A 112631-nucleotide genomic window follows, 5' to 3' on the forward strand; every position below is an offset into this window, starting at 1 on the left:
GGTGCGCCGTCGATGGCATCGAAATCGATGGGGGCATCAAGGTGCATCAGCGCGCTGATAGGCGATTCGCAGCCTTTGAGGCGACAGTGGGGAATGGCGATACCGTTGCCGAAACCGGTGGAACCGAGTTTCTCACGGGCTACCAAGCTCTCGAAAACATCCTGCATGGCCAGATCCGGCACTTCTTTATGGATGAGGTTGGCAATCTGTTCGAGGGCTTTCTTTTTACTGCCGCCCGGCACGTTCACCAGGGAACGGCCGGGGGTCAGGATGCTTTCAAGTCGGATCATGGGTTGGGGGTGTTAACGACCGGTTGCGCCCTGAAGGAGGCTCTGGGTCTTTTCCTTATGCTTTTTGAGTTGGCGATCCAGCTTGTCGGTCAGTGAGTCGATCGCAGCGTACATGTCGGTATCTTCTGCGTTGGCGACCACTTCGCTGCCGGGTATATGCAAGGTGGCTTCGATTTTCTGCTTGAGCTTTTCGACACACATCGTGACCTGCACGTTGGTGATCTTGTCGAAATGGCGCTCCAATCGTTCGAGTTTCTCGTTGATGTAGGTGCGCAGAGGTTCGGTCACTTCCAGTTGGTGTCCACTGATGTTGACTTGCATACAGCTTCTCCTTCGTTGCCAGTGCATAAAGCGGCAGGCCGAAGAGCCTGCCACTGGAACGCTGTAACGTGGCTTACATCAACCGCTTGCGTTCGCTCGAAGGCGCGATCCCGAGGGATTCGCGGTACTTGGCGACGGTGCGGCGAGCCACCTGAATGCCTTGTGCCTCCAGTAAACCAGCGATCTTGCTGTCACTCAACGGCTTTTTCTGATTTTCCGCCGCAACCAGTTTTTTGATGATCGCGCGGATCGCCGTGGACGAGCATTCGCCGCCTTCGGAGGTGCTGACGTGGCTGGAGAAAAAGTATTTCAGTTCATAAATACCGCGCGGGGTATGCATGAATTTCTGGGTGGTGACCCGGGAAATCGTCGATTCGTGCATGCCGACCGCCTCGGCGATGTCATGCAGGACCAACGGCTTCATGGCTTCATCGCCATATTCCAGGAAGCCGCGCTGATGCTCGACAATCTGGGTGGCCACTTTCATCAGCGTTTCGTTGCGGCTTTGCAGGCTTTTGATGAACCAGCGCGCCTCTTGGAGCTGATTGCGCATGAAGGTGTTGTCGGCACTGGTGTCGGCGCGACGGACGAAACCGGCGTACTGCGCATTGACCCGCAGACGGGGCACCGACTCTTGGTTCAGCTCAACCAGCCAGCGCTCGTTGTCCTTGCGCACAATAACGTCGGGCACCACGTATTCGGCTTCGGTCGATTCGATCTGCGAGCCCGGGCGCGGATTGAGGCTTTGCACCAGTTCGATGACCTGGCGCAACTCGTCTTCCTTGAGCTTCATGCGCCGCATCAACTGGCTGTAGTCGCGACTGCCGAGCAGATCGATGTAATCGCTGACCAGACGTTTGGCTTCGTTGAGCCACGGGGTCTTGGCCGGGAGCTGACGCAGTTGCAGCAGCAGGCATTCGCCGAGGTTGCGCGCGCCGATGCCGGCGGGTTCAAACTGCTGGATGCGATGCAGAACGGCTTCGATCTCGTCCAGCTCGATGTCGAGCTCCGGATCAAAGGCGTCGAGAATTTCTTCTAGGGTTTCGTCGAGGTAGCCCTGATTGTTGATGCAATCGATCAGGGTCACGGCGATCAGGCGGTCGGTGTCGGACATCGGCGCCAGATTCAATTGCCATAGCAGATGACTTTGCAGGCTTTCCCCGGCGGAGGTGCGGGTGGTGAAGTCCCACTCGTCGTCATCGCTGCTGGGCAGGCTGCTGGCGCTGGTCTGGTAGACATCTTCCCAGGCGGTATCAACGGGCAGTTCGTTAGGAATGCGCTCGTTCCATTCGCCATCTTCCAGGTTGTCCACCGTCGGGGCGGCTTCCTGATAGGACGGTTCCTGAATGTCGGTGTTGGGTTTTTGTTCGGCGTTGTCGGCCAAAGGATCGGTATTGTCGAAGTCGTCGCCTTCTTCCTGGCGTTCGAGCATCGGATTGGATTCCAGGGCCTCCTGGATTTCCTGTTGCAGGTCCAGGGTCGACAATTGGAGCAGGCGGATGGCCTGTTGCAGCTGCGGTGTCATCGTCAGCTGCTGGCCCATTCTCAAGACTAGCGATGGTTTCATGGCAGGGGCTTAACACCTTATTCGCCGGCGCGCATGCGCCATCCACTACAGGGCGCCGGAGCGCCAAACTTAAGCAAATTATATGCCTGAAACTGTCGTGTTTGCCTAGAGCGCTGTAACAATAAAAGCGTATAAAAAATCAGCTTCAACGTTACAGCACCCGATCGGCTGGCCGAATGTGATCGCGCTTTAGAGGCGGAACTCGTGGCCCAGGTACACTTCCTTCACCAGATCGTTGGCAAGGATGGTCGCCGAATCGCCTTCAGCGATCAGTTGACCGTCGTTGACGATGTAGGCGGTCTCGCAGATATCCAGGGTCTCACGCACGTTGTGGTCGGTGATCAGTACACCGATGCCCTTGGCCTTGAGGTGGTGGATGATCTGCTTGATGTCGCCGACCGAGATCGGGTCGACACCGGCGAACGGTTCGTCGAGCAGGATGAATTTCGGTGCGGTCGCCAGGGCGCGGGCGATTTCCACCCGGCGGCGTTCACCACCGGACAGGCTCATGCCGAGGTTGTCGCGGATGTGGCTGATGTGGAACTCCTGCAACAGGCTTTCCAGTTCCTTGCGACGACCGGCCTTATCGAGTTCCGCGCGGGTTTCGAGGATGGCCATGATGTTATCGGCCACCGACAGTTTGCGGAAAATCGATGCTTCCTGCGGCAGATAGCCGATACCGGCCTTGGCACGGCCGTGCATCGGCTGATGGCTGACGTCCAGATCATCGATCAGTACTCGGCCCTGATCGGCCTGCACCAGGCCGACGATCATGTAGAAGCAGGTGGTCTTGCCCGCGCCGTTCGGGCCGAGCAGGCCAACGATCTGGCCGCTGTCGATCGACAGGCTGACGTCGCGCACAACCTGGCGGCTTTTATAGGCCTTGGCCAGGTGTTGAGCTTTCAGAGTTGCCATTACTGGGTTTTCTCGTCGGTTTTCTTCTTCGGCTGGATCACCATGTCGATACGCGGACGTGCTTCGGTGACTTTGCTACCGGTAGCGCGACCGGCACTGGCCAGCTTCTTCACCGTGTCATAGACGATTTTCTCGCCCTGAGTGGTGTTGTTGTCCTTGTCGACAACCTTGGCCTTGTCGATCAGCACGACGCGGTTTTGCGCGGCATGGTACTGAATCGTCACGCCCCAACCCTGAACAGGCTTGGTGTCACCCTGGGTTTGCAGTTGCTCGAAGTAGGCAAGGTTGCCGACCGAAGTCACCACGTCGATGTCACCGGTCGGGGTGCGGGTGATGGTCACGGTATTGCCGGTCACCTTCATCGAACCCTGAGTGATGATCACGTCACCTTTATAGGTGGCGATGCCGTTCTTGTCGTCCAGCTGGGCGTCGTCGGCCTGAATGCGGATAGGTTGCTGCTGATCGTTCGGCAGAGCCCAGGCGCTCACGCTTCCCAGTGCTGCGCCCAGACTGAGCAAAATAGGGAGGGTTTTAACGAGCCTCATACTGTCCTCTTACGTTCGATAGCAGGTGTATCCTGCTTTCCTTCAAATACGCTTTCATTCCTACACCAGTCGATACACCGCCAGCGCCGTCGATTCTAACGGGTTGCTCGGTCTGCGCATATTGTTGCTGCGGGAACACCGTCATGCGAGTGGAGGTGACCAGCAGATCGCGGTTCTTTTCGTCGGTGCGCTTGATGCGCACGGAATCGATCAGTTCGACCTGCGTGCCGTCCGGATTCACTTCGCCACGCTCACTGGTCACGTGCCACGGAAATTCGGTGCCGCGGTACATGTTCAGGTCGGGTTTGGTCACGAGTGTGATGTCCGTTGCCTTGACGTGCTCGGCCTTGTCGGAGGTCATCTCGTACTGCACTTTGCCGTCGGGCAAGTATTGCAGAGTGTGTGTGTTGGTGGCGTACCAGTCGATAGCGGTGTCTTCGACTTTGGCCACAGGCTTGTCGAGGAAGCGTTCCGGACTGATGTTCCAGTAGCCGACCGCCGCAAACATGGCGGCGATGCAGCCGAACAGCAGGAAGTTGCGAAATTTTTTGCTAAACATGGTTTGGCTCACAGGTACGCGGCGTTGGCCGCATCGAGGCGGCCCTGGGCGCGCAGGATCAATTCGCAGAATTCGCGGGCGGCACCTTCGCCGCCACGGGCCCGAGTGACGCCATGGGCGTGTTCGCGCACGAAATCGGCAGCATTGGCAACGGCCATGCCCAGACCTACGCGGCGGATCACCGGCAGGTCAGGCAAATCGTCACCGAGGTAGGCGACCTGTTCATAGCTTAGGCCCAGTTGCGCCAGTAGACCGTCCAGAACCACCAATTTGTCTTCGCGGCCCTGAAACAGGTGCGGGATGCCGAGGTTCTTCGCCCGGCGTTCAACCACCGGCGTCTTGCGGCCACTGATGATGGCGGTCTCGACACCGGCATTCATCAGCATCTTGATGCCTTGGCCGTCGAGGGTGTTGAAGGTCTTGAATTCGCTGCCGTCTTCGAGGAAGTACAGGCGCCCGTCGGTGAGGACGCCGTCGACGTCGAACACCGCCAGTTTGATCGCTTTGCCGCGCTGCAGCAGATCGGTTGTCATTACATCACTCCTGCACGCAGCAGATCGGAGAGGTTGAAGGCGCCGATCGGGCGATCTTCTTCGTCCACGACCACCAGTGCGTTGATTCGGTGGTCTTCCATGATTTTCAGGGCTTCAGCGGCGAGCATCTCTGGCCGTGCGGTCTTGCCGTGTGCGGTCATGACCTGGTCGATGGTGGCGCTGCGGATGTCGATGCTGCGGTCCAGCGTGCGACGCAAGTCACCGTCGGTGAAGATCCCGGCCAGTTTGCCATCGGCTTCGACAATCGCGGTCATGCCCAGACCCTTGCGGGTCATTTCCATGAGCGCGTCCTTGAGCAGGGTGCCGCGCTGCACTTGCGGCAGCTCTTGCCCGGCGTGCATGACGTTTTCCACTTTCAGCAGCAGGCGTCGACCCAGAGCGCCGCCCGGGTGCGAAAAAGCAAAATCTTCGGCGGTGAAACCACGCGCTTCGAGCAGCGCCACGGCCAGGGCATCGCCCATGACCAGCGCGGCGGTGGTCGAGGAAGTCGGTGCCAGGTTCAGTGGGCAGGCTTCGTGTTCGACGTGAACGTTGAGATTGACTTCGGCGGCCTTGGCCAGCGGCGACTGAGGATTGCCGGTAAGGCTGATCAACTGGATGCCAAGGCGCTTGATCAATGGCAGCAGGGTGACGATTTCGTTGGTCGAGCCAGAGTTGGAGAGCGCGAGGATCACGTCGTCGCGGGTGATCATGCCCATGTCGCCATGGCTGGCTTCGGCCGGATGGACGAAAAATGCCGGGGTGCCGGTGCTGGCCAAGGTCGCGGCAATCTTGTTGCCGACGTGCCCGGATTTGCCCATGCCGACCACGACCACACGGCCCTTGCTGGCCAGAATCATCTCGCAAGCGCGTACGAAATCGGCGTCGATATGGGGCAACAAGCCTTGTACGGCTTCCACTTCGAGGCGGATGGTGCGTTGTGCCGATTGAATCAGGTCGCTGGATTGGCTCATGTCAGAAATCGTATAGCCCGATGAAAAGGCGGCGATTATAGCGGTTATGTTGAAAAGCCTCACGCAAGTTCGTCGTGCTTTGTCATTCCTTGTCACCAAAACCCTGAAAAAGTGCCATCAGGCCTGTCATATCGTTGAACGCGGAGGGGCAGGGGCCTTGGGCGCTTGGCGTTTGCAGTGATATAGTTCGCCGCCAGTTCGGCCTGCCCGGGAGGTATGTGCTTTCTACGGAAAGCCAGGCGTCCGAGTGAGAGGCTGCATCGCAAGGAGTTTAGATGAGTGCCGATAACGCCTACGCGGTCGAGCTGAAGGGAGTCTCCTTCAAGCGCGGTGCGCGCAGCATTTTCAATAACGTCGATATTCGCATCCCGCGTGGCAAGGTTACCGGCATCATGGGGCCTTCCGGGTGTGGCAAGACCACCCTGCTGCGTTTGATGGGCGCGCAATTGCGTCCTGCCAGTGGGGAAGTCTGGGTCAACGGTCAGAACCTGCCGACGCTGTCGCGCAGTGATCTGTTCGATGCGCGCAAGCACATGGGCGTGCTGTTTCAGAGCGGCGCGCTGTTCACCGATCTCGATGTCTTCGAGAACGTGGCTTTTCCCCTGCGTGTTCATACCCAACTGCCGGATGAAATGATCCGCGACATCGTCCTGCTCAAGTTGCAGGCGGTCGGTCTGCGCGGTGCGATCGAGCTGATGCCTGACGAGCTGTCCGGCGGCATGAAGCGGCGGGTCGCCCTGGCTCGGGCGATTGCGCTCGATCCGCAGATTCTCATGTATGACGAGCCTTTCGTCGGTCAGGATCCGATCGCCATGGGCGTGCTGGTACGCCTGATCCGTCTGCTCAACGATGCGCTGGGCATCACCAGCATCGTGGTCTCCCACGATCTGGCCGAAACCGCGAGCATCGCTGACTACATCTATGTAGTGGGTGATGGTCAGGTGCTGGGGCAGGGCACGCCGGACGAGTTGATGAATTCGGATGAGCCGCGTATTCGCCAGTTCATGACTGGCAACCCCGATGGCCCGGTGCCGTATCATTTTCCAGCGACGGATTACCGCGCAGATCTTCTGGGGAAGCGCTGATGCGCAGAATTTCACTAATAGAACGCGTACGCCGTTTCGGCGAGGCGGCGATCGACGCCGTCGCGGTGTTTGGCCGCGCGACCCTGTTCCTGTTCCACGCCCTGCTCGGTCGTGGTGGCATCAGTGGCGGTTTCGGCCTGCTGGTCAAGCAACTGCATTCGGTTGGCGTGATGTCGCTGGTGATCATCGTCGTGTCGGGGATTTTTATCGGCATGGTGTTGGCGTTGCAGGGCTTCAGTATTCTGTCGAGCTACGGTTCGGAGCAGGCTGTAGGGCAGATGGTGGCCCTGACGTTGCTGCGTGAACTGGGGCCGGTGGTGACGGCGCTGTTGTTTGCCGGGCGTGCCGGTTCGGCGCTGACCGCGGAAATCGGCAACATGAAGTCCACCGAACAGCTTTCCAGCCTGGAAATGATCGGTGTCGATCCGCTCAAGTACATTATTGCCCCGCGTCTGTGGGCCGGTTTCATTTCCCTGCCGGTGCTGGCGATGATTTTCAGCGTGGTGGGGATCTGGGGTGGTTCGTGGGTGGCTGTCGACTGGCTTGGCGTGTATGAAGGCTCGTACTGGGCGAACATGCAGAACAGCGTGAACTTCACCAGTGATGTGCTCAACGGCGTCATCAAAAGTATCGTTTTCGCCTTCGTCGTGACCTGGATCGCCGTATTCCAAGGCTATGACTGTGAGCCCACTTCCGAGGGCATCAGTCGCGCCACCACCAAGACCGTGGTATTCGCCTCGCTGGCGGTACTGGGCCTGGACTTTATTCTGACCGCTTTGATGTTTGGAGATTTCTGATGCAAAACCGCACCCTGGAAATCGGTGTCGGCCTGTTCCTGCTGGCAGGGATCCTGGCTTTGTTGCTATTGGCTCTGCGGGTCAGTGGCCTGTCTCCGACTTCGACCACCGACACCTATAAATTGTATGCCTACTTCGACAATATCGCCGGTTTGACGGTCAGAGCCAAAGTGACCATGGCCGGTGTGACCATCGGCAAGGTCACGGCAATCGATCTGGATCGCGACAGCTTTACCGGTCGGGTAACCCTGCAAGTGGACAAAAAGGTCGACAACCTGCCGACCGACTCCACAGCGTCTATCCTGACCGCTGGTCTGTTGGGCGAGAAGTACATCGGTATCAGTGTGGGCGGCGAAGACACCCGTCTGAAGGATGGTGGAACCATCCACGACACGCAGTCGTCTCTGGTACTGGAAGACCTGATCGGTAAATTCCTGCTCAATACCGTTAGCAAAGACGCCAAATGAGGAGCTTTTGAATGATCTCTACCTTGCGACGTGGCCTGTTGGTGTTGCTTGCGGCACTGCCACTGCTGGCGAATGCTGCACCTGGGCAGTCGGCACACGACCTGATTCAGGACACCACGAACCGGATGCTGGCCGATCTGTCGGCCAATAAAGAGAAGTACAAGCAGGATCCGCAGGATTTCTATGCCGCGCTGAACAGCATTGTTGGTCCGGTGGTGGATGCCGAGGGCATTTCCAAAAGCATCATGACCGTGAAGTATTCGCGCAAGGCCACGCCTGAGCAGATGCAGCGCTTTCAAGAGAACTTCAAGCGTGGACTGTTCCAGTTCTACGGCAACGCTTTGCTCGAGTACAACAACCAGGGCATCACCGTTGATCCGGCCAAGGATGAGTCAGGCGATCGCACCAGCGTCGGCATGACTGTCAAGGGCAGCAACGGCGCGATCTATCCTGTGCAGTACACGCTGGAGAAGATCAACGGCGAGTGGAAACTGCGCAACGTGATCATCAACGGCATCAACATCGGCAAGCTGTTCCGTGACCAGTTCGCCGACGCGATGCAGCGCAATGGCAACGACCTGGACAAGACCATCAATAATTGGGCTGGCGAAGTGGCCAAGGCCAAGGAAACCACCGAGAAAGCTGCCGAGAAGCCAGCGCAATGAATGAGGCGGCAGTTCGTATGAGTGACGTCGACGAGCTATTGCTCAGCGGAGTGCTGGACTATCGCACAGGTCCCGACCTGCGCAAGGAAGGCCAGAAGCTGATCAAATCCAGCCAGGCGGCATCGCTGGTGATCGATTGCTCGGCAGTGAAGAAGTCCAGCAGCGTCGGTTTGTCCTTGCTGCTGTGCTTCATGCGCGATGCTCAGGCGGCCGGTAAGGCCGTCAGCATCCGCGCGATGCCGGAAGACATGCGCGAAATCGCTCAGGTCAGTGAACTGACCGAGTTACTGGCGCACCCCTGAACCCGCATCGATAAACAAGCCCCCCGTCAGAGTCCTGCCAATGCGGGGTTCGCAGGCGCGGGGCTTTTTTGTATGATGTCCGACCCGTGCGCACAGGGCGCCGATTGAGGTTGAGCATGCAGGCCGTAGAAGTGAAGAGCTTCCTTGAAGGAAAGCTGCCCGGAACGTTGGTAGAAGTTGAGGGCGAAGGCTGCAATTTCCAGCTGAACGTGATTAGCGATGAACTGGCGGCGTTGAGCCCGGTGAAGCGTCAGCAGCAGGTCTATGCCCATTTGAACCCATGGATCACCGATGGCAGCATCCATGCGGTCACTATGAAATTTTTCAGCAGCGCGGCCTGGGCCGAGCGCACCTGAGCCCTAGGGCGTCGAGATTCTTATGGATAAATTGATTATTACCGGTGGCGTTCGTCTTGATGGCGAAATCCGTATCTCCGGGGCGAAGAACTCCGCCCTGCCGATTCTGGCTGCCACCCTGCTGTGCGATGGCCCGGTGACCGTTGGCAACCTGCCGCACCTGCATGACATCACCACCATGATCGAGCTGTTCGGTCGCATGGGCATCGAGCCGGTGATCGACGAGAAACTCAGCGTCGAAATCGACCCGCGCACCATCAAGACCCTGATCGCGCCGTACGAGCTGGTGAAAACCATGCGTGCCTCGATCCTGGTACTGGGCCCGATGGTTGCCCGATTCGGTGAAGCCGAAGTCGCCCTGCCTGGCGGTTGCGCGATCGGTTCGCGTCCGGTCGACCTGCACATCCGTGGCCTCGAAGCCATGGGCGCGGTGATCGACGTCGAAGGCGGCTACATCAAGGCCAAGGCGCCTGAAGGCGGCCTGCGCGGTGCGCACTTCTTCTTCGATACCGTCAGCGTGACCGGTACCGAAAACATCATGATGGCAGCCGCCCTGGCCAAGGGTCGCAGCGTGCTGCAGAACGCTGCGCGTGAACCTGAAGTGGTTGACCTGGCGAACTTCCTCAATGCCATGGGTGCCAAGGTATCCGGCGCCGGCACCGACACCATCACCATTGATGGCGTCGAGCGCCTGGGTTCGTGCTTCTACAAGGTCATGCCTGACCGTATCGAGACCGGCACTTACCTGGTGGCCGCTGCGGTCACCGGTGGCCGTGTGAAGGTCAAGGACACTGATCCGACCATTCTTGAAGCGGTCCTGGAAAAGCTCCGTGAGTCCGGTGCGGAAATCACCTGCGGTGAAGACTGGATCGAGCTGAACATGCACGGCAAGCGCCCGAAAGCGGTCAACGTGCGCACAGCGCCGTACCCGGCATTCCCGACCGACATGCAGGCGCAGTTCATCTCGCTCAACGCCATTGCCGAAGGCACCGGTGCAGTGATCGAGACGATCTTCGAAAACCGTTTCATGCACGTGTACGAACTGCACCGCATGGGCGCCAGGATCCAGGTCGAAGGCAACACTGCGATCGTCACCGGTACTGAAGTCCTGAAGGGCGCGCCAGTAATGGCCACCGACCTGCGTGCTTCCGCCAGTCTGGTGATCTCGGCACTGGTTGCCGAGGGCGATACCCTGATCGACCGCATCTACCACATAGACCGTGGTTACGAGTGCATCGAAGAAAAACTGCAGATGCTGGGCGCCAAGATCCGTCGCGTTCCGGGCTGATTGCTGCATGCGGGCACAGGGACGTGTCCACTGAATTTGTTTCGAGTCGAGCCGGTATCCGGCTCGATGTGTGTCCGGCGCCGATTGCGACCGGGCATGAGTACCTTGATAAGGACTGACGTTTCCCATGTTGACCATCGCACTGTCCAAGGGCCGCATCCTTGACGACACTCTGCCGCTTCTCGCCGAAGCGGGCATCGTGCCGACCGAGAATCCGGACAAGAGCCGCAAGCTGATCATCCCCACCACTCAGGATGACGTACGTCTGTTGATCGTGCGTGCCACCGACGTGCCGACCTACGTCGAGCATGGCGCGGCCGACCTTGGCGTCGCCGGTAAAGACGTGTTGATGGAATACACCGGCCAGGGCCTGTACGAGCCGCTGGATCTGCAGATTGCCCAGTGCAAGCTGATGACCGCCGGCAAGATCGGTGCGCCGGAACCCAAGGGCCGTCTGCGCGTGGCGACCAAGTTCGTCAATGTCGCCAAGCGTTACTACGCCGAACAGGGTCGTCAGGTCGACATCATCAAGCTCTACGGCTCGATGGAGCTGGCACCGCTGATCGGTCTGGCCGACAAGATCATCGACGTGGTCGACACCGGCAACACCCTGCGCGCCAATGGCCTGGAACCTCAGGAACTGATCGCCACGATCAGCTCGCGTCTGGTGGTCAACAAGGCTTCGATGAAGATGCAACACGCCCGAATCCAGGCGTTGATCGATACCCTGCGCAACGCAGTGGAATCGCGACACCGCGGCTGATGTACCTGCGCGACCCCTGGTCGCGCCGTCTATCCGCCTCATAGCCAGAATTCTCAGGTGCCCAAGCGGATCGAATGATAGTTTCGGGCGCCTGAGTTTTTCGCCATTCCTATGAGGCTCTCGCTATGACCGCACCGACTGCAATTCGCCGACTCAACGCTGCTGACCCGGATTTCGCGCATCATCTGGATCATCTGCTGAGCTGGGAAAGTGTGTCTGACGACTCGGTCAATCAGCGCGTGCTGGACATCATCAAGGCGGTGCGCGAGCGCGGTGACGCGGCGCTGGTCGAGTTCACCCAGAAGTTCGACGGCCTCGAAGTCGCCTCGATGGCTGACCTGATCCTGCCGCGCGAGCGCCTGGAACTGGCCCTGACTCGCATCACCGTGGCGCAGCGCGAAGCGCTGGAAAAAGCCGCGGCGCGGGTGCGCAGCTACCACGAAAAACAGAAACAGGACTCCTGGAGCTACACCGAAGCCGACGGCACCGTGCTCGGCCAGAAGGTCACTCCACTGGATCGCGCCGGCCTGTATGTGCCGGGCGGCAAGGCGTCGTACCCGTCGTCGGTGCTGATGAACGCGATTCCGGCCAAGGTCGCCGGCGTGGCCGAAGTGGTCATGGTGGTGCCGACCCCGCGCGGTGAGCTCAATGAGCTGGTGCTGGCGGCGGCGTGCATTGCCGGCGTTGACCGGGTGTTCACCATCGGCGGCGCGCAGGCGGTTGCCGCGCTGGCTTACGGCACCGAAAGCGTGCCGCAGGTGGACAAGGTCGTCGGCCCGGGCAACATCTATGTCGCCACCGCCAAACGCCACGTCTTCGGTCAGGTCGGCATCGACATGATCGCCGGCCCGTCGGAAATCCTTGTGGTGTGTGACGGCCAGACCGATCCGGACTGGATCGCCATGGACCTGTTCTCCCAGGCCGAGCACGACGAAGACGCGCAGGCGATTCTGGTCAGCCCCGACGCCGAGTTCCTCGACAAGGTCGCCGCCAGCATCGACAAACTGCTGCCGACCATGGACCGCGCAACCATCATCGAAACCTCGATCAATGGCCGTGGTGCGTTGATTCACGTGAAGGACATGGCGCAAGCCATCGAAGTCGCCAACCGCATCGCCCCGGAACACCTTGAGTTGTCGGTCGCCGATCCACAAGCCTGGCTGCCGCAGATCCGTCACGCCGGCGCGATCTTCATGGGCCGCCACACCTCCGAAGCGCTGGGCGATTACTGCGCCGGTCCGAACCACGTGCTGCCGACCTCCGGCACTGCGCGGTTCTCCTCGCCGCTGGGTGTGTACGACTTCCAGAAACGTTCGTCGATCATCTTCTGCTCCGAGGCCGGTGCTTCCGAGCTGGGCAAGACCGCTTCGGTGCTGGCTCGTGGCGAATCCCTCAGCGCGCACGCACGCAGCGCCGAATACCGCATCAAAGATGCAGACTTTCTGCAAGGGCAGGGGGAATGAACATGAGTAAATTCTGGAGCCCGTTCGTCAGGGATCTGGTGCCGTATGTGCCGGGCGAACAGCCAAAGCTGACCAAACTGGTCAAGCTCAACACCAACGAAAACCCCTACGGCCCGTCGCCAAAAGCCCTGGCGGCGATGCAGGTCGAGCTCAACGACAACCTGCGCCTGTACCCGGATCCCAACAGTGATCTGCTGAAAAATGCCGTCGCCAACTACTACGGCGTGCAGAGCAATCAAGTGTTCCTCGGCAACGGTTCGGACGAAGTGCTGGCGCACATCTTCCACGGTCTGCTGCAGCACGAGCAGCCGCTGCTGTTCCCGGACATCAGCTACAGCTTCTATCCGGTGTATTGCGGTCTGTACGGCATCCAGTTCGATGCCGTGCCGCTGGACGCGCGGTTCCAGATCAACCCGGCGGACTACGCCAAACCGAACGGCGGGATCATTTTCCCCAATCCGAACGCACCGACCGGTTGCCTGTTGGCGCTGGAGGCGGTTGAGCAGATTCTCCAGGCCAGCCCGGATTCGGTGGTCGTGGTGGACGAGGCTTATATCGACTTCGGCGGCGAAACCGCGATCAGTCTGGTGGATCGTTATCCGAATCTGCTGGTGACCCAGACCCTGTCCAAGTCGCGTTCGCTGGCCGGCCTGCGCGTCGGTCTGGCGGTGGGGCACCCGGATCTGATCGAGGCACTGGAGCGAATCAAGAACAGCTTCAACTCCTATCCGCTGGATCGCCTGGCGATTGTCGGCGCGGCGGCGGCGTTCGAGGATCGCGAGTACTTCGACAAGACCTGCCGTCTGGTAATCGAGAGCCGTGAATGGGTGATCGCGCAATTGCAGGCCAAAGGCTTTGAGGTGCTGCCGTCGGCGGCGAACTTTATCTTCGCCCGGCACCCGCAACACGATGCTGCGGGGCTGGCGGCCAAGCTGCGCGAGCAGGGCGTGATCGTGCGCCACTTCAAGCAGGAGCGGATTGCCCAGTTCCTGAGGATTTCGATTGGTACGCCGGAGCAGAATCAGGCGTTGATCGACGGCCTGGGCGACCTCTAAACCGCCTTCGCGAGCAAGCCCGCTCCCACATTTAACCGCGTCTCTTCAGATGGAGCACGGTCATATGTGGGAGCGGGCTTGCTCGCGAATGGAGCGCCATCAATATCAATGTCCTACTCGTGATGCGGCTCACCGAGGAACGTCAGCGAGGTAAACAACCCGCGACTATCCACATCAGCACTGCCCTTCACCGGCACCTCCACCTGCGCGGCAATCACATTCAACCCTTCATTACGCACCAACACCTGCGCGCGGCCGTCCTTGTCAGTCTCGGTGCTTAAGGTATTCGGCGCACTGCGATAGTCACCGATCAAGTTCACCCCCGCTGCCGGTTTGCCATCGAGCAACACCCGCACCGGCAATGATTGCCCCGGCCCGACCGTCAGCGGATCGACTTCCGGCAGAATCAGCAATTTGATCTGATCAAGCTTGGGCAACTTGGCCCCCGGCTGATAAATCGCCAGGCTGTACTTGAAGGTCTGCGTCGCCTCGACAGCGCCCGGCACTTTGCTGCGCCCCTCATTGATCCATTTTTTGTCAGCGGTTTGCGACCACATACCGTTGTTCAGTGCAACGGCCAGTACTGCCGGCGGCTTGAGAGGCTTGAGACGTGCGTGATCGGCCAGGCGTTCGACGCTGACCGGGATCATCTTGCCACCGGCATCGTAAGCCCAGGCGCCGCTGATTTTCTGCGCCTTGAAGGCATTGTCTTCGGCGCCGTGGCCGTAGATCACTTCGATGTTGCCGCGCCGTTGTTCGGTCCACAGGCCGTGGGCCGAGGCCTGAGTGGCGAACAGGGCGGCGATGATCAGCAGGGTTTTGCCGTATTGCATGGTGACGTCCTTTTACAGGTTGAGTGTCAGGCTGACGGTGAAATTGCGCGGCTCGCCGGGGTTGACCCAGTAATTGCTGTAGGAGCGCTCGTAGTATTTTTCGTCGAAGAGATTGTTCAGGTTCAGGCCAACCGTGACGTTGTCGCTGGCCTTGTAATGGGCCAGCAGATCGACGGTGTGATAGGCCGGCATTTCAAAATCACCGCCGGCTTCACCAGAGCGATCGCCGACGTAGGTGAACGCCGCGCCGACGTCCGAGCCGCGCAAATGGCCGTCCTGAAACTCGTAGACGCCGAGCAGGCTGCCACTGCGCTTGGCCACGCCAAGGATGCGGCTGCCGGTCGGGATTGCCGCGTCGCCCTTGGTCACTTCAGCGTCGATGTAAGCGAAGGCACCAATCACCCGCACGGCATCGGTCACTTGCCCGGTCACTTGCCAGTCGAAACCGCGACTGCGCGCCTTGCCCATCGCGCGGCTGGTGTCGGTGCCCGGGTCGAGGGCGAGGACGTTCTCCTTGTCGATGTGGAAGAAAGCGAGGGTGCTGCTCAGGCGCTCGTCGAACAGTTCGTTCTTCATGCCGATTTCGTAACCGACACCTTCTTCGGGATCGAAGGATTTGCCGGAGGCGTCGAGGCCATTATTCGGTTTGAACGAGGTCGAGGCGTTGGCGAACAGGCCGGTGTTCGGCGTCAACTGATAGAGCAGGCCGGCGCGTTGGGTGAGGGCGTCGTGAGTCTGCTGGCTTTTGGCATTGCGGGTGTGATCGTCGATGCGTTGATCAAAGTGCTCGAAGCGTGCGCCGATCATCCCGCGCAGTTTGTCGGTGAAGATGATTTGATCCTGCAGGTTCAGTGCGTGGCTTTCGACGTGTTCGAAGAAGTCAGTACCCGAGCGTGGGCCGTTGGGTTTCGGTTGGCCGTAGATCGGCTTGTAGATGTCGATGGCGTAGGGACCGCCAGCGATGGTAGTGACGCGTTCGTTCTTGCGGAAGTTCTCGTATTCGGTGCCGATCAGCAGTTCGTGCTGCCATGGGCCGAGGTCGAACAGACCGCGCAGCTCCAGTTGGGTGATGCTGTCGTGCCAGTTAGTGTCCCGTTCGCGGTAGCGTCGGTTGACGGTGTGACCATCGGCGTTCAGCGCACGACTTTCAGACGCGTCGCCCCACAGTTTGCCTTCCTTGTAGTGGCTGGCCAGACGCAGTTTCCAGCTGTCGTTGAGGTGATGTTCGAGGGAGGCCTGGAGCAGGTTGTTGTGGTTGTCGATGTTGCCGTCGTTCGGTTCACCGAGGAAGGTCGAGCGCGAAACGCCGCTCCATTTGTTGTCCGGCGCGACGACTCCTCGGTCGAACGTGGAGTTGTGCCGGACGATTTCGCTTTCCACCAACAACGAAGTGTCCGGGCTCAGTTGCCAACTGATCGAAGGTGCGACGAATACCCGCTGGCTGTCGACGTGATCACGGAAGCTGTGGTTGTCCTCGACCGCCAGGTTGATCCGCGAGAGCACATCACCCTGCTCGTCGAGCGGCGTGTTGACGTCCAGTGCCGTGCGATAACGATCCCAGCTGCCAGCGCTGGTCTGCAGAGTGGTGAACGCTTCGGGCTGCGGTTTTTTGGTGACGATGTTCACCGTGCCGCCCGGATCGCCTCGGCCATACAGGCTCGCGGCCGGGCCTTTGAGGACTTCGATGCGCTCCACGTTGGCGGCGTCCGGCGTGCTCGGATAGCCGCGATTGGCGCTGAAACCGTCCTTGTAGAACTCCGAGGTGGTGAAGCCGCGCACGCTGTATTCGTACAGCGTCAGGCCGCCAAAATTGTTCTGCTTCGACACGCCGCCGGCGAAATCCAGTGCGCGTTCGACATTGTGGCTGCCCAGATCCTTGAGCACGCTGGCCGGCACCACGCTGATCGCTTGGGGAATGTCGCGGATGGCGGTGTCGGTTTTGGTTGCGCTGGCGGAGCGCGTCGCGCGGTAGCCGCTGACCGGCCCGCTGGGGGATTCGTAATCGGAAGTGACGCTGATGGCGTCGAGTTCGAGGGGTTGCGGATCTTCGGCGAAAACCGGATCGGCCAGCAGGCCCAGAGTCAGGCCAAGCAGTGAAGCCTTTTTTCGAGACGACATGTTATGTTGTTCCAATCGTTAAATTGAAACAATATAACATGCCTATTGAGAGTGTCTTTCATTCGCGCACTTCGGCGCGAATAAAGTTTTACTCTTGTTCTTTCACCGGAGCCGGCGGCGGACGCAGGCCGATTTCTGCGGTCAGCTTGATCTCTTTGCCGTTGCGCATGACCTGAATCGTGACCTTGTCGGTCGGTTTGATCCGCGCCACCTGGTTCATGGACTTGCGGCCATCGCCGGCCGGTTCGCCGTCGATGCTCAGAATCACGTCACCCAGTTGCAGGCCGGCCTTCTGTGCCGGGCCATCGCGGAAGATCCCCGCCACGACAATCCCCGGACGCCCGGACAGGCCAAACGATTCGGCCAGTTCCTGGGTCAGCGGCTGCACTTCAATACCCAGCCAGCCACGAATCACCTGACCGTGCTCGATGATCGACTTCATCACTTCCATCGCCAGTTTCACCGGGATCGCAAAACCGATGCCCTGTGAGCCGCCGGACTTGGAGAAGATCGCCGTGTTGATACCGGTGAGGTTGCCGTTGGCATCGACCAGCGCGCCGCCGGAGTTGCCCGGGTTGATCGCCGCGTCGGTCTGGATGAAGTCTTCGTAGTTGTTCAGGCCCAACTGGTTACGCCCGGTGGCACTGATGATGCCCATGGTCACGGTCTGGCCGACGCCGAACGGGTTGCCGATGGCCAGCGCGACATCGCCGATGCGGATGCTGTCGGAGCGGCCGACGGTGATCGCCGGGAGGTTTTTCAGGTCGATCTTCAGTACCGCGAGGTCGGTTTCCGGGTCGCTGCCAATGACGCGGGCGAGGGTTTCGCGACCGTCCTTGAGCGCCACCACGATCTGATCAGCACCGGTGGTCACGTGATTGTTGGTCAGAATGTAGCCTTCCGGGCTCATGATCACGCCGGAACCGAGGCTCGATTCCATACGCTTTTGCTTCGGCGAGTTGTCGCCGAAGAAACGCCGGAACTGCGGATCTTCAAACAGCGGGTGCGCCGGTTTGTTGATGACCTTGGTGGTGTACAGGTTCACCACCGACGGTGCGGCGATGCTCACCGCATCGGCATAGGACACCGGGCCCTGCTGCACGCTGGTGGTTTGTGGGGCCTGTTGCAGGTTGACGTCGAGGCTCGGCAGCCCGACCCACTGCGGGTAACGCTGAATAATCAACAGAGCGATAAGCACACCGGCCAACAGCGGCCAGCCGAAAAAACGCAGCGCCTTGAGCATTAAGCACGTCCTGGAAAAGTTGCAGGCGGGGTCAGACCGCCCATAATGTCGCGCATTATACGAGGCCGCGCGCGCCTCTGAACGGGATTTTCAGGAGTCTTTCATGGCCGTCGCCCTCAGCACCCTCGTCGAAGAAGCCGACCGTTACCTCGGCAGTGCAAAAATCGCCGATTATTGCCCCAACGGCCTGCAGGTCGAAGGCCGTCCGCAAGTGATGCGCATCGTCAGTGGCGTCACTGCCAGTCAGGCGCTGCTCGACGCGGCGGTGGAGGCCGAGGCCGATCTGATACTGGTGCATCACGGCTATTTCTGGAAAGGCGAGAACCCGTGCATCACCGGCATGAAGCAGCGGCGCTTGAAGACTTTGCTCAAGCACGACATCAGTCTGCTCGCCTATCACTTGCCGCTGGATCTGCATCCGGAGGTTGGCAATAACGTGCAACTGGCGCGGCAACTGGACATTACCGTTGAAGGGCCACTGGATCCGGACAACCTCAAAATTGTCGGACTGGTTGGCTCGTTGAATGAGCCGATGACTGCGCGTGACTTCGCCCGCAAGGTTAAAGACGTCATGGGCCGCGAGCCGCTGCTGGTCGAGGGCAGTGCGATGATTCGTCGGGTCGGCTGGTGCACCGGTGGCGGGCAGGGCTATATCGATCAGGGTGTGGCGGCGGGTGTTGATCTGTTCCTTAGCGGTGAAGCCTCCGAGCAGACCTTCCACAGCGCGCGGGAAAACGACATCAGCTTCATTGCCGCCGGCCATCATGCCACCGAGCGCTACGGTGTGCAGGCACTGGGCGACTATCTGGCGAAGCGCTTCGCTCTCGAACACATCTTCATCGATTGCCCGAACCCGATCTAAGGCTAAACCTCATTTCAGTGTGGGAGCGGGCTTGCTCGCGAATGCGGTGGTTCAATCAGCAGCGATGTTGAATGACACACCGCATTCGCGAGCAAGCCCGCTCCCACAGGAACAGCATTGCCCGGCCGAACTGGCAGGCATATTCATATGCCCTTTCGATCTAGTAGGCGTCCTGATTAGAAGAGGTCGCTGTGCTAGGATTCCCCGCTCGAACACGGCCCGCTGGCCGTTCATAAGAAAGCTTTCGTGAGTAGCCATGGTCGACAAACTGACGCATCTGAAACAGCTGGAGGCGGAAAGCATCCACATCATCCGCGAGGTGGCCGCCGAGTTCGACAACCCGGTGATGCTGTACTCCATCGGTAAAGACTCCGCCGTGATGCTGCACCTGGCACGCAAGGCGTTCTTCCCGGGCAAACTGCCGTTTCCGGTGATGCACGTCGACACTCGCTGGAAATTCCAGGAGATGTACAAGTTCCGCGACAAGATGGTCGAAGAACTGGGCCTGGACCTGATCACCCACATCAACCCCGATGGCGTGGCGCAGAACATCAACCCGTTCACCCACGGCAGCGCCAAGCACACCGACATCATGAAGACCGAGGGCCTCAAGCAGGCGCTCGACAAGCATGGTTTCGACGCCGCGTTCGGCGGCGCCCGTCGCGATGAAGAGAAGTCCCGTGCCAAAGAGCGCGTGTACTCGTTCCGCGACAGCAAGCACCGCTGGGACCCGAAAAACCAGCGTCCCGAGCTGTGGAACGTCTACAACGGCAAGGTCAACAAGGGCGAATCCATTCGTGTGTTCCCGTTGTCGAACTGGACCGAACTGGATATCTGGCAGTACATCTACCTCGAAGGCATCCCGATCGTGCCGCTGTACTTCGCCGCCGAACGCGAAGTGATCGAGAAGAACGGCACGCTGATCATGATCGACGACGAGCGTATCCTCGAACACCTGTCCGATGAGGACAAGGCACGCATCGTCAAAAAGAAAGTGCGTTTCCGTACCCTTGGTTGCTACCCGTTGACGGGCGCGGTGGAGTCCGAGGCCGAAAGCCTCACGGACATCATTCAGGAAATGCTCCTGACGCGAACTTCCGAGCGCCAGGGCCGGGTCATCGACCACGATGGCGCAGGCTCGATGGAAGACAAGAAACGTCAGGGTTATTTCTAAGGGGTTGTCATGTCGCACGCATCTGATTTGATCAGCGAGGACATCCTCGCCTACCTGGGCCAGCACGAACGTAAAGAGCTGCTGCGCTTTTTGACCTGCGGTAACGTCGATGACGGCAAGAGCACCCTGATCGGGCGCCTGCTGCACGACTCCAAGATGATCTACGAAGATCATCTGGAAGCCATTACCCGCGATTCGAAAAAAGTCGGCACCACCGGTGACGACATCGACCTGGCGTTGCTGGTCGACGGCCTGCAGGCCGAGCGTGAGCAGGGCATCACCATCGATGTCGCCTACCGCTATTTCTCCACCGCCAAACGCAAATTCATCATCGCCGACACCCCTGGCCATGAGCAGTACACCCGCAACATGGCCACCGGTGCGTCCACCTGTGACCTGGCGATCATCCTGGTTGACGCGCGTTACGGTGTGCAGACCCAGACTCGTCGCCACAGCTTCATCGCCTCGTTGCTCGGCATCAAGCACATCGTCGTCGCCATCAACAAGATGGACTTGAAAGACTTCGATGAAGGCGTGTTCGAGTCGATCAAGGCTGATTACCTGAAGTTCGCCGAAGGCTTGAAGATGAAGCCGACCAGCATGCACTTCGTGCCGATGTCTGCCCTCAAGGGCGACAACGTGGTGAACAAGTCCGAGCGCTCGCCTTGGTACAAAGGTCAGTCACTGATGGAAATTCTCGAGACCGTGGAAGTCGCGGGCGATCGCAACTTCACCGATCTGCGTTTCCCGGTGCAGTACGTCAACCGTCCGAACCTGAACTTCCGCGGTTTTGCCGGCACACTGGCCAGCGGCATCGTGCACAAGGGCGACGAAGTCGTGGTACTGCCGTCGGGCAAGAGCAGCCGCGTCAAATCCATCGTCACCTTCGAAGGTGAGCTGGAGCAGGCCGGTCCTGGTCAAGCGGTGACGCTGACCATGGAAGACGAGATCGACATCTCCCGTGGCGACCTGTTGGTGCATGCCGACAACGTGCCGCCGGTCACCGACAGCTTCGAAGCGATGCTGGTGTGGATGGCTGAAGAGCCGATGCTGCCGGGCAAGAAATACGACATCAAACGCGCCACCAGTTACGTGCCGGGCTCCATCGCCAGCATCGTCAACAAGGTTGACGTGAACACCCTCGAAGAAGGCCCGGCGAGCGCGTTGCAGCTCAACGAAATCGGCAAGGTGAAGATCGCGCTCGACGCGCCGATCGCCCTCGACGGTTACGACAGCAACCGCACCACCGGCGCGTTCATCGTCATTGATCGCCTGACCAACGGCACCGTCGGCGCCGGCATGATCGTCGCTCAGCCGGTGGCTCACGGGACTGCTTCGCACCACGGCAAACTGGCTCACGTTGCCACTCAAGAACGTGCCCAGCGCTTTGGCCAGCAACCGGCCACCGTGTTGTTCAGCGGTCTGTCGGGCGCGGGCAAGAGTACGCTGGCCTACGCGGTCGAGCGCAAGCTGTTCGACATGGGCCGTGCGGTGTTTGTGCTCGATGGTCAGAATCTGCGTCACGACCTGAACAAAGGTCTGCCGCAGGATCGTGCCGGTCGTACCGAGAACTGGCGGCGTGCTGCGCATGTCGCGCGTCAGTTCAACGAGGCTGGTCTGTTGACCCTGGCGGCGTTTGTTGCGCCGAGTGCTGAAGGTCGTGAGCAGGCCAAGGATCTGATCGGCAAGGAGCGTCTGCTGACGGTTTATGTGCAGGCCTCGCCGGCGGTGTGTGCCGAGCGTGATCCGCAGGGCTTGTATGCTGCGGGTGGCGATAATATTCCGGGTGAGTCGTTCCCGTACGATGTGCCGCTGAATGCTGATCTGGTGATCGACACGCAATCGTTGTCGCTGGAAGAGAGCGTCAAGCAGGTGTTGGATCTGCTGCGTAAGCGTGGCGCGATTTAAGCTTTAGTCGGAAATGAAAGGCCCGCGGATGAGTGATCATCGGCGGGCTTTTTTATTGTGGGGCATTTGGTTTTCGGCGGTGGCGGCCTTTGGGTCGACCATGCTCTTGTTGATTGAGTACATATCCGTTGCTGCGGTAACGGCTGATTATGGTTCCGCCCTTACGGCGGGTCACTTTTTCCAGACGCCGAAAAAGTAACCAAAAAGGCTTGCTCCTACGTTCGGCCCACTCGCTGGGGCTCGGGGTTCCTTCGCTGCGGGATTGATCCGGGCGCAGCGCCTCCGGTTTGCTTCGCTGCACCTCCTCTCGCTGTGTTTGGCTTCGCCAAACGGTCGCTGCGCTCCCACCCCCGGATCAATCCCTCCACTCAGCCTTCCGATGTCGCCCGTGGATCAAGATCAAGAGCTTTCGGCGAGCTGACACTCGGCCATTTGAGTGGTGAAAAGCGTGCGCCTGGCTTTAGTTTTTCCTGTGGGAGCGGGCTTTCCAGCGATGGCGGCCTGACAGCCGACCAATCTCTACCTGAATACACCGGGTCCCAACTGTGGGAGCGGGCTTGCTCGCGAAGGCGGCCTGACAGCCGACCAATCTCTACCTGAATACACCGGGTCCCAACTGTGGGAGCGGGCTTGCTCGCGAAGGCGGCCTACGAGCCGACCAAGCTCTAACTGAGTGCACTCCATCCAACTGTGGGAGTGAGCCTGCTCGCGAAGGCGGAATGTCATTCACCAATGATTTGGCTGATCAATCGCTTTCGCGAGCAGGCTCGCTTCTGCAGGCGGTCAGCGGTGCTCTGGATATTCGCGGTGCATCTGTTCCAGCAGCGCATCTTTGTCCTGCCACAGCTGGTTGATCCAGCCCTGGAATTGCAGGCGATATTCGCCGTCCTGGTCGTAGTTCTTGCCGATGAAGGCCGGCGGGATTTTCAGTTCTTCAAAGTGCACCACCACGTCGCGCACGTTGCCGCACAGCAGATCCCAGAAACCCGGACGCCCGCCCGGGTAGTGAATGGTCACGTTGACGATCGACTCCAGTTGCTCACCCATCGCGTCCAGCACGAAGGCGATGCCACCCGCCTTGGGTTTGAGCAGGTATTTGAACGGCGATTGCTGCTGCGCATGTTTGCCTTCGGTGAAGCGTGTGCCTTCGACGAAGTTGAAAATCCCCACCGGGTTGTTGCGGAATTTCGCGCAGGTCTTGCGCGTGGTTTCCAGGTCTTTGCCTTTCTTCTCTGGATGCTTTTCCAGATAGGCCTTGGAGTGGCGCTTCATGAACGGGAAGCCCAGCGCCCACCAGGCCAGACCGATCACCGGGACCCAGATCAGCTCTTGCTTGAGGAAGAACTTCAGCGGCTGGATCCGGCGGTTGAGGACGTATTGCAGCACCAGAATGTCGACCCAGCTCTGGTGGTTGCTGGTGATCAGGTACGAGTGCTGGTAGTCCAGACCTTGCAGGCCGCTGATGTGCCAGCGGGTGCGGCGCACCAGGTTCATCCAGCCTTTGTTGTTGCTGATCCAGGCTTCGTGGGTATGGCTCATCAGCCACAGTGAGGCGCGGCGGGCGAGGTCGAAGGGCAGCACTTTGATCAGCGCGACGCAGAACAGGAACGAGCACAGCAGAATCGTATTGAGCGCCAACAGCAGCGCGGCGATCACGCCGCGAATCGGGGCGGGCAGGAAGTCCAGCATTTACACATCCATAGGTCGGTTGGCGGCTTGAATCGCGGTCAGGGCGATGGTGTAGACGATGTCGTCGACCTGCGCGCCGCGCGGCAGATCGTTCACCGGTTTGCGCAGGCCTTGCAGCATCGGGCCGAGGCTGACGCAGTCGGCGCTGCGCTGTACGGCTTTGTGGGTGGTGTTGCCGGTGTTCAGGTCAGGGAATACGAACACCGTGGCGCGACCGGCGACCTGGCTGTTCGGCGCCAGTTGCCGGGCGACGTCTGCGTTGGCGGCGGCGTCGTATTGCAGCGGGCCGTCGATCAGCAGCGAGTGCTGTTGCTCGTGGGCGAGCAGGGTGGCTTCGCGGACTTTCTCGACTTCTTCGCCTGTGGCCGATTCACCGCTGGAGTAACTGATCATCGCCACGCGCGGGGTGATGCCGAATGCTGCTGCGGAATCAGCGCTTTGCAGGGCGATCTCCGCCAGTTCGGCGGCGCTCGGGTGCGGGTTCATCACGCAGTCGCCATAGACCAGCACTTCTTCGGGGAACAGCATGAAGAACACCGATGACACCAGCGTGCAGCCCGGTGCGGTCTTGATCAGTTGCAGGGCCGGGCGGATGGTGTTGGCGGTGGTGTTGATCACACCGGAGACCAGGCCGTCGACCTCATCCAGCGCGAGCATCATGGTGCCGATCACCACGGTGTCTTCCAGTTGCTGTTCAGCCATCGGCGCATTGAGGCTTTTGCTTTTGCGCAGGGCGACCATCGGCTCGATGTAGCGCTCGCGGATCAGGTCCGGATCGAGGATCTCCAGTCCCGGCGGCAACTCGATACCCTGCGCGCGGGCCACCGCTTCGACGTCTTCGGGTTTGGCTAGCAGCACGCAGCGGGCGATGCCGCGCTCCTGGCAGATCGCCGCCGCTTGCACGGTGAGCGGCTCGCTGCCTTCGGGCAGGACGATGCGTTTGTTCGCCGACTGCGCCCTTTGAATCAGTTGGTAGCGAAATACCGCTGGCGACAGACGCATTTCCCGCGGGGTGCCGCAGCGCTGGTGCAGCCACTTGGCGTCGAGATGGCTGGCGACGAAGTCGGTGATGATCTCCGCGCGCTCGCGGTCATCGATGGGGATTTCCTTGTTCAGGCCATTGAGCAGGTTGGCGGTGTCGTAGGAGCCAGTGCTCACCGACAGCACCGGCAGGCCGGCCTGCAACGCGCCTCGGCACAAATCCATGATGCGAGGATCGGGCAGGGTGTCGCTGGTCAGCAACAGCCCGGCCAGCGGTACGCCATTCAACGCCGCGAGGCTGACCGCGAGGATGATGTCGTCGCGGTCGCCCGGGGTCACTACCAGCACGCCGGGCTTGAGCAGCTCGACGGTGTTGCGCATGGTGCGTGCGCAAATAATGATCTTGGTCATGCGCCGGGTTTCGTAGTCGCCGGCGTTGAGCACTTGCGCGCCCATCAGGTCGGCGACGTCGCGGGTACGCGGTGCGTTGAGTTCGGGCTGGAACGGAATGCAGCCGAGCAGGCGGAAATCACCGCTGCGCAGTAATGGCGAATGCTCTTTGAGGCGCGTGGCGAAGGCGTCCATGCTCTCTTCGGTCTTGACCTTGTTGAGGATCACACCGAGGACTTTCGGATCCTTAGGGCCACCGAACAATTGCGCCTGCAATTCGACGCGGCCGGAGAGCTCGGCGAGCACTTCGTTTTCCGGCGCGGAGACCAGAATCACCTCGGCATCCAGGCTCTTGGCCAGGTGCAAATTGACCCGCGCGGCGTAGCTGGCGCTGCGGGTCGGCACCATGCCTTCGACTACCAGAACGTCTTTGCCGATGGCAGCTTGCTGATACAAGGCGATGATTTCTTCGAGCAACTCATCGAGCTGACCGTCGCCGAGCATCCGCTCGACGTGGGCCAGACCCAGCGGTTGCGGCGGTTTCAGGCCGTGGGTACGCGCCACCAGTTCGGTGGAGCGCTCAGGGCCGGTGTCGCCCGGGTGCGGCTGGGCAATCGGTTTGAAGAAGCCGACTTTCAGCCCGGCCCGCTCCAGGGTACGCACCAGCCCGAGGCTGATGGAGGTCAGACCCACGCCAAAATCGGTGGGCGCGATAAAAAAAGTTTGCATGCGGATTCTCTAAGGGTGCATGGCAATGGTGGCGATCTATACGTGACCGCCTACCGCAATTCAGTCGCCAAGGTTATCGCTAACCGAGCCTTGTGCGCACCAACCGCAGGCAAAGGGTTGGCCTATTTTTTCAATACGTTGCGCCGGGTCAAGGACCCAGGCGCGCGATTGCCATGGCGGCTGATGACGCAGGTGCTGGGTGTGGCAACAGGAAAGCTCGACGACCCAGTGACCGTCGTCGTCCTGATGGAAGCCGGCGATTGTCGAAACCCGTTTGTCCGGGTTGTGTTCGCTTTCGCGCGATTGCTTCGCTAAACTTGGCCTTTCTATATTCTTTTGCAAAAGGTCTCGCCCCATGCTGATCGCCGCCAATAAGGCTGTCTCCATCGACTATACCCTGACCAACGACGCTGGTGAGGTCATCGACAGCTCCGCCGGCGGCGCACCGCTGGTCTACCTGCAAGGCGCAGGCAACATCATCCCTGGCCTGGAAAAAGCTCTGGAAGGCAAAGCTGTTGGTGATGAGCTGGAAGTTTCCGTTGAGCCAGAAGACGCTTACGGCGAATACGCTGCCGAGCTGGTCAGCACCCTGAGCCGCAGCATGTTCGAAGGCGTTGACGAGCTGGAAGTCGGCATGCAGTTCCACGCTTCGGCGCCGGACGGCCAGATGCAGATCGTGACCATCCGTGACCTGGACGGCGACGACGTCACCGTCGACGGCAACCACCCACTGGCCGGTCAGCGCCTGAACTTCAAAGTGAAGGTCGTTGATATCCGTGACGCCAGCCAGGAAGAAGTCGCTCATGGCCACGTCCATGGCGAAGGTGGCCATCACCACTGATTTTCTGCGCTAAGCTTCGAGTACTGGAGAGGCGCCTGCGGGCGCCTTTTTAGTCCGCGGCTGTCCTTGGCGCTCTCGCCAAGTGGCTGTTTCGAGTAGAACACGGGAATCTGGAGTCCGTCATGAGTGCTTTTCACGACCTTAAGTTGACAGCCCTGGATGGTCAGGAGCTACCGCTGGCGCCTTTCAAGGGCCAAGTCGTGCTGGTGGTCAACGTCGCCTCCAAATGCGGCTTGACCCCACAGTACGCGGCACTGGAAAACCTCTATCAGCAATTCAAAGACAAAGGCTTCAGTGTGCTGGGCCTGCCGTGCAACCAGTTTGCCGGTCAGGAGCCAGGTACCGAACAGGAAATCCAGGAATTCTGCAGCCTGAACTATGGCGTGACGTTCCCGTTGTCGAGCAAGCTTGAAGTCAACGGCCATGATCGTCATCAGCTCTACCGCTTGCTGGCGGGCGAGGGCGCGGAGTTTCCCGGGGATATCACCTGGAACTTCGAGAAGTTTCTGCTCGGCAAGGACGGCCGGGTGCTGGCGCGATTCTCGCCGCGCACGGCGCCGGATGATCCAACGATCGTTCACGCGATTGAAAAAGCGCTGGGCTGAAACAGCAAAATCAAGAGATCGCCGCCTGCGGCAGCTCCTGCAGAGGACTGCTGACGCTGCGATCTTTTCGTTTCTAACCCTTGATCACCCAAATCAATAGTGCTGTTCAAGGCTTGTAACTCTCCATATTATCGCCGTCATAAAGCCATTCCCTGTGGAGCCTTCCAATGCCGGTGCAAGCCCTGTTCAAACCGTTCCACCTTGGTGCCCTCGAACTGCCGACCCGTGTGGTCATGGCGCCGATGACCCGCTCTTTTTCCCCAGGTGGCGTACCCAATTCCAAAGTGATCGAGTACTACCGTCGCCGCGCGGCGGCCGGTGTCGGTCTGATCATCACCGAAGGCACCACCGTCGGTCACATTGCCTCCAATGGCTACCCGAACGTGCCGCAGTTCTTCGGTGAAGCGCCACTGGCCGGCTGGAAAAAAGTCGTCGACGCGGTGCATGCCGAGGGCGGGAAGATTGTTCCGCAACTGTGGCATGTCGGTAGCGTACGTCGTATCGGCACCGAGCCGGACGCCAGCGTGCCGGGTTATGGCCCGACGGAAAAACTCAAGGACGGCCAGGTCGTGGTGCACGGCATGACCAAACAGGACATTCAGGAAGTGATCGCCGCGTTCGCCCAGGCCGCCAAAGATGCCAAAAGCATTGGCATGGACGGCGTGGAAATCCACGGCGCCCACGGTTACCTGGTCGACCAGTTCTTCTGGGAGGGCAGCAACCAGCGCACCGACGAATACGGCGGCAGCCTGGCCAACCGCTCGCGTTTCGCCATCGAGTTGATTCAAGCGGTACGCGCGGCAGTCGGTGAAGGCTTCCCGATCATCTTCCGTTTCTCGCAGTGGAAGCAGCAGGATTACACCGCGCGTCTGGTGCAGACACCGGAGGCACTGGGCGAATTCCTCAAGCCGCTGTCCGACGCCGGCGTAGACATTTTCCACTGCTCGACACGGCGTTTCTGGGAGCCTGAGTTCGACGGTTCCGAGCTGAACCTCGCCGGCTGGACGCGCAAGCTGACCGGCAAACCGACCATCACCGTAGGCAGCGTCGGCCTGGACGGCGAGTTCCTGCAATTCATGGTCAACACCGACAAGGTCGCGCAACCGGCGAGCCTGGAGAAACTGCTGGAGCGTCTGAACAACGACGAGTTCGATCTGGTCGCAGTGGGCCGCGCGCTGCTGGTGGATCCGGACTGGGCGCTGAAAGTCCGCGAAGGGCGTGAGCAGGACATTCTGCCGTTCAGCCGTGAGGCGTTGATGACGCTGGTTTAAGTAGCACCTTTGATGGCCCCTTCGCGAGCAAGCCCGCTCCCACATTTTGAATTCATTCCAAAATGTGGGAGCGGGCTTGCTCGCGAAGAGGGCATCAGAGTCGACGCCTATCTAAGGCAATGTCTGCGCATTCGGCAACACCTGCTCCCGCAGACACGCCCCACGCAAGTGCTTTTCAAACTGCTCGATGATCGCCGCCCACCCCTGGCGACTGGCATGCTGGCGCGCATTCAGGCGCACGCAACGCAAGGTTTCATCCTCTTCCAGCAACCATGCCGCCGCGTCGCAGAACGCTTCTTCATCACCGGGCATCGCCAGCACGCCGTTGTAGCCATGACGGATGTGCTGCGCTGCTGCTGCCTGATCGTACGCCACCACCCCCAGCCCTGAGGCCAATGCTTCAAGCACCACATTGCCAAACGTTTCGGTCAGGCTCGGGAACAGGAAAATATCGCCGGATGCATAGTGCGCCGCCAGCGCTTCGCCGCGTTGTGAACCACAGAAGATCGCTTCAGGCAGATCCTTTTCCAACGCAAGCCGTTGCGGCCCGTCGCCGACCACGATCAGCTTCAGCTTGCGCTGTGGATAAGTGCTGCGGAGTCTGTCGAAGCATCGATTGAGCAAGCCCAGGTTTTTCTCCGGGGCCAGACGTCCCACGTGAATCACCGCGAGGTCCTGCTCGGCCAGACCCCATTGTTCGCGCAAGCCGTTCAGGCGCTTGGCCGGGTGAAAGAGCTGACTGTCCACACCTCGCGACAGCAAGGCGAGGCGTTCGAATTGCCGGCGCTCCAGTTCCAGGCGCTGACTGACGCTCGGCACCAGGGTCATCGCCGAGCGATTGTGAAACCAGCGCAGATAATGGGTCAGCAAGCGCGTCAGCAAACTCAGCCCGTACTGGTTGGTGTACTGCTGGAAATTGGTGTGAAAACCGCTGACCACCGAGATCCCCAGCCGTCGCGCCGCACGCAACGCCGACAAGCCGAGCGGGCCTTCGGTGGCAATGTACAAAACGTCCGGGCGATGACGCTTCCAGCGCCGCAGCAGCTTGTGCATCGACGACTGCCCCCATTGCAGACCGGGATAACCCGGCAACGGCCAGCCCCGGCACAACAGCAAGGCATCGTCCTCGACCCGCTGTGGATCTCCCGCCTGGCGCGGTCGCACCAGTTCCACCTGATGCCCCCGCGCGCGCAAGCCATCGCACAAGCGGCCAAGGGTATTGGCCACCCCGTTGATTTCCGGTGGGAAGGTTTCGCTGATCAGAGTGATATGCAGAGCTGTCGTCATGACCTCAGTGTCGGCTGAGGCCATGTCGTGCCTGTGACGTTCGGATGATGGATTTGTGACCGCTGCCCGGACGGCAGTTGAAGCGCTCGCGCAGGCGTCAGCCAGGCATTACCACCAAGGTACGGGCGGTGGAGTTTGCATGACGCGTGACAGAAGCGGCAGGTTTCTGAGACGCTCGACAGCATGCGGTGAACCCCAGGTACGCTGGCCTAGCGGCAACAGCCAGGGGCGCAGTTGAGTCCACATTTCCTCGGGGGAGCTGAAGGTCGGCCGCTCGATCCACAACTGAATGCCGCCCCCGACCATTGCCGGATGCCCTACGGCAATCTCGGTGTAGTTGTTTCCTGCTTCGTCCATGAACCGGTTGGGGCGCCACACATCGTGGATCCCGCGTGGTGAGTGCAGGGGGTGATAGAGGTTGTCCCAGCTCCGGTTGACGATAAAGTAAAAGTCACCGTGGGCGTTGATGACGCTGTACCCGGAATCGACCAGATCCTTCACGTTCAAATGCTCACGAACGCTGCCCCATATGCTCCAGCACTCGATTTGCACCTGTTTGTCCAACGTAATGTGTTGAACCGTTTGCACGGCGCCATCGTTCCAGACGCGAGCGATTTTGCCTTTTTCCTTGATCAGGTTTGCGACATCGTTGACGAAATACCGCACGGCGTCCTCCGAGGTTGCGCTCGGATTGCCTGAGGCCGCACGGGCGTAGGCCGCCAGTTGCGGGGTATTTGCCGGTGTGATCGGGCTCAGAAAATACTCATCGGCACCGAGGTGGATGTAACGACTGTCAGGGAACAGGTTCATCAAATCGCTGAAGAGTGTCTTCATGAACGCCCTCGCGGCGGCAAGGCTGAAGTCGAGGGCTTTGGTGACGACCGTTCCGTTGCTCAGTTTCAACTGGAATTCTGGTCGGTTGCGCAGGATCCAGTCCATGTGGCCGGGCATGTCCAGTTCGGGAATGACCTGAACGTAATAACTGGCAGCCGTGTCGAGCACGCGCTTGAGATCCGCGGCACTCCAGGAATCGCTGCTCGACAGGTCAGGATAAGAAGGAAATATGACGCGGACACCCTCATTGTCAGTGAGGTGCAAATGCAAGGTGTTGAGCTGGTTCCAGGCCATTTCCTGAATCAGGCAGATCATCCAGTCCGGGGTGAATTGCCGACGGCCCATATCAATCATCACTGAGCGTTCCGCAAAAGCCGGGGCATCGATGACGATGCATCGCGTCAGCTCGGTTGAGATTCTGACGGCTTTATGCAGCGTTGTGAGTGCTCGCGCCATGGCCGTCAGGTTGGACGCTGCAACGCGAATGAACGCTGTGACATCGATTCGGTATTTCTCTGGTTCTCCGTGCACGGGGATCACCACGCCGCTGGTGTCGGGAACCTCAAGCCTCAGCTCCACGTCACCGCTGCCTGCTTGTTCCGATGAGCCCGACATCAGCACGATTGCTGGCGGTGTGGTCAGCTCGGCGGCTCCGACAAAACCCTGCGCCAGGCGGGTAGCCAGCGGACGCAGGCTCTCGTGAGAGATGTAGATACGTGTGGTCGCGAGAATGTTGTAGGGGACGCCGGTGTGGCCGGTGGCGAACAGTACGCAAGGGCTCATTTCAAGCCAGGGATACTCCCTGCTGACGAGTTCTCGGGGTTTGGCAGCTGAAATCCTGGTCATAAGTGCAATCTCCAAATGGATGAAGGCTTCACTTGACCGGACAACAGGAACACTCTCGATGACGGATCAGCCGAGGGTGTAGTTGACGCTGGAAATTGGCAACTGCCAACTGTCATAAGTAACAGGTTGCAGCGCAGAGGCCACGGTGATACGAAACGTCTGCGCCAGAATCGCTCAAGAGATTGGCGGGATCGTCAGCGACTTTTCGCCCTGTTCGCGTACCCAGAACAACGTCGCTCCCGCTACCGCCGCCGGCATCATCAGAATGTTCACCACCGGAATCAGCAGCGCCAGATAGACGATCCCGCCAAAACTCATGCTCTGCCAGCGCTTCTGCCGCAGCCAGGCGAGCATTTCGTTCCAGCCCAGTTTGTGGTTGTCCGCCGGGTAGTCGATGTACTGAAAAAGCGTGATACATCGTCTGTATGCCAAGTATTTCACAGCCCTTTCCCAAAGGATTGAATGGAAAATGTATCAGCAATATGGTTGTCTCGCAAAGCAGCGTTATGTCATCACACTTTTCTTGTAGACTGCGTGCCATCATCGAAAATGGAAAAAACTCAGATGTTCTGCCCAGACATTTTGGCTCGGACGCTTTCAGTGGCCTCCTCTGGAGGTAGCAACAAAGGATATGCGCACGGTAATAGTTGGCAGTACCACTCTCGCTCGGACAGGCACTCCAAAATCGTCAGTTGGGGGCTGACGTTTGACCTTATGAATGCATGTCCGCTGCTACGTGAACATGTAGCGGATGGAAAGGTCAGCGTAGGAATAAATCATGAGATGCGAGATTTTAGAAACAACAAGAAGAAAAATCTTGATTTGGTTCTTTGCAGGTCTATGCCTGGGGGGGGAGTTGGCGGGTCCAAGTCGGGTAAAAAAGGCGCAGTGAATTTCGCTCAACTTGCTGCTAGTTACAATATCCAACTGCAGTCTCATGAGCAAAATGCCCTTTCAAAATTACCGAATCTACCGATCGCAAATGTGAGTTCGGTACTCCTTGCCATCGAAGCGAAAGCCGCGATGACGGAGTTTGGGAAGGCATTACCACGGCTAAAGGACGAACTTACGGCCAGCTTTCAGACTATTCACGGAGACACTGAGTCTGCAATTGCCGCCGGCATTGTTATGATAAATATGGCAACCGAGTTTATTTCTACGGACAGAAATGAGTTCGATTTGACCAAGTATCCACCAAACATTTCCACTCATAAGGAAGGGCAGGCGGAGAAGGTCATCACGGGGATGCGTGAGATCCAGAGGCGATCACGTCCGAGTGACACTGGCTTCGACGGTATGGGTATATTGCTTCTAAATTGCCGTAATGATGGGATCACTCCAGTGACCGTCGACACCGTAGAGCCGAGAGTTTTGCCACTCAATGATGATTTTAATTACGGACGATTCATTGAGCGACTTGCCCATCTCTATGCGACCAGATTCAGCGGAATATGATTTGGCTGTTATTGACCGAGGTCAGATTCAGGCAGTTTCCATCACTGCTAAGTGGGCCCGTACGGCATCGATAAAGCCTTCGGGAAACCTCAGTTTGGCTTTCTGAGTTCTACTGTAAAAACCACTAATGGCCCTTAGGGACAAGGGTGTTCCTTTGTGGTTCAGGAACTCGGATAAGCTTGGTGGGTGAATGCCCACAGGATCCGTAGAAATGGTAACTGCGTGACGCTCCGTAGTGCTTCCTCGGGCGGCTCTAGGTAGTTTGCCTTTGGTCGGGAAAGGCATGTCTCTCGATGTTTCATAGGTGCCTGGGGCTTGAAGTCGATTTCCAACCCATTGAGCTACTGGAACGCTGACAGCGTTTCCGACAAGGCTCCATCGTTTAGATGTGCGATCAACATCCTCGGCGGGAAGGGTCCAGTTTTCGGTAAATCCCTGGAGTCGTTCAGCATCTAGTAGGTCGGGCTTAATGACCTCCCCGCTGGGCATAAGGATGGCAGGAGGGGAAGGAATCCCAATCGTCGATCCGTTTTTTAAAGTCGGAATTGCATTAGGGGCCCAGCCCAATCCAGTCCGTCCCTCAGTCCAGTAAAATCCATGCGCGTCTTCTCCGATATTGGTGCTGGGTCTGGTAATGGGAGCGTCGTCTGACAAAAGCACCCCGGCTGGCTCTGTTTCTACCGAGGCCACCAAGTACACCCGCTCTCGTCGTTGTGGGAGACCAAAGGAATAGGTATCCACTACCCGATACGCCCAATGATAGCCAAACGCCTCAAGTGTATCGAGGATCGTTCGCATTGCCATTCCGCCGTTCAATTGGAGCATAAATGGAACATTTTCTAGCAAGAGCGTGGGCTGTCTATGGCCACTCACTTTGAACGCCTTCACCAAGCGAAATACTTCGCTGATCAAACCTGAGCTAACACCCTCCAATCCCTGAGTTTTTCCTGCTTGGCTGAGATCTTGGCAAGGAAAACCTGCACAGATGAGGTCCGTCTCGGCGGGGAGAGCCTGAATGCGGGTTACATCGGACTCTAACGGTACATCAGAGAAATGATGGCGTAGGACTGCCTGAGCGGTGGGAAGAATCTCGCACTGTAGAATGGTGCGGTGCTCGCTGCTCTCCAAGCCGAGCTCGATCCCACCAATACCAGAAAAAAGGCTTACTACGTTCATGAGTGCTCCGTTTGAATTGCGTGCCATTCTGCCTGAGTGATTGAAAAAACTCGAGCCCCAATGAAGACGTCCGACATATGGGGCACAAATGCAGTCAATCAGGTCGGTTCGCCAACGCTCACCAGCCCTGCTACAAAGCAGGCTCTACATTTGGTCAGCGGACTTATATACGGGGACCTTACCTGGCCTGATAGGCCTTCTCGCCCACTCCCACAGGTTCAGATTAAAGTCACAGCCATATGTTCGAATTCGACCGCCCGTGGGCGGTCTTTGGCAGGTCAGTGATTAGTCGTGATCGCGGCTAGACTCGACTTCGCAGGCGTGCAGTGGGTCGAAAGCGAATTGAAGTCGTTGGATTAGAATGTACTGTATATGTATACAGCATTGGTGTCGAGTGTGATCAACAGTGACCTCGTCGATCCGCTGATACCTCCTTTTCCAGAGCCCGCACCTGTCCTGGTTCCAAAGTAAGCCCGCAACCTTGTCTCACTTCACTTGGTTTTTTCGCCCCTTTTACGTTTTCCCGGATCTGCTGTACTTGACTCTCCCTGGTCCAAATTCTCCATATCGAGCGAAAAAGGCCAAACAAGAAACCTGCCGGCTTCATCCCTGTAGAAAAGGTGGGCAACTACGGTGAGTTTGCCATTCTTGGTGGTCGTGAAACGGATGCACAAGGGAATATTCCCCTTAAGAAAATCAGTGGTAATACGTTACCCACTGCACTGGGCACCCTTCTATTGGGTGGAGCTGCTGCAACCGCTGGAGCGTCCTGTGGTGGAATGTGCACTGCTGGGGCGGCTGTCGCGGGGGGAAGTGCTGCAACGGGTGCTGGTGCGGCTGGCGGGGCTCTCACTACCGGCGTTGCTGCTGGTGCTTTGGCTGGCTTCGTTGCAATGCTGTGGCCGTCACGTGTTGTGAAGGCCTGGCGTGCTGCTCAGGGCTTACCGAGATTCACGGGCGACTGACTTTCAGCTCTTGGGAGAAGGTGTGACGTCAGCAAGCGTGGTTCTGGATTACACTTCACCTAACAGTCGATTTTACCTACCACCAGCCAAGGTGTAAGACATCATAGCGTGCAAGCCATGGAAGACCTCTGACGCCTCCTTCAAAATGATCAACAATGCTTTGGCGTTAATATCATTATGAGTAAATGACTCAACAACTTCGTAATCGTCGTTAACCATTAGTAGGGCTTTCACCGGCGGGCCGCCGCTATGCATCCGTTCGAATAGCTTGGCTGCGTCCTCTCTCTGCATTGTGGACTTTTTGCCATCGAGGTCTGCGTCTTTCGTTACTGGATATCGAAAGTACGTGCTTGATGAGTCGGTTGCCTCGATCGCTGCTATCCACCCATCGAGTTCGGGTGGAAGGGTCCAATCGGTGCGAGGGACTTGAGCAAGAGTATCTGCTTCTTGATTCAGAAGGGCGCATAACTGAGTGTATAACGGACCTAATCCATGGACGTTGTACAGGGGCTTGCGTCGCTGGCCCACCATGACGGTAGGCTCACTTGAACTAGGTTGGTCGCCGTAGGGAATGGAAAATTTCCTATGGAGCGTGATTATTGCTGATTTGAGATATAGCTCGATGGCGTGGCGATATAGGAAGCTCACCGGCAAGTGGGAATTGAAAGCCGACGGATTGGTCGAGTCGTTGAGAGAGTCAGCAGCATTCTTGAACGAGTCGGCTACAGCACCAAACCCTGAATCGTAGTGCTGCTCAAGTGGCAATAGCATATACAGCATGGCTCACCTCCCTGTGGATACTGTGATGGATCATGGCATAATAGCACTTTGCCCCGTGAACCATCGGCTAGGGGCCGATCTGACAGCGACAAGGATAAGTCTATGCTTAGCAAACAATACCTTTTGGATATCCGGCTGCTTGAACCAGGGGATATTCTCCTAAGCAGTGTTGGAGAGCTCCCTAGTGCGGCTGTTCGAAAAGTGACCAAAAGCGATTACTCCCACGCCATGCTCTACGTCGGCGCCGGGAGTTACATCCATTCGGATTTGACGGGTGTTCATTCGGACAATCTTCAACGCTTATTATGGGACTCGCCCAGTCGTGCAACTGTATTACGAGTAAATCGCCCTGATCGGAGCAGCGTTGTAAATGAAGCCATCATGTATGCTCGCCGAAAGGTCGGAACACAGTATTCGAAGCGAGAGGCGGCTGGTGTTATCGTAGAGAAACTGAGAGGTGACCTGACAAACCGCCAGTTCTGCTCGCGTCTTGTTGCCCTAGCATATGCTGAGGCATCTGTACCTTTGGTAGCTGACGCTAACTACTGTACGCCTCAAGATATTTTTGAATCTGCGGTGCTAATCGAAGTTTCTGGTTGCGTGCGGGAGGCTTCCGAAAGTGAATTGGAGTTTGCCCAAAGCTTCAATCCACTTGAGCAACAGCGACTTAATACCAATCAGTTCCTCGGGGACGTACGGCAAATCTCTGGGCTAGATGTGCAGGTGCACGAGCAAGTTGCGCAGTGTGTGGTCGATCATCCAGAGTACGATGAGGCTATCTGCGAAGCTTTGCAGCGCTCCGGCTACCTAGATTTCTGGAGGTACGACGTCTCAATTAATCCTTGGCGTTACAGTGCTGAAAGCTTTGTAAGTCGGGAGCTCCCTTCTGCTGTGCTGGCCCAATCCGCCCGAGATGAAATCAGTATGGCAAATAAGGCAATTGAACGATTTGCATTTGTGTGTTCCCAGTACCGCGAACTGAATGAGCGCTTCCCGCGCCGTTACTTTCAGCTTGAGGGGGATCTGTACGCACTACTGGTAGAGCTTCACACAAAGAGAAGAGATTCTGCTCAACAGTTTTTCAGTAGCTTATAGTGCGGCAATTTAAACCGTAACTGTCTAGTATCACTGCGGGGCCAATTCCTAGCGATCGTAGTTTCAGACAGATACAGATACAGATACAGAGACAGCATCCTCCATCGCTCTTTTTCACAACAGGCTCTGCGTTCACCGGCAAGCGTCACTAGGATGCTTATGGGGATACAAAATATCAGCCTTGGCGTATTTGATTGATCGCCATCAGTGATGGCGGATGCATTTACATCGAGCATTTGTAGCGCTGTAGCGGCGTTTTCATGGATTTCGCTTGATCCGTTAGCCCTCACCCATAGCGCTACTTCTTCAATTGCAGCAGCCAGAGCGTGCTGGTTGTGGAGCAGCAGTGTCAGTGCATCGGCTGTGGCGATATTGGCTTCTGAATTCCCTGACATGGCTATCTTCCTTGAATATTGGTGTGGGAATGCTAGTTCATCTTGCCGCTGGCAGTTGCCAGGGGGTAGGCCAGCCCTGTTTGTGTTCAATCTGACAGACCTTCGGGGCGGATGCAATTAGCCTGCGGTGCTGGCTATGACCGGCAGAAGGTACCCATAATTAGCTCTGGCGGCTGCCACAAGGCGTATTGCTTTGCCGCTTCAGTCCGTCGTTGCTTTCGCATTTTCGGCAGACTTCCTGCCCTTCATCTACGTTGTGTCATTCCAACCTTTCTGCTCGCCTCATGAGCCTTCACGCCTCAAAAACGAGGTGGTGAATTTCATCTGGATTGTCGTGGCCAATATCGCTTGGATTCATTGGTGGCATTGGGCTACCCTGCCTCAGAGCTGACGATGCTCTGTGGTGGTTTAGAGCTGATTTTCAGTCGGACTTGTCTGTAATCAACTAAAATTCGGTTGAATATAAAAACATAAGAAAGGGGGTCATGGTGAAGCTAAATAAACGGATTTATTATTTCAGGTCAATGGCTGCTGGGAAAGAGCTGCTGGATTTCAGCGATGATCTAGCTGAAGTTTCCGACTTGAAAACTATCGGCGAAAGCGAAATATCCATCATGGACGACATAGTTCGTATTCAGCGCTTCAAGGATCTGCCGGATGGTCGGCTCTATCATTTTACCATGTATTCGCCTGGCTCAAAAACTGCCACTCTGACGCCCAAGGCTGCGACAAAGAAAGACGAAGAAGTTGGTGCTAAGCCTCCTGCGGGAAGAGAGTTCAAGTCGGGCGAATGTTATCTGTATGTTTGCGGGCACAATGTGTTGTTTTGCGCACATGGTCTTACTCCGTCTAGGGCGGTTCAGTATATTTTCATGCTGTTGAAAAGTAATGGGTATGACACTGAAAGTTTCAAGTTTTCGCCTATTGGCAATATTGACAAGCTAAAGTTGCTTAATGAGCAGGGCGTAAAATCCATTCGCTTGAATGTAAGTGCTTATAAGCTCAGTTTGCCAAAGAAAAAAGGAAGTTGGCTTGCGAAGGCTCTTGCTCCAGTCGGCAATGAGCTGTCTGCACTTGTATCCAAGGATGTGAATCGATCTGAAGAGAAGGCTCTCGAAGATCTGATGGTGTCGATAGAAATTGGTCTTGAAGGGAACTCCCGAGCTACTGATGAATCTAAAGAAACCGTAGTAGATTTGGCATCAGAAATACTTGAAGACGATGACGGCTACGATTTAGACAGCTTCACCATTATGACTCGGGAAAACACTCCTATTACTGGTGGAGATGTAAAGCTGCATACAACTGTTCGTCCGGAAAAAGACGGTAGCTCCCTGAATTATGTTAATATTTGGGATGCCATGGGGGTTTATTATACACAGCTGAAAAGGCAAAAGCTTCTGGAGCAATAAATGAAAATCGACTATCGCAGAATAGCCTTTTTTTTAGGTGCCGCGATTGTGAGTGCATGGTGCGGGTGGAAGGGGCAGCCTTTAATTCATCTTAGCAGTGATGCAAGGTCGATGATTACAGATGTTTTTGCGATTCTTGCAGGTTTCTTGATGACAGTTCTTACCTTGGTCATGGAGCCGAAAGCTGATGCCAGAGTTTGGCGTGAGACAGCTGCAAAACGATCTAACTTTGTTAATCGAATAGTTCGTTACAAGTGGCTCTTTATGCTCTACCTGGTAGTTCTTGGGTTTGTCTTCTTAGGAAACCTTATAGGTGACAGTAAGGATTCCAGTCTAGATGCTTCGCTGGTCTGGGTAGAGCGTATTTACCTTTCTCTGGCGACCTTGGCATTCATTGTTTCGTTGACACTTCCCAACAGATTAATGCAGCTTCAGGTCGATCGGTATGATGAAGTGATTCGCGATCAGAAAAAGCCTGACTGATCGTTAGTTGCTGTACGCGGATGATGAGATTTTCCGCACAGGCTAGGTCGAGGTTAAGAGCCGTTCCCGTGCCATCTCGGGGACGGCCGCCATGAATTCAAAATATCAAAGGGATGAACGAGGCCGCCCATACTCAGTCTTTAGTCGCGCTTGCAGGAAATCACGAGCCTTTGCCCTGCTGCGTCATCGGATAGCGATATTTGTTGATTACTCTTCAAGCCCTTGCCCGGCTTTCTGTAGTGTGTCTTTCGCGTCCGTCCAGAGTTTATAGTCAGCCTCCGTAGGCCAAGGCCCATTGGGGCGGCGGGATTGCTCGATTTTGTGATTAAGTTGTTCCTCTTCCTTCTCAAACGCTTCATGGGCTTCGTCGAAAGCTTTCAGCTGTGCTGCCCTGACCTTCTGCACTGTCGTCGTGCTGCATTCCAGCAGACCGGCTACCTTGCGGACACTCTTGCCGTCAGCCAGTAGTTCACTGATACGGTCACGTAGTTTGGTATCCACTGGACGCCCCTTGTACGCACCATCAGCCTTGGCCCGTTGGATGCCCTCAGCCTGACGACGGCGGCGGTCCTCGTAGTCCTTCCGTGCGACTACCGCTAGGATATCGAGCAGCATTCCGTTTACAGCTGCGATCATGCCCTTAGTGAAATCGTCCATTCCCTCCGTGGGCTCCAAAACCGCGTGGCTGGTGCTCAGGTCGATGGAAACTACTGTCACCTTCTTGGTTGCGATCTTAGCCTTCAACAGCGCCCATTCGTCCTGGGCGAGCCTGGACAATCGATCTACCCCCTCAATCAGCAGCACGTCACCTTCGTGGCTGTCGTCCAGTAGGCGGAATAACTGCGGTCGTTCGAGTTTGGCACCACTGACGTTCTCGACGTAGAAGGCTGCGATCCTATGCCCACGCTCGCTAGCAAAGTCGATCAACGCCTGTTTTGCACGGGTTGCATCTTGTTCAGTTGTGGAGGCTCGCAGGTACGCACGGACAAACATGAACACACCTCATCGTGTTAGTTAGAGTGTGTTACATAATGGTGTGTCACGTAGGGTTTGTAAAGGCTATTTGTGACACGGAAAAAGAGTCGATTCTTCCCGCTTTTTGTACAAGCTCTTTGTAGTGCGTCAGGCATACCCGAAGTGACACATCGGCTGTGGGTTAAGGATGGGCTTCTGACTCGCAATGGAGTCCGGGGTGTACCTTGGCTCGGAGCACAAACCCGAAGCCTCGATATATGGTTTGTACTACGGTTCAAAGTACGAACGAGCTTGCTAGGCAACTGGTGCAGAGTTGGTCTTCATTGCCACCGAGAACATGGCAGCAGGCAGTAACCATACAAAGACTGAGGAATAGAAGCGAAAGCGCGATCTGCTTGATACCGATGCTTGTATTCCACGAAAACAGGGGCTTTAGCGAGTCTAGGGTGGTGTAGGGGAACCGAACGACACAAGGGGTGGGATAGATGTTGATTAGTTTTTGATATGCCGTATGCAGGTTGGCCTTAGTGAGGTCGCCATCCTTCACTTGCTGAGAACAAGGGCCTCGACATCGGCGATGAGTGCAGATGGCTGGCATTTCAACGCAGCGGCAAGCCTGAAGATGATGTTGATGGTCGGTTGATTGACGCCTCGTTCGATGAGACTTACGTAATTCCGCTGAACATCGGCCTCCAGCGCCAACTGCTCTTGGGTCAGCCCTGCAAGCTTTCGTCGCTCGCGAAGAACCCTGCCGAATACCAACCCTGCGTCCAAGCCATTACCCCCTGAGTGAGGGTGAACTGTCGTTCCCAGGGCTTACTATGTCTTCACAATATACTGTGAATATTTGGTTCTACATGGCACCATTCTCCATTGCGTTGTTGGCATTCGTGGTCAGCCTCAGGGTCAAGCCACAGCCATCACATGAGCTAGTTAAATTGACTACAGACCCCAAGGAGCTGCGTGATGAACGAACAGAAAGGTACAACCCGATATGCCGCCGATGGCGAAGGTGAAGCCTTATATGCCAACCCACTATTCTTGGGGAAATTGAGTGGGATGAACCGTACAAATCCCCACGCAACGTCAGTCATGCTTATCCTGATGTCGAAAATGGGTGGCAATGGGTCGGTGAGGGTTACTCAGGCGACCATAGCCAAGGAGTGCAACAGCACGCTACAGCAGGTCGAGAAGGCCATCATCGACCTAGCGGATGCCGGTTGGATTTACTCGGTGGATGCCAGTGCCGAACCCGGTGGTCCGCTGGTGTGCATTGTGAGCCCTGACTTGGCCAGAGTGGAAAAGCCTGACGAGCAGTTGTGACCAACTCCCGGCTCCACCCAAGCCCATGTCTGCACGCTAATGATCACATCTGGACACTAACGTGCGTGGGATGGGCTACCCCTAGCCCGCCTAGATGGGCTACTTAAAAGTATCCAGTCCCCGTTGGCACCTTACCTTTGGGTAACCCTGCACGCTTGCGATCAGTTCACTTAGGTTTTTATGCCGCTCGGCATGGTCAAGATCAAGATCAAGATCAAGATCAAGATCAAGATCAAGATCAAGATCAAGATCAAGATCAAGATCAAGATCAAGATCAAGATCAAGATCAAGATCAAGATCAAGGGCTTGGTGGTGGCTGTGACCCATCCATCCACTGAACAGCGTTGATAACTTGCCTCGTGGCACAGGTTAATGTGCTGTGACGGAACGTCACCAATTAGCTAGGATTGTTATCTTGCCTTGCGGCACGTATATATAGTAGTGGGGCAGGGTAAAAGCCCCACAAAGCTTTTGACTTTAACTGTGCAGATATAAATTGACTGAAAGTCGCGGACTCTCTGACCTCTAGCTTTGTACTCTCCAAGATTACTACCTGTGCCTCAGGGCACGATTAACAACTGTTCAAGCTCCAAGAGAGGATAGGGGGAGCCCCCTTCCCGCTTTTGCTCTGAACTGTGCAGATATAACTGGTGCCCATAGGCACGGGCTGATTCAGTGTGACTCCGTCATTGTTATTCTTGTAGTACTGCTCGATAGTGGCTAACGCCAAAAGTTGCTAAGTAAGGTTGAGAGCAAAGACAAAGCGGGGGAGGGCTGTCCGCCCCTCTCTCCCTTTATCCTATCGAGTTGTCATCCGTGCCTCGGGCACAAATTATTCTGCTGTGGCGTAGACTCCACTATATTATATAGGTGTGCTTCATTTCTAGGTGGGCGGACTCGGGGTGCTTGTCCATTATATCTTGCGTTATGCGTGTTCATTCATGCAGCTAGATGATTCCCTTACTATAAGAAAGCAGCGTCAACCCGTCATACCCGTCATGACATCGCCACAGCCCTTGCTGTGTGAGGCGTACAGCTATGACGGGTTATTTTACAACCCGACATGATCCCGTCATACCCGTCATTGCCTCCTTGTGCTTGAGTAGGCTCTTCGCAACTCGGTGGGCGGGGATGACTCCGATAGATCGCCTACCAAACCCTTGGGAGTGATCCACATCCTCCCATAGGTAGTTCGTTTCGCCTTGCACCCGAGTTCGGACAACTTCACAGCTACGGCACGGTTGCCCAAGACTTCCCCAGTCGCTGTGTGGTATTGGGCTTCGATGTCCAAGGCTTTCACAACCAGATGTTCTTCAATGTAATTAGCAACGAACTCGGCTAGCCTATCCTTGGGGCAGTAACCGATCATTTCCCGTTTGCTGGCGGTCATCGGTGGATCACCCCACGGATGGAACTCAGACAGATCCACCGTCTCTAGTAAGTCCCGCACAATCTGCATCCCGCCTTGCTCCAATAGCCAAGGTTTGAGAATAGTGTTGATGAACAACATGGTTTCTGTCTTCGACTCCTTGTGCGTGATGAAAGCAGGCACCCAGAAGCGGCGATCCTCCTGCTCCAGCGGCAATGGGAAATGGTCATTGCTCGTTATGATGAAGTTAATAAAGTTATCCACTGTGGTGTCGGGGATATGTTTGCGTCGCAGCGTAATCGTCTTGTTCCCCTGTATTGATTTCAGGGTGTTAACTGTCGACTCGGGGTTCTTGTAGACCTCGTCAATCACAATGAGTGTCTTGCCAACTAAGGCATCATTAAATTGACCGACGACGTCTCCTAGAGCCACTGTCCCTACGCTTGATTTTCCCAAGAGGCCCGGTAGAAGCGTTTCAGCTAGGAAACCCTTGCCCACACCATGTTCTGAACGCAGTAAGACTGTTGCGTTGATACGCTTGTCAGGTTGCCGGACGGTATGGGCCAGCCAATCCCGGAAGTAGTACCGCTCTTCGGGAATCGGAAAGAGGCGTTGTAGGAACTCAATGAAGGGCCTTGCATCGCTTGTAGATACTACCTTGCCACTCGCCCGGATATCCGGGCCGGTCCACATGTTCAAGAGCCTGTTGCCCCCGTACGCCATGATTCGACGGTATTCACCAGGACGGAAGGTTTCAGAGAAAACAATAGGCAACTTGTTGAGCAGGCTATCCCCTGTAATATCTTCAGTTCCACCAGCATCTCGGTAAGCCTGGACTATCATCATGGAGTTGCCTTGTGGGGCGACCCCCATGTTTAACAGATCGCGGAATCTTGGGCGGCTATCTGTAGACGGCACAATAACAAATCGATCCTGCACGGCACGAATTGCGGTAATGTTTTGGTTAATTAGTGGGCTTGCAGTAGTGGACATGTGTGTTTCTTTTAAATGTTCAAATGATTGTCTCTCCGCGAGTTGGAAAGTTCCCGTAAATCAGAATGACTGAACTCGATCGGCGGTACGTCGACTGGACTCTCTGCCTTTTTCCAAACAACACGAAACCCGTCTCTGGTCATCGACTTATTGGCTAGAGCAACAATATGATGTTCCGTGTTAAGGTGTTGCCGAGCTCAGCATTTGTCGCTGAAGGCTATCTTGTTAGCTTGTTGCAATGAGTAGACTGAACGAGCAGTGCAATATCACCAACCAACCTCTAAAAGTACTGACCGCTTTATAAACCCAAACGCCCTTTTTGCTCGATGAACTCATGAATCCAGATAATTCCTTTACCAGTGAACAGCGGGACGGGCTTGATATATCGCTCCCCTGTTCGACGATCTGTTCCAGTGATCCACTTTACTTTAAGTCGACCCGCATCCAAATGCTTTTGATATGGCAGGTTTCGCTTGTTTCCGGCGCCCATCAAGATTTTATGTTTATATAGGTAATTGATGAGCTTGATCTTTCCCGTATCTAAGGACTTGGCAATCACTCCTGTGTTGAATAGCTCGCTGGTATTAGCGATATCGTCGTAAAATTCTACCTTTTCTGAGAGGCTTGAACGTTCCTCCTCCAATGTTTTCACCAAATTAGTCAATGCCAACCTTTTAATTTCCAGCTCCACAGCTAGTTTCAAAGCTTCAGCAAGTGATGTAGGGGGTTTACGGGCTGGCCCCTCAATTTGAGATTCCAGCTCATTCCAGCGACCATCGACCTTGGCTCGTACTGAAATTCCATAGCCGCCAAGTAGGGTGAGTACTTCCTCTTTCGGCAAGTTGAAAGATAATTCATCATTCTCAACTTTGACAGTCGCCATGTAGTCGGAGGCGTCAAGCCCTTGATCATCTAGCATCTCGCAGATATCCATCATTACTTTATCGTGTGGGATTCCTGCTAACAATGAAAGCTCACGACTGCTCATGGTTAAGACCTTGGTCTGCTGTTCTTGCTCTGGGATTACCTGTTCCTTTAAAGAGGGTTTGCGGCTATTGATTACAATAGATTTGTTCATGAATTGTGTCGTTGCTTGTTTGTAGATGTTTGATTTGTACATGTTGTCTCTATTTTGTGCTTGATTTTTGAGCATGGATACCCCTTGGCTTTAACTATGAGCGTATATGGTGAGGTATGAAAGTGTACTGTTTACTGAATTCAATAAGGCCGTGAAAGCCTTCGTATAACGTTTTATTCTAGATCTATGGCATGGCTTGACCTGCTAGTAGTTAATGTTTTTTTCGGTGCGTATGTATTAGTTTGGCGGCAGCTGGTTGCTGTTGATGGCTTTTAAGGTATTGGTTTTTTCATGTGGCGTCATTTGAGTAGGTGAGAAATGGTGTGCTGGGGTTTACAGTGTCTGTATGTTGCTTTTGCTTTTGTGTAAAGCTGTAGCTTTACGTTTGGTATGGAAGCGGCTGTATGTGAAGTGCGTTGTTGCCTATTTGACTTCGTATTGCATTGCAGGGGCGTGCTATGGATAAGCTGCTCATTAAGCCTGTTTGATCGCTACCAGCTAATGTGGCGCCATCTTAAGGATTTATTTTGGCTGGTCAATAATATGACACACAAATAGCTAAAAATAAATTTAACCAATATGTACCTCGATTTTGCTAAAAGTCAATTTAAGCGATGTGTCTCACTTTGTTTGAGAAGTCAATTTGGTGAAGTTACACACTTTTGTCGGAAAGTTAATTGAAGTTGCATGTCTCGCTGTTTTTCAATTGTTCAGAATGGCTGAACATACAGGCACATCATTGAAATACATCTATGTGAGGCGGCTAGTTCTGTATAAGCCGCCTCGTCTTGCGGCTACCCGGTAGTCTTTGGCGTTGTACCTAAGTAGGTCGAAGTCAGTTCAGTTGAGTGATCTTGATGTAGCGTAGACCCTCGCCTTCAGCGGGCTGCGGCTGCCATAGATACTGTACATAACCGCCCCATCTTCGTGTCCGGCTATCCGCTTGGTCGGCGAGTCCTGCACTCCGGCGCCCCGCAAATCGTCGATGTGCATATGGCGGAAACGGTGGAACGCTTTCTTGGGGAGGACAGCTATACCCAGCTTTAACTTGTACCGATCAAGACACTTTGATTGGGGGGATGGTCTGCGTAACCCAGTCGATGTGCGGTAGATAAGCCGTCAATTTCCGCTTTCATTTATGCCCCCCTCCTGTTCCTCTGGAAGCAGACCAGCCGCTTTCGCAAGGCTAGGGAGCTTCTGTATCTCCGAGGCCATTCGTGACAGCGGGTTGGTGCCATAGCTGTCACCAATGTGCTCTGAAGCATGCCCGGTGATCCAGTCACTGACCTCTTTGGGTATGCCGTGTTCTCTAGCCAGTGTTTTGAAACTGTGTCGAAAGGCGTGCAGGGGATGGCGACCCGGTTGATACACGCCGCAGAGCTGAGTAATCGGACGCCATGATTTGGAGACGATTCCTGCAAAGCCATCGGAGACTTTGATTAGTTGTGGGAAAACCCTCGTTCCAGGCACGCGTCCTTGTACGAGCGATAACAAGCCCATGGCTATCAAGTCAGGATGGACAGGAATTTCCCTTCGACTGCTATCTGTTTTTACGGATTTGTCGGGGTGGTCGTCGATGATGCGAATGAACCATGAGTTTCCTTCGTGCTGGTGTATGTCTTCAACGTACAGCTGAGCCAGTTCTTCACGTCGGCCACCCGTATACGCGGCTATTAAGGGTATCCAGAACACTGCGTTGCCCGGACGACCTTCGGCAGTTCTAAGCCGCTGAAACTCGGCATGACTGAACAGTGTGACCAGTTCGTTCCAGCTGTATCCCCGGTTATCGTCCAAGCGGCGTTTCGGTTTACCTGATCCTAGACGCTTGTGAATTCGTGATGTACTGACGGGATTTGTTTCAATCAAGCCAGAGTCCACCGCAAACGTCAGCACTGATGACAGCCTTGCCAATAGTAGTCGCGTAGATGAGGTTGCTAGCGGCCTAACCTCCGGATCCGAAGGCTGGATCAGGTTGGTAGCGAACTTATGGATATCTGAAGGCAGGATCGCCGCAATGGGCATGTCGCTCATGTCAGTGATGTACCGATTGACAGCACGGCTGTAGTCGACAGCATGACGGCGAGAAACGTACTCCGACCTGCCCGACATGGAGATTGATTGGACGTAGCGAGCAAGCGCTTCTGAAAGCTTTATAGAGGCTTCTATACGTGCTGGCAGATAAGAGGCAGGCAGGGGCTTCGCTAGCATCTCCGGCTGATGGTGTTCGATACAGAGCCCTTGGCGGGCATCATTGAATAGTCGTTCGGAATTCGCATACGCAACGGCAAACGCAGCCTTCGCTTCATGGTGGTTTCGAGTGTTCAGCGAACGCCGAATCTCGGTCTTGCCGATGATGTTCCTTAGATCATCCGGCACCCTGCGTCGGAGGTAGTAGATGCCCGAGTCGGGGTGCCGGAATGGTTGTGCAATGAGTGCCATGTGTACCAGCCTTGTGTATCAGTTGGCTGGGAAAGGGCAGTTCAAACGTGATCAGCAAATGGGGTCTTTCTGTCAGTCATCACCGCCTCAGCGTTGCGTCACCAGATTCTCGGCCCCGCGCTCGCGTACCCAGAACAGGGTCGCCCCGGCCACTGCCGCCGGCATCATCAGGATGTTGACCACCGGGATCAGCAGCACCAGATAGACGATGCCGCCGAAACTCATGCTCTGCCAGCGCTTCTGCCGCAGCCAGGCGAGCATTTCGTTCCAGCCCAGCTTGTGGTTGTCCGCCGGGTAGTCGATGTACTGGATCGCCATCATCCACACGCCGAACAGCAGCCACAGCGGGGCGGCGACGATGTTCACCACCGGGATGAACGAGAGGATGAACAGGCCGATCGCCCGCGGCAGGAAGTAGCCCAGTTTGCGCATTTCCCGGGCGAGGGTGCGCGGGACCATTGCGATCAGTTCGCCCCAGCTGAAGGCTGGAAAGTCGTCGGTGCCGCGAACCACCACTTCGACTTTTTCCGCGAGGAAGCCGTTGAACGGCGCAGCGATCACGTTGGCGAGCATCGTGAAGGTGAAGAACACCATCAGCGCCACCAGCACCACGAACAGCGGCCAGAGGATGTAGCTGAGAAAACTCAACCAGTCGGGCAGCGACGGCATCAGGCTGTCGACCCACAGGCTGAACTGATGGCCGGCCAGGTAGATCAATCCGACGAACAGTACCAGGTTGATCGCCAGCGGCAGTAACACGAACAGACGCAGGCCGGGGCTGAGAACCAGTTTGAGGCCTTCGCGCAGGTATTGCGGGCCGGACAGAACAGGGGCGGGCATAAGGTGCTCCGAGCAAGGGAAAACGCGCCGACCTTACCGGCTTTGCATCACGTGCGAAAGCGCGGTAGAGCGATCGACATTCACTGTAACAAAGACGTCGATCTGGTCGGAGTCTGCGTATAGAGACCACCTATGAGCTGGATTGTTAATCCGTATTTCCTTAATCTTGCCCCCCTCGATACGCTGCACCCAACTTTTTACAGGACTGTCGAGCTCATGCCTTCCCCAAGGTTATCCACAGTCCTTTTTTATTCCCGCCGGCAGTCCGGCGTTCCGCGCCAGTGTTTCGGCCCGGTCAACAGGAGCAGGTCATGTCTGAAGTCCGTCATTCGCGAGTGATTATTCTCGGTTCCGGCCCTGCCGGTTACAGTGCTGCGGTCTATGCCGCCCGTGCCAACCTCAAGCCACTGCTGATCACCGGCATGCAGGCTGGCGGTCAATTGACCACCACCACCGAAGTCGACAACTGGCCGGGCGACGTGCACGGTCTGACCGGTCCGGCGCTGATGGAGCGGATGCGCGAGCACGCCGAGCGTTTTGAAACCGAGATCGTTTTCGATCACATCAATGCCGTGGACTTCGCCGCCAAGCCGTACACCCTGACCGGTGACAGTGCGACCTATACCTGTGACGCCCTGATCATCGCCACCGGTGCCAGCGCTCGCTACCTGGGCCTGCCGTCGGAAGAAGCGTTCATGGGCAAAGGCGTTTCCGCCTGCGCGACCTGCGACGGTTTCTTCTACCGCAACAAGCCAGTGGCTGTGGTCGGTGGCGGCAACACCGCTGTTGAAGAGGCGCTGTACCTGGCCAACATCGCCAGCACCGTGACCCTGATCCACCGTCGCGAAACCTTCCGCGCCGAGAAGATCCTGATCGACAAGCTCAACGCCCGCGTGGCCGAAGGCAAGATCATCCTCAAGTTGAACGCCAACCTCGACGAAGTGCTGGGCGACAACATGGGCGTGACCGGTGCGCGTCTGAAGAACAACGACGGCAGCTTCGACGAGATCAAAGTCGACGGCGTGTTCATCGCCATCGGCCACACCCCGAACACTTCGCTGTTCGAAGGCCAGTTGACCCTGAAGGACGGTTACCTGGTTGTGCAGGGCGGCCGTGACGGCAACGCCACTGCCACCAGCGTCGAAGGTATCTTCGCTGCAGGCGACGTAGCTGATCACGTTTACCGTCAGGCCATTACCTCGGCCGGCGCCGGCTGCATGGCGGCACTGGACACCGAGCGTTATCTGGACGGTCTGCAGAACGTTTCGTTCTAAATCGCAGACACAAAAAAACCGGCCCTCTGGCCGGTTTTTTTATGCCTGCATTTTCCGCTGCATCGCCTCACCCCTGTGGGAACGGGCTTGCTCGCGAAAGCAGTGTGTCAGACAAAGAAAAGTCGCCTGACCTGACGCCTTCGCGAGCAAGCCCGCTCCCACAGGGGATGGCGTTGTCTATGAGAATCAGCGGCGGGTCAGCGGCTGTGCTTCGAACTTCACACCCGCCAGACCGTGCTTGATCAGCGCGCGGATATTGCCGTGGTCGCTGCCTTCAGGCGTCGCCACCACCGAGCGATAATGCTCGCCGAATGCCAGCAGCGCTTCTTCATCGCTCAAGCCTTCCAGCAGTGCCAGACCCAGGGTCTTGCACGAACCTTCGTTCTGCCCGGCAGCGTTCTCCACGCCACCGTTGTTGAACGCTTGCGGCTGGTAGTCATAACCGGCGGCGATGAAGGCCAGGGTGTCGGCAAAAACGTGGTCGCCGCTCTTGAGGCTGGCGCGCAGGGTGTTCAGATCACTCATTGGGTTTTCCTTTGGCGAACGCCGCCTGTTGTTCGGCGCTGGCTTCTTGCTGGTATTGGGCTTTCCATTCGGCATAAGGCATGCCGTAAACCACTTCACGGGCATCGTCGAGGCTGACCTCGATCTGCTGTTCATCGGCGGCAGCCTTGTACCACTTGGACAGGCAGTTGCGGCAGAACCCGGCAAGGTTCATCAGGTCGATGTTCTGCACGTCCTTGCGGCTGTCCAGGTGGGCGACCAGTCGGCGGAAGGCGGCGGCTTCGAGTTCGAGGCGTTGTTGCTCGGTCATGGGAGTCTCTGCGAGACAGCTTCAAGCGACGAGCTTCAAGCTGCAAGATGGGTGGCGTTGATACGAAGTTTACAGCTTGCCGCTTGAAGCTTGAAGCTAGCGGCTCGCTGCAAGCGTGATTGACACCGACTCGGCAAATCGCAGTGCATGCGGCTTGTCGACTTCGACTTCGGCGTACAGCACGGCGGTATTGCTCATCACCAGATCCAGCAGTTCCTGGGTCAGGCGTTCGAGCAGCGCAAAACGGTTGCCCTCGACATGGGCGATGATCGCCTTGGTGATGGTGCGGTAGTTCAGCGCGTGATCGATGTCGTTGTCGCGCACCGCTTCCTGCGCGGCGTACTGGATGGTCAGGTTGATCAGCACATCCTGCTTGTTGAGGATCTCGTCCTCGTTGATCCCGATAAAGGTGCGCAGGCGCAGATCCTTGACCCGGATGCGCGCCATTCCCGGTTGAAGTTGTGACATTTACTTGCTCCGTCCAATCAATTGCAGGAACTCCTGACGGGTGTTGCTCGAGTCGCGAAAGGCGCCGAGCATGACCGAGGTGTTCATGGTCGAATTCTGTTTCTCGACACCGCGCATCATCATGCACATGTGCCGGGCCTCGATGACCACCGCGACGCCGGCGGCATCGGTGACCTGTTGCACCGCATCGGCAATCTGCCGGGTGAGGTTCTCCTGAATCTGCAGGCGCCGGGCGAACATGTCCACCAGTCGCGCGATCTTCGACAGCCCCAGCACCTTGCCTGTCGGAATATAAGCCACATGGGCCTTGCCGATGAAGGGCAGCAGGTGATGTTCGCACAACGAGTACAGCTCGATGTCGGCGACGATGATCATCTCGTCGCTGTCGGAGGCAAACAGCGCGCCATTGACGATCTGATCGACACTCTGCTCGTAGCCGTGACACAGGTATTGCATGGCCTTGGCCGCGCGCACCGGGGTGTCGAGCAAGCCTTCGCGGTCGGGGTCTTCGCCGAGGCCGATGAGGATCTCGCGGTAATTCTCGGGCAGGGAACGGCTCATGGGTGATCCTCGCGCAGCAGCTTATTTGACGTGCCGTCCGCCGTTGACGGTCAGGGTCGTGCCGGTGACATAGGGGTTGTCGAGCAGATAGCGCAGGCTCTGGTAGATCACTTCGCTGCCGGGCTCGATGCCCAGCGCGGATTTGGCCAGCGCCTTGGCACGGTACGCCGCGTCGTCGTCGGGATTGAACAATAGCAGGGCCGGCGCGATGCCGTTGACCTTGATTGCCGGCGCATAGCGCGCGGCGAAGGACAGGGTCAGGCTGTCGAGCCCGGCCTTGCTGGCACAATAACCGATGTGTTTGCTGCTGCCCTTGCGCGTGACGTCGTCGCTGATGTGGATGATGTCGGCCGGGGTCGAGCGCTTGAGCAGGTCGGCGCAGTGCAGGTTGATCAGGTATGGCGCGAGCATGTGCACGTTGAGCATGCGCGAGAAGGCCTCGGCTTCATTGCCCGGAGTTTCCGCCAGCCATTCGGAGGCGTTGTGGACGATGGCGCGCAGGCGGTCGGTATGGGTTTTCAGTTCATCGATGAAGGCAAGGATGGCGGCTTCGCTGGAGAAGTCCGCGAAAATCCCGATCGCGCCCAGATCCCGCAGGGTTTGCACGCCGGGACGTTCGCTGCGGTAAGTGAAGATGACCCGATGGCCGTCTTCAAGCAAACGCTGCGCGCAGTGCAGACCGACACGCTGGCCGGCACCGGTGATGAGGATCGGGGCGGAGGATATGGACATGAACGGCTCGCGTCGCGGTTGGAGCAAAAACTATAACAGCGACGCGGGTTGCCCACCTATCGCAAGACCGGTGTTGTGCTTTTGTGGGAGCCGGGCTTGCTCGCGAAAGCGCTGTGACAGGCGCGGATGCATCAACTGACACGACGCTTTCGCGAGCAAGCCCGCTCACACATGGGCTCTCAACGGTTTTGAGACACCGGTTCAACAGGCAGTCGAGGTGCTGGAACATTGTTCAGCCAACCCGCCAGCAACCGCGTCGACAACGGAATAAAGAAATACACCATCAACGGCGTCAGGCACGCCGTGCTGATCAATACCCGCGGCAGCAGGCTCATCTCGCCGAGCAGCGGCCCGAGGACAAAGTTGAACAGCAGCGACACCGGGAAGAACGCCAGCCAGATCGCCACGGCCTGTTTCCAGCGTGGAGGCCGTTGACCGGCAGCGCCGAACCAGCCTTCGATGCCGCTGACCCGATGCTCCTTGGGATGCTCGAACAGATCGCTGCCCCGCGCCAGCCACGCCGTACGCGAGACCGAGTGCTCCCAGGCGTGCAGGGTCTGCTCGTCGACGAAGCGGAAAATGATCTGGAATTCGTTGTCACCGGGTGGCGGAGCGAGCACGCCGGAACCCAGGTAACCGGGAAAGTCAGTGGCCAGTTGTTCGCCTTCGCGCAGCCAGGCAATCAGGTCCTGATAGCGGCCATCGGCGACGCGACGCGCCACCATTAGCGTGACGGGGGAAGTAGACATTGTGTATCTCCATATTTCGAGTGCGGCGCTCCGGGTAGGAGGTTTCGCATTGCGCAAGCCGGGGTAGGGGCCTGCGCTTTTCAACAAGCAAGGATTATTCCCGATTTTGATGACAGTTTCAGAGACTTTCGTCTCTGTTTATTGGGTTGAACCGACAGAGGGCATCGGATGTAGAATGGGATCCAAATCCAACGAGCGGACAAACCTGCACCATGGCTGTTATCAAGGACGCTAACCCTGCCTCGCAGGCCTCTGTCGCGCTTGAGCGCGAAGAGTTGTTCCCTATTCGGGAGGTGTCGCGGCTGACCGGCGTCAACCCGGTAACGTTGCGTGCATGGGAGCGCCGCTACGGTTTGATTCAGCCGACGCGCACCGAAAGCGGGCACCGGTTGTATTCGATGACCGAAATCGAGCGTGTACGCAGCATCGTCGACTGGATCGATCGCGGCGTAGCCGTGAGCAAGGTCGGCAAGATTCTCGCCAAGACCGAGCCGCTGAAAGTGCTGGCTCATATCATTCCTGATGATCTGGTGCAGGCTGATTACGCGCAGTGGCAGCAACAGGTGCAGGCCGCGATCAGCGCGTTCGATGACCGTGCTCTGGATCAGGTCTACAACCAGATTTTCTCTTCATACGCGTTGCCGGTGGTGTTCCAGGACATCCTCATGCCGTTGTGGCTGCAGATGCTGCAACGCCAGGATGCTTTCGGGCAGACCAGCGAGTGGCTGTTTTTCGACGGGTTCCTGCGGGCGCGGGTGCTGCAGCGCATCGTCGCGCTGCGCGGCACCCAGCCGCGCAAAGTGATTGTCAGCGCGCTCGCCGGCCAGTGTCGTGAACTCGAGCTACTGGTTGCCGCGTTGTTTCTCAGCGGCAATGATGCGGGCGTGCGGGTGCTGACCACCGGTCAGCCATTCGATGAACTGGCGCTGGTGTGCGAGCGGATCAAGCCGCAGGCGCTGGTGCTGTTTTCCAATCACGCCCCCACCGCCGATTTGCCGCGCCGTCTGAATCGTCTGGCCTTGAGTCTTGACTGTCAGGTGATGCTCGCCGGCGACGCTGCCGATCTGGCACAGGACAGTCTGGCTGGATCGTCGATCGGTTGTCTGGGCAATGAAGGGGCGACGATGCGTCAGCGCATGACGCAATTTCTCGCGGGTACGCTGGATACCTGAATATCAGGTGTGCAGAGCGGGGTGGGTCAGACGGTGTTGTTGCAGGATGAACTGGCGCAGGCGTTCGGTTTCTTCGGCATCGGTCTGGCTCAGCTCGTAGGCGTAAAAACCGTGCTCGGTTTCGCGCTCGAAATTGCCGCGCAGGGAGATCCGCTCATAACCTGAAGGGCTGAACCACAGGGCGAAATGCTTGGGCGGTTTGGTCTTGTTGCGCATTTCCAGCAGCACGCCTTTGTGCGACACCTCGTGCACCCACATCATGCCTGGCTGCCCTTTGGCGTTTTCCAGCGCGACCGGCTCTTCGAGGGTCAGGCGCCATGGGCGAATCATCGGCCCGTCTTCGTAAATGCTCGGCACGCCCAGACGCAGGTGCAACGCGTGGAATTCGTCTTCCACCAGATGCAGCGGGAATGTCATTTGCTGATTTTCGAAGTTGGCCTGGATGGTCACTTGCTCGTGAGCCGCCAGGCGCGTGAGCAGGTCACGGATCTGCGAGCCACCATTGACCAGCAGGCTCGACGTCGCATCCCGCACATTGAGCTGCGGGTTGTGCTGCATGGTCTGGATGAAATCCAGCTCATCCTGGGTCAGGAGGGCGTCGCGTTGCATGGTCTGGCTCGAAAGATATAGTTACAAAGTCATTGGTGATTGTAGTTAATGACACTTAGTTCGCAGATTTGTTTGCGCCGTTCGTCGCTTTCAACGCTTTCAGCTCTGCTTGCAGTGCTGCAACCTCGGCCTCCAGCTGAATTACGCGTTGCTGCGCCTTGACCTGAACCGTGACGTCTTTCTGCACGCCAACGAAATAGGTTTGGCCGTCATCGGCGTTTTTTACCGTCGATAGCGACAGTTCATTCCAGAAAGGCGTGCCGTCCTTGCGATAGTTGCGCAATGTTTCGCGACACGCGCCACCGTTGCGCAGCACTTCGCGAATCCTTTCCAGGCTTGCCTGATCACGGTCACCGGATTGCAGAAAGCGGCAGTCCTGATAAAGAATTTCTTCGCTGCTGTAACCGGTCAGACGTTCGAAGGCCGGGTTCACATAGATCAGGATGTTGTCCTGCTCGCCTTCCTTCTCAGCGACGACGATTCCGTCGTTCGACGCGTTGATCACCATTTGCAGCAGACTGGCATTGATCATCTGTGAATCCTTTCAGCATTGTCGATGGCTCGCATTCTAGAAGATCAGCCGGCGCTGTCTATAGGCCATCAGTGCCCATTGAGAGCTGGTCGCAACTTCTCTGTCTGGACTGCTACTATCGCCGCTCTTTTTTTCAGCTTCAGGATCAGATTGATGAAAGTCGCCATCCTCTCCGGCTCGGTTTACGGCACGGCCGAAGAAGTCGCCCGTCACGCGCAGAACCTGCTGAAAGACGCCGGTTTTGAAACCTTCCACAACTCGCGCGCCAGCCTGGCGGACATTCAGGCGTTCGGTCCTGAAGCGTTCCTCGCGGTGACCTCGACCACCGGCATGGGCGAACTGCCGGATAACCTGCAGCCGTTGTATTCGATGATTCGCGATCAGTTGCCAGCCGCGTGGCGCGGTTTGCCGGGTGCGGTGATCGGCTTGGGTGATGCCAGTTACGGCGATACGTTCTGCGGCGGTGGCGAGCTGATGCGTGAGTTGTTCGCCGAGCTGGGCGTGCGTGAAGTGCAGGAGATGCTGCGTCTGGACGCCAGCGAAAGTGTGACCCCGGAAACCGACGCCGAGCCATGGCTGGCGCAACTGATCGCCACCCTCAAGGGCTGATCGCGCGTTCGCGCAGCAAGGCCAGCCAGGCCTGGGCGGCTTTCGACAGATAGGCACCCCGGCGCCAGATGAACGCGATGTCCCAGCGCAGATACTCTGGCGCGCGCAAGGTCAGGCGCACCACGCCCGGACGCTCCAGTGCCCGGGCCACCACGCTGGGCAGCAACACCACGCCTTGCCCGGCGGCTACCAGCGCCACAAGAAAATCCGCTTGCCCACTGCGCCCGCCTTCTTTCGGGGTAAAGCCCAATTGCTGGCAGGCCTGCAGTAAACGGTCATTGAGCACGAAGCTGCGCTGATACAACAGGAACGGCGTGTCGGCCAGCTCCTCCAGGCCAATCTCCCCACGTGCTGCCAATGAGTGATCCACCGGCAGCAACGCATCGAGTTTTTCATCGCAGAACGGCTGAAAATCGAACTGTGGATCTTTCGACAACAGGCTGCCACCCAACTCCAGTTCGCCGCTGAGCACCGCCTGCTCGACATTACGGCTGCCACCCTCAAGCAATTGAATACTGATGTTCGGATAGCGCCGGCGATATTCGGCGAACAACCCGGCGAACAGCGCATCACTGCCGAGCAGCGGCAGACCGAGGCGCAATTCGCCGCGTGCCAGTTGGCTCAGATCATCCAGTTCGCTGAGCAACTCGTTGCGCAAACGCAGCATGCCCTCGGCGCGTTGCAGCACCACGCTGCCCGCGTCAGTCAGGCGCAGTTGCGAGCCCAGTCGTTCGAGCAACGGCGTGCCGAGGCTCTGCTCCAGTTGCGCGACTTGTTTGCTCACCGCCGACTGACTGATGTGCAGGGTTTTCGCTGCCTGGGTGAATCCGCCCTGATGCATGACTTCGACAAAACTGCGCAGCTGTTTGAATTCCATGATTCGATTCCGTTTTGGAATAGTGTCGAGTCTAACAATTCGCTTCTGGGATGGCAGGCCGCTTCGTAAAATAAGCCCCTGTAAGGAGCCCATCATGAACACCGCATTCCTCAAGTATCTTTCCCGTCTCGGTGTCGAACTGGCCGTGTTGCTCGGTCTCTACCTGCTTGGCTGCCAGATTGCCGCGTGGCTGGCCTGGCCGATTCCCGGCGGCGTGATCGGCATGGCCCTGTTGCTGCTGGCATTCGCGTTTGGCTGGGTCAAACCGGCGGCGCTGCAACTGGGGGCCGGATTGTTGATGGCCGAGATGCTGCTGTTCTTTATTCCGGCGCTGATGAGTCTGCTCGACTACGGCGCGCTGTTGCGTGATGACGGCTGGCGGATTTTGCTGGTGATCGGCGCCAGCACCCTGATGGTGATGCTGGTGACAGCCTTCACCGTGGAGCTGGCCGTGCGCCTGAGGCGGTCCCATGAAGCTTGAGCTGATGCCGATGTTCTGGCTCGCCTTCACCCTGTTGGCGTACCTGTTCAGTCGCTGGATTTACCGGCGCACCGGGCGTTACTTGCTGTCGCCGCTGATTCTGGTGCCGGCGCTGCTGCTGGCGCTCGCGGTGCCGCTGCACACCGCCTATGCCGAATACGCCAGCAACACGCACTGGCTGATGCTGGTGCTCGGGCCGGTGACGGTGGCCTTCGCCGTGCCGATCTGGCAGCAGCGGCGTCTGTTGGTGCGGCACTGGTCGGCGCTGCTGCTGGGCATGCTCGCCGGCAGCGCGGCGTCGATCGCTACGTCGTTCGGCCTGGCCAGGGCGCTGGCGCTGGATAGCTCGGTGACGATGTCGCTGGTGCCGCGTTCGATCACCACGCCGTTCGCCATGCCACTGGCGCAGGATCTCGGTGGCGTGCCGGAACTGACTGCCGTGTTCGTGATGTTCACTGGTGTGTTCGGCGCGATGCTCGGCGGCGTATTGCTCAAGTGGTTACCGTTGCGCAGTGCCCTGGCGCGCGGTGCTTTGTTCGGGGTTGGCGCGCACGGTGCAGGCGTCAGTCGGGCGCATGAAGTCGGCGGTGAGGAAGGCTCGGTGGCGGGGTTGGTGATGGTGCTGACCGGGCTGCTCAATCTGTTCGCCGCACCTTTGTTGGCGTCGTGGCTTTGACATGGATCCAAGGAGTTTGCCTGGCTGACCCGCTCAGTCATCAAGCTGGCTGGCAATGCAACTACGCGATCCTCTGCGCCTGACTAGACTGCTCGTACGTGCAGAACAATAAGAACGCAGAGGTGCATACAGTGAGCGTAGCCCCCGTCCAATTGTCCCTTGATGTCAAAGACCAGGTCAGTGCTGCGGAGTGGCAGACCCGGGTCGATCTCGCCGCCTGTTATCGACTGGTGGCGTTGCATGGCTGGGACGACCTGATCTTCACCCATATTTCCGCCAAGGTGCCGGGCACCGAAGACTTCCTGATCAACCCGTTCGGGTTGATGTTCCATGAGATCACGGCATCCAGCCTGGTGAAAGTCGATCAGGCCGGCAACAAGCTCATGGACAGCCCCTACGACATCAATCCCGCCGGTTACACCATCCATAGCGCCGTGCACGAAGTGCGGCACGATGTGGTTTGCGTGCTGCATACCCACACCGCATCCGGCGTAGCGGTGTCGGCGCAAAAGCAGGGCGTGTTGCCGATCAGCCAGCAGTCGCTGTTTGTGTTGTCGAGCCTGGCCTATCACGGCTACGAAGGCGTGGCGCTGAATCACGAAGAGAAGGCGCGCTTGCAGGCCGACCTGGGCGACAATAATTTCCTGATGCTGCACAACCACGGGTTGCTGACCTGCGGCGGCACCATCGCTGACACCTTTCTGATGATGTTCACCTTCCAGCGCGCCTGCGACATTCAGGTCATGGCGCAAACCGGCGGTGCTGAACTGATTGCCATCGAACCGCAGATCCTGGCGGGCGCCAAGGCGATGATCGCCGGCGTCACCAAAAGTGCTCAAGGCATGGGCGGCGCGCTGGCCTGGCCGGCGTTGCTGCGCAAACTCGATAAACAAGACCCCGGATATAAACTCTGATGCCTCTTGCCGAGATTCCTCTGTGTGTCTGGCGTAAACGCAGCCGGACGTTTGTCTTTCGTGGGCAGTCGATCCGCTACTGGACGGCGGGGCAGGGTGAGCCGCTGCTGTTGATCCACGGTTTCCCGACAGCCAGTTGGGACTGGCACTACCTGTGGCAGCCACTGGCCCAGCGTTATCGGGTGATCGCTTGTGACATGCTCGGTTTCGGTGACTCGGCCAAACCGCTGAATCACCGCTACAGCCTGCTGGAGCAGGCCGACCTGCAACAGGCGCTGCTGGCCCATCTTCAGATCGAGCAAGCGGTGCATGTGCTGGCCCACGATTACGGCGACAGCGTTGCCCAGGAACTGCTCGCCCGGCATTACGAACAGCGCATCGAGGTCGCCAGTTGTGTCTTTCTCAATGGCGGACTGTTCCCCGAAACCCATCGCCCGGTGCTGATGCAAAAGCTGCTGCTCAGCCCGCTGGGCTGGATGATCGGCCGGGCGTTCACCCGTGATGCACTGGTGAAAAGTTTCCGGCAGATCTTTGGCCCGCAGACCGGTCCCAGCGAAAGTGAACTGGACGATTTCTGGAGCCTGATCGAGACCCATCGCGGCCCGCGTATCCTGCACAAACTGATCGGCTACATCCCCGAGCGCCGTGTGCAGCGCAACCGTTGGCTAGCGGCCATGCAGCGCAGTGAAGTGCCGTTGCGGGTGATCGATGGTGAAGTCGACCCGGTCTCCGGTGCGCACATGGTTCAGCGTTATCGCGAGCTGATTGCCGATGCCGACACCGTGATGTTGCCGGGCATCGGCCACTATCCGCAGATCGAAGCGCCGGTGCAGGTGCTCAAGCATTACCTGGCGTTTCGTGAACGTCTGGAGTTGCCGCCGCGCAAGGTGGCGTGTTCCTGAGAGATCAAAAGATCGCAGCCTGCGGCAGCTCCTGCACAAATTAATGTAGGAGCTGCCGCAGGCTGCGATCTTTTGATCTTTTGATCTTTTGATCTTTTGACGTCCTCATCATCCCCCACCCTTATCGCGCACCATTCAGCCTCAGCCGTATTCGTTGTGACCCAAAGCCGCGTGCCTGACACTCGGGATTACTGTCCCTCAGGCCTGCTGGAGTTCCTGCGATGAATGAGTCCGTACGTTTCGAAGATAAAGTCGTGATCGTCACCGGCGCCGGTGGTGGTCTGGGGCGGGCGCATGCTCTGCTGTTCGCCCGGCACGGCGCCAGAGTGCTGGTCAACGACCTCGGCGGCTCGACCCAGGGCGAAGGTGCCAACGCCTCCGCCGCCGATCGTGTGGTGGCGGAAATTCGTGAAGCGGGCGGCATCGCCGAGGCTAACCATGACTCGGTCACCGACGGCGACAAACTGGTACAGAACGCCCTCGACGCCTTTGGCCGTGTCGACGTGGTGGTGAACAACGCCGGGATTCTGCGCGACAAGACCTTTCACAAGATGGACGACGCCGACTGGGATCTGGTCTATCGCGTTCACGTCGAGGGCGCCTACAAAGTGACCCGCGCCGCGTGGCCGCACTTGCGTGAGCAAAACTACGGCCGGGTGATCTTCACGGCATCGACCTCGGGCATCTACGGCAACTTCGGTCAGTCCAACTACGGCATGGCCAAACTCGGTCTTTACGGCTTGACCCGTACCCTGGCCATCGAAGGTCGCAAGAACAATATTCTGGTCAATGCCATCGCGCCTACCGGCGGCACGCGCATGACCGAAGGCCTGATCCCGCCGCAGGTGTTCGAACAGCTGAAACCGGAACTGGTCAGCCCACTGGTGGTGTACCTGGCCAGTGAACAGTGCCAGGAAACGTCCGGCCTGTTTGAAGTCGGCGGCGGCTGGATGGGCAAGGTGCGCTGGGAACGCAGCCTCGGCGCCGGCTTCGATCCGCGCAGCGGTTTCTCCCCGGAAGATGTCGCGGCGCACTGGCAGCAGATCTGCGATTTCGAAGGCGCGGCGCATCCCAAGGACAACATTGAAGCGCTAAAGGAAATGATGGCGAATTTGCAGAAGTATTCGGTGTGATGTCTGGCATGCCCGGCAAGCGATCGTGACTCCGGTATAAATCCCGCCCATAAAAAAGGCCGCTGCAAACGCAGCGGCCAAGGTAAGACGTTGGATCAAGGAGCTACAAATCAACGTCAGTGAACACCGGGGCGATCAATCGATGCATCGACTCATCTGAAATCGGTCAGCGATGGCGCGAGTTGCTCAGCAGCCAAGGCTTGGCGCTTTGCGGCGGGTGCCGTGAAAGCCCGCTCAGAATAAGCACTTGAGCCCAATGGAAAAATAGCGATTCCGGACATGCACTGTTACGGGGCGTGCAACAGTCTTGATTGCGCCACGTGAACCCTGCACGGACTGCGAAAAGTGTTCGCGTCCGAAATGTATCGCTTCGCTGTCTATTCTGGATGGCTGAGTTAGTTACTTTTTATGAAGTTTTTGTGCGGATTATTTGTCTGTGAATTTGTCATTGTTTCACAGGTGTTTTTTTGTTTTGGTTAATACCTTGTAATCTATATTTGTTGAAATGAACTGGCGCTTCTTGTTTGTTAAAAATAAAACTATCTTTCGCTATCGCAGTGATGCGGGGTTCCGTTCACTGAAATTGAAAGATAGGACTTGAATATGGATAAGTTATACAAAAGCTTGATGCGAGGTTCTGAAGGTGCGGAAGTAACCTGGAGGGCTGAGTGGGTAAAGGCTGCCGCCGCGCAGGATGATTTGTTCGCTATTGTTGAGGCGATCCCGACAGTTCGGCAGATTGCTCGGCAGGCATTGCAGCAAGAATTGCAGCAGCGGCAGAAGAATATCGATATCGATAATGTTTATATAAATATCACCGATCAATCAAATGAGATTGAACGTCGTCCTTCGGGGAAGCTGTCTGAGGTATTGCTTCATTGTCTTGACAATGATGTGGTGCCGAACTATCTGGGCGGCGGCGGGGACGGTGTCTTTCAATTGCCCGACACCTTTAGCGAACAGATGAGAGTCAGGGATTTCAGTATTGTCGAGGCTGAAGAGGTAATTACTTATACGCTGCGAAACATGGAGAGCAGCCTGCGTTCGGAGATAGGCAAATATTGGGCGGCACCCGTAAAGGTCGCAACAACTGAAAACACCGGACTGACAAATAAACAGGCCTTGCAGCAGGCTTATAACGTTTTGCTGACAGCGGAGCTTTCTTTAAAAACCATGGCGGGATTTCTGGATCACGGCATGGCAACGCGCTTTTGCTACTTGTTGAATCTGGAAAACGGCGCCGGCGCTTATAACGTTGTGGTGAGTCCTGAATCCGACTATCGCACTTCGCTTGTTCCGGGGTTTGTCCTCGATAATGCGATGCGGGCGGATCCGGAAATGAAACTGATCGATGAAGCCACCGGCTATGTCATTCACACGCCTGGCAACGGCTTCGAATACTTCGCCAGGAATATCGACTTGCACGCAACGTTGCTGACACGTGTATCAGCATCCGCTAGCAAAATTGCTTTCCCCAAAGCCACGCAAAGTGTGTCTGCCTATTGTGTCGACGCTTACTTGAAGGGACAACTCGATACGCTTGCAAGTCTGATGCGCGATCGCAAGGGCCAGACTCAAGCGTTCAGCCGGGTATTGCAGGAAAATCAGGTAATGTCGGTGATGCGTGCTGACATCGGTCGTCGATTCGATCAAGTGCAGGCAGAACTCAAGCGGACCGAATGGCCACTCTGGCTGAACAACGGTGGTAACGCTCTTCAGCAGCGTTACGTCGAGCTTGAGCACTCGATGGAGAAATATCACTCTGACTACCAAGTGGTTTTCGACAGGTATTTCTCTTTTAAAGATTATGTCTTGCGTTGTTTTTCCGAGTGGGCGATGAGCGCGTTGGGTGAGCAGCTGGATGCCGAGACGATACAGGTGCGCAGCGTCCACAAGATGCAGCTGGGCGGCCGCACCCTCGAGCAGATCGATAGCCGGACCCTGACGGAATTCATCATCTTCGGTCTGCATGACGAGGGATATAAAGCCGAAATCAGCATCACCGGGCTGCCGTCTGGCAGCAGACTGTCTGCTGCAGCGCTTGAGGGATGGTTGAGCAACATCAACTTGCGCTCGCAGTTCGTATCCAGTCTTCCAACTGATCCATCGGCGGAGTTTGCACAGGCGTATCGGGACCACTTACGCAGCAATATGGAGTTCGCGCTTTTCGTTGCGCGCCATTCGGGCGTTTTCAGTGAAACCGAAGCGAAGGTCATTGAAAGGGTGTTGGCAGGTGACTCGTCGGTGTCTATCCGCGGATTGAAACTGAGCCTGCAGACTCCGGGGCCCGCCTTGAAAGGTGCGATGGTTTTTCAGGCACCGGAGACTCGGAACTATCTTGTTTATCTGATAACACCTGCAGGCAAACCTGTTTTCATGACGTTTGCGGATGTATTCGCTCTGAACAAATGGTTTGAATCGGCCATGACCGCTGATCGTCAATACGCGGCGTCATTGATTCATCCGGACTATTTGCACGATGCCGGATCGTTGCGCGGTGTCAGCCGTCACTCCACCCATTATCTGTACAAGCTGGATACTCAATACTCGGACCTTTTCCCCAATGGCACAGCGCCGTTGCTCAATGACGTCAATCTCGCTTTTCAATCTGAGCTGGCGTTACACAAGACCATTGCGCCTGCGCCTTACCGCTACCTCGGAATTGAGCCGCGCAAACGTTACGCTCGATTGAATACCGAACTGAAAGCGCTCTCCACTGTAGAGGCAAGGGATAATGCGTTCCCTTCTTTCGAACGCTTTACCCATGATGCGGTAAAGCAGAACCTTGAAAGTCTGATGCGTTCGCGAGGACAGAGTGTCGAGATCAATCCGGATCAGATTATTGTCCAGACTGACGATTTTCAGAAAAGCGTAACGGATCTGCTCATCGAAGGGCTGTCGTTTGAAGCAGCGAATCCGGCGTATCCGAGCAAGTATGACCCGAGATATTTTTTGACGGACGGCCATCCGTCGATCGATCAACTGGATATTCGCGATCTGTCCTCGTTATCGAAAACATTCCGTCCTGGCGACAGGTATACGGAAATGCTCAATACCGACTATCTGGACGGGAAGCATCCTGACTACGCATTCAAGCGCGCCGTTCACGCAAAAAAAGTTCGCTGTCAGATGCATTACGATCTGCTCTCCAACTACATTGATGGCAGGTTTGGCTCTAAAATCTTTGTAGCGCTACAACGGGTTGTCGGCAGTTTGAAAGAGGATGGCTATCACTACCCGATCAATGATTCGTCCGCAGAAGGTGATGAAGGTCTTTACGAATTCAATATCGGGAAAATAGGCTTGACCAAGGCGGGGGATCGTACGGTTGCGGGTGTCTATATCCTTCGGATGAACATTCTCGGCCAGTTCCACGACTGGTTATATACGCCCGATGCGCCGGATGGCGTTGCTTATCGACCCATCAACGAGTTCATTCCATCCATTCGTTTCCGCTATGGACCGATGCGCGATTACTACTTTGACCGGGTTGCGATCGTCGATCAAAAAGTAATCAATGACTATTTTGACGATCTTGTGGCAACCGCGGATACCCGACCTCCGGTCAAGACGCAAGAACGCGCCAAGTTGAACAACCTCTTCACGTTCCATGACCGGAGAGTGCGTCGCGCATTGAGCGATATCGACGAGCGAACCACCAGTTTGAAGGAGGTTATCGCGGGACTGTTTTACGATGGCCTGATCAAGGTGGCGAATGTCATCAGTCTCGCCGTGCCGCCTATTGGCTCCGTGGTCGTCGCGGTGCAGATGATGAAAAGTGTTTACGACGGAGCCCAGGCACAACGGCGAGGTGACTATTCGGCGGCTCTGGGATTCGGCGCGGACGCGTTGATCGGACTATTTACGCTCGGCCAGGCGGCCACAGCCGGTGCGAGCGCAGAGGTGATCAAGCAGGTGACCAACGTTCAACGATCGTTTCTCGGTCTGGTCGATGACGCGCGGTCGGCGGCGCAATTCGTTGCTGAGGCGGCGGGTCATAAAGCGGCAGATCAACAGTTGATCGATTTCTTCACTGAGTTGATGAAGGATCGGGTAACCGGTATCAGCCAGACCATCGTGCGCTGATCCCCAGGCTGGCGCCTGGAGATCGCCTGACTCAATCGGCTTGCTCATACCCCATTCGCCAGCTCACGGCCCGCGACGCCGCCAGTAACCGCTGCGCCGCCGGGCCGTCTTCATCAGCGTGGAACAGCGAAGTCGGGCCGACGATGGTCAGCACCGCGGCGATCTGCCCGACTGCGTTGAACACCGGGGCTGACAACGCGTCCACCCCAGGCATCAACAACCCGTGCACATGATGCAGACCGCGCTCGCGGATCTGCTCGCACAAACCGTTGTAGGCATTTTGATCGGCCAGTGGGTGACCGGCGACGGCGATTTCCTGCTCGCGCAACTCATCGGTTTCCCGATGCGGCAGATAGGCGCTGAACACCAGCCCGGTGGACGAGCTGAGCAACGGCAACACCGAGCCCAATTGGGTCACCACCGTCACCGCGCGCACCGCCGGTTCGATGTGCACCACGGTTGCGCCCTGATTGCCCCACACCGCCAGAAAACAGGTTTCGTTCAGTTCATCGCGCAACTCGGACAGGGGCAGGGCGGCGACTTTCAGCACGTCCATACTGTTCAGGGCCGCCAGGCCCACACGCAGCGCTTCACGGCCGAGGCCGTAATGGTTGGTGGCGGCGTTCTGCTCGGCAAAACCACTGGCGATCAGAGCCTGAAGATAACGGTGTACCTTGCTCGCCGGCATCTGCACATGCTCGGCCAGACGCGACAGTGAGGTGGAGGGCGATAACTCGGCCAACGCCTTGAGGATGTCGGTGCCGACCTCGGCGGAGCGGACTTTCTGTTTGCCGTTGCTGTCGCTGGTTTTTTCCATGGTGCGGCCGGGATCCGAAAACGAATGGGCGTCTTTATAGCTTGACGCTGGATAGCGAGCAAATTACGTTATGCGTAATCGAATTACGATAATAACAACCCCGGCGTGCGCAAACCTCTGAGCCAGAGCGATGGGCCACTGCCGACTCCCTGTTCAGGAGGCTCCATGAACCTCGATTCAAACGCGTCGGAGCTGGCGTACCAGTCCGGTTTCGGCAACGAGTTCAGCAGTGAAGCGTTGCCCGGCGCCTTGCCCATCGGCCAGAACTCCCCGCAAAAAGCCCCCTACGGCCTCTATACCGAATTGCTCTCCGGCACTGCCTTCACCATGACCCGCAGTGAAGCGCGGCGCACCTGGATGTACCGGATTCAGCCGTCAGCCAATCACCCGGCGTTCGTCAAACTGGAGCGGCAACTGGCCGGTGGACCGCTGGGTGAGGTGACGCCCAATCGCCTGCGCTGGAATCCTCTGGATATCCCGGCCGAGCCGACCGACTTCATCGATGGCCTGATCGGCATGGTCGCCAACTCGGCAGCGGAAAAACCGTCCGGGATCAGCATCTATAACTATTGCGCGAATCGCTCGATGGAGCGGGTGTTCTACAACGCCGACGGCGAACTGCTGCTGGTGCCGCAACTGGGACGGCTGCGTATTGCCACCGAACTCGGTGTGCTCGAAGTCGCGCCGCTGGAAATAGCCGTACTGCCGCGTGGCCTGAAATTCCGCGTCGAACTGCTTGATCCGCAGGCGCGCGGTTACGTTGCCGAGAACCACGGCGCGCCACTGCGCCTGCCGGACCTGGGGCCGATCGGCAGCAACGGTCTGGCCAATCCACGGGACTTCCTGGCGCCGGTCGCCGCTTACGAAAACCTGCAGCAGCCGACGACGCTGGTGCAGAAATTCCTCGGCCAGTTGTGGGGCGCCGAGCTCGATCATTCGCCGCTGAACGTGGTGGCCTGGCACGGCAACAACGTGCCGTACAAATACGACTTGCGCCGTTTCAACACCATCGGCACCGTAAGCTTCGATCACCCGGATCCGTCGATCTTCACCGTACTGACCTCGCCGACCAGCGTGTACGGGCTGGCCAACCTCGACTTCGTGATCTTCCCGCCGCGCTGGATGGTCGCCGAGAACACCTTCCGTCCGCCATGGTTCCACCGCAACCTGATGAACGAATTCATGGGCCTGATCCACGGCGAATACGACGCCAAGGCTGAAGGCTTCGTGCCTGGCGGCGCGTCGCTGCACAGCTGCATGAGCGCCCACGGCCCGGATGGCGAAACCTGCACCAAAGCGATCAACGCGGAACTCAAACCGGCGAAGATCGACAACACCATGGCCTTCATGTTCGAGACCAGTCAGGTGCTGCGCCCAAGCCGCTTCGCCCTCGACTGCCCGCAACTGCAATCCACTTACGACGCCTGCTGGGCCACGCTGCCCGCTACGTTCGACCCGACCCGGAGATAACCCATGACTCAGACTTCCATCACCCGCAGCTGGGTTGCCTCGGCCAACGGCCACGCGGATTTCCCGCTACAGAACCTGCCGCTCGGTGTGTTCAGCACCGGCGGCTCGGCGCCGCGCGCGGGCGTGGCGATCGGTGAACATATCTTCGATCTGCAGGTGGCGCTTGAAGCCGGCCTGTTCGACGACGTGGCACGCAGCGCGGTCGAAGCCATGCACGGCGGCCTGCTGAACGCGTTCTTCGACCTCGGTCGCGAAGCCCGCGTAACCTTGCGCAGCCGCTTGCTGGAATTGTTCAGCGAAGGCAGCAGCCATCGCGGCGCCATCGAAGCCCAGGGCGCGAAACTGTTGCCACTGGCTACCGATTGCCAGCTGCACCTGCCGGCGCGCATCAGCGATTACACCGACTTCTACGTGGGCATCGAGCACGCGCAGAACGTCGGCAAACTGTTCCGCCCGGACAACCCGCTGCTGCCGAACTACAAGCACGTGCCGATCGGTTATCACGGTCGCGCCTCCACCGTGCGCGCTTCCGGCACCGACGTGCGCCGCCCGAAAGGCCAGACCCTGCCGGCCGGTGCGAGCGAGCCGACCTTCGGCCCTTGCGCCCGACTGGACTACGAGCTGGAACTGGGCATCTGGATCGGTCAGGGCAACGAAATGGGCGAGCCGATCTCCATCGGTGACGCCGCCGAGCACATTGCCGGTTTTTGCCTGCTGAACGACTGGTCTGCCCGCGATATCCAGGCATGGGAATACCAGCCGCTGGGGCCGTTTTTGTCCAAGAGCTTCATCACCAGTGTGTCGCCGTGGGTGGTGACCGCCGAAGCGCTGGAGCCATTCCGCACGGCGCAACCTGCGCGCCCGGAAGGTGATCCGCAGCCGCTGCCATACCTGTTCGACAAGCGCGATCAGGATGGCGGCGCCTTCGACATCGAACTGGAAGTGCTGCTGCTTACCGAGGCCATGCGCGAGCAGAATCTGCCGGCCCATCGCCTGACCCTGAGCAACACCCGTTACATGTACTGGACCGTCGCGCAAATGGTCGCGCATCACAGCGTCAACGGTTGCCAGTTGCAGGCCGGCGACCTGTTCGGTTCGGGCACCTTGTCCGGCCCGCAAAGCGGTCAGTTCGGCAGCCTGCTGGAAATCACCGAGGGCGGTAAAAAGCCGATCGAACTGGCCTCCGGTGAAGTGCGCAAATTCCTCGAAGACGGCGACGAAATCATCCTGCGCGCGCGTTGTGCCCGTGACGGTTTTGCCTCGATCGGCTTCGGCGAATGCCGTGGCAAAGTGCTGGCGGCGCGCTGACAGGAGCGGATCATGGATCTCTACACCTATTACCGCTCGACCTCGTCATACCGGGTGCGCATCGCCTTGGCGTTGAAGGGGCTCGACTACACCGCGTTGCCGGTCAACCTGATTGCGCCGTCCGGGGGCGAGCACCGGCAGGCGGCGTACCTGGCGATCAATCCACAGGGCCGGGTGCCGGCCCTGCGCACTGATGACGGCGAGCTGCTGATTCAGTCGCCGGCGATCATCGAGTACCTGGAAGAGCGTTATCCACAGCTGCCATTGCTGCCCGAAGACCTCGCCGCCCGTGCTCATGTGCGCGGCGTCGCGGCGGTGATCGGCTGCGACGTGCATCCGTTGCACAACGTCAGCGTGCTCAATCGCCTGCGTCAGCTGGGCCACGAAGAGCCGCAGGTGGTGGAGTGGATCGCGCACTGGATCAGTCAGGGGCTGGCGACCGTCGAGCAATTGATCGGTGACAGCGGTTTCTGTTTCGGTGAATGGCCGTGTGTGGCTGACGTGTATCTGATTCCGCAGTTGTATGCGGCCGAGCGCTTCGGTGTTTCGCTGGAGGCTTACCCGCGGATTTGTCGGGTGGCGGCGTTGGCGGCTGAGCATCCGGCGTTCATCAAGGCGCATCCGGCCAATCAGCCCGATACCCCTTAAAGCGCCACACTGCCCAATGTAGGAGTGAGCCTGCTCGCGATAGCGGAGTGTCAGATACGGGGATGTTGACTGACACACCGCTATCGCGAGCAGGCTCACTCCTACAGGGGATCAGCGCCGTACACAAAAATCATAAAAACAAAACAGGTATCTTGCGATGCACAACCAGATTGCCAGCTTTCGCGCGGCACTCGACGCCCGTCCTGTGTCCCGCTATCAGTGGTTGCTCTTGATCCTGCTCGCCTTGTTGCTGGTCACCGATGGCTATGACGCCCAGGTGCTCGGTTACGTGGTGCCGGCCCTGGCTCAGGACTGGGGGCTGGAGAAAGCCGCGTTCGGGCCCGTTTTCAGCGCCAACCTGTTGGGCCTCACGCTCGGCTCGCTCGCGGTGACGCCGCTGGCCGACCGCTTCGGTGTGCGGCGCATCCTGCTCGCCTGCGTGCTGATCTACGCCAGTCTGACGGTGCTGATGGTGTTCGCCGACTCGCTGAATACTCTGTTGATCGCGCGCTTCATCTGCGGTATCGGCATGGGCGGTGCGATGCCTAGTGCCATGGCCTTGATGTCGGAATATTCACCGCCTCGTCTGCGCACCTTGATGGTCACGCTGGCCGCTTGTGGGTTTTCATTTGGTGGTGCAGCGGGTGGTTTTGTTGCTGCGGGCTTCATCGATCGCTTTGGCTGGCAAGCGGTGTTCCTCGCCGGTGGTATCACGCCATTGCTGCTGTTCCCGTTCCTGTGGTGGATGTTGCCGGAATCGTTGCCGCGTCTGCTGCGCGATGCGCCGCCCTATGCGCGCCTGCGCAAAGTCACCGCGCGAATGCTGCCCGACTGGCAACCGCCGGCCGCGTCCGTCGAACAGAACGAGTGCGAGCAGGGCAGCAAATTGACCGTGGTCGAGCTGTTCCGCAACGGTTATGCGCGACCGACCCTGCTGATCTGGGCGACGTTTTTTGTCAGCCTGATTCTGCTGTATTTCATGATCAGCTGGCTGCCGACGCTGTTGCTGGAAAGCGGCCTGAAACTCAACGAAGCGAATCTGGTGACCTCGATGTTCCTGTTCGCCGGCACCTTGGGCGCGGTTTGCATGGCCTGGTTCGCCGACCGTTTGAAACGCAAGGTGCGGCTGCTCTGCGCGGTGCTGGCCGGGGCGGCGCTGTGCACGATTCTGCTGGGTTTGAACCACGACAATCCACGCTATCTGGTGGCCTGCGTGTTTGCCGCCGGTTTCTGCATCATCGGTGGGCAACTGACGCTGAACGCCTTCGCCAGTAATTTCTACCCGGCGCATGTGCGGGCCACGGGCACTGGCTGGGCGCTGGGGGTAGGGCGCTTCGGCTCGATCCTCGGGCCGCTGTTCGGCAGCATGCTGCTGGCGATGCACATTCCGGTGACGCAGATTTTCTTCTTCTGTGCGATTCCGGCGGTCATTGCGGCGCTGCTGATCATTCAGGTGCGCTCGCCCTCAGACACCCCACAATCCCCTGTGGGAGCGGGCTTGCTCGCGAAGAACGATAACGCGGTCTGACAGGAAAATCGGTGGCGCCTGCTTCGCGGGCAAGCCACGCTCCCACAAGGGAACGTTGTGATGCAGAAGGATGGGGCCACGCTGAACCCTGTGGGAGCGGGCTTGCTCGCGAAGGCGATCCAGGTTTCGATGCATTCATCGCTGACACGATGCTTCGCGAGCAGGCTCACTCCTACAAAACGCGTTTAGTGCACAACGGAATTCGGTGGCAGGTGCCCAAGCCGCTCAGTCAGACGCAGGCGCTGGATCGGATCGTCACTAAGCAGCAGCGCATGCTCCAGATCGAAGCGCTCGGCGTTCGGGCAATCGAGCCGTTGATACAGGCTGGCGCGGGCCAGATAGTCGGCCGCGCTGGCACCGCCCAGTTCCAGCACGCGTTCGGCATCGATCAGCGCGGCGATGTAATCCTCATGCGCCAGATGCAACTGACGCAGGTTGCGTGACAAGCGCTGGAGCATCTGCTGCGGGGTGGCGGTGGCCATATGATCGGCATTGAGTTTGAGGTGCGCGCCGTACTGACGCTGCAACAACTCGCGACAATCATTGGGATACAGCCGCCGACCACCGCAGGGATCCAGCAGATGATCAGCACCGGGCACCCGCAGCAGGAAATGCCCCGGGAAGTTCACCCCGACCAGCGGAATCTCCAGACCACGGGCCAATTCCAGGGCAATCAAGGACAGGGTCAGCGGCTGGCCGCGACGGGTCTGCAACACTTTGTGCAACAACGCGACCTGCGGGCGCAACGGCAGAAAGTCATCCTGAGAGAAGCCCAGATCATTCATCCGCCGCAGCAACGGTTGCGCCAGTTCGCTGACTGGCAGCATCGGCAAGCCGCAGCTGACGCGCTGCAGCAGCTCCTTGAAGTCTTGCTGCAACGCTTCGACATCCAGGCCTTTTTCGTGCTCGGCAGCCATCCACAGCGCCGCTTCGAACAGCGCGGGCGGTGAACGGTGCAGACACTCGAAAAAACGTTGGCGCGGACTCATTGCAATCTCCGGGGAATGCCTCGTTTTAGCCCCGTCTGCGCCATTCGTCCAGTACCGGCCAGGTTATGCCGCAAAGTCGCCGTCGAAGCGGGCGCTTATTCCGGCGCGCTTCAGCAATTTTTGGGCGCAAGCCTATACTGGCGTCTACCAGAAGTGATTCGGGAGCCTGCCGATGTTCGCTCTCATGCAAAGCACTCGCCTGGAATCGCTGCACCTCAGCGTTGACCCGGTCACCGGGTTGAAGGCGGTCATTGCCATTCATAACAGTCGCCTCGGGCCTGCCCTGGGCGGTTGCCGTTATCTTGCCTATCCCAACGACGAATCCGCAGTCGAGGACGCCATTCGCCTCGCGCAGGGCATGAGCTACAAGGCTGCCCTGGCCGGGCTTGATCAGGGCGGCGGAGTGGCGGTGATCGTGCGCCCGGCGCATGTGGAAAACCGCGCGGCGTTGTTCGAAGCGTTTGGCCGCAGCATCGAGCAGCTCGACGGTCGCTACATCACCGCCATCGACAGCGGTACTTCGGTGGCGGACATGGATTGCATCGCCCAGCAGACCCGCCATGTCACCAGCACCACTTCGGCCGGTGACCCGGCGCCGCATGCGGCGATGGGCGTGTTTACCGGGATTCGCGCCACCGCCATGGCGCGTTTGGGCAGCGACAATCTCGAAGGCTTGCGCGTGGCGATTCAGGGCTTGGGCAATGTCGGTTATGCGCTGGCGGAACAACTGCATGCGGCGGGCGCCGAGTTGCTGGTCAGCGACATTGATCACGGCAAGGTGCAACTGGCGATGGAGCAGCTCAATGCGCATCCGATCGCCAACGATGCCTTGCTCAGCACACCCTGCGACATCCTTGCGCCTTGTGGGCTGGGCGGGGTGCTCAACAGTCACACGGTCACCCAATTGCGCTGCTCGGCGGTGGCCGGTTCGGCGAACAATCAACTGACGCATCTGGATGTGGCTGATCAACTGGAGCGACGCGGGATCCTGTATGCACCGGATTATGTGATCAATGCGGGCGGGTTGATTTATGTCTCGCTCAAGCATCGCGGCGAAGAGCTGGGGACGATTACTGCGCACCTGTCGAAGATTTCTTCGCGGCTGACCGAGGTGTTTGCCCATGCGCAGGCCGAGAAGCGCTCGCCGGCGCGGGTGGCGGATGAGTTGGCGGAAAAAGTCCTGTATCGCTGAAAAGCAAAAGATCGCAGCCTGCGGCAGCTCCTACAGGGAATACGCATTCCATATGTAGGAGCTGCCGCAGGCTGCGATCTTTTCGATTCAAACCTTGTTACTTGGCAGCTTTCGCCGCTTTAACCGGCTTCACCGGAGTCTCTTCCGGCTCAGCCGCTGCGTCTTTTTCGACCACTTCTGCCGGTGCATTGATCAGCTCCGACAGCGCATCAGGCTGGCTCTTGAAAGCTTTGGCGAATACATCGCGGTTCTTCGCCATATAGATCCCGACTTCTTCAACCTGCTGCTCGTTCAGCGACGGCACGGCTTTTTGCAACACCTCGGACAGCATCTCGGCCAGTTCGAGCATTTTGTCATGACGGTCAGCTTCGGCTTTATCCATGAACAAGCGCTCCAGATCTCGGCTGCTGCGGTATACCACTTCGACGGCCATTCACCACCTCACATGCCTTCACATTTGGTTGTCTTTGCGACTACTGTATCTATATACAGCGAAAAGGATAAGCGAATCCCTGCGCTTTGGGTAGCGGCTTTTCACTGTAGACCGGATTCGGCGGTTTTTCTGACACTGGCCCTAAAACCAAACGACCCGCACATGGCGGGTCGTTGGTTTATTTGATTTCAGAACTTGCCGCTGGCGTAACCCCCATCGATGGGCATGATCACACCCGTGACGTAAGCGGATTGATCGCTGAGCAGCCAGAGCACCGCGTTGGCCACTTCGTCCGCCGTGCCGAAGCGCTTCATCGACGTCACGTTGATTTTGCGCTGGGTGTTTTCCGGTGTGGCTTTCAGGCGTGCCTCGTTGTTCATGCCGCCGAGGATCGGCCCGGGGGCGACCGCATTGACCCGAATGCAGCCGCCTTCTTCCAGCCGCGCGTTTTCGATCGACGCCACCTGGGTCATGCCGTTGATCGCCTGCTTGCTGGCGACATAGGCCACCTGGCCGCCAATCGGCACCACCCCGGCACAGGATGAGGTGTTGACGATCGCCCCGGTGCCGCGGTCGAGCATCAGTTGCAGTTCATGGCGCATGCAGTGGTAGGTGCCGTTGACGTTGATGTTCATCACCTTCATCCAGTCATCCGGGCACGATTGCGCGAGCGCCCCGTACTTGGCGGTCACGCCGGCATTGTTGAACGCGCAGTCGAGGCGGCCGTAGACCGAACGAATGGTCGCGAATGCCTGCTCGACCTGTGCCGGATCACCGACATCGCAGGCAATGAAGCGACAGTGTTCACCCAGCCGATCGGCCAGCGCCGCGCCTTTTTCTTCGTCCCGGCCGAACACGATCACATCGGCGCCGGCCTTGATCAGGCGTTCGCTGACGGTCTCGCCAATGCCGCTGGTGCCGCCGGTGACCAGGCACACTTTTCCCAGAAAATCGTACATATGTCGCATCTCCTTATGCCAACGCGGGGCGTAAATATTTCGGGTTTACGCAGCAATACACCCGATCCAGTCGCGGATTGCTTTTGTCACTGAAGCACTGGCTGTCCCATCGGCATTTGTGGATGTCGGCGGAGCGGCCTTGCAGGGTTTTGTTGATCAGGTCGTTGTCGGCAAACAGCGCCCGCGACATACCCACCCAATCGCATACGCCGTCGGCCAGCAACTGCTCGGCCTTGTCCAGCCCGTCGATGAACCCGGCGTAACCCACCGGCACTGTCGACACCGACTTGATCGCCCGCACCCCGGCCTGCAGGTATTGGTCCATGGTCTCGGAATGCACGATCAACTGGCCGAAAGTCGCGCCCATGCACATCGAACATTCCAGCGCGGCAACGCCGGCCTGACAGAGCGCCTGCACGGTTTCCTTGAGGTCCGGATATTGCAGCCCTTCAGCGCCCAGACGGTCGTCGATGCCCAGGCGAATGGTGACGATCAGTTGGCCCTGGGTGCGCTCGCGGATGGCCCTGACCACGTCGAGCAACAGCCGCGCGCGGTTCTCTTCGCTGCCGCCATATCGGTCGGTGCGCTTGTTGGTGTGCGGCGAGAGAAAACTGCTCAGCAGGTAGCCGTTGGACGCCTGCAATTGCACCAGACGTGCGCCGTTGGTCCAGGCCAGCCAGGCGGAATGGGCGAACTGCTCGATCACCAGGGCGATGTCGCTTTCGTCCATGATCCGCACACGATAATCCGGATCAAGTTTCGACACACGCGGGCAGGGCACGCCACTCGGGGTCAGCACGGCAACGCCGGTATGGGTGGTGGTGCCCTGACCGCCGTAATGCTGCAGTTGCACACCCACCGGCGTGTTGACCTGCTCGGCCATGGCGAACATCGCCCTGAGCGATTCACCCTGATGCTGTTCGAACAGGCCGAGCCCGGTGCTCTGCAGACGCGATTGCGGCGAGACCGTGGCGTTGCACAGAAACGCCATGGAGCAACCGCCCTCCATGATGCCCTGATAGAACTCGATCATGGCGGGCGTCACGCACCCGCTGTGATCGGCCAGGTCGACGCCCATCGACGCGAAGAACAGCCGATTGCGCAACTCCAGCCCGCCGGCCAGCCGCAGAGGCTCCAGCACGTGGGGATAGCGCGGCATCATGCTTCCTTCCTCTGTTCGGGCATTGCCGAAGCTTGATCGAAGGTCATCCACAACGGTTGCCCGAGGACGGGCGCCGGGGCCGGGGCGGTTTCTTCGTGGGAGAAGTAAGCGAACTGTTTGAGCACTTCGCGCCACTTGAAGCGCAACGGCGAATCCAGCTCTGCCAGATGCAGTTTGAGCGTGCCGGCCTTTGTCGCGTCGCTGGCATGCAGCGATTGCAACGGCAGGCTGATCATCCCTTCGTTTTCCAGGTACAGGTAGACGTGTCCGCGCTCGGAAGCCTCGAGCGGGCTGTCGCATTGCACTTGCAGACCGGCCATCGACAACAGTTCAAGGCGGGCGGAGAGGTGACGACCGGAATCCAGGCGCACCAACACTTCATGGCGTATGCCCTTGAGCGGACGGAACCAGCAGGCCGGGTCGATGTTGATATTCCGCATGCGCTTGAACACCGGCATCTTGATCACTTCGCCGTGCAGGCGAATGTCGGCCACCAGCTCGCCACGCTGGAAGAATCGCGCACGCTTGTCGACCTTGCGCGCCCGTGGCTGGGCCATGCCTTCGTAGTCGCCGACCAGCACATCCACCTGAAACGAAGACTCGGTGTAACGGGGAAAACTCGACAGCAGATCAACGATGGAAATCGACACTTCGCCGCGGGCGTAACCGCTGTGCTCGTAGAACTGCGCGTACATCGCCTGGCGTGCCGCTTCGATCAGCATCAGGCCCGGCACGTGCTCGTGGTGCTTGCGGTAGAAAAAGTAATTGGCGGTGTCGTTGAACAGGGTGAAATAGAGCAGCCCCTGCTGCGGGCAGCCGTCCAGGTTTTTCAGGACATCATGCACCTGTCGACGCTGTGCAAGGTTCAGGCCGTTGCCGCAACCGGGCAGTCGAGCCAGTTTGGCCTCGGTGCTTTCCAGCACCCAGATGCCGCTGAGGATCAGATGGTCGGTGGCCTTTTCGTAATTCGTCAGCAGCTCCGGCAGACAGTCCGACAGGCCCGCCTGTTCGAGTTCCTGCAGGTCGATGATCGTTGGCAGCGAGCGCAGCACCAGTCGCTCGCTGTCGAGCCGATAGGCCTGATTGACGACCTCCAGCTCCACTGGATCAAGGTTGGCCTGTTGCACGATGGCCGCAGGCAGCCAGGCCGGCAGCAAGTGGTGAGCGTCGTAAATCAGCACGTCGTCATCGTGGCCCTTGTGGACGATGTCTTTGGCAACTTTCCTGTGCATGTCGATCATGATCATCCCTCTGTGTTGAACGTTGGTTGTAAGGCAGTTGCTATCCATGGCGTGAAATCGACCCACACCGAAAGGTGCTGCTCGACGGGTGTCAGCAGCTTCAGTTGAGGTGTTTTTTGTTTTCTTGTTGTCAAGTGTCGGGCAGGGTTACTGCACCGTGATGTAGCAGGCGCCGAGGGTTCGGTTGTCCAGAACCTGCAGCGGCGCCAGCCATTTGTAGTCGATACCGCCACGTCTGAGCAGGCGTCCGATGGCAACCGGGGACACCGACACCAGATGTGAAACGCCGCAGGCTCGGGCGTACTCCAGCGTGGCCATGAACAGGCCAACGGTGTTTTCGTCGGACATCACCTGTTCGTTTCTGCCGCCTTCGGCATCGAGGTCCAGTGAGGTGAAGCGTGACAGCTCCCAGATGTCATCGCCGCACGGTGCAGGTTTGTCGCCGAGCAACGAGGTGAACACCTCACTCAGCAGGTACGGCTGGGTGGTGGGCAGCAGGCGGGCGCATCCCTTGATGTTGCCGTCGTGCTCTTCGGCGACGATGTAGTGAGTGCCGCTGTGATCAAATTGGTCGAACTCGAAATCGTCCGGCGTGGATAACTGCCAGCCGAGGCGTTCGACGAACACCTGATAGCGATATTGAGCCAAGCGTTGACGCTTTATTGTCGTCAACTCGTCATAACGTCCTGACAAGTAATCCATCACAGATTCCGTTTAGTGATTGGTTGGGTGGCGATTAAAGTGCACACTGCGCTCGCATACTACCTGTCACCCTTGACAGCTAGCGGAAACATTTGGAAATATGCTAGGCATGTTGGCAAGAGGCCGACAGCAATAACTGTGGGAAAGGAATCTCTATGTCATATTGGCAGGCTGAACTGTTGGAAAACGCCATGTCTGCAACGGATGTCGAGTTGTTGTTCGACAGTATCAAGACCGTCGCCAGGCAGTTGGAGTTTGATTATGTGGCTTACGGTTCACGCAGGCTTTTCCCCATCACCAAACCCTGTCTTTTTCTCGCCAATAATTATTCGCCCGCCTGGCAAGCTGCCTATTCCGCCAATCGTTACCTGGACATCGATCCTTACGTTCAGCGCGCAATGCGCAGCGTGAAACCGGTGCTGTGGGACGCTGAACTCAAGGCTCAGACGCCCGAATTCTGGCAGGAAGCGCAGGCTCACGGGCTCTCGGAGGGCTGGGGGCAGACACTGCTCAACAGCGAAACTCAAGGGCTGGTGACCTTTGCCCGGGGCGGCGAGACGATCACCGCGCTGGAACTCGAAACCAAACAGGCGCAGCTGTCCTGGTTGGCCCAGATTACTCACCTGGGCCTGACGCGCCTGCAGATGCGCGGCGCCGATTCGGTGCTCCCGGTGCCGATAGAACTGTCGCAGAGGGAAAAGGAAATCCTGCAATGGACCGCTGACGGAAAGTCATCGGACGATGTTTCGGTGATCCTCGGCATCAGCAAAAGGACAGTAAACTTCCATATTAACCATTGCCTGAAGAAACTCGGTTGCCAAAACAAGATCGCCGCTGCAGTTAAAGCTTCGCTGATGGGCCTGCTGTGGAAATAATTACCCTGATAATTTATTGGATAACTAACTGGTGAATAACCGGAGTGTTTGTGCGCGAGTTCACAGATTTGCCCGATTAATAATATTTCATTTATAAGCTAATGCTTTTTCAAGCGTAACGAATTCATCAAGAAACTTCAGTTATACCGTCATAAACATTCCTGTCGACGGTGCCTGTTCAACGGTGCGACCAAACGCCACGGCGCAGGTTTCATGCCGTCTCGCCATGATGCGTGGCCTCGTTTCTGCATGGCGCATAGCGCATACGGAAAACCGTCACGTCCAACCGGCATCATCCGCTCGCATCGGGCTAAGGAACATCATCGTGAAAATCAACTGGGCCGAGAAACTGCGGCAAAACGTGCATCAACTGGCCGAGTCCCTGGGCAACCTGTTCGTCGAGACCTTCCACTACCTGGCGCTGTTCGCCATCGGTGCGGTGACCGCATGGGCGGCGGTGATGGAATTTCTCGGCATGCTCGAAGAAGGCCACATCAAGATCGATGACATTCTGTTGCTGTTCATCTATCTGGAACTGGGGGCGATGGTCGGGATTTACTTCAAGACCAACCACATGCCGGTGCGCTTCCTGATCTACGTGGCGATCACTGCGCTGACCCGCCTGCTGATCTCCAACGTCTCGCACCACAACCCGCCGGACATGGGCATCATCTACCTGTGCGGCGGCATTCTGTTGCTGGCGTTGTCGATCCTGGTGGTGCGTTACGCCTCGTCGCAATTTCCATCGGTGAAGATCGAAAAACCGCAACGCAAGCTCGGCGCCGGCTCCGGTGAACACCCCGAGATCGAGAAGGGCGAGCTTTAAAGCCCCATCGACGGCCGAGGCTGGCCGTTGCTCTGCTGCGGTGGCGGGGGCAGCCCGCCGCCGCTGGTCATTGCTTCGAGGATCGCCATGGCACTGTGGCCCTGCTCGATGGCGATGCCGAATTGGATGCTTTGCACCAGCCGCTTGAGCCGTACCGGATCGTTGCGTTGTTCGGCGCTGATCATCCGTTTGGCGACGATCCTGCCGCTGTTGGACAGGGTCAGCATGATGCTGCCGTCCAGCCCTTGAATGCTCAGGTTGATCTGATAGTCCGGCGCGAAGGCATCGGTAATGATCTGAAAAGGGTTGTCCATGATGCGTCACCGCCTGATTGAACGTGCAGTTGTTGACCGGCCGTGATCGGGTTGGTTCGCAATACCTGATCATCGGCGATTCCGTGGCCTGTGTTGTTGCTTTATGTAGGAGCTGCCGCAGGCTGCGATCTTTTGATCTGCGCTGTTTTGACTTCGGTCATGAAGATCAAAAGATCGCAGCCTGCGGCAGCTCCTACAGGGGATTTGCAAGGGGCATGCCGGGAAAATTGTTGGACAATGGATACGGCATAAAAAAGGCGAGCCCATGGCTCGCCTTTGTCATTTGTGGCCCGTTTCAGGGCAGAACCGAATAGATGATCGCCGACAGTGCAATCAGGCCGATCAGCACCACGAACACGTTCGACGCCTGTCCCGAGTACTGGCGCAAGGCTGGCACGCGGCGGATGGCGTACATCGGCATCAGGAACAACAGGCAGGCAATCACCGGCCCGCCGAGGGTTTCGATCATGCCGAGGATGCTCGGGTTAAAGGTGGCCACGGCCCAGCAACTGAGGATCATGAACAGCGCAGTCGCACGGTTCAGCCAGCTCGCCGACATCACCTTGCCACGACCGCGCAGGCTCTTGACGATCATGCCCTGAAAGCCTTCGCTGGCGCCGATGTAGTGGCCGAGGAAGGATTTGGTGATCGCCACCAGCGCAATCAGCGGCGCGGCATAAGCGATGACCGGGGTCTGGAAGTGGTTGGCCAGGTACGACAGGATCGAAATGTTCTGCGCCTTGGCCGCGGCCAGATCGGCCGGCGACAGCGCCAGCACACAGCTGAAGCAGAAGAACATCACTGTCACCACCATCATGCCGTGGGCCATGGCGAGGATGCCGCTGCTCTTGCGTTCGGCCTGCTCGCCGTAGCGCTGTTTCTGGTCAACCGCGAACGCCGAGATGATCGGCGAGTGGTTGAACGAGAACACCATCACCGGGATCGCCAGCCACAAGGTCTTGAGGAACGTCGACAGCGGCATTGGCTCTTGAGCGCTGGCGAAGAACGCGCCGTTCCAGTTGGGGATCAGGCTCAGACCAAGCAACAGCAGCGCGGCAACGAACGGATAGACCAGCACGCTCATGGCTTTGACGATCACGTTCTGCCCGCAGCGCACGATTGCCATCAGGCCGAGGATCAGCGCCAGCGACAGAATTGCCCGAGGTGGCGGGGCGATGTGCAATTGGTGTTCGAGAAAGCTGCTCAAGGTGTTGGTCAGCGCGACGCTGTACACCAGCAGAATCGGGAAGATCGCGAAGAAATACAGCAGGGTGATCAGCTTGCCGGCACCGATACCGAAGTGTTCTTCGACGACTTCGGTGATGTCGCCGGAACGCCCGGAAAGCACGAAGCGGGTCAGTCCCCGGTGGGCGAAGAAGGTCATCGGGAACGCCAGCAGCGCCAGAATCAGCAATGGCCAGAAACCGCCGACACCGGCATTGATCGGCAGGAACAAGGTGCCGGCACCAATCGCGGTACCGTACAGACCGAGCATCCAGGTGGTGTCGGGTTTGCTCCAGCCCTTGTGGGCAATTTCGTTGTTGCGTGTGCGATCTACAGCGGGATTTTCGGCAGCAGGTGTACGTACATCGGTCATCGTTTTTGCCTCGTTATTATTTTTGCTCGGGCTCACGGTTGGCAGGCCGCTGTCTGCGGCCTGCCGGGGCGGTCAGGGAACGCGCGTCAGCATTCCACCCAGCTCACGGCCAGGCCGCCCCGTGAAGTCTCTTTGTATTTGTCATGCATGTCGGCGCCGGTGTCGCGCATGGTGCGGATCACCCGGTCGAGGGAAATAAAGTGTTTGCCGTCGCCGCGCAGGGCCATTTGCGTGGCGTTGATCGCCTTCACCGCAGCGATGGCATTGCGCTCGATGCACGGCACCTGCACCAGGCCGCCGACCGGGTCGCAGGTCAGGCCGAGGTTGTGTTCCAGGCCGATTTCGGCGGCGTTTTCCAATTGCTCCGGGGTCGCGCCGAGCACTTCAGCGAGGCCCGCCGCGGCCATGGCGCAGGCCGAACCGACTTCGCCCTGACAGCCGACTTCGGCGCCGGAGATCGAGGCATTTTTCTTACATAGAATGCCGACGGCGGCGGCGCCCATGAAGAACGCGACCACGTCATCGTCGGACGCTTCCGGGTTGAATTTCATGTAGTAGTGCAGCACCGCCGGAATGATCCCGGCTGCGCCATTGGTCGGTGCGGTGACCATGCGCCCGCCGGCAGCGTTCTCCTCGTTGACCGCGAGGGCGAACAGGTTGACCCACTCCATCGCCGACAGCGTCGAACTGATCACGTTCGGCTTGCCGATTTCCAGCAGGCTGCGGTGCAGTTTCGCCGCGCGGCGCGGTACGTTCAGACCACCGGGCAGGATGCCTTCGTGGCGCAGGCCCTGCTCAACGCACTCGCGCATCACCGACCAGATGTGCAGCAAGCCGCTACGGATTTCAGCGTCGCTGCGCCAGGCCCGTTCGTTGGCCATCATCAGCTCAGAGACTCGCAGGTTGTGGGTTTTACACAGGCTCAGTAGTTCGGCGGCGCTGGAAAAATCGTACGGCAACACCACGTCGCCAGCCGGCGCCACACCGGACTCGGCTTCCGCCGCTTCGATGATGAAACCGCCGCCAATCGAGTAGTACGTTTGCGTGAACAGCTCGGCGCTTTCGCCAAAGGCTGTCAGCGACATGGCGTTGGGGTGGTAGGGCAGGCTTTCGTCCAGCAGCAGGAGATCGTGCTGCCAGTTGAAGGAAATTTCTCTGTGCCCGGCCAGCAGCAACAGGCCGCTTTCGCGCAGTTGCTGGATGCGTGGATCGATGGTCGCCGGATCGATGCTGTCCGGCCATTCGCCCATCAGGCCCATGACGGTGGCGCGGTCGGTGGCGTGGCCGACACCGGTGGCCGACAGCGAACCGTACAAACGGATTTCCACGCGGCGCACATCGTTGAGCAACCGTTGGTCAATCAGCGCTTGGGCGAAGGTCGCGGCGGCGCGCATCGGGCCAACCGTGTGGGAGCTGGACGGGCCGATGCCGACTTTGAATAGATCGAAAACACTGATAGCCATGCTAAACCCTTACAAGCAATGGAGTAGGAATCGCTGCCATTTTTTGTAGGACAAGCGCAATGTCGGCGATACTGCCTACCTCGGTTCTACGTGACCAACGAAACTTCCTAAGAAAGCCTTTAGCAGGACTAAACGATGAGTCGTCAATTGCACGCCCAGACCTACGTCTGGCTGCAGGTGTTTTCCTGTGCCGCGCGGCACCTGTCGTTCACCCGTTGCGCGGAGGAGCTGCACATCACCCCGGGGGCGGTCAGCCAGCAGATTCGCCAACTGGAAGAGCGCCTCGGTTTTCGCCTGTTCCATCGCCGGGCGCGGGGTGTCGAGTTGAGTGCGGAAGGCCAGCGTCTGGCCATCACTGTCAATGAGGCCTACGGCAGCATCGATGCTGAACTGCGCCGACTGGATGCGGGGATGATCAGCGGGATTCTGCGGGTGCGCTCGATTCCGTCGTTCCTCAGCAAATGGCTGACCCCGCGTTTGCCGCGTCTGCAACAGCGTTATCCCGACATCCAGTTGCGCCTGGTGGCCGAGGACAGCAGCGTGCCGTTGCACGAGGGCGACTTCGATCTGGCAATCGATCTGAATGACGGCAGCTACCCGGGCCTGTTATCCACAGCCTTGCTCGATGAGCAGATTTTCCCGGTGTGCGCGCCGAGTTTGTTGCGCGGACGCCCTCCGCTGCACGGGCCGGCGGATCTGGCGCATTTCCCGTTGTTGCACGACATCACCGCCTGGCGCGGCAGTTATGAATACGCGGAATGGGAGTTTTATCTCAACGCGATTGGCTTTGAAGGCGCCGACGTACGGCGTGGGCACACGTTCAATCGCAATCACCTGACCATCGAAGCGGCGATCGCCGGCATGGGCGTGGCGATTGCCCGACGCACATTGCTCAACGATGAACTGGAGCGCGGGACGTTGATCGTGCCGTTCGGAATGTCGGTGCCCAACCACAAACGCTACGTGCTGCTGTATGCGCCGGGGGCCTTGAGCCATCCGGGCGTGCGCGCCGTGCATGACTGGCTGGTGGAGGAGGCGGGGATTTTCCGCAGCTTGCACCCGTTGAACGACGGGCAATTGTGAGCAGATTTTGCAGGGTTGCGAGGCGACCCAACTCCCGACCTTACCAGTGACTTGCTCGGTTGTCCGGCTTTTTTTGCGAATGAATATTTATCTTTTTTCAGGGGTTGAAATGTTCGTCGGTCGGGCCGATTGTTGTAACCAGGAGGTCAGGAAATCCAACTCAAGGCCTCTGGCGAGCTAGCTGAAATAAGGGATGAACTATGCAAATCCAAGTCAACAGCGATAACCATATTCAAAGCAGTAAGCGACTGGAGGAGTGGGTACGTACAACTATTGAGAGCACGCTCGAACGTTATGAAGAAGACCTGACCCGTGTCGAAGTCCACCTGAGCGACGAGAACGGCGACAAACCAGGTCCCCATGACTTGCGCTGCCAACTGGAAGCGCGGCCAAAAGGCCATCAACCGATTTCCGTCACCCATAAAGCCGATTCGCTGGAACAGGCGATCGACGGTGCAGCCGAAAAACTGGAACACGCGCTGGAGCACCTGTTTGGCAAACTGCGAGGCAAACCCCGCGCCGCCATCGTGCCGTTCAGCAAGGCGAATGACGCACTGCTGGAGGAAGAGTTTCTCGAGAACGAACAGGCAGCGATCAACAGTTGATGCGCTGATTTTTCAAGCCACCCAATGAGAACGGGCCTGCGCAAGCAGGCCCGTTTTTGTTTGTGTTGCTGAACAGTGTGGCGAGGGCGCTTGCTCCCGCTGGGCTGCGAAGCGGCCCCAATACCTGCACGGCGTTCAACAGCCAGACTGTATTAGCAGGATTTACGGCTGCTCCGTAGCCGAGCGGGAGCAAGCTCCCTCGCCACAGTTTTATTAGAAAGCTACAGAAGTTTGCACATACACCGTGCGCGGTTCACCCACGTACTTGCCCTTGTTGTTGTCATCGAACGAGCGGGTGAAGTACTGGGTATTAAAAATGTTCTTCACCCCCACCGCCACGTTCAGATCCGACAATTGCGGGCCGAAGTCGTAACCGGCGCGGCTGCTGAACAGCATGTAGCCGGGGATCTTGCCGGTGCTGCCGTCGGCGCTTTCCTTGGAGGTGTTGGCGTTGTCGGCGAACTGGTCGCTCTGGAAGCTGCTGTCGACGTTGAGTTTCCACGGGCCTTCGGTGTAACCGACACCAATCGTGCCTTTGTGTTTCGACGAGAACGGCACGCGATTGCCTTTGTTCGGCCCGTCTTCGCGGATGGTCGCGTCGACGTAGGCGTAAGTGGCGTACACATCGAAACCGGCGAGTGCCGGGCTCAAGTCATCCAGCGCATAGTTGACGCTGGTCTCGATGCCCTGATGGCGGGTCTCGCCCCGGGCGATCACCGAATCGTTGGTCTGGTTGCTTTCGTACTGGTTGTCGAAGTTGATCAGGAACGCGCCAATCTCGGCGCGCAGGGCGCCGTTGTCATAGCGGGTGCCGAGTTCCCAGGTGCGGGCTTTCTCCGGTTTCACTTCGCCGCTGCTGACGCGGTTGGGCATCTGGCTGTACTGCACGCTGCCAAACGAACCTTCGGTGTTGGCGTACAGATTCCAGCTGTCGCTCAGGTGATAAAGCACATTCAGCGCTGGCAGTGCGGTGTTGTAGTCGCCCTTGTATTTGACGTCGGTCAGGTTGTTGGTCTGCTGCGATTCGATCATCTCGTAGCGCACGCCCGGGGTGATGGTCCATTTGCCGATGTCGATGCGGTCGTCAACGAAGAACGCATTAGCTTCGGTGCCACCGCGGGTGTCACGGTCGTTGCGGCTGTCGGTGGTCGGGTATTGGTTGCTACTGATCGGCGTGCGATAGCGCAATTCGTGGCCAGCCTCGTTGATGTAGCGGTAACCGACGCCGACTTCATGGCTGGTCGCGCCGAGGTCGAAGCCTTGGGCGAAACGCGTTTCGAAACCGCGCACCCAATATTCGCGCGGTGACAGCGAGAGGAACGAGCCCTGATCCAGATAACCGCTGCGCAGGGTCTTGGTGAAGAAAGTGTTGGCGGTGAATTCGCGGCGATCTTCCTGATAGCGATAGCCGAAGTTGAACATTGTGCGGCGACCCCAGAACTGGTCTTTCAGGCGCGTCGACTGATACGGATCGGCGTCGTAATCGGCGACGTTGAGACCACCGGGCATGTCGGCCTTGCCTTCGTAATACTGGGCCATGGCGTTGAAGCTGTTGGCGTCGTCGAGCTGGTATTTGCCCTTGAGGATCAGGTCGTCGATTTCGCTGTCGCTGTGTTCACGCCAGTCGCCGCCACGGGTGCCGGAGTACAGCAGCGCGCCGCCCAGACCATTTTCGTTGGTGCCGCCGGCCAGCAGGTTGGCGCTGGTTTTGAAGCCGTCATGACTCGACGACGGACTGGTCTCAGTCTGGAAGCCACCCTTGACCGTCGGCTCATCGGGAATGGCGCGGGTGACGAAGTTGACCACGCCACCGACGTTCTGCGGGCCGTAACGCACAGCGCCGCCGCCACGCACTACGTCCACGGCATCCATGTTGCCCATGCTGATCGGCGCGAACGACAACTGCGGTTGACCGTAAGGTGCGAACGGCACGGGAATGCCGTCCATCAGCACAGTCGAGCGCGCGGCCAGGCGCGGATTGAGACCGCGAATGCCGAAGTTCAGCGCCATGTCGTGGCTGCCGGTGCCGTTGTTTTCCGGGGCGTTGACCCCGGGGATGCGGTTGAGCACATCGCGCGCCTGAGTCGCGCCCTGACGTTCGAAGTCTTCACGGCGGATCACATCACGGGCGCCGGGGTGTTCGAACACGTTGGCCTGCGCCGCGTCACCGAGCCAGTCACCGACGACTTTCGAGGTGTCCAGCTCCAGCGCCGTGTCGCCGAGCGGTTGCAGGCTGAACGCATTGTTGCCTTCGGCGCGAGCTTGCAGGCCGGTGCCTTCGAGCAGTGCATCGAGGCCTTCTGCGGTGCTGTAGCTGCCTTCCAGGCCACGGCTTTGCACGCCGCTGGTGATCTGCGAACCGAAGGAAATCAGCACGCCGGCTTCACGACCAAACTGGTTGAGGGCGTTTTCCAGCGACGCCGGGGCGATGTGGTAAACCTTGGTTTCGGCGGCCATGGCCGGCAGAGCGCTGAAGCTCAGGCTGGCGCCCAGTACGAGGTTGCGCAGGCTGCGGGCCAGTGGCGTGAGGCGGGTCGGGTGCATGAAGGGTGATCCTGAGAAGGTTGAATCAAGGGGGGCTTTCCTTCTCTGTCACGCCAGATCTGAAAAACGGCTCATTTATTTTTCGAGGGCAAAAGATCGCAGCCTGCGGCAGCTCCTACAGGATGTACACCGAGCCAATGTAGGAGCTGCCGCAGGCTGCGATCTTTTGATTTAGCTTCTACGCCCGCGCCTCGACGCTGACCCAATAGCGGGTAAACCGCCGCACTTTCACCGGCAGACTGATTTGCAGCAGGTCGAGAATCCGCTCGCTGTCGTCCAGTGGATAAGTCCCGGAGATCAGCAGGTCGGCCACTTTCGCATCGCAATGCAACTGGCCGCGACGGTAACGCCCGAGCTCTTCAAGAAAATCGCCCAGGCGCATGTGCGCGGCAACCAGCATACCGTCGGCCCAGGCGCCGCTGTTGGCGTCCAGTGGCTGGGCGGCGCTGACCGAGGTAGCGCTGAAGCTCAGCTGACGAGCGACGGGCAGCCACATCGGCGCGCGCCCGGGGCGGATCAATTCGACTTGGCCTTCGAACAGCGCCAGATGCGTTCGATCAGCAAATTTCCGGACGTTGAGCCGGGCAGCAGCGGTTCTCAACAGCCCTTGCGCCGTGCGCACTTCGAACGCTTGTGCGGTGCTCAGGAGGATCTCGCCTTCCAGCAAACGGATCAGCCGTTGCGTGCTGTCCACGTCCGCCGCACTCGCGGTGTTGAGCTGCAACTGGCTGCCCGCACACAGCGTAACTTTGCGTCGCTCACCCAGCGGACTGCGGTAATCGGCGAGCAGCGTCGGCAGCGGATTGTGCTCGCGCATCCCCCAGGTGACAGCAGAACCGGCACCGAGAAGCAGCAGCAATTTGAGCACCTGACGGCGGCTGGAAGACTTCGGCCCGTTCAACGCGGCATGGGCCAATGGCGACGCCACGCCGCGCAAGCGCTGGTTGACCCGCTGCATGTGCTCCCACGCGCGACGATGTTCGCTGTGGGCGTCCAGCCATTGCTGCCAGGCGTGTTGCTGACGCGGGGAGAGCGTCCCCTGCTGCATTTCCATCAGCCAGTGCACGGCCTGTTCGGCCACTTGCGCGGAGAAATCCGGAGCGCGGTTCATAGGGCGAAGTAGCAGCGCAGGGCGGCTTTGTGCAGATGGCGCTTGACCGTGGCTACGGAGATGCCCAGCTCGGCGGCGATTTGCGGATAAGTCAGGCCATCGACCTGCGCCAGCAAAAAGGCGCGCTTGACCAGACGCGGCAAGCCATCGAGCAACTGATCCAGTTCGATCAGGGATTGCAGGATGATCGCTTTGTCTTCTTCCGATGGCGCAACCATTTCCGGCATCTGCGCCAGGGTGTCGAGGTAGGCGCGTTCCAGATCCTGACGGCGGTAATGATTGAACAGCACGCGTTTGGCGAGGGTGGTGAGAAAGGCGCGCGGTTCGATGATTACTGCGGGCTCACGAGCGCTGAGCACGCGGATGAACGTGTCTTGCGCCAGATCCGCCGCGCTGTCCGGGCAGCCGAGTCTGCGCCGCAACCAGCCGGTGAGCCAGCTGTGGTGGTCGTGGTAGAGCGATTCGACGGGATGGGCGGACGACAAGGGTATTACTCCGGGCGCACGTTGGATGCGTTAGAGAACAAGAACTGTTCGCATTGTAGGGGCGGGCGAGGGTGTCCGGCAATCAGATGCTTTTGCGTATGAGAATATTTATCATTAATATTGCTCGCCTGTTGGTTCGGCTTGTCGGCCGGACGTTTTTTCGTTTCAGGGTCGAAACATGAAAGGCAAACTCGCCTCACTTCCCATGTCCTATCGTCTGGCCGTCACCTCGCGGGTGCTGGCGGCGGTGTTCGGTGGCTATCTGGTCGCAGCGCTGGCGAGTGTCGCGCTGACGATGTGGCTGCCGTTGAGCCGCGCCGAAGCGGTGGTGACCGGCATGACCATTTCCTTTCTGGTCTATCTGGTCGCGGTGCTGTGGTGCTTCGCTTGTCGCACGGCGTGGTCGGCGTGGGTCGGTTTGCTGGTGCCGAGCGTGATTCTGGCGACGGTGTCCGGCGCCGCACGGGGCTTGGGCTTCGCATGAAAGAGGGCTTTCGCCAGTCGATGGCTTGGCTGCACACTTGGACGGGACTGGTGTTCGGCTGGCTGCTGTTTGCGATTTTCCTCACCGGGACGCTGGCCTATTTCAAGGATGAGATCAGCCACTGGATGCAGCCGGAAATTCCCGCGCGGCCCATCAATGCCGAAGCGAGCCTGAACCTGGCGCAAAGTTACCTGCAACAACACGCCGCCGGTGCCTCGCGCTGGCTGATCGACTTGCCCGACGCCCGTCACCCGGGCCTGACGGTGCGCTGGCAGCAGGCGCCGAACACACCGGGCGAGCGCGGCAATTTCGAATCCAGAACACTCGACGCGCAGACCGGCAGCGAAGTCCAGGCCCGCGAAAGCCTGGGCGGCGAGTTCTTCTACCGCTTCCATTTTCAGCTGCAAATGCCTTATCCATGGGGCCGCTGGCTGGCGACGATGGCGGCGATGGTGATGTTCGTCGGGCTGATCACCGGCATCATCACCCACAAGAAAATCTTCAAGGACTTCTTCACCTTTCGTCCGCGCAAAGGCCAGCGTTCATGGCTCGACGGGCATAACGCGGTTGGCGTGCTGGTGCTGCCGTTCCACCTGATGATCACCTACAGCAGCCTGGTGATTTTCATGGCGATGGTCATGCCGGCGAGCATTCTGGCGTCCTATAACGGCGACGTGCGCGCCTTTTACGACGAAGTTTTTCCGGCATCGAAGACCCCTGAGCGAGCCAACCGGGCGGCGCCGCTGAGCCCGATGGCGCCACTGCTGGCCAAGGCCAGCGAGCAGTGGGCGGGAGGCAGCACCGCGCGGCTGACAGTGAACAACCCGGGGGACGCGAACGCCTCGGTGGTGCTGTCGCGCCGTGGCGACCGCGTCGTCCATGATTTCGGGCGCGCGGTGACGTTCAATGGCGTTACCGGCGAGCGCCTCGGCAGCACTCCGGAGCAGCCCGTGGCGATGGCCGTCGGCGGCACGTTCTACGGTTTGCATATGGGCCACTTTGCCGGGTCGACATTGCGCTGGCTGTATTTCATCTGCGGCCTGGCGAGCACCGCGATGATCGGTACCGGGCTGGTGATCTGGCTTGGCAAGCGCCAGCTCAAACACGTCAAGAGCGGCGTGATGCCGTTCGAATTGCGCTTGGTGGAAGTGCTGAACATCGCCAGCATGGCCGGGCTGGTGGTAGCGGTGGCGGTGTTCTTTTTGGCCAATCGCCTGCTGCCGGCAGACCTGGCCGGGCGCGCCGATCAGGAAGTGAATGCGTTTTTTGTCGCCTGGGCCTTGAGCGTGGTGCATGCAGTGCTGCGCAAAGGGCGAAAGGCCTGGGTCGAACAGCTCGGGCTGGCTGCCGTGCTGTTTATCGCGGTACCACTGATCAATCTGACCACACCGTGGAATCTCGGGGTAACGCTTGCGCAAGGTGACTGGACGCTGGCGGGTTTTGATCTGACGTGCCTGGGCGCGGGCCTGTTCCTCGGCTGGGCCGCATGGAAAATGCAGCGTGCCGGCAGCGCCGTCAGCGTGAAAAAAACATCCCGCGAAAAGCCGCGACCGATCGCGCTTGAGCAGGAGGTCAGCTGATGTTGCTGGCGTTGTTGCTGTGCTACGCCGGGTTCAGCGCGTTGTGTCTGTCGATGCCTCGGCACCACGATGAACTGCTCGGCAACAAACCCTCGGCCCGACGCGCACGGGGTTTGAAACTCGCCGGTTGGCTGTTGCTCGGGCTGTCGCTTTGGGCGGCAGTCGCTGCACACGGCTGGAGTTTCGGTCTGGTCGACTGGTTCGCGGTGCTCATGCTCAGCGCCTTGGCGTTGGTGCTGTTGCTGCCGTATCGCCCACGTCTGGCCCTCGCACTGGCCGGGTTGAGCCTGCTGGCCAGTCCGGTCGCCGCTTGGGCGCAGGGCTGACATGCTGATCGGTCATCCCCCGGAATCCCGCGACGACGAGCCGCACGGCGCGCGTGCGCATTTTCTCCAGGTGTTCCTGTCGCAGCGCTCGCAGATGGAAGCGCTGGTCAACCGGCGCGTCGGTTGCCGGGCCACGGCGGCGGATCTGGTGCAGGATCTGTTCCTGCGTTTCTGGCGGCGGCCGCTGGTGCAGGTCGAAGAACTCAGCACCTACCTTTTGCGCTGCGCCGGCAACATCGCCATCGACCACTTGCGCAGCGAGGGCACGCGCGTGCGGGTCAATGAGGGCTGGCAACCGGATGCGCCGGACAGCCACGGCAGCGAACCGCAAGCCGCGCTCGAAGCGGGCAATGATCTGCGCCATGTCGAGGCGGCGTTGCGTGCCTTGCCCGAGCGCACCCGGCAGATCTTCCTGCTCAATCGCATCCACGGCCGCAAATACGCAGACATCGCCAAAGCCATGGGCCTGTCCCAAAGCGCCGTGGAAAAACATATGATGCGCGCCCTCGAGGCCTGCAAGGCCAGCCTGCGCGAACCCGCGCCACGCCTGCCAGGGAAAGCACCGTGAAAGTCACCGACCGCGTCACCCCGACGCCTGCTCAGGAACAGGCCGCGCTCGCCTGGCTGAGCTTGTTACACGACCGTCCGAGCACCGGCGATCAACTGACCTTCAGCCACTGGCTGCGCGCCGATCCGGCCCACGCCGAGGCTTACGCCCAGGCGCAAGTGTTGTGGGAGTTGAGCGAAAGCCCGGCGCGCACCCTGGCCGATGAAGAGGCGTTGGCGTTGCAGGGCTACCTGAATGCGATGGATCGTCCGCGTCGTTTACCGCGGCTGCGCTGGTCGGGCGCGCTGGCGATGGCCGCGTGTCTGTTGCTGATGATCAGCCTCGGCACGGGCTGGCAGCCGCAGCGCTGGATCGATGATCTGGGTGCCGATTACGTTTCGGCACCGGGCGAGATCCGCACCGTGACCCTGGCCGATCAATCGCAAGTCACGCTGGATGCCGACAGTGCCATCGCGGTGGATTTCAGTCATGGCGAGCGGCATGTGCAATTGCGTCGCGGTGCCGGATTTTTCAGTGTCACGCATACGGGGGATCCGTTTGTGGTCGCGGCGGAGAAGGGCGAGGCGCGGGTGCTCGGCACGCAATTCGAAGTGCGTCTGCAGCCCGATGGTGCGCAAGTCACGGTGCTGTCCGGGCGTGTTGGCGTGACGGCGAATCGCAACGCGCAACAGCAGATTCTGACCGCCGGCCAGCAAGTGGCTTATGGGCAGGGCAGTGCAGAAAAACTGCACGCGGTGGACAGCGAAGCGCAACTGGCCTGGCGTCAGGGCTGGCTGAATTACTACAAGGCGTCGCTGGCCGACGTGGTGGAGGATCTGCGGCGCTATTACCCGGGGCGGATTGTTGTGCTCAATGATGAGTTGGCTGCGCGCAAGGTCAGCGGCAGTTTTCCGAGCAAGGATCCGCAGGTGGTGTTGAGTTCTTTGCAGGGTGTGATGGGATTTGAGCAGCATCAGGTGCTGGGGCATCTGATTATTTTGCGCTGAGCCTGCCGGCGCCATCGCGAGCAGGCTCACTCCTACATTTGGAATGCGTTCCCCCTGTAGGAGTGAGCCTGCTCGCGATAGCGTTCTTTCAGACACCAAAAAATATTTTCAAATGAGTGGTGAGGTAAACCACAGCCCCATCCGTGTAGTGACTGAAACTGCGAGCCATTCGCATCCGTTGCGGTTCTACACAGGTCATTGAGCAATGAAGTCCAGGGCAAAATCGGGTTCGGTCAAACAGTGGTTGGGGGTTTCGGCATTGAGTTTTTGCGCATTGGCGCTGTTGCCGATGAGCGTGGCGCTGGCCGCTGAAACCGTCAGCAGCCCGGCGCAGAAACAGTTCAATTTCTCCCTGAGCGCCAAACCGCTGCCCCAGGCCCTGAGCGACTTCAGCCGCGTCACCGGGCAAAGCGTGGTCTACACCGATGAAGCGCCGTACGGCCTCAACGCCCCGGCGGTCAGTGGCCAGATGAGCGCCGAACAGGCGCTGCAACGCCTGCTCAGTGGTTCCGGCATGACCTTCCGCCGTACCGACAGCCACACCCTGGCGCTGGAACCGCAACCCAGCGCAGGCGCACTCAATCTCGGCGCGACCACCATCACTTCGATGCGTGACGAGTCGATGAGCTATCAGCCGCCGCAGACCAGTTCGGTGATGCGCTCCTCGGCTTCGCTGCAGGAAATCCCGCAGACCGTCAACGTGATCCCGGCCCAGGTCATTCGCGATCAGGCCCCGCGCAATCTCGACGATGCGCTGGCCAACGTCAGCGGCATCACCCAGGGCAACACCTTGGGCAGCACGCAAGACTCGGTGATGACCCGCGGTTTCGGCGACAACCGCAATGGCTCGATCATGCGCGACGGCATGCCGATCGTGCAGGGCCGCGGGATGAATGCGACGGTCGATCGCGTCGAAGTGCTCAAGGGCCCGGCCTCGTTGCTCTACGGCATTCAGGATCCGGGCGGCGTGGTCAACCTGGTCAGCAAGAAGCCGGAACTGACCCAATACAACGCGCTGACCCTGCGTGGTTCCACCTACGGCGACGGCAAGAATGGCAGCGGTGGCACCTTCGACAGCACCGGTGCGCTGGGTGAGTCCGGGTTGGCCTACCGGCTGGTGTTGGACCATGAAGACGAAGATTACTGGCGCAACTACGGCACCCATCGCGAGACGCTGATCGCACCGTCGCTGGCCTGGTTCGGCGAGCGCACCAAGCTGTCGTTTGGCTATGAACACCGCGAGTTTCTCACCCCGTTCGACCGGGGCACGGTAATCGATCCGCGCACCAACCATCCGCTGGACATCTCGCGCAACGAGCGTCTGGACGAGCCGTTCAACGACATGGAAGGCCGTTCGGATCTGTACCATTTCGAGGCCGACCACGAACTCAACGACGACTGGAAGGCCCACTTCGGCTACAGCTGGAACCGCGAAACCTACGACGCCAGCCAAGTGCGCGTGACCGCCATCGACACCAAAAAAGGCACGCTGACCCGCAGCATGGACGGCACGCAAGGCGCGATCAGCACTGACCGTTTCACCACCGCCAGCCTCGAAGGCAAGGTCAACCTGCTGGGCATGCAACATGACCTGGTGTTCGGCGTCGACGACGAGTACCGCAAGATCTACCGCGCCGACCTGATCCGCCAGAAAAGCCTGAGCACCTTCAGCTATGTCAATCCGGTGTACGGCCGCGAAGTCGAAGGCACTACGGTCAGCCCGGCGGACAGTGCGCAGACCGATCTGCTGCGAAGCGATTCGGTGTTCCTGCAGGACTCGATCCACCTCAATGATCAGTGGATTCTGGTCGCGGGTGGGCGCTTCCAGGAGTACGACCAGTACGCCGGTAAAGGTGTGCCGTTCAAGGCCAACACCGACAGCAACGGGCAGAAATTCGTCCCTCGCGCCGGTCTGGTGTATCGCTACACCGACGAATTATCGTTCTATGGCAGCTACACCGAATCGTTCAAACCCAACTCGACCATCGCCCCGCTCAGCGGCAGCAGCACCGTGCTCGACGGCAGCATCGCGCCGGAAGAAGCCAAGTCGTGGGAACTGGGTGCGCGTCTGGATATGCCGGGGCGCATCACTGGCAATATCGCGCTGTTCGACATCAAGAAGCGCAACGTGCTGGTCTCCAATTCTGAAGGCCCGACCACCATCTATAGCGCGGCGGGCGAAGTACGTTCCCGGGGGCTGGAGCTGGATCTGACCGGCCAGTTGACCGACCGCTGGAGCCTGATCGGCGCCTATGCCTACACAGATGCCGAGGTCACCGAAGACCCGGACTACAAAGGCAATCGCTTGCAAAACGTGGCGAAGAACAGCGGTTCATTGTCGGCGGTGTATGACTTCGGCAGCGTGATTGGTGGCGACCAACTGCGTGTCGGTGCCGGGGCGCGGTATGTCGGCGAGCGGGCGGGCAACGCGGTGAATGATTTCGACCTGCCGAGCTACACCGTGGCCGATGCGTTTGCCACTTACGACACCAGACTCGAAGGGCAGAAAGTCAAGTTCCAGCTCAACGTGAAGAACCTGTTTGACCGCACCTACTACACCTCGGCGGCGAGCCGGTTCTTTGTGTCGATGGGCGATTCGCGGCAGATTTCGTTGTCGAGTACTTTGGAGTTCTGATTCAGGACCGCGTCATCGTTCTTCGCGAGCAAGCCCGCTCCCACATTGGATGGTGTTATTCACACAATCTGAGTTCACTCTGAACCCTGGGGGAGCGGGCTTGCTCGCGAAGCGGCCCGATCAGGCAATAAAAATCTCGGATCTAACGCAAAAACGCCTGCCGATATTCCCCAGGCGTCCCACCCAACACCTGTCGAAACCGGTTGGTGAAATGACTGGCACTGGCAAACCCGCACGCCAGTGCAATCTCACCCAGCGGCAACGCCGTCGCGCGCAACAACTCCCGCGCCCGGCTCAAGCGTCGCGCCAGCACGTACTGATGCGGCGGCAAGCCGAAGCTCACTCGAAACATCCGCGCAAAGTGGTATTCCGACAGCGCACACAGCCCGGCCAGTTGCCCGAGGCTGATCGGCTCGGCCAATTGATTGTCGATGAACTCGACCAGTTGCCGCCGCTGATGGGGCGCCAGTCCGCCCTTGAGGCGCAAACCCTGACGGGCGCCGACCTGGCTGAGCAGGGTATGGCTGATCAATTCGTGGGCAATGCTGCTGGTCAGCAAGCGTTCGGCAGGTTCGTCCCAGTTCAGCGTCAGCAACTGGCGAAAGCGTCGGGCCTGCTGCGGATCTTCCAGAAAGGTCTGCTCGCGCAACTGCATCTCTCGCGGCTCGCGATCAAGCAAGGTGACACACCCCAACGCAAACTGCTCGGCACTGAAATACAGATGAGCGAGGCGGATATCGCCGTTGATCACCCAGCCGGATTCGTGATCCGTCGGCAGGATGCACAGCTTGTCCGGTCCGCCCTTGTGTCCTGGTTGGCCACGGCGAAAGGTACCCGTGCCACCGGCGATGTAGCAGGAAAGGGTATGGTGGCTCGGCGCTTCGTATTCCCGGGCATCGTGGTGGTTGGTCCACAGGGCCGCAGACAAGCCGTCACCGAGCTCGGCGCTGTGCACCAGGCGTGCATTCGGCGAGCGGTTGAGGGCTTGGAAAACTTGCAGGGTATCGATAGCGGCCATATTCGGTTCTCTCCAACGCCTTGCATCCTACTCCGTAGCCTTCGCGCTGCCGACCTGCCGGGCGACAAAAGCGCAAGATTTTGCAAGCGCTCCGATCCTGGCTGCCCCACCCTGAATTGCTATTAAACGCAAACCTGTGGCGAGCGAGCTTGCTCCCGCCGGGCTGCGCAGCGGCTTCATTAAATGAGTGCTGTGCACTCAAGCGCGAGCAAGCTCGCTCGCCACAGAGTGCCAGGTGTTCTCAGGAGTTTCTTCATGAACCTTTCGCTATATCTGCTGACCGTGCTGATCTGGGGCACCACCTGGATTGCCCTGAAATGGCAACTGGGCGTGGTCGCGATCCCGGTGTCGATCGTTTATCGCTTCGGTCTCGCCGCGCTGGTGCTGTTCGTGTTGTTGCTGCTCAGTCGGCGGCTGCAACCGATGAATCGGCGCGGCCATCTGATCTGTGTGGCGCAGGGGCTGTGCCTGTTCTGCGTCAACTTCATGTGCTTTCTGACTGCCAGCCAGTGGATTCCCAGCGGGCTGGTGGCGGTGGTGTTTTCCACGGCCACTTTGTGGAATGCGCTCAGTGCCCGGGTGTTCTTAGGTCAGCGCATCGCGCGCAACGTGTTGATGGGCGGGGCGCTGGGTTTGTTCGGTCTGGGAATGCTGTTCTGGCCGGAACTGGCCGGCCATCACGCCAGCCCCGAAACGTTGCTTGGTCTTGGCCTGGCGCTCTGCGGCACCTTGTGTTTCTCGGCGGGCAATATGCTGTCGAGCCTGCAGCAGAAGGCAGGCTTGAAACCCTTGACCACCAACGCCTGGGGCATGGCGTATGGTGCGGCGATGTTGTCGGCGTGGTGTCTGGTCAACGGCATTGCGTTCGACATGGATTGGTCGCCACGTTACGTCGGGGCGTTGCTGTATCTGGTGATCCCCGGCTCGGTGATCGGCTTCACCGCGTACCTGACGCTGGTTGGGCGTATGGGGCCGGAACGTGCGGCGTATTGCACCGTGCTGTTCCCGGTGGTGGCGCTGAACGTGTCGGCGTTTGCTGAAGGTTATCAGTGGACGGCACCGGCGTTGCTCGGGCTGGTGTTGGTGATGCTGGGTAATGTGTTGGTGTTTCGTAAGCCGAAAGCGCTGGTGGCGCCGGTGCAGGGGAAGTTGGTATGAAACAACCGATCGCTGAACATCAGCGCTCGACTTTCAAAGTGATGTAAATCATCACCGGGAATATGAAGTCAATGATATGCCGGGCCCAGTCCTTGGCATTCCATGATTGTGAGGTGTCCATGTCAAACCATTCCACACCCACGGTTTGCAGGCACACGTAATAAATGAAGATGGCCGCCAGTATGCCCATGATCGAGAACTTTTTTGCCTCGTGGAATACCTCTGCAGACGCGTTGATGTGCCGATAGAGTTGATAGGTGCCTATCAGGCATAACGTCGTATACGTCACTTCCAGCGTGATGATGAACCAATAGATCCGGTGATGAATCATCGGTGAATCGATGGCTCGGTATTTTATGGACTCATTGGCGGTGGTGGTGTCCATGCTCAGGATATGAGCCACGTATGTGTAGTTCGAGTCATAGTCGGTAAAGTTATGAATCATCACCAACACACCAAAGAAGCTGATGTAAGCCATCAATATAACTTTGCTGTAGCGAATAACTTTGTCGGTCGTCAGGTTGGTCACGGGATTAGCTCTCCATAGCAGTGGTCGATCATTCGATTGCCAGGCAGAGCTTATAATGCTGTTGTTTAATTGGCTTTGTTGTTCAATTTCAAGTTGTGTAGGGCGGCAACTAACGGGCAAGTGCGGTTCTGCACTTGCCCGTCATTTTTTATCCGCGCCAGACTTGCGGATTGACCAGGTCCTGCGGACGTTCGCCGAGCAGCGCACTGCGCAGATTGGCCAGTGCACGATTGGCCATGGCTTCGCGGGTTTCATTCGTGGCGGAGCCGATGTGCGGCAATGTCACAGCATTTTTCAACTGGAACAGCGGCGACTCGGCCAGCGGTTCTTTCTCGTAGACGTCCAGACCGGCGCCGCGGATGCGATTGTTCTGCAGCGCTTCGATCAGCGCCGGCTCGTCGACCACCGGGCCACGGGAAATGTTGACCAGAATCGCACCTGGCTTCATCAGCGCCAGTTCGCGATGGCTGATCAAGTGTCGGGTCTTGTCGCTGAGCGGCACCACCAGGCAGACGAAGTCGGCTTCGGCCAGCAGTTGGTCAAGGCTGCGGAACTGCGCGCCGAGTTGCTGTTCCAGTTCGGTCTTGCGGCTGTTGCCGCTGTAGAGGATCGGCATGTTGAAGCCGAAGTGGCCGCGGCGGGCGACGGCGGCGCCGATGTTGCCCATGCCGACGATGCCCAGGGTTTTGCCGTGGACGTCACAGCCGAACAACGGTGCGCCGACGCTGGCTTGCCATTGGCCGGCCTTGGTCCAGGCGTCGAGTTCGGCGACGCGGCGGGCGCTGCTCATGATCAGGGCGAAGGCGAGGTCGGCGGTGCTTTCGGTGAGCACGTCCGGGGTGTTGGTGAGCATGATCCCGCGTTCATTGAAGTAGTCGAGGTCGTAGTTGTCGTAGCCGACGGAGACGCTGGAGACCACTTCGAGTTTTGTGGCGGTTTCGAGTTGGGCTTTGCCGAGTTTGCGGCCTACGCCGATCAGGCCGTGGGCGTGGGGGAGGGCTTCGTTGAATTGGGCGTTGATGTCGCCGTTCTTTGGGTTGGGGACGATGACGTCGAACTCTTGTTGCAGGCGTTCGATCATGGGTGGGGTGATGCGGCTGAAGGCCAGGACTGTTTTTTTCATTGGGCTTGGGCTCGGCTGACTTTATTTATTACCAAGCACGCTAACATTTCTTTGTGGGGTTTGGCTTGTCTTGGCGGCCTCTGGGCCGACCATGTTCGTGGGGTTTTGGGGGTTTATCCGTTGCTTCGGGTGTTGCGGCTGGCGGTTTCGCCCTTACGGCGAGTCACTTTTGCAGACGCCCAAAAGTAACCAAAACGCTGGGCCCCGGCGTTCGGCCCTCGCCGTGGCTCGGGTTCCTTCGTTGCGGGGTTCATCCGGGGGCATCGCCTCCGGTTTGCTTCGCTGCACCTCCTCTCGATGTATGCGGCTTCGCCGCATGGCGCTGCGCGCCTACCCCCGGATAAACCCCTCCACTCAGCCTGCCGATGGGGCCGGCACGGCAAGATCAAGAGCTTTCGGCGAGCTGACACTCGGCCATTTGAGTGGTGAAGATCATGCGGTCTGTCTGGGCTGCTTTGCTTTTCTGTAGGAGTGAGCCTGCTCGCGATGGCGGCCTGACAGCCGAACAGTCTCTAACTGACTGACCCAATCCCACTGTGGGAGCTGGCTTGCCAGCGATGGCGGTCTGACAGCCGACCAGTTTCTAACTGACTCACCCCAATCCCCCTGTGGGAGCGGGCTTGCTCGCGAAAGCGGTGTGTCAGTCACCGAAAGTGTTGGATGTGCTGACGCCTTCGCGAGCAAGCCCGCTCCCACAATGGCTCGGCTGTGTGCTGCAGATTGGCTCACTTCCACATTATCCAGCACCCGATTCACCGCCAGCTCGGCCAACCTGTCAGATGGCGAGATCACAAATGAGGCTTACCAGCTCAGTCGGAAAAGTTGGACTCGCTGAAAAGTTTTTCGAGGCAGTAACCGTTTGTGTGCGTCAGACCTTTGATTTTTATGTTTCCTACCGCTTGGTGCCCTGCCGATTGGTCGCCGATGATGGTGTAGTTGAAGGTGGCTTCCAGTGTTCCGGCGTCGGGATCGAAATCAAAAATGATATGACCAACGTCGTCTTTGGCCGGGTGTGGACGATGCAGGGAGCCGCCATCGGCTGTTCGGCAACTTTCGACGAACGAAGGAGGTTCTACCCCGCTATTTACTTGAAACTCATACCGTCTGTTTTCAACAAAATAGGGGAAGGTTACGGTAATGGAGTTCCATTGGTTTTCTGTTATTTGGTGTCGTGTAGATATGACTACGACCTTCTCATTAGTGACGAAAAACTGTGGAATACCTTTGAAATCCGGGAACTTAAAGTTGTTATGGATGATGGCGTTGAGTTCGCCTTCTGCGGTGACGAGGTGGTTTTCGGGGGGGGAGTAAAAAAAATTCATGGCTTTTCTTCCGTGGCGTAAATGAGACGTGCCCCAGGATGTTTCGCCGAAAGAACCTGCCTGTCCACTGTCATATCTGACAGGTGATATTTAAGTGGGGAGTATTCAAGATGCAGGGTTTGGCATTCCTTTGCCGCCCCCCTAAATAACGTCAATTTGCCACTCTTGCCCCAGCCAGGCTGCCGCTTAACTCGTAGGCAGCCAGTTCCGCCTGATGCGCCGCCAATATCTCCGGCAGTGACCCGCGCAGATACTCGACCCAGGTCTTGATCTTCGCATCCAGGTACTGCCGCGACGGGTAGATCGCGTACAGGTTGAGTTCCTGCGAGCGGTAGTTCGGCATCATCCGTACCAGCGTGCCGTTGCGCAGGCCTTCGATGGCGGCGTAGACCGGCAGGACGCCGACGCCCATGCCGCTGATGATTGCGGCTTTCATCGCGTCGGCGGAGTTCACCAGGAACGGCGAGCTGTTGATGGTGACCATTTCCTGGCCGTCCGGGCCATTGAAGGCCCATTTTTCCAAGGGGATCACCGGGCTGACGAGGCGCAGGCAGGCGTGGTTCAGCAGGTCGCTGGGTTTTTGCGCGCAGCCGTTGGCTTTCACGTAGGCCGGGGAGGCGCAGACGATGCTGTAGGTGATGCCCAAGCGTTGCGAGACGAAGCCCGAGTCCGGCAGTTCGCTGGCCAGCACGATGGACACGTCGTAGCCCTCGTCGAGCAGGTCCGGCACGCGGTTGGCCATGGTCAGGTCGAAGGTCACGTCCGGGTGGGTCTTGCGGTAGCGGGCGATGGCGTCGATCACGAAGTGCTGGCCGATGCCGGTCATGGTGTGCACTTTCAACTGGCCGGCGGGGCGGGCGTGGGCCTGGCTGGCCTCGGCTTCGGCTTCTTCGACATAGGCCAGGATCTGTTCGCAGCGCAGCAGGTAGCGCTTGCCGGCCTCGGTCAGGGCGATGCGCCGGGTCGTGCGATTGAGCAGGCGGGTTTGCAGGTGGGCTTCCAGGTTGGAGACCGCGCGCGAGACGTTGGCCGTGGTGGTGTCGAGTTGCACGGCGGCAGCGGTGAAGCTGCCGGCTTCGGCCACACAACTGAAGGCGCGCATGTTTTGCAATGTGTCCATGGGGTGCTCTCAAGGGAGATGGCAAATTGTGACACGAAGTTTCAGGGGCTGAGACCCCCGACCAAGGGATTATCTCGTTAACGGTAACAAAGATTCACAGGAATCCCAGCTTATCGCCACACAGGGCGTTCCATAGAATTGCGCCGTTCCCATGTAGGAGCTGCCGAAGGCTGCGATCTTTTGATTTTGTTTTAAGGGAATCAAGGTCAAAAGATCGTCCGAACGCGGCCCGAGCCTTCGGCAGCTCCTACAGAAGGGAACACGCCCCCGCCTTATCCTCTTTCAGGAATTCGCAGCTGTGCCGCGTCGCATCAACAGAGCGCTTTTGCCGCTCAGTGTTCTGGCTTTTACCCTGGGTCTCAGCGGCTGCATCTCAACGCAAGGAATTGCCCCGCATAGCAAGGCATTGGAAGCCGACGCACTGGCCACTGACGACGCGATTGCTCACGCCGCCAAAGACGCCAATTGGCCCACCGCACAATGGTGGCAAGCCTACGGCGACCCGCAACTCAATCACTGGATCGACCTCGCCGTGCAGGGCAGTCCGAGCATGGCCATGGCCGCTGCGCGGGTGCGTCAGGCCAAGGCGCTGGCCGGTGTCGCCGAGGCCGCCGAGTCGTTGCAGATCAATGGCGAGTCGACGCTCAAACGCCACAACTGGCCGACCGACCAGTTCTACGGCCCGGGCGAGTTGGCCAACACCACCACCTGGGACAACAACGCCGCACTGGGCTTCAGCTACGCCCTCGACCTTTGGGGCCGCGAAAGTAATGCCAGTGAGCGCGCGGTGGATCTGGCGCACATGAGCGCCGCCGAAGCGCGGCTGGCGCAGCTGGAATTGCAGAACAATATCGTGCGCGCCTACATCGAGCTGTCGCTGCATTACGCCCAGCGCGACATCGTCGCCGCGACCCTCAAGCAGCAACAGCAGATTCTCGATCTGGCGCAGAAGCGTCTCGACGGCGGCATCGGCACGCACTTTGAAGTCAGTCAGGCCGAAACGCCGTTGCCGGAGACCCATCGGCAACTGGATGCGCTGGACGAAGAAATCGCCCTGAGCCGTAACCAGATCGCCGCGCTGGCGGGCAAAGGCCCGGGCGCCGGGGCGCAGTTGCAGCGGCCGACTCTGGCGCTGGGTGCTGCGTTGAAACTGCCGTCGGCATTGCCCGCCGAATTGCTCGGTCAGCGCCCGGACGTGGTCGCCAGTCGCTGGCAAGTGGCAGCGCAGGCACGCGGCATCGATGTGGCGCACGCCGGGTTTTATCCCAACGTCGATCTGGTCGGCAGCCTCGGCTACATGGCCACCGGTGGCGGGGCGCTGGAGTTTTTGACTGGCAAGAAACTCAACTACAACGTCGGCCAGGCGATCTCATTGCCGATCTTCGACGGTGGGCGTTTGCGCAGCGAATTGGGCGAAGCGTCCGCCGGGTATGACATTGCCGTGGCGCATTACAACCAGACGCTGATCAATGCGCTGAAGAACATCTCCGACCAGTTGATCCGCCGCGAGTCGATGGACAAGCAGCAAGCCTTCGCCGCCGAGTCGGTGGCCACCGCGCAGAAGACCTACGACATCGCGATGATCGCCTATCAGCGCGGCCTCACCGATTACCTCAACGTGCTCAATGCGCAGACCTTGCTGTTCAAGCAGCAGCAAGTGCAGCAGCAGGTGCAGGCGGCGCGCTTGAGTGCGCATGCCGAGCTGGTGACGGCGCTGGGTGGCGGCCTCGGGGCTGGGAATGATGTGCCCACCACCGAGCAAACGGCAGCCCCGAAAACCCCGGCGCTCCTGCGGTGAACACACAATCCACTACACAAAACCTTTGTGGTGAGGGGATTTATCCCCGATGGGCTGCGGAGCAGCCCCAAGAAAAGCAAATGCGGTGTGCCAGGCAGAACCGGCTTGCAGGTTTTGGGTCCGCTTCGCAGCCCATCGGGGATAAATCCCCTCACCACAGAGTTTGTGTTCATCACAAAAATTGTTAAGTCCTCAATCGTTGAGCAAGACCAAATGACTCCCTTGCCCGCACCTCTACGCTGGCTCTACTCCCTGGAATGGCGCCGCGGATTTTTCGACTGGGCGCGCAGTGATGGCGTGACCTGGGTGTATATCTTCAAGGTATTGCTCGCCGCGTTCCTCACGCTGTGGCTGGCGATGCGCCTGGAACTGCCGCAGCCGCGCACGGCGATGATCACCGTGTTCATCGTCATGCAGCCGCAGAGCGGTCAGGTGTTCGCCAAGAGTTTCTATCGCTTCCTAGGCACCCTGGCCGGGTCGGCGATGATGGTCACGCTGATCGCGCTGTTCGCGCAGAACACCGAGTTGTTCCTCGGTTCGCTGGCGATCTGGGTCGGCATCTGCTCGGCCGGTGCGGCGCGTTGCCGTAACTTCCGCGCCTACGGTTTTGTCCTCGCCGGCTACACCGCCGCGATGGTCGGGCTGCCAGCGCTGGCGCATCCGGACGGTGCGTTCATGGCCGCCGTCTGGCGGGTGCTGGAGATCTCGCTGGGAATTCTCTGTTCGACGGTGGTCAGCGCCGCAATCCTGCCGCAAACCGCCAGCGCAGCAATGCGCAACGCGCTGTATCAGCGCTTCGGCGTGTTCGCGTTGTTCGTCACCGATGGCTTGCGCGGACGCAGCAAAGCCGACGCCTTCGAGACCAACAACGTGCGTTTCATCGCCGAAGCCGTGGGGCTGGAAGGGTTGCGCAGCGTCACCGTGTTCGAAGACCCGCACATGCGTCGGCGCAACGGTCGCCTCAGCCGTTTGAACAGCGAGTTCATGGGCATTACCACGCGCTTCAACGCGCTGCATCAGTTGCTGGAACGCTTGCGCGTGAATGACGAAGAACACGTGGTGGCCGCGATCAGGCCGGGCCTGCAGGATCTGGCGGAAGTACTCGACGGCTTCAGTGGCCGCGCCTTGACCAGCCCGGACGCGGCACGTTTGGCGACGGCATTGGCCACGTACAAGGAAGGTCTGCCGGCGCGGGTGCGCAGCCTGCGTGCAGCCTTTCAGGAAACCGGTCCGAGTGAAGCCGAGCAACTGGATTTTCACACTGCATACGAGCTGCTCTATCGCTTCGTCGATGACCTGCACAGTTATGCACAGACCCACGCCTCGCTGGCCGATCACCGCCACGAGCGTGAGCGCTGGGACGAGCCGTTCACCCCGCAAACCAACTGGTGGGCCGCTGCGGCTTCGGGGATTCGCGCCTCGTTCATCCTGATTGTGCTCGGTAGTTACTGGGTCGCCACCGCGTGGCCGAGCGGCGCGACCATGACCCTGATTGCCGCCGCCACCGTGGGCCTGTCTGCCGCCACGCCCAACCCCAAACGCATGGCTTTTCAAATGGCCTGCGGGACTTTTCTCGGGGCGCTGATCGGCTTCGTCGAGATGTTTTTCATCTTCCCATGGATCGACGGTTTTCCCTTGCTGTGCGTGATGCTCGCGCCAGTCATCGTGCTCGGCTCGTTCCTCGCTTCGCGGCCGAAATATGCCGGGGTCGGCCTGGGTTTGTTGATCTTCTTCAGCACCGGTTCGGTGCCGGACAACCTGACCATTTACAACCCCTACAGCTTCATCAACGACTACATCGCCATGGTCATGGGCATGCTGGTCTGCGCCGCTGCCGGCGCGATCATTCTGCCGCCGAACAGCCGCTGGTTGTGGAAGCGCCTGGAGCAGGATCTGCGCGAGCAAGTGGTCTATGCGATCAGCGGCAAGCTCAAGGGTTTGGCGTCGAGTTTCGAAAGCCGTACCCGCGACCTGCTGCATCAGGCATACGGCCTCGCTGCTGGGCAGCCGACGGTGCAGAAGAACCTGCTGCGCTGGATGTTCGTGGTGCTCGAAGTCGGCCACGCGATCATCGAGTTGCGCAAGGAACAGGCGATCCTCCCGGTGCATCCGGCGTATGCCGAATCGCAGCCGTGGCGGCAGGCTATCCGCGTGATGGGCCGGGCGCTGGTGCGGCTGTTTCTGCAGCCGAACCCGAGCAATCTTGAGCGCGCACTGGTGGCGGTCGATCACGCGATCAGCCGGGTTGCTGCGACCGACGAGCCGTTTGCGCCGCACTTCGACACGTCCGCGTTACGCCGGGTGAAAAGCTATCTGCACTTCATCCGCACCTCGTTGCTCGACCCGCAATCACCACTCGCTGCCTATGCCGTTGCCAAGCCCGAAGGACTTGCCCATGCCTCGTGAAATTGCCTTCCACGGCGTGTACATGCCGACCATGACCCTGATGTTTTTTGTCGCTGCGGCGCTGGCCTGGGCGCTGGACCGGTTCCTCTCGGGGTTCGACCTGTACCGTTTTTTCTGGCACCCGGCGCTGTTGCGTCTGAGTCTGTTTACCTGTCTGTTCGGCGCCATGGCGCTGACTGTCTACCGTTGAGAACGTTCTGATGAAAAAGTTTTTCAGCCTGCTCGCGACCCTGCTGGTGCTGGCCTTGGCACTGTGGATCGGCCGGACCCTGTGGGAGCACTACATGAACACGCCGTGGACCCGCGACGGTCGAGTGCGGGCGGACATCATCAACGTCGCGGCCGACGTCACCGGGGAAGTGATCGACGTACCGGTGCGCGACAACCAGTTGGTGAAGAAGGGCGATTTGCTGATGCAGATCGACCCCGAGCACTACCGCATCGCGGTCAAACAGGCGCAGTCGCTGGTGGCGTCGCGCAAGTCGACATGGGAAATGCGCAAGGTCAACGCCCATCGCCGTGCCGACCTCGACAATCTGGTGATCTCCAAGGAAAACCGTGACGACGCCAGCAACATCGCCGACGCCGCGCTGGCCGACTATCAACACGCGCAAGCACAACTGGAAGCCGCCGAACTCAACCTCAAACGCACTGAAGTGCGCGCTGCGGTGGACGGCTATGTGACCAACCTCAACGTGCATCGCGGTGACTACGCGCGCATCGGCGAAGCGAAAATGGCCGTGGTCGACATGAACTCGTTCTGGGTCTACGGCTTCTTCGAAGAGACCAAACTGCCGCACGTGCGCGTAGGCGACAAAGCCGACATGCAACTGATGAGCGGCGAAGTGTTGAAGGGCCACGTGGAGAGCATTTCCCGCGGCATCTACGACCGCGACAACCCGGAAAGCCGCGAGCTGATCGCCGACGTCAACCCGACCTTCAACTGGGTTCGCTTGGCGCAGCGGGTGCCGGTGCGCATTCACATCGATGAAGTGCCGGAGGGTGTGTTGTTGGCGGCGGGGATTACTTGCACCGTGGTGGTGAAGCAAGAGTCTGTGGATAACTGACAGACCGCGCCGACTGAATCGCGAGCAGGCTCACTCCTACACTGGATCTCTGCCACACCGAAGATTCCTTCTAGGAGTGAGCCTGCTCGCGATAAGGACAACCCGGTCTTTCAGACCAATACCGAGTAATCATTCAGCGCAAAACGTCTCCTGCAAATGCCGCCACAGCACCCGCCCGGCCTCGGTCTTTTCAAACACCACCGTCGACCGGCGATCAGTGTGCAACCCGCTCGCATCGCTCTGCTGCTCGCGATAGCTCAGCGTCGCGCCATGCGCATGCAGGGCAATCCCGCGTAGCTCACTGAGTTCGATCCTGAACCCGGGCTTCTTCCCGGCTGCCGCTTGAAACAGCGCGCGCAAGGCTTCGATATCCAGCTCCCGGCCCAGCGGCGTGACCATGGAAAAATCCGCCGAGAACCGGCTCAGCAAAGGCTCCAGTTCCGCTGAATCCTGCTCCACGGCAAACCAGCGTTCGATCACCAGATGGGCCTGGATCACTTCATCAAAATATTCGTTGTAGTCAATCATGTGGATTTTTCCTGAAGGGGAGGAGGGCTCAGCAGGGCGAGCACTTTGGAGGCGTCGAAACGCAGCACGGCGACCATTGGCAGCAAGGTGAGCAGGGCCGCCGCGACAAAGCAGTATTTGAATCCGTTGCCGCTCAATGCGCCCAACAGCGAACTGAGCAGCGCCGCGCCGAGGCAGAAACCGAGCTGGCGATTGATGTTCCACAAGGCACTGGAGTGGCCCATTTTTTCCGGCGCGATGCCGACAAACGCCAGGCTCTGCGCGGTGACGCTGCACAGGCTGCCGCCCAGTCCCATCAAGGCATAGGCAATGATCAGCGGCGTGGCGGCGGGCTGTTCGATGCGCATCAGCAGGACAATCCCCAGGCACTGCAAAAGCATCCCGGTGATCAGCAGCGGTTTGGGGCCGATGCGGTTGAAACTGCGTTTGCCGAGCATGATCGCCACCCCCGATGCGGCCGCCCAGGACAGCATCAGCGCACCGGTCTGTGCTGCACCGAAACCGAGGTCGTGCAGGTACAACACGGCAATCATGTTGGTGCCGGTAAACACCCCGGGCACGAACAGGTAGATCAGCATCGCCAGGCGCAGTGACGGACTCTTGAGCAGTTGCAGGTCGAGCACCGCGTCGGGTTTGTGCCAGCCATCACGCAGGTACAGCCATAAGGTCAGGACGCCGAGCAGCAAAACCCCGCCGGCGAGGTGACGGGTAGCGGCGGCGCTCCCCAGACTCACGGCAATCAGCAACAGACTCAGGGCTGACGCCGCCAGCAGCAGGCCACGCAGATCCAGTGTCGGGCGTTCCGTGCCGTGTTGATCCGCTTGCAACCACAGCATACCCAGGCCGAACGCAAGCAGCGCCAGCGGCATGTTCAGGTAGAAAATCCAGCGCCAGGACAACGCCTCGACGATCAGGCCGCCCGCCGCCGGCGACAGGGCTGGCACCATCAGCGCGACCATCAGCACCACGCCGGTAAGGTGCGCGCGTTGTGTCGCGGGATACTGCCGATAAGCCAGAGCCTGACCGATCGGCAGCAACAAGCCGCCGCCAAGCCCCTGCAGCAGGCGCCAGCCAATCAGGCTTTCAATCGACCCGGCCTGGGCCACCAGACCGGAAGCGACACCGAACAGCAGCAACGAGCCAAGAATCAGCCGCCGCTCGCCCAGGCGTGCCGCCAGCCACACACTCAGCGGAATGATCAGCGTCAGGCCAAGCATGTAGGCGTTGGTGATCCACGCCAATTGCGTGACCGAGGCCTGTAATTCCCGGGCGATGTCCGGGTAGGCAATGCTCGCGGCGAACATGTTCAGCAGGTCGAGGGCGAACCCGAACAGATACACCAGCGCGACTTTCGAGCGATAGGCCATGGCAGCTTCCCTGTGATGAGACGCGCAGGGTAGTGCGCTTCAGGCGTTAGGAAAACGCTGGTTTGCCTGCTAGTTTGTCAAAATAATTTTGACAGGGAGTGCGCTGGATATGGTCAGCCTGGACCGTTTTGACACCTTCAAAGCTGTGGTCGAGGCCGGGTCGTTGACGGCGGCTGCCGATACCTTGGGCCAGACCCGTGCGGTGGTGAGCTTCAATCTCAAGCGCCTGGAAGAAGAACTGGGCGTCACCTTGCTCACGCGTAACACTCGGCAACTGGCCCTGACCGATGCCGGCGAGCGCTTCTATCGGCGCTGCCTGCGCACCCTCGACGAAGCGCGACTGGCGATCGAGGAGGCGCGCTCCGAGCATTCGCAACTCAAGGGCACGTTGCGCATCACCACCACCGTGGAATTTGCCCTGGCCCAGGTGGTGCCGGCGCTGGAGGTGTTTCGCCAGCAACAGCCGCAACTGAACATTCACTTGTCGACGTCCTCGACTCACGCCGATCTGATCTCCGAACGCTTCGATATGGCGATTCGTCTGGGCCGCATGCACGACTCCAATTTGCGCGCGGTGCAGTTGTCGACGTTCGAAGTGTTTGCGGTAGCGGCGCCGCAGTTGGTCGAGCGCTTTGCACCGGTTGCCACGCTGGCAACGCTAGAGTCGATGCCGACGCTGGGCCATGGCCGAGTACCGGAATTGACCGTGACCGCCCCGGCCGGCAGTGAGCATGTCTACCAGCCAAAACCGGGGACCACCGCCATCGTCGCCGACAACTCGGCGACGCTCAGGGCGTTTGCGTTGACCGGGCAAGGCGTGGCGATTTTGCCGCAGTGGTTGATTCAGGAGGATCTGCAGGCCGGGCGATTGGTGCGGTTGTTGGCCGATTACCGCTTTGCCCAGCAGGGTGTTTATGCGCTGTACCCGGATACCCGGCATCTGCCGCTGAAGGTACGGGCGTTTATTGATTTCATGAAGGGCTGGGGCTGAGTGTTGGCTGATCTGGCCCCTTCGCGAGCAAGCCCGCTCCCACATTTGGAATGCATTCTCCTGTGGGAGCGGGCTTGCTCGCGAAAGCGTCAACCCGGTCTCAGAGCTGGCCACGCAAGCCGAACCGCTTCATCAACGTCGACTCCAGCAACCCCTTGGGCAACAGCGTCGCCAGCAACGGCAACGCGCGGCTGCCATTACCAATGCGGATCAATCTTGGCGGCGTGCCCTGCTGCACAGCCTTGAGCAACTCAGCGGCAAACTCACTGGCCGGCGTCGGTTTGTCCTCCCACATTTGGAATGCATTCTCCTGTGGGAGCGGGCTTGCTCGCGAAAGCGTCAACCCGGTCTCAGAGCTTCCCACGCAAGCCGAACCGCTTCATCAACGTCGACTCCAGCAATCCCTTGGGCAATAACGTCGCCAGCAACGGCAACGCGCGGCTGCCATTACCAATGCGGATCAATCTTGGCGGCGTGCCCTGCTGCACAGCCTTGAGCAACTCAGCGGCAAACTCACTGGCCGGCGTCGGTTTGTCCTGCGATGCCTTGGCCCGCGCGCGAATCCCCTCACGCAACGGAAACCACGGCGATTGCTCGTTGATCAGTTGCTCGGCTTCGTGCCCGGCATTCTTGGCGAAGCTCGACTGGATCGCCCCCGGTTGCACTTCCATCACCCGGATGCCGAACGGCGCCAGCTCCATGCGCAGCGCATCGCTCAAGGCATGCACCGCGGCTTTCGAGGCGCAGTAGGCGCCGGCGAACGGCGTGACCAGAACCCCTGAGACACTGCCGATGTTCACCACCAGCCCCTGGGTCCGGCGCAGTACCGGAAACAGGGCGCGGGTAACGCCGACAATCGAGAACACATTGGTTTCGAACTGACGCTGCATGGCCGGCACGCCGCCGTCGAGCAGCGGTCCCATGGCGCCATAACCGGCGTTGTTGATCAGCACGTCGAGGCCGCCGTGTTGCTGGTTGATGCGCTCAGCGAGTTGTTCCAGCGCCACGCTGTCATTGACGTCCAGTGCGATTGCGCTGAACCCGGCAGCGGCGAGGGCCGCGACGTCTTCAGCCTTGCGCGCGCTGGCCCAGACCTCATAACCGGCGGCTTTGAACGCATCGGCGAGGGCACGGCCAATGCCGCTGGAGCAACCGGTAATCAACGCAACGGGCATGGCGCATTCCTTGGGCAAAAAATGGGAGGAGGGGGATCAGTCGGAGAAGCTGCCCTGCAAGCGCTCGGCACGAAACTCCAGGGTTTGTGGGCGATAACCGGGGCGCAGCGGCGGCATCGGCAGGCAGTCTTCCCAGTCGCCACCGGCCTGCAGTTCGCCGGGGCCGCGATAGCGCGGGGCGGCGTACTGGTTGTCGGCCAGATTGACCGTGTCGCCCGGCGCGTAAGCTGCGATGCGCCAGCGCAGTTCGGTCAGCGGCACGTCGTTGCCGTTTTTCATTTTCAATTGCAGCGGGCGATCCGCCGGGCATTGCTCCGGTGCATAGCTGATGCGCATTTCAAGGCGCGCCAGTTGCTTGATCTCGCGGTTGTCCAGCCACACCACCCACATGGCCACCAGTCCCAGACCAATAGCCGCGGCCACGGAGACCGGCACAGCCTTGGCGGGATAGCGCAGCAGCAGGATCAGCCAGGTGATGATCAGCAGGATGCCGATGAACATGAGGAACGCTCCTTGGTTCGTGAGTACCATCCTACCGGAGGGCCGGCGCAATGGACATTCGCACGTAATCCGAATGTACCGTCAGTCGGTACTGTAATTTCTGACAGTTGAATATCGCAAAGCGCGGATGCTCTGATGCCCTGGACCAAGGATAACGCTAGTGCCGGGAGCAAGCTGATGAACAAGCATGGCAAAACACCGACGCTTTCGGTAAGCGACCCGCGCGGACTGCAGGTTCGGACGGTTGGTTATTGGCGTGCCGACGACCTTTGCCCCGCTCAAACCCGCGTCAATCGCACGGTGCGTGACGCTGCCGGAAGGGTTGTGGAACAGTGGGATCCGCGCCTGTGGGCACTGCAAACGACCGAGCCGCTGACGCCAGCGAATCTGCACACCCTTTATTCGTTGATCGGGCAAACGCTGCGCTCCGACAGCGTCGATGCCGGTACGCAGCTGGCGTTGTACGGGCTCGGTGCCGAGACGCTGTACGACTGGGACAGTCGAGAAACCTGGCGCGAGGTGCAACACGACCCTCTGCTGCGTCCGATTGCCGTGTTCGAAGAAGGTGCATCCGAGCCGAGGCGGTGCGTCGAGCGTCTCACTTACGGCCAGCCCGGCGCGGGTGATCCCTCCCGGAATCAACTGGGCCAGTTGATTCGGCACGATGATCCGGCGGGTAGTGTGTGCTCGCAAAGCTTTGCAATCAGTGGGCAATGCATTGAAAACACCCGGCACTTCACACTCGACCCCAGCGTCCCCGATTGGCCGCAAAACGTTGATGACCGCCAGCGCTTGCTGGAACCCGGTGACGGTGCCAAGACCCGCTGGCGCTTTGGGCCGCTGGGGCAGGTACTCGAACAAGTCGATGCACGTGATAATCATCAGAACCGCGAGTTGACGCTGGACGGGGAGTTGCGCGCCTGCCACCTGCAATTGCGGCACCAGCCCAAAGCGCAAACGCTGGTGAGCGACATTCGTTACAACGCTGATGGGCAAGTCACTCAGGAACTGGCGGGCAATGGTGTGCTGACGACGCTGACCTATCAGCCCGAGGACGGCCGTCTGCGAACCCGCCATGCGAAGAAAGCCGGGGGCGAGGTATTGCAACATCTGATCTACGACTATGACCCGATGGGCAACTTGCTGAGCATCGAGGACAAGGCTCTGCCGATCCGGTATTTCGCCAACCAGCGTATCGATCCTGTCAGTCGTTTCGACTACGACAGCCTTTACCAGTTGCATGAGGCCACCGGTTGGGAAGCAGGTGCCGCTACTCAGGGGCCGGCGTCCATCGGCCGGGATGATCCGGCAGCAGTGAGCAATTATCGGCAGACTTTCCACTACGATGAATCCGGCAATCTGCTGCTGTTGACCCATGTTGGCGCACGCAATGGCCGCGAGCTCAAGGCTGCCCGATCGAGTAATCGCTGTTTGCCTTACCGTAATGGCGTGCCACCGACGGAAGAGGAGATTGCCGCGGCGTTCGATCACCGTGGCAATTTGCGAGCGCTGTACGCGGGAAGTTCATTGACGTGGAATCTGCGTAATCAGTTGCAATCGGTCACGCCGGTCGAACGTGCCAGCGGACTCAATGACCGTGAACACTATTGCTACGACGGTGCCGGCCAACGTGTGCGCAAGATTCGCTCACTCCAGACGAATGCCCGCGGCGTC

107 protein-coding genes and 5 pseudogenes (2 of these 112 only partly in view) are annotated in these 112631 nt (G+C 58.7%); 54 read left to right on the forward strand and 58 right to left on the reverse strand.

What is annotated here, in order from left to right; all coding sequences use genetic code 11:
- The 8 genes from ptsN to CKW11_RS22885 form a co-directional block, all read right to left on the reverse strand.
- Positions 1 to 290, reverse strand: the 5' portion of a protein-coding gene (gene ptsN, locus CKW11_RS22850) for a PTS IIA-like nitrogen regulatory protein PtsN (RefSeq protein WP_095139494.1). The gene continues 175 nt to the left of window position 1, outside the view; the window shows 290 of its 465 coding nt (coding positions 1-290); its start codon is at positions 288 to 290; its stop codon lies off the left edge, out of view.
- A gap of 12 nt (positions 291 to 302) precedes the next feature.
- Positions 303 to 611, reverse strand: coding sequence for a ribosome hibernation-promoting factor, HPF/YfiA family (gene hpf / locus CKW11_RS22855; RefSeq protein WP_025109458.1), 309 nt, complete (start codon positions 609 to 611; stop codon positions 303 to 305).
- 73 nt (positions 612 to 684) lie between these two features.
- A complete protein-coding gene (locus CKW11_RS22860; RefSeq protein ID WP_027610846.1) occupies positions 685 to 2178 on the reverse strand; it encodes an RNA polymerase factor sigma-54 in 1494 nt (497 codons plus the stop codon).
- 189 nt (positions 2179 to 2367) lie between these two features.
- Complete coding sequence (gene lptB, locus CKW11_RS22865) at positions 2368 to 3093, reverse strand: LPS export ABC transporter ATP-binding protein (RefSeq protein WP_095139495.1); 726 nt, start codon at positions 3091 to 3093, stop codon at positions 2368 to 2370.
- Complete coding sequence (lptA, locus tag CKW11_RS22870; RefSeq protein ID WP_095139496.1) at positions 3093 to 3638, reverse strand: lipopolysaccharide transport periplasmic protein LptA; 546 nt, start codon at positions 3636 to 3638, stop codon at positions 3093 to 3095. The genes lptB and lptA overlap by 1 nt, the downstream gene beginning before the upstream one ends.
- Positions 3625 to 4197, reverse strand: a complete 573-nt coding sequence (gene lptC / locus CKW11_RS22875; protein ID WP_095139497.1) for an LPS export ABC transporter periplasmic protein LptC — start codon at positions 4195 to 4197, stop codon at positions 3625 to 3627. The genes lptA and lptC overlap by 14 nt, the downstream gene beginning before the upstream one ends.
- Positions 4198 to 4205: 8 nt before the next feature.
- Positions 4206 to 4730 (reverse strand): HAD family hydrolase, encoded by a 525-nt coding sequence (locus CKW11_RS22880; RefSeq protein ID WP_007967216.1) that lies wholly within the window; start codon positions 4728 to 4730, stop codon positions 4206 to 4208.
- Positions 4730 to 5704 (reverse strand): KpsF/GutQ family sugar-phosphate isomerase, encoded by a 975-nt coding sequence (locus CKW11_RS22885; protein ID WP_027610849.1) that lies wholly within the window; start codon positions 5702 to 5704, stop codon positions 4730 to 4732. Before CKW11_RS22885 ends, CKW11_RS22880 begins: the two co-directional genes overlap by 1 nt.
- Before the next feature lie 275 nt (positions 5705 to 5979).
- On the opposite strand from CKW11_RS22885, the gene CKW11_RS22890 reads away from it, so the two are divergent.
- The 10 genes from CKW11_RS22890 to hisC all read left to right on the forward strand — a co-directional run bounded on the left by CKW11_RS22890 (position 5980) and on the right by hisC (position 13945).
- Positions 5980 to 6789, forward strand: a complete 810-nt coding sequence (locus CKW11_RS22890; protein WP_095139498.1) for an ATP-binding cassette domain-containing protein — start codon at positions 5980 to 5982, stop codon at positions 6787 to 6789.
- Positions 6789 to 7586, forward strand: coding sequence for a lipid asymmetry maintenance ABC transporter permease subunit MlaE (mlaE, locus tag CKW11_RS22895; RefSeq protein WP_003221704.1), 798 nt, complete (start codon positions 6789 to 6791; stop codon positions 7584 to 7586). The genes CKW11_RS22890 and mlaE overlap by 1 nt, the downstream gene beginning before the upstream one ends.
- Entirely contained in the window at positions 7586 to 8053 is a 468-nt protein-coding gene (gene mlaD / locus CKW11_RS22900; protein WP_007967220.1) for an outer membrane lipid asymmetry maintenance protein MlaD, read from the forward strand. Before mlaE ends, mlaD begins: the two co-directional genes overlap by 1 nt.
- A gap of 11 nt (positions 8054 to 8064) precedes the next feature.
- The gene (locus CKW11_RS22905; protein ID WP_095139499.1) at positions 8065 to 8718 is read left to right on the forward strand and encodes a phospholipid-binding protein MlaC; all 654 of its coding nucleotides are present in this window, start codon (positions 8065 to 8067) and stop codon (positions 8716 to 8718) included.
- On the forward strand, positions 8715 to 9020 hold the full coding sequence (locus tag CKW11_RS22910; RefSeq protein ID WP_095139500.1) for a lipid asymmetry maintenance protein MlaB: 306 nt from the start codon (positions 8715 to 8717) through the stop codon (positions 9018 to 9020). Before CKW11_RS22905 ends, CKW11_RS22910 begins: the two co-directional genes overlap by 4 nt.
- Positions 9021 to 9136: 116 nt before the next feature.
- A complete protein-coding gene (locus CKW11_RS22915) occupies positions 9137 to 9376 on the forward strand; it encodes a BolA family protein (protein WP_008085051.1) in 240 nt (79 codons plus the stop codon).
- A 22-nt stretch (positions 9377 to 9398) separates the two neighbouring features.
- Positions 9399 to 10664, forward strand: coding sequence for a UDP-N-acetylglucosamine 1-carboxyvinyltransferase (murA, locus tag CKW11_RS22920; protein ID WP_027610854.1), 1266 nt, complete (start codon positions 9399 to 9401; stop codon positions 10662 to 10664).
- Between the two features lie 127 nt (positions 10665 to 10791).
- Positions 10792 to 11427, forward strand: a complete 636-nt coding sequence (gene hisG / locus CKW11_RS22925; protein WP_007912384.1) for an ATP phosphoribosyltransferase — start codon at positions 10792 to 10794, stop codon at positions 11425 to 11427.
- Between the two features lie 125 nt (positions 11428 to 11552).
- Positions 11553 to 12890 carry a histidinol dehydrogenase gene (gene hisD, locus CKW11_RS22930; protein WP_095139501.1) on the forward strand — a complete coding sequence of 446 codons (1338 nt, stop codon included), beginning with the start codon at positions 11553 to 11555 and terminating at the stop codon, positions 12888 to 12890.
- A gap of 2 nt (positions 12891 to 12892) precedes the next feature.
- The gene (hisC, locus tag CKW11_RS22935; RefSeq protein WP_095139502.1) at positions 12893 to 13945 is read left to right on the forward strand and encodes a histidinol-phosphate transaminase; all 1053 of its coding nucleotides are present in this window, start codon (positions 12893 to 12895) and stop codon (positions 13943 to 13945) included.
- Between the two features lie 113 nt (positions 13946 to 14058).
- Here hisC and CKW11_RS22940 read toward each other — a convergent pair whose 3' ends face one another.
- From CKW11_RS22940 to algW, 3 genes are all read right to left on the reverse strand, one after another.
- Entirely contained in the window at positions 14059 to 14778 is a 720-nt protein-coding gene (locus CKW11_RS22940; protein ID WP_095139503.1) for a DUF4198 domain-containing protein, read from the reverse strand.
- 12 nt (positions 14779 to 14790) lie between these two features.
- Entirely contained in the window at positions 14791 to 16896 is a 2106-nt protein-coding gene (locus CKW11_RS22945; protein WP_095139504.1) for a TonB-dependent siderophore receptor, read from the reverse strand.
- 88 nt (positions 16897 to 16984) lie between these two features.
- Positions 16985 to 18139, reverse strand: coding sequence for a Do family serine endopeptidase AlgW (gene algW, locus CKW11_RS22950; RefSeq protein WP_095139505.1), 1155 nt, complete (start codon positions 18137 to 18139; stop codon positions 16985 to 16987).
- A gap of 103 nt (positions 18140 to 18242) precedes the next feature.
- Here algW and CKW11_RS22955 point away from each other — a divergent pair, with 103 nt between their 5' ends.
- The 3 genes from CKW11_RS22955 to cysN all read left to right on the forward strand — a co-directional run bounded on the left by CKW11_RS22955 (position 18243) and on the right by cysN (position 22083).
- Positions 18243 to 19001, forward strand: coding sequence for a Nif3-like dinuclear metal center hexameric protein (locus CKW11_RS22955; protein WP_095139506.1), 759 nt, complete (start codon positions 18243 to 18245; stop codon positions 18999 to 19001).
- A gap of 256 nt (positions 19002 to 19257) precedes the next feature.
- Complete coding sequence (cysD, locus tag CKW11_RS22960) at positions 19258 to 20175, forward strand: sulfate adenylyltransferase subunit CysD (protein ID WP_007912374.1); 918 nt, start codon at positions 19258 to 19260, stop codon at positions 20173 to 20175.
- Between the two features lie 9 nt (positions 20176 to 20184).
- Entirely contained in the window at positions 20185 to 22083 is a 1899-nt protein-coding gene (cysN, locus tag CKW11_RS22965) for a sulfate adenylyltransferase subunit CysN (protein ID WP_095139507.1), read from the forward strand.
- A gap of 783 nt (positions 22084 to 22866) precedes the next feature.
- Here cysN and CKW11_RS22970 read toward each other — a convergent pair.
- From CKW11_RS22970 to CKW11_RS22980, 3 genes are read right to left on the reverse strand one after another with little or no spacing between them, the layout of a single operon-like run.
- Positions 22867 to 23772, reverse strand: a complete 906-nt coding sequence (locus CKW11_RS22970; protein WP_095139508.1) for an acyltransferase — start codon at positions 23770 to 23772, stop codon at positions 22867 to 22869.
- Complete coding sequence (gene pta, locus CKW11_RS22975) at positions 23773 to 25872, reverse strand: phosphate acetyltransferase (RefSeq protein ID WP_095139509.1); 2100 nt, start codon at positions 25870 to 25872, stop codon at positions 23773 to 23775.
- 60 nt (positions 25873 to 25932) lie between these two features.
- Positions 25933 to 26259 (reverse strand): DUF3565 domain-containing protein, encoded by a 327-nt coding sequence (locus CKW11_RS22980; protein WP_095139596.1) that lies wholly within the window; start codon positions 26257 to 26259, stop codon positions 25933 to 25935.
- Here CKW11_RS22980 and CKW11_RS22985 point away from each other — a divergent pair.
- The 3 genes from CKW11_RS22985 (at position 26228) to CKW11_RS22995 (ending at position 28589) form a co-directional block, all read left to right on the forward strand.
- Positions 26228 to 26713: a peptidylprolyl isomerase gene (locus tag CKW11_RS22985; protein ID WP_064586001.1), complete on the forward strand. Its 486-nt coding sequence runs from the start codon at positions 26228 to 26230 to the stop codon at positions 26711 to 26713. The genes CKW11_RS22980 and CKW11_RS22985 overlap by 32 nt on opposite strands.
- A gap of 122 nt (positions 26714 to 26835) precedes the next feature.
- A complete protein-coding gene (locus CKW11_RS22990; RefSeq protein ID WP_095139510.1) occupies positions 26836 to 27318 on the forward strand; it encodes a glutathione peroxidase in 483 nt (160 codons plus the stop codon).
- A 167-nt stretch (positions 27319 to 27485) separates the two neighbouring features.
- Entirely contained in the window at positions 27486 to 28589 is a 1104-nt protein-coding gene (locus tag CKW11_RS22995; RefSeq protein WP_095139511.1) for an NADH:flavin oxidoreductase, read from the forward strand.
- Between the two features lie 111 nt (positions 28590 to 28700).
- Here CKW11_RS22995 and CKW11_RS23000 read toward each other — a convergent pair whose 3' ends face one another.
- From CKW11_RS23000 to CKW11_RS23010, 3 genes and pseudogenes are all read right to left on the reverse strand, one after another.
- Complete coding sequence (locus CKW11_RS23000; protein WP_095139512.1) at positions 28701 to 29900, reverse strand: glycosyltransferase family 1 protein; 1200 nt, start codon at positions 29898 to 29900, stop codon at positions 28701 to 28703.
- Positions 29901 to 29984: 84 nt separating this feature from the next.
- The gene (locus tag CKW11_RS23005) at positions 29985 to 31556 is read right to left on the reverse strand and encodes a family 20 glycosylhydrolase (protein WP_095139513.1); all 1572 of its coding nucleotides are present in this window, start codon (positions 31554 to 31556) and stop codon (positions 29985 to 29987) included.
- 174 nt (positions 31557 to 31730) lie between these two features.
- Positions 31731 to 31958: pseudogene (locus CKW11_RS23010) on the reverse strand (EI24 domain-containing protein); the annotation flags it as partial.
- Between the two features lie 60 nt (positions 31959 to 32018).
- Between CKW11_RS23010 and CKW11_RS23015 the strand changes: the two are divergent.
- Positions 32019 to 33011 (forward strand): hypothetical protein, encoded by a 993-nt coding sequence (locus CKW11_RS23015; protein ID WP_143500081.1) that lies wholly within the window; start codon positions 32019 to 32021, stop codon positions 33009 to 33011.
- Between the two features lie 27 nt (positions 33012 to 33038).
- Here the strand turns inward: CKW11_RS23015 and CKW11_RS23020 are convergent, their stop codons facing one another.
- The gene (locus tag CKW11_RS23020; RefSeq protein WP_218235327.1) at positions 33039 to 34187 is read right to left on the reverse strand and encodes a DNA cytosine methyltransferase; all 1149 of its coding nucleotides are present in this window, start codon (positions 34185 to 34187) and stop codon (positions 33039 to 33041) included.
- Between the two features lie 699 nt (positions 34188 to 34886).
- Between CKW11_RS23020 and CKW11_RS23025 the strand changes: the two genes are divergently transcribed.
- Positions 34887 to 35105, forward strand: a complete 219-nt coding sequence (locus CKW11_RS23025; protein WP_159974170.1) for a hypothetical protein — start codon at positions 34887 to 34889, stop codon at positions 35103 to 35105.
- Between the two features lie 119 nt (positions 35106 to 35224).
- On the opposite strand, the gene CKW11_RS23030 is transcribed toward CKW11_RS23025, so the two are convergent.
- A complete protein-coding gene (locus CKW11_RS23030) occupies positions 35225 to 35932 on the reverse strand; it encodes a hypothetical protein (RefSeq protein ID WP_095139516.1) in 708 nt (235 codons plus the stop codon).
- Positions 35933 to 36034: 102 nt separating this feature from the next.
- Here CKW11_RS23030 and CKW11_RS23035 point away from each other — a divergent pair, with 102 nt between their 5' ends.
- A complete protein-coding gene (locus CKW11_RS23035; protein WP_095139517.1) occupies positions 36035 to 37027 on the forward strand; it encodes a YiiX/YebB-like N1pC/P60 family cysteine hydrolase in 993 nt (330 codons plus the stop codon).
- A gap of 200 nt (positions 37028 to 37227) precedes the next feature.
- On the opposite strand, the pseudogene CKW11_RS23040 reads toward CKW11_RS23035, so the two are convergent.
- Positions 37228 to 37422, reverse strand: a pseudogene (locus tag CKW11_RS23040) (hypothetical protein); the annotation flags it as partial.
- Positions 37423 to 37907: 485 nt separating this feature from the next.
- On the opposite strand from CKW11_RS23040, the gene CKW11_RS23045 reads away from it, so the two are divergent.
- A complete protein-coding gene (locus CKW11_RS23045) occupies positions 37908 to 38834 on the forward strand; it encodes a hypothetical protein (protein ID WP_095139518.1) in 927 nt (308 codons plus the stop codon).
- Positions 38835 to 39317 (forward strand): hypothetical protein, encoded by a 483-nt coding sequence (locus tag CKW11_RS23050; RefSeq protein ID WP_095139519.1) that lies wholly within the window; start codon positions 38835 to 38837, stop codon positions 39315 to 39317.
- 390 nt (positions 39318 to 39707) lie between these two features.
- Here CKW11_RS23050 and CKW11_RS23055 read toward each other — a convergent pair.
- Both CKW11_RS23055 and CKW11_RS23060 read right to left on the reverse strand, forming a co-directional pair.
- Positions 39708 to 40310: pseudogene (locus CKW11_RS23055) on the reverse strand (recombinase family protein); the annotation flags it as partial.
- A gap of 525 nt (positions 40311 to 40835) precedes the next feature.
- Positions 40836 to 41066, reverse strand: a complete 231-nt coding sequence (locus tag CKW11_RS23060) for a helix-turn-helix domain-containing protein (RefSeq protein ID WP_095139521.1) — start codon at positions 41064 to 41066, stop codon at positions 40836 to 40838.
- 192 nt (positions 41067 to 41258) lie between these two features.
- On the opposite strand from CKW11_RS23060, the gene CKW11_RS23065 reads away from it, so the two are divergent.
- Together CKW11_RS23065 and CKW11_RS23070 are read left to right on the forward strand one after the other, a co-directional pair.
- The gene (locus tag CKW11_RS23065) at positions 41259 to 41615 is read left to right on the forward strand and encodes a helix-turn-helix domain-containing protein (RefSeq protein ID WP_095139522.1); all 357 of its coding nucleotides are present in this window, start codon (positions 41259 to 41261) and stop codon (positions 41613 to 41615) included.
- 192 nt (positions 41616 to 41807) lie between these two features.
- The gene (locus CKW11_RS23070; protein WP_159974171.1) at positions 41808 to 41963 is read left to right on the forward strand and encodes a hypothetical protein; all 156 of its coding nucleotides are present in this window, start codon (positions 41808 to 41810) and stop codon (positions 41961 to 41963) included.
- A gap of 733 nt (positions 41964 to 42696) precedes the next feature.
- Here the strand turns inward: CKW11_RS23070 and CKW11_RS23075 are convergent.
- The 4 genes from CKW11_RS23075 to cysZ form a co-directional block, all read right to left on the reverse strand.
- Entirely contained in the window at positions 42697 to 43977 is a 1281-nt protein-coding gene (locus tag CKW11_RS23075) for a primase-helicase family protein (protein WP_143500083.1), read from the reverse strand.
- A 298-nt stretch (positions 43978 to 44275) separates the two neighbouring features.
- Positions 44276 to 45130, reverse strand: coding sequence for a phage antirepressor KilAC domain-containing protein (locus CKW11_RS23080; protein WP_095139524.1), 855 nt, complete (start codon positions 45128 to 45130; stop codon positions 44276 to 44278).
- 1044 nt (positions 45131 to 46174) lie between these two features.
- Positions 46175 to 47494 carry a site-specific integrase gene (locus tag CKW11_RS23090; protein ID WP_095139525.1) on the reverse strand — a complete coding sequence of 440 codons (1320 nt, stop codon included), beginning with the start codon at positions 47492 to 47494 and terminating at the stop codon, positions 46175 to 46177.
- A gap of 87 nt (positions 47495 to 47581) precedes the next feature.
- On the reverse strand, positions 47582 to 48334 hold the full coding sequence (gene cysZ / locus CKW11_RS23095) for a sulfate transporter CysZ (RefSeq protein ID WP_095139526.1): 753 nt from the start codon (positions 48332 to 48334) through the stop codon (positions 47582 to 47584).
- A gap of 311 nt (positions 48335 to 48645) precedes the next feature.
- Here cysZ and trxB point away from each other — a divergent pair, with 311 nt between their 5' ends.
- Positions 48646 to 49608, forward strand: coding sequence for a thioredoxin-disulfide reductase (trxB, locus tag CKW11_RS23105; RefSeq protein ID WP_095139527.1), 963 nt, complete (start codon positions 48646 to 48648; stop codon positions 49606 to 49608).
- 186 nt (positions 49609 to 49794) lie between these two features.
- Here trxB and CKW11_RS23110 read toward each other — a convergent pair whose 3' ends face one another.
- The 6 genes from CKW11_RS23110 to CKW11_RS23135 form a co-directional block, all read right to left on the reverse strand.
- Positions 49795 to 50133, reverse strand: a complete 339-nt coding sequence (locus tag CKW11_RS23110) for a HopJ type III effector protein (RefSeq protein WP_095139528.1) — start codon at positions 50131 to 50133, stop codon at positions 49795 to 49797.
- Entirely contained in the window at positions 50126 to 50422 is a 297-nt protein-coding gene (locus CKW11_RS23115; protein WP_003221730.1) for a DUF1244 domain-containing protein, read from the reverse strand. Before CKW11_RS23115 ends, CKW11_RS23110 begins: the two co-directional genes overlap by 8 nt.
- 96 nt (positions 50423 to 50518) lie before the next feature.
- A complete protein-coding gene (folX, locus tag CKW11_RS23120; RefSeq protein ID WP_041073935.1) occupies positions 50519 to 50890 on the reverse strand; it encodes a dihydroneopterin triphosphate 2'-epimerase in 372 nt (123 codons plus the stop codon).
- The gene (folE, locus tag CKW11_RS23125) at positions 50891 to 51451 is read right to left on the reverse strand and encodes a GTP cyclohydrolase I FolE (protein WP_095139529.1); all 561 of its coding nucleotides are present in this window, start codon (positions 51449 to 51451) and stop codon (positions 50891 to 50893) included.
- Positions 51452 to 51472: 21 nt separating this feature from the next.
- Positions 51473 to 52183, reverse strand: a complete 711-nt coding sequence (gene folM / locus CKW11_RS23130) for a dihydromonapterin reductase (RefSeq protein WP_095139530.1) — start codon at positions 52181 to 52183, stop codon at positions 51473 to 51475.
- Between the two features lie 179 nt (positions 52184 to 52362).
- Positions 52363 to 52932 (reverse strand): antibiotic biosynthesis monooxygenase, encoded by a 570-nt coding sequence (locus tag CKW11_RS23135; RefSeq protein ID WP_095139531.1) that lies wholly within the window; start codon positions 52930 to 52932, stop codon positions 52363 to 52365.
- Between the two features lie 212 nt (positions 52933 to 53144).
- Between CKW11_RS23135 and CKW11_RS23140 the strand changes: the two genes are divergently transcribed.
- Complete coding sequence (locus CKW11_RS23140) at positions 53145 to 54104, forward strand: MerR family transcriptional regulator (protein ID WP_095139532.1); 960 nt, start codon at positions 53145 to 53147, stop codon at positions 54102 to 54104.
- 3 nt (positions 54105 to 54107) lie between these two features.
- On the opposite strand, the gene CKW11_RS23145 is transcribed toward CKW11_RS23140, so the two are convergent.
- Positions 54108 to 54713, reverse strand: a complete 606-nt coding sequence (locus CKW11_RS23145; protein ID WP_095139533.1) for a hypothetical protein — start codon at positions 54711 to 54713, stop codon at positions 54108 to 54110.
- 55 nt (positions 54714 to 54768) lie between these two features.
- Positions 54769 to 55245 (reverse strand): PAS domain-containing protein, encoded by a 477-nt coding sequence (locus CKW11_RS23150; protein ID WP_095139534.1) that lies wholly within the window; start codon positions 55243 to 55245, stop codon positions 54769 to 54771.
- 153 nt (positions 55246 to 55398) lie between these two features.
- Here CKW11_RS23150 and CKW11_RS23155 point away from each other — a divergent pair, with 153 nt between their 5' ends.
- The gene (locus tag CKW11_RS23155; protein ID WP_095139535.1) at positions 55399 to 55854 is read left to right on the forward strand and encodes a flavodoxin; all 456 of its coding nucleotides are present in this window, start codon (positions 55399 to 55401) and stop codon (positions 55852 to 55854) included.
- Here CKW11_RS23155 and CKW11_RS23160 read toward each other — a convergent pair.
- On the reverse strand, positions 55844 to 56731 hold the full coding sequence (locus CKW11_RS23160) for a LysR family transcriptional regulator (protein ID WP_095139536.1): 888 nt from the start codon (positions 56729 to 56731) through the stop codon (positions 55844 to 55846). The genes CKW11_RS23155 and CKW11_RS23160 overlap by 11 nt on opposite strands.
- 94 nt (positions 56732 to 56825) lie before the next feature.
- Here CKW11_RS23160 and CKW11_RS23165 point away from each other — a divergent pair, with 94 nt between their 5' ends.
- The 6 genes from CKW11_RS23165 (at position 56826) to CKW11_RS23190 (ending at position 64923) form a co-directional block, all read left to right on the forward strand.
- Positions 56826 to 57212 carry a CidA/LrgA family protein gene (locus CKW11_RS23165; protein WP_095139537.1) on the forward strand — a complete coding sequence of 129 codons (387 nt, stop codon included), beginning with the start codon at positions 56826 to 56828 and terminating at the stop codon, positions 57210 to 57212.
- Complete coding sequence (locus tag CKW11_RS23170; protein ID WP_095139538.1) at positions 57202 to 57888, forward strand: LrgB family protein; 687 nt, start codon at positions 57202 to 57204, stop codon at positions 57886 to 57888. Before CKW11_RS23165 ends, CKW11_RS23170 begins: the two co-directional genes overlap by 11 nt.
- 131 nt (positions 57889 to 58019) lie before the next feature.
- On the forward strand, positions 58020 to 58802 hold the full coding sequence (locus tag CKW11_RS23175; protein ID WP_095139539.1) for a class II aldolase/adducin family protein: 783 nt from the start codon (positions 58020 to 58022) through the stop codon (positions 58800 to 58802).
- Entirely contained in the window at positions 58802 to 59704 is a 903-nt protein-coding gene (locus tag CKW11_RS23180) for an alpha/beta fold hydrolase (RefSeq protein ID WP_095139540.1), read from the forward strand. The genes CKW11_RS23175 and CKW11_RS23180 overlap by 1 nt, the downstream gene beginning before the upstream one ends.
- A 221-nt stretch (positions 59705 to 59925) precedes the next feature.
- On the forward strand, positions 59926 to 60837 hold the full coding sequence (locus CKW11_RS23185; RefSeq protein ID WP_095139541.1) for an SDR family oxidoreductase: 912 nt from the start codon (positions 59926 to 59928) through the stop codon (positions 60835 to 60837).
- A gap of 603 nt (positions 60838 to 61440) precedes the next feature.
- Positions 61441 to 64923 carry a dermonecrotic toxin domain-containing protein gene (locus CKW11_RS23190; RefSeq protein WP_095139542.1) on the forward strand — a complete coding sequence of 1161 codons (3483 nt, stop codon included), beginning with the start codon at positions 61441 to 61443 and terminating at the stop codon, positions 64921 to 64923.
- A 31-nt stretch (positions 64924 to 64954) separates the two neighbouring features.
- Here the strand turns inward: CKW11_RS23190 and CKW11_RS23195 are convergent, their stop codons facing one another.
- Positions 64955 to 65740 (reverse strand): IclR family transcriptional regulator, encoded by a 786-nt coding sequence (locus CKW11_RS23195; protein ID WP_095139543.1) that lies wholly within the window; start codon positions 65738 to 65740, stop codon positions 64955 to 64957.
- A gap of 165 nt (positions 65741 to 65905) precedes the next feature.
- Between CKW11_RS23195 and hmgA the strand changes: the two genes are divergently transcribed.
- The 4 genes from hmgA (at position 65906) to CKW11_RS23215 (ending at position 70694) form a co-directional block, all read left to right on the forward strand.
- The gene (gene hmgA / locus CKW11_RS23200; protein WP_095139544.1) at positions 65906 to 67210 is read left to right on the forward strand and encodes a homogentisate 1,2-dioxygenase; all 1305 of its coding nucleotides are present in this window, start codon (positions 65906 to 65908) and stop codon (positions 67208 to 67210) included.
- Positions 67211 to 67213: 3 nt separating this feature from the next.
- Positions 67214 to 68518 (forward strand): fumarylacetoacetase, encoded by a 1305-nt coding sequence (gene fahA, locus CKW11_RS23205; RefSeq protein ID WP_095139545.1) that lies wholly within the window; start codon positions 67214 to 67216, stop codon positions 68516 to 68518.
- 12 nt (positions 68519 to 68530) lie between these two features.
- Positions 68531 to 69166: a maleylacetoacetate isomerase gene (maiA, locus tag CKW11_RS23210; protein WP_095139546.1), complete on the forward strand. Its 636-nt coding sequence runs from the start codon at positions 68531 to 68533 to the stop codon at positions 69164 to 69166.
- Between the two features lie 157 nt (positions 69167 to 69323).
- A complete protein-coding gene (locus CKW11_RS23215) occupies positions 69324 to 70694 on the forward strand; it encodes an aromatic acid/H+ symport family MFS transporter (RefSeq protein WP_095139547.1) in 1371 nt (456 codons plus the stop codon).
- Between the two features lie 185 nt (positions 70695 to 70879).
- On the opposite strand, the gene CKW11_RS23220 is transcribed toward CKW11_RS23215, so the two are convergent.
- Entirely contained in the window at positions 70880 to 71683 is an 804-nt protein-coding gene (locus CKW11_RS23220; RefSeq protein WP_095139548.1) for a SirB1 family protein, read from the reverse strand.
- 172 nt (positions 71684 to 71855) lie between these two features.
- Between CKW11_RS23220 and CKW11_RS23225 the strand changes: the two genes are divergently transcribed.
- Positions 71856 to 72875 (forward strand): Glu/Leu/Phe/Val dehydrogenase dimerization domain-containing protein, encoded by a 1020-nt coding sequence (locus CKW11_RS23225; protein ID WP_095139549.1) that lies wholly within the window; start codon positions 71856 to 71858, stop codon positions 72873 to 72875.
- 178 nt (positions 72876 to 73053) lie between these two features.
- Here the strand turns inward: CKW11_RS23225 and CKW11_RS23230 are convergent.
- The 5 genes and pseudogenes from CKW11_RS23230 to CKW11_RS23250 all read right to left on the reverse strand — a co-directional run.
- Positions 73054 to 73308, reverse strand: a pseudogene (locus CKW11_RS23230) (YebG family protein); the annotation flags it as partial.
- Between the two features lie 188 nt (positions 73309 to 73496).
- Positions 73497 to 74267 carry an SDR family NAD(P)-dependent oxidoreductase gene (locus CKW11_RS23235; RefSeq protein WP_095139551.1) on the reverse strand — a complete coding sequence of 257 codons (771 nt, stop codon included), beginning with the start codon at positions 74265 to 74267 and terminating at the stop codon, positions 73497 to 73499.
- 13 nt (positions 74268 to 74280) lie between these two features.
- Positions 74281 to 75429, reverse strand: a complete 1149-nt coding sequence (locus CKW11_RS23240; RefSeq protein ID WP_095139552.1) for an NADH:flavin oxidoreductase — start codon at positions 75427 to 75429, stop codon at positions 74281 to 74283.
- Positions 75426 to 76670 carry an AfsA-related hotdog domain-containing protein gene (locus tag CKW11_RS23245; RefSeq protein WP_095139553.1) on the reverse strand — a complete coding sequence of 415 codons (1245 nt, stop codon included), beginning with the start codon at positions 76668 to 76670 and terminating at the stop codon, positions 75426 to 75428. The genes CKW11_RS23240 and CKW11_RS23245 overlap by 4 nt, the downstream gene beginning before the upstream one ends.
- A gap of 147 nt (positions 76671 to 76817) precedes the next feature.
- Positions 76818 to 77372 (reverse strand): acyl-homoserine-lactone synthase, encoded by a 555-nt coding sequence (locus tag CKW11_RS23250; protein ID WP_095139554.1) that lies wholly within the window; start codon positions 77370 to 77372, stop codon positions 76818 to 76820.
- Positions 77373 to 77527: 155 nt separating this feature from the next.
- On the opposite strand from CKW11_RS23250, the gene CKW11_RS23255 reads away from it, so the two are divergent.
- Complete coding sequence (locus CKW11_RS23255; protein WP_095139555.1) at positions 77528 to 78247, forward strand: autoinducer binding domain-containing protein; 720 nt, start codon at positions 77528 to 77530, stop codon at positions 78245 to 78247.
- A 325-nt stretch (positions 78248 to 78572) separates the two neighbouring features.
- Positions 78573 to 79073, forward strand: coding sequence for a phosphate-starvation-inducible protein PsiE (locus tag CKW11_RS23260; protein WP_095139556.1), 501 nt, complete (start codon positions 78573 to 78575; stop codon positions 79071 to 79073).
- Here the strand turns inward: CKW11_RS23260 and CKW11_RS23265 are convergent.
- From CKW11_RS23265 to CKW11_RS23275, 3 genes are all read right to left on the reverse strand, one after another.
- Entirely contained in the window at positions 79070 to 79387 is a 318-nt protein-coding gene (locus CKW11_RS23265; RefSeq protein ID WP_095139557.1) for a DUF3509 domain-containing protein, read from the reverse strand. The two genes, CKW11_RS23260 and CKW11_RS23265, sit on opposite strands and share 4 nt — an antisense overlap.
- A gap of 295 nt (positions 79388 to 79682) precedes the next feature.
- On the reverse strand, positions 79683 to 80984 hold the full coding sequence (locus CKW11_RS23270) for an HAAAP family serine/threonine permease (protein WP_095139558.1): 1302 nt from the start codon (positions 80982 to 80984) through the stop codon (positions 79683 to 79685).
- 86 nt (positions 80985 to 81070) lie between these two features.
- Positions 81071 to 82447 carry an L-serine ammonia-lyase gene (locus CKW11_RS23275; protein ID WP_095139559.1) on the reverse strand — a complete coding sequence of 459 codons (1377 nt, stop codon included), beginning with the start codon at positions 82445 to 82447 and terminating at the stop codon, positions 81071 to 81073.
- Between the two features lie 135 nt (positions 82448 to 82582).
- Here CKW11_RS23275 and CKW11_RS23280 point away from each other — a divergent pair, with 135 nt between their 5' ends.
- Both CKW11_RS23280 and CKW11_RS23285 read left to right on the forward strand, forming a co-directional pair.
- The gene (locus tag CKW11_RS23280; protein ID WP_095139560.1) at positions 82583 to 83530 is read left to right on the forward strand and encodes a LysR substrate-binding domain-containing protein; all 948 of its coding nucleotides are present in this window, start codon (positions 82583 to 82585) and stop codon (positions 83528 to 83530) included.
- A gap of 200 nt (positions 83531 to 83730) precedes the next feature.
- Positions 83731 to 84135, forward strand: coding sequence for an HPF/RaiA family ribosome-associated protein (locus CKW11_RS23285; RefSeq protein ID WP_027610895.1), 405 nt, complete (start codon positions 83731 to 83733; stop codon positions 84133 to 84135).
- Between the two features lie 213 nt (positions 84136 to 84348).
- On the opposite strand, the gene fecA is transcribed toward CKW11_RS23285, so the two are convergent.
- The 3 genes from fecA to CKW11_RS23300 all read right to left on the reverse strand — a co-directional run bounded on the left by fecA (position 84349) and on the right by CKW11_RS23300 (position 88275).
- Complete coding sequence (fecA, locus tag CKW11_RS23290) at positions 84349 to 86679, reverse strand: TonB-dependent Fe(3+) dicitrate receptor FecA (protein ID WP_095139561.1); 2331 nt, start codon at positions 86677 to 86679, stop codon at positions 84349 to 84351.
- A gap of 178 nt (positions 86680 to 86857) precedes the next feature.
- Entirely contained in the window at positions 86858 to 87790 is a 933-nt protein-coding gene (locus CKW11_RS23295) for a DUF4880 domain-containing protein (RefSeq protein ID WP_095139562.1), read from the reverse strand.
- Positions 87787 to 88275: a sigma-70 family RNA polymerase sigma factor gene (locus CKW11_RS23300; RefSeq protein WP_095139563.1), complete on the reverse strand. Its 489-nt coding sequence runs from the start codon at positions 88273 to 88275 to the stop codon at positions 87787 to 87789. The genes CKW11_RS23295 and CKW11_RS23300 overlap by 4 nt, the downstream gene beginning before the upstream one ends.
- 178 nt (positions 88276 to 88453) lie before the next feature.
- Between CKW11_RS23300 and CKW11_RS23305 the strand changes: the two genes are divergently transcribed.
- The 6 genes from CKW11_RS23305 to CKW11_RS23330 all read left to right on the forward strand — a co-directional run bounded on the left by CKW11_RS23305 (position 88454) and on the right by CKW11_RS23330 (position 94854).
- On the forward strand, positions 88454 to 88759 hold the full coding sequence (locus CKW11_RS23305) for a DUF3649 domain-containing protein (protein ID WP_095139564.1): 306 nt from the start codon (positions 88454 to 88456) through the stop codon (positions 88757 to 88759).
- Positions 88756 to 90339, forward strand: a complete 1584-nt coding sequence (locus CKW11_RS23310; RefSeq protein WP_095139565.1) for a PepSY domain-containing protein — start codon at positions 88756 to 88758, stop codon at positions 90337 to 90339. Before CKW11_RS23305 ends, CKW11_RS23310 begins: the two co-directional genes overlap by 4 nt.
- Entirely contained in the window at positions 90339 to 90665 is a 327-nt protein-coding gene (locus tag CKW11_RS23315) for a DUF3325 domain-containing protein (protein WP_095139566.1), read from the forward strand. The genes CKW11_RS23310 and CKW11_RS23315 overlap by 1 nt, the downstream gene beginning before the upstream one ends.
- 1 nt (position 90666) lies before the next feature.
- Positions 90667 to 91233: an RNA polymerase sigma factor gene (locus tag CKW11_RS23320; protein ID WP_003221797.1), complete on the forward strand. Its 567-nt coding sequence runs from the start codon at positions 90667 to 90669 to the stop codon at positions 91231 to 91233.
- Positions 91230 to 92219 carry a FecR domain-containing protein gene (locus tag CKW11_RS23325; protein WP_095139567.1) on the forward strand — a complete coding sequence of 330 codons (990 nt, stop codon included), beginning with the start codon at positions 91230 to 91232 and terminating at the stop codon, positions 92217 to 92219. Before CKW11_RS23320 ends, CKW11_RS23325 begins: the two co-directional genes overlap by 4 nt.
- A gap of 205 nt (positions 92220 to 92424) precedes the next feature.
- A complete protein-coding gene (locus CKW11_RS23330) occupies positions 92425 to 94854 on the forward strand; it encodes a TonB-dependent receptor (RefSeq protein WP_047597749.1) in 2430 nt (809 codons plus the stop codon).
- A gap of 142 nt (positions 94855 to 94996) precedes the next feature.
- Here the strand turns inward: CKW11_RS23330 and CKW11_RS23335 are convergent, their stop codons facing one another.
- The gene (locus tag CKW11_RS23335) at positions 94997 to 95872 is read right to left on the reverse strand and encodes an AraC family transcriptional regulator (RefSeq protein WP_095139568.1); all 876 of its coding nucleotides are present in this window, start codon (positions 95870 to 95872) and stop codon (positions 94997 to 94999) included.
- A gap of 255 nt (positions 95873 to 96127) precedes the next feature.
- Here CKW11_RS23335 and CKW11_RS23340 point away from each other — a divergent pair, with 255 nt between their 5' ends.
- Positions 96128 to 97030, forward strand: a complete 903-nt coding sequence (locus tag CKW11_RS23340) for a DMT family transporter (RefSeq protein WP_095139569.1) — start codon at positions 96128 to 96130, stop codon at positions 97028 to 97030.
- Between the two features lie 19 nt (positions 97031 to 97049).
- Here CKW11_RS23340 and CKW11_RS23345 read toward each other — a convergent pair whose 3' ends face one another.
- The 4 genes from CKW11_RS23345 to CKW11_RS23360 all read right to left on the reverse strand — a co-directional run bounded on the left by CKW11_RS23345 (position 97050) and on the right by CKW11_RS23360 (position 101124).
- Entirely contained in the window at positions 97050 to 97559 is a 510-nt protein-coding gene (locus tag CKW11_RS23345) for a DUF2165 family protein (RefSeq protein WP_095139570.1), read from the reverse strand.
- Between the two features lie 148 nt (positions 97560 to 97707).
- Positions 97708 to 98682: a D-glycerate dehydrogenase gene (locus CKW11_RS23350; RefSeq protein ID WP_095139571.1), complete on the reverse strand. Its 975-nt coding sequence runs from the start codon at positions 98680 to 98682 to the stop codon at positions 97708 to 97710.
- An 809-nt stretch (positions 98683 to 99491) separates the two neighbouring features.
- Positions 99492 to 100004 (reverse strand): hypothetical protein, encoded by a 513-nt coding sequence (locus CKW11_RS28355; RefSeq protein WP_143500089.1) that lies wholly within the window; start codon positions 100002 to 100004, stop codon positions 99492 to 99494.
- Between the two features lie 151 nt (positions 100005 to 100155).
- Positions 100156 to 101124, reverse strand: a complete 969-nt coding sequence (locus tag CKW11_RS23360) for a LysR family transcriptional regulator (RefSeq protein WP_064586051.1) — start codon at positions 101122 to 101124, stop codon at positions 100156 to 100158.
- A gap of 298 nt (positions 101125 to 101422) precedes the next feature.
- On the opposite strand from CKW11_RS23360, the gene CKW11_RS23365 reads away from it, so the two are divergent.
- From CKW11_RS23365 to CKW11_RS23380, 4 genes are all read left to right on the forward strand, one after another.
- Positions 101423 to 102922 (forward strand): efflux transporter outer membrane subunit, encoded by a 1500-nt coding sequence (locus CKW11_RS23365; RefSeq protein ID WP_095139573.1) that lies wholly within the window; start codon positions 101423 to 101425, stop codon positions 102920 to 102922.
- Positions 102923 to 103135: 213 nt separating this feature from the next.
- Positions 103136 to 105328: an FUSC family protein gene (locus CKW11_RS23370; RefSeq protein ID WP_095139574.1), complete on the forward strand. Its 2193-nt coding sequence runs from the start codon at positions 103136 to 103138 to the stop codon at positions 105326 to 105328.
- Positions 105318 to 105518: a DUF1656 domain-containing protein gene (locus tag CKW11_RS23375; RefSeq protein WP_003221811.1), complete on the forward strand. Its 201-nt coding sequence runs from the start codon at positions 105318 to 105320 to the stop codon at positions 105516 to 105518. The genes CKW11_RS23370 and CKW11_RS23375 overlap by 11 nt, the downstream gene beginning before the upstream one ends.
- A 10-nt stretch (positions 105519 to 105528) precedes the next feature.
- Positions 105529 to 106395: an HlyD family secretion protein gene (locus CKW11_RS23380; RefSeq protein ID WP_047292653.1), complete on the forward strand. Its 867-nt coding sequence runs from the start codon at positions 105529 to 105531 to the stop codon at positions 106393 to 106395.
- Between the two features lie 129 nt (positions 106396 to 106524).
- Here the strand turns inward: CKW11_RS23380 and CKW11_RS23385 are convergent, their stop codons facing one another.
- Together CKW11_RS23385 and CKW11_RS23390 are read right to left on the reverse strand one after the other, a co-directional pair.
- Positions 106525 to 106923 carry a DUF4440 domain-containing protein gene (locus CKW11_RS23385; RefSeq protein ID WP_095139575.1) on the reverse strand — a complete coding sequence of 133 codons (399 nt, stop codon included), beginning with the start codon at positions 106921 to 106923 and terminating at the stop codon, positions 106525 to 106527.
- Entirely contained in the window at positions 106920 to 108290 is a 1371-nt protein-coding gene (locus CKW11_RS23390; protein WP_095139576.1) for an MFS transporter, read from the reverse strand. The genes CKW11_RS23385 and CKW11_RS23390 overlap by 4 nt, the downstream gene beginning before the upstream one ends.
- Before the next feature lie 109 nt (positions 108291 to 108399).
- On the opposite strand from CKW11_RS23390, the gene CKW11_RS23395 reads away from it, so the two are divergent.
- Positions 108400 to 109281, forward strand: a complete 882-nt coding sequence (locus CKW11_RS23395; RefSeq protein WP_095139577.1) for a LysR family transcriptional regulator — start codon at positions 108400 to 108402, stop codon at positions 109279 to 109281.
- Between the two features lie 100 nt (positions 109282 to 109381).
- Here the strand turns inward: CKW11_RS23395 and CKW11_RS23400 are convergent.
- From CKW11_RS23400 to CKW11_RS23410, 3 genes and pseudogenes are all read right to left on the reverse strand, one after another.
- Positions 109382 to 109561: pseudogene (locus tag CKW11_RS23400) on the reverse strand (short-chain dehydrogenase); the annotation flags it as partial.
- A gap of 70 nt (positions 109562 to 109631) precedes the next feature.
- Positions 109632 to 110456, reverse strand: coding sequence for an SDR family oxidoreductase (locus tag CKW11_RS23405; RefSeq protein ID WP_095139578.1), 825 nt, complete (start codon positions 110454 to 110456; stop codon positions 109632 to 109634).
- A gap of 36 nt (positions 110457 to 110492) precedes the next feature.
- Positions 110493 to 110957, reverse strand: a complete 465-nt coding sequence (locus tag CKW11_RS23410) for a multidrug transporter (protein WP_095139579.1) — start codon at positions 110955 to 110957, stop codon at positions 110493 to 110495.
- Positions 110958 to 111134: 177 nt separating this feature from the next.
- Between CKW11_RS23410 and CKW11_RS23415 the strand changes: the two genes are divergently transcribed.
- Positions 111135 to 112631: the 5' portion of an RHS repeat domain-containing protein gene (locus tag CKW11_RS23415; RefSeq protein ID WP_095139580.1), read on the forward strand. Its footprint extends 1356 nt past the window's final position; the window shows 1497 of its 2853 coding nt (coding positions 1-1497); the start codon lies at positions 111135 to 111137; its stop codon lies beyond the right edge, outside the window.

Origin of the sequence: Pseudomonas sp. Irchel s3a10 (assembly GCF_900187525.1) — a bacterium.
GTDB lineage: Bacteria > Pseudomonadota > Gammaproteobacteria > Pseudomonadales > Pseudomonadaceae > Aquipseudomonas > Aquipseudomonas koreensis_G.

What these genes read in the sequence shown, in the direction of transcription:
- hpf (WP_025109458.1), bottom strand. Translation starts at nt 611, where the DNA reads ATGCAAGTCAACATCAGTGGACACCAACTGGAAGTGACCGAACCTCTG.
- CKW11_RS22860 (WP_027610846.1), bottom strand. Translation starts at nt 2,178, where the DNA reads ATGAAACCATCGCTAGTCTTGAGAATGGGCCAGCAGCTGACGATGACA.
- lptB (WP_095139495.1), bottom strand. Translation starts at nt 3,093, where the DNA reads ATGGCAACTCTGAAAGCTCAACACCTGGCCAAGGCCTATAAAAGCCGC.
- lptA (WP_095139496.1), bottom strand. Translation starts at nt 3,638, where the DNA reads ATGAGGCTCGTTAAAACCCTCCCTATTTTGCTCAGTCTGGGCGCAGCA.
- lptC (WP_095139497.1), bottom strand. Translation starts at nt 4,197, where the DNA reads ATGTTTAGCAAAAAATTTCGCAACTTCCTGCTGTTCGGCTGCATCGCC.
- CKW11_RS22880 (WP_007967216.1), bottom strand. Translation starts at nt 4,730, where the DNA reads ATGACAACCGATCTGCTGCAGCGCGGCAAAGCGATCAAACTGGCGGTG.
- CKW11_RS22885 (WP_027610849.1), bottom strand. Translation starts at nt 5,704, where the DNA reads ATGAGCCAATCCAGCGACCTGATTCAATCGGCACAACGCACCATCCGC.
- CKW11_RS22890 (WP_095139498.1), top strand. Translation starts at nt 5,980, where the DNA reads ATGAGTGCCGATAACGCCTACGCGGTCGAGCTGAAGGGAGTCTCCTTC.
- mlaE (WP_003221704.1), top strand. Translation starts at nt 6,789, where the DNA reads ATGCGCAGAATTTCACTAATAGAACGCGTACGCCGTTTCGGCGAGGCG.
- mlaD (WP_007967220.1), top strand. Translation starts at nt 7,586, where the DNA reads ATGCAAAACCGCACCCTGGAAATCGGTGTCGGCCTGTTCCTGCTGGCA.
- CKW11_RS22905 (WP_095139499.1), top strand. Translation starts at nt 8,065, where the DNA reads ATGATCTCTACCTTGCGACGTGGCCTGTTGGTGTTGCTTGCGGCACTG.
- CKW11_RS22910 (WP_095139500.1), top strand. Translation starts at nt 8,715, where the DNA reads ATGAATGAGGCGGCAGTTCGTATGAGTGACGTCGACGAGCTATTGCTC.
- CKW11_RS22915 (WP_008085051.1), top strand. Translation starts at nt 9,137, where the DNA reads ATGCAGGCCGTAGAAGTGAAGAGCTTCCTTGAAGGAAAGCTGCCCGGA.
- murA (WP_027610854.1), top strand. Translation starts at nt 9,399, where the DNA reads ATGGATAAATTGATTATTACCGGTGGCGTTCGTCTTGATGGCGAAATC.
- hisG (WP_007912384.1), top strand. Translation starts at nt 10,792, where the DNA reads ATGTTGACCATCGCACTGTCCAAGGGCCGCATCCTTGACGACACTCTG.
- hisD (WP_095139501.1), top strand. Translation starts at nt 11,553, where the DNA reads ATGACCGCACCGACTGCAATTCGCCGACTCAACGCTGCTGACCCGGAT.
- hisC (WP_095139502.1), top strand. Translation starts at nt 12,893, where the DNA reads ATGAGTAAATTCTGGAGCCCGTTCGTCAGGGATCTGGTGCCGTATGTG.
- CKW11_RS22940 (WP_095139503.1), bottom strand. Translation starts at nt 14,778, where the DNA reads ATGCAATACGGCAAAACCCTGCTGATCATCGCCGCCCTGTTCGCCACT.
- CKW11_RS22945 (WP_095139504.1), bottom strand. Translation starts at nt 16,896, where the DNA reads ATGTCGTCTCGAAAAAAGGCTTCACTGCTTGGCCTGACTCTGGGCCTG.
- algW (WP_095139505.1), bottom strand. Translation starts at nt 18,139, where the DNA reads ATGCTCAAGGCGCTGCGTTTTTTCGGCTGGCCGCTGTTGGCCGGTGTG.
- CKW11_RS22955 (WP_095139506.1), top strand. Translation starts at nt 18,243, where the DNA reads ATGGCCGTCGCCCTCAGCACCCTCGTCGAAGAAGCCGACCGTTACCTC.
- cysD (WP_007912374.1), top strand. Translation starts at nt 19,258, where the DNA reads ATGGTCGACAAACTGACGCATCTGAAACAGCTGGAGGCGGAAAGCATC.
- cysN (WP_095139507.1), top strand. Translation starts at nt 20,185, where the DNA reads ATGTCGCACGCATCTGATTTGATCAGCGAGGACATCCTCGCCTACCTG.
- CKW11_RS22970 (WP_095139508.1), bottom strand. Translation starts at nt 23,772, where the DNA reads ATGCTGGACTTCCTGCCCGCCCCGATTCGCGGCGTGATCGCCGCGCTG.
- pta (WP_095139509.1), bottom strand. Translation starts at nt 25,872, where the DNA reads ATGCAAACTTTTTTTATCGCGCCCACCGATTTTGGCGTGGGTCTGACC.
- CKW11_RS22985 (WP_064586001.1), top strand. Translation starts at nt 26,228, where the DNA reads ATGCTGATCGCCGCCAATAAGGCTGTCTCCATCGACTATACCCTGACC.
- CKW11_RS22980 (WP_095139596.1), bottom strand. Translation starts at nt 26,259, where the DNA reads ATGGAGACAGCCTTATTGGCGGCGATCAGCATGGGGCGAGACCTTTTG.
- CKW11_RS22990 (WP_095139510.1), top strand. Translation starts at nt 26,836, where the DNA reads ATGAGTGCTTTTCACGACCTTAAGTTGACAGCCCTGGATGGTCAGGAG.
- CKW11_RS22995 (WP_095139511.1), top strand. Translation starts at nt 27,486, where the DNA reads ATGCCGGTGCAAGCCCTGTTCAAACCGTTCCACCTTGGTGCCCTCGAA.
- CKW11_RS23000 (WP_095139512.1), bottom strand. Translation starts at nt 29,900, where the DNA reads ATGGCCTCAGCCGACACTGAGGTCATGACGACAGCTCTGCATATCACT.
- CKW11_RS23005 (WP_095139513.1), bottom strand. Translation starts at nt 31,556, where the DNA reads ATGACCAGGATTTCAGCTGCCAAACCCCGAGAACTCGTCAGCAGGGAG.
- CKW11_RS23015 (WP_143500081.1), top strand. Translation starts at nt 32,019, where the DNA reads ATGGAAAATGTATCAGCAATATGGTTGTCTCGCAAAGCAGCGTTATGT.
- CKW11_RS23020 (WP_218235327.1), bottom strand. Translation starts at nt 34,187, where the DNA reads ATGAACGTAGTAAGCCTTTTTTCTGGTATTGGTGGGATCGAGCTCGGC.
- CKW11_RS23030 (WP_095139516.1), bottom strand. Translation starts at nt 35,932, where the DNA reads ATGCTGTATATGCTATTGCCACTTGAGCAGCACTACGATTCAGGGTTT.
- CKW11_RS23035 (WP_095139517.1), top strand. Translation starts at nt 36,035, where the DNA reads ATGCTTAGCAAACAATACCTTTTGGATATCCGGCTGCTTGAACCAGGG.
- CKW11_RS23045 (WP_095139518.1), top strand. Translation starts at nt 37,908, where the DNA reads ATGGTGAAGCTAAATAAACGGATTTATTATTTCAGGTCAATGGCTGCT.
- CKW11_RS23050 (WP_095139519.1), top strand. Translation starts at nt 38,835, where the DNA reads ATGAAAATCGACTATCGCAGAATAGCCTTTTTTTTAGGTGCCGCGATT.
- CKW11_RS23065 (WP_095139522.1), top strand. Translation starts at nt 41,259, where the DNA reads ATGAACGAACAGAAAGGTACAACCCGATATGCCGCCGATGGCGAAGGT.
- CKW11_RS23070 (WP_159974171.1), top strand. Translation starts at nt 41,808, where the DNA reads ATGGTCAAGATCAAGATCAAGATCAAGATCAAGATCAAGATCAAGATC.
- CKW11_RS23075 (WP_143500083.1), bottom strand. Translation starts at nt 43,977, where the DNA reads ATGTCCACTACTGCAAGCCCACTAATTAACCAAAACATTACCGCAATT.
- CKW11_RS23080 (WP_095139524.1), bottom strand. Translation starts at nt 45,130, where the DNA reads ATGCTCAAAAATCAAGCACAAAATAGAGACAACATGTACAAATCAAAC.
- CKW11_RS23090 (WP_095139525.1), bottom strand. Translation starts at nt 47,494, where the DNA reads ATGGCACTCATTGCACAACCATTCCGGCACCCCGACTCGGGCATCTAC.
- cysZ (WP_095139526.1), bottom strand. Translation starts at nt 48,334, where the DNA reads ATGCCCGCCCCTGTTCTGTCCGGCCCGCAATACCTGCGCGAAGGCCTC.
- trxB (WP_095139527.1), top strand. Translation starts at nt 48,646, where the DNA reads ATGTCTGAAGTCCGTCATTCGCGAGTGATTATTCTCGGTTCCGGCCCT.
- CKW11_RS23110 (WP_095139528.1), bottom strand. Translation starts at nt 50,133, where the DNA reads ATGAGTGATCTGAACACCCTGCGCGCCAGCCTCAAGAGCGGCGACCAC.
- CKW11_RS23115 (WP_003221730.1), bottom strand. Translation starts at nt 50,422, where the DNA reads ATGACCGAGCAACAACGCCTCGAACTCGAAGCCGCCGCCTTCCGCCGA.
- folX (WP_041073935.1), bottom strand. Translation starts at nt 50,890, where the DNA reads ATGTCACAACTTCAACCGGGAATGGCGCGCATCCGGGTCAAGGATCTG.
- folE (WP_095139529.1), bottom strand. Translation starts at nt 51,451, where the DNA reads ATGAGCCGTTCCCTGCCCGAGAATTACCGCGAGATCCTCATCGGCCTC.
- folM (WP_095139530.1), bottom strand. Translation starts at nt 52,183, where the DNA reads ATGTCCATATCCTCCGCCCCGATCCTCATCACCGGTGCCGGCCAGCGT.
- CKW11_RS23135 (WP_095139531.1), bottom strand. Translation starts at nt 52,932, where the DNA reads ATGTCTACTTCCCCCGTCACGCTAATGGTGGCGCGTCGCGTCGCCGAT.
- CKW11_RS23140 (WP_095139532.1), top strand. Translation starts at nt 53,145, where the DNA reads ATGGCTGTTATCAAGGACGCTAACCCTGCCTCGCAGGCCTCTGTCGCG.
- CKW11_RS23145 (WP_095139533.1), bottom strand. Translation starts at nt 54,713, where the DNA reads ATGCAACGCGACGCCCTCCTGACCCAGGATGAGCTGGATTTCATCCAG.
- CKW11_RS23150 (WP_095139534.1), bottom strand. Translation starts at nt 55,245, where the DNA reads ATGATCAATGCCAGTCTGCTGCAAATGGTGATCAACGCGTCGAACGAC.
- CKW11_RS23155 (WP_095139535.1), top strand. Translation starts at nt 55,399, where the DNA reads ATGAAAGTCGCCATCCTCTCCGGCTCGGTTTACGGCACGGCCGAAGAA.
- CKW11_RS23160 (WP_095139536.1), bottom strand. Translation starts at nt 56,731, where the DNA reads ATGGAATTCAAACAGCTGCGCAGTTTTGTCGAAGTCATGCATCAGGGC.
- CKW11_RS23165 (WP_095139537.1), top strand. Translation starts at nt 56,826, where the DNA reads ATGAACACCGCATTCCTCAAGTATCTTTCCCGTCTCGGTGTCGAACTG.
- CKW11_RS23170 (WP_095139538.1), top strand. Translation starts at nt 57,202, where the DNA reads ATGAAGCTTGAGCTGATGCCGATGTTCTGGCTCGCCTTCACCCTGTTG.
- CKW11_RS23180 (WP_095139540.1), top strand. Translation starts at nt 58,802, where the DNA reads ATGCCTCTTGCCGAGATTCCTCTGTGTGTCTGGCGTAAACGCAGCCGG.
- CKW11_RS23185 (WP_095139541.1), top strand. Translation starts at nt 59,926, where the DNA reads ATGAATGAGTCCGTACGTTTCGAAGATAAAGTCGTGATCGTCACCGGC.
- CKW11_RS23190 (WP_095139542.1), top strand. Translation starts at nt 61,441, where the DNA reads ATGGATAAGTTATACAAAAGCTTGATGCGAGGTTCTGAAGGTGCGGAA.
- CKW11_RS23195 (WP_095139543.1), bottom strand. Translation starts at nt 65,740, where the DNA reads ATGGAAAAAACCAGCGACAGCAACGGCAAACAGAAAGTCCGCTCCGCC.
- hmgA (WP_095139544.1), top strand. Translation starts at nt 65,906, where the DNA reads ATGAACCTCGATTCAAACGCGTCGGAGCTGGCGTACCAGTCCGGTTTC.
- fahA (WP_095139545.1), top strand. Translation starts at nt 67,214, where the DNA reads ATGACTCAGACTTCCATCACCCGCAGCTGGGTTGCCTCGGCCAACGGC.
- maiA (WP_095139546.1), top strand. Translation starts at nt 68,531, where the DNA reads ATGGATCTCTACACCTATTACCGCTCGACCTCGTCATACCGGGTGCGC.
- CKW11_RS23215 (WP_095139547.1), top strand. Translation starts at nt 69,324, where the DNA reads ATGCACAACCAGATTGCCAGCTTTCGCGCGGCACTCGACGCCCGTCCT.
- CKW11_RS23220 (WP_095139548.1), bottom strand. Translation starts at nt 71,683, where the DNA reads ATGAGTCCGCGCCAACGTTTTTTCGAGTGTCTGCACCGTTCACCGCCC.
- CKW11_RS23225 (WP_095139549.1), top strand. Translation starts at nt 71,856, where the DNA reads ATGTTCGCTCTCATGCAAAGCACTCGCCTGGAATCGCTGCACCTCAGC.
- CKW11_RS23235 (WP_095139551.1), bottom strand. Translation starts at nt 74,267, where the DNA reads ATGTACGATTTTCTGGGAAAAGTGTGCCTGGTCACCGGCGGCACCAGC.
- CKW11_RS23240 (WP_095139552.1), bottom strand. Translation starts at nt 75,429, where the DNA reads ATGATGCCGCGCTATCCCCACGTGCTGGAGCCTCTGCGGCTGGCCGGC.
- CKW11_RS23245 (WP_095139553.1), bottom strand. Translation starts at nt 76,670, where the DNA reads ATGATCGACATGCACAGGAAAGTTGCCAAAGACATCGTCCACAAGGGC.
- CKW11_RS23250 (WP_095139554.1), bottom strand. Translation starts at nt 77,372, where the DNA reads ATGGATTACTTGTCAGGACGTTATGACGAGTTGACGACAATAAAGCGT.
- CKW11_RS23255 (WP_095139555.1), top strand. Translation starts at nt 77,528, where the DNA reads ATGTCATATTGGCAGGCTGAACTGTTGGAAAACGCCATGTCTGCAACG.
- CKW11_RS23265 (WP_095139557.1), bottom strand. Translation starts at nt 79,387, where the DNA reads ATGGACAACCCTTTTCAGATCATTACCGATGCCTTCGCGCCGGACTAT.
- CKW11_RS23270 (WP_095139558.1), bottom strand. Translation starts at nt 80,984, where the DNA reads ATGACCGATGTACGTACACCTGCTGCCGAAAATCCCGCTGTAGATCGC.
- CKW11_RS23275 (WP_095139559.1), bottom strand. Translation starts at nt 82,447, where the DNA reads ATGGCTATCAGTGTTTTCGATCTATTCAAAGTCGGCATCGGCCCGTCC.
- CKW11_RS23280 (WP_095139560.1), top strand. Translation starts at nt 82,583, where the DNA reads ATGAGTCGTCAATTGCACGCCCAGACCTACGTCTGGCTGCAGGTGTTT.
- CKW11_RS23285 (WP_027610895.1), top strand. Translation starts at nt 83,731, where the DNA reads ATGCAAATCCAAGTCAACAGCGATAACCATATTCAAAGCAGTAAGCGA.
- fecA (WP_095139561.1), bottom strand. Translation starts at nt 86,679, where the DNA reads ATGCACCCGACCCGCCTCACGCCACTGGCCCGCAGCCTGCGCAACCTC.
- CKW11_RS23295 (WP_095139562.1), bottom strand. Translation starts at nt 87,790, where the DNA reads ATGAACCGCGCTCCGGATTTCTCCGCGCAAGTGGCCGAACAGGCCGTG.
- CKW11_RS23305 (WP_095139564.1), top strand. Translation starts at nt 88,454, where the DNA reads ATGAAAGGCAAACTCGCCTCACTTCCCATGTCCTATCGTCTGGCCGTC.
- CKW11_RS23310 (WP_095139565.1), top strand. Translation starts at nt 88,756, where the DNA reads ATGAAAGAGGGCTTTCGCCAGTCGATGGCTTGGCTGCACACTTGGACG.
- CKW11_RS23315 (WP_095139566.1), top strand. Translation starts at nt 90,339, where the DNA reads ATGTTGCTGGCGTTGTTGCTGTGCTACGCCGGGTTCAGCGCGTTGTGT.
- CKW11_RS23320 (WP_003221797.1), top strand. Translation starts at nt 90,667, where the DNA reads ATGCTGATCGGTCATCCCCCGGAATCCCGCGACGACGAGCCGCACGGC.
- CKW11_RS23330 (WP_047597749.1), top strand. Translation starts at nt 92,425, where the DNA reads ATGAAGTCCAGGGCAAAATCGGGTTCGGTCAAACAGTGGTTGGGGGTT.
- CKW11_RS23335 (WP_095139568.1), bottom strand. Translation starts at nt 95,872, where the DNA reads ATGGCCGCTATCGATACCCTGCAAGTTTTCCAAGCCCTCAACCGCTCG.
- CKW11_RS23340 (WP_095139569.1), top strand. Translation starts at nt 96,128, where the DNA reads ATGAACCTTTCGCTATATCTGCTGACCGTGCTGATCTGGGGCACCACC.
- CKW11_RS23350 (WP_095139571.1), bottom strand. Translation starts at nt 98,682, where the DNA reads ATGAAAAAAACAGTCCTGGCCTTCAGCCGCATCACCCCACCCATGATC.
- CKW11_RS28355 (WP_143500089.1), bottom strand. Translation starts at nt 100,004, where the DNA reads ATGAATTTTTTTTACTCCCCCCCCGAAAACCACCTCGTCACCGCAGAA.
- CKW11_RS23360 (WP_064586051.1), bottom strand. Translation starts at nt 101,124, where the DNA reads ATGGACACATTGCAAAACATGCGCGCCTTCAGTTGTGTGGCCGAAGCC.
- CKW11_RS23370 (WP_095139574.1), top strand. Translation starts at nt 103,136, where the DNA reads ATGACTCCCTTGCCCGCACCTCTACGCTGGCTCTACTCCCTGGAATGG.
- CKW11_RS23375 (WP_003221811.1), top strand. Translation starts at nt 105,318, where the DNA reads ATGCCTCGTGAAATTGCCTTCCACGGCGTGTACATGCCGACCATGACC.
- CKW11_RS23380 (WP_047292653.1), top strand. Translation starts at nt 105,529, where the DNA reads ATGAAAAAGTTTTTCAGCCTGCTCGCGACCCTGCTGGTGCTGGCCTTG.
- CKW11_RS23385 (WP_095139575.1), bottom strand. Translation starts at nt 106,923, where the DNA reads ATGATTGACTACAACGAATATTTTGATGAAGTGATCCAGGCCCATCTG.
- CKW11_RS23390 (WP_095139576.1), bottom strand. Translation starts at nt 108,290, where the DNA reads ATGGCCTATCGCTCGAAAGTCGCGCTGGTGTATCTGTTCGGGTTCGCC.
- CKW11_RS23395 (WP_095139577.1), top strand. Translation starts at nt 108,400, where the DNA reads ATGGTCAGCCTGGACCGTTTTGACACCTTCAAAGCTGTGGTCGAGGCC.
- CKW11_RS23405 (WP_095139578.1), bottom strand. Translation starts at nt 110,456, where the DNA reads ATGCCCGTTGCGTTGATTACCGGTTGCTCCAGCGGCATTGGCCGTGCC.
- CKW11_RS23410 (WP_095139579.1), bottom strand. Translation starts at nt 110,957, where the DNA reads ATGTTCATCGGCATCCTGCTGATCATCACCTGGCTGATCCTGCTGCTG.